Raw genomic sequence first — 115,343 nt, forward strand, 5'->3', positions numbered from 1 at the left:
ATGCAGGTGATTGGCGCTTTGATGAGGAAGTTGGTGCATTTGGCTTTTGGGATTTTAAAGTCCCAAAAGCCTTTCGATCCTAATTATTTGACTGCTACCCCTTGACAGATCAAGACAGTATCTACATGATTTTATAATGGCCTTAAAATAGGTGGGGGCGGGTTTTTGAGATTGTGGGTTTGTGGTAAATATTGTTGGTAAAACCAGCGTTAAAATAGGTGGGGGCGGGTTTTTGAGATTGTGGGTTTGTGGTAAATATTGTTGGTGAAACCCGCCCCTACATGATTTTATAATTGCTTAAAACAAAAAGTATCGCTGAGCCATTGGTAAAACAGTTGCCGGTTCACAAATCAGCAATTCTCCATCCGCCCTCACTTCATAGGTTTCTGGATCGACTTCCATTTCTGGCAAATAATCGTTGAGTTTCATGTCTCTTTTACTAATCTTTCGCGTGCCAGAAACTGCTACAGTTGGCTTTTGTAAACCTAGCTGTGCGGCAATATTGCGATCGCACGCAGCCTGAGAAACAAACGTCAGACAAGTTGCGCCGATCGCACCCCCAAAACTCCCAAACATCGGCCGCATATGCACCGGCTGCGGCGTGGGAATGCTGGCGTTAGCATCTCCCATCTGCGAATAGGCGATCGCCCCACCCTTAATCACCATCTCCGGTTTCACCCCAAAAAAAGCCGGTCTCCACAAACACAAATCCGCCAATTTCCCCTCTTCAATAGAACCAACATACTGAGAAATACCGTGAGTAATCGCCGGATTAATTGTGTATTTTGCAATATACCGCTTAGCCCGAAAATTATCATTTTCTCCTTCTATTCCCCCCCCTTGATAAGGGGGGGTTAGGGGGGGTAAATTACCACGCTGCACTTTCATTTTATGAGCCGTTTGCCAAGTCCGAATAATCACTTCCCCAACCCTTCCCATCGCCTGAGAATCCGAAGAAATCATACTAAAAGCACCCAAATCGTGCAAAATATCTTCAGCAGCAATCGTTTCTCTTCTAATTCTCGATTCAGCAAAAGCCACATCTTCAGGAATACTTCGATCCAAATGGTGACACACCATCAACATATCCAAATGTTCTTCCAAAGTGTTAACAGTATAAGGGCGAGTCGGGTTAGTTGACGAGGGCAAAACATTAGCTTGTCCGCAAACTTTAATAATATCCGGCGCGTGTCCGCCGCCAGCACCTTCAGTGTGATAAGTGTGAATTGCCCGATTTTTAAACGCGGCAATTGTAGCTTCCACAAATCCCGCTTCATTGAGAGTATCGGTGTGAATTGCAACTTGCACGTCGTATTCGTCAGCTACACTTAAACAAGTATCAATTGTTGCTGGTGTAGTTCCCCAATCTTCGTGGAGTTTCAAACCCATTGCACCGGCCAATACTTGTTCAATTAATGCTTGGGGTTGACTGGTATTTCCTTTACCTAAAAATCCTAGATTGACGGGGAAAGCGTCCGCAGCTTGCAGCATTCGGGACATATGCCAAGGTCCAGGAGTGCAAGTTGTGGCGTTTGTACCCGTTGCAGGGCCTGTACCACCGCCGATCATAGTAGTGACACCAGAGGCGATCGCCACTTCAATTTGTTGCGGACAAATAAAGTGAATGTGAGTGTCAATTCCCCCCGCAGTCAGAATCATCCCTTCACCCGCAATTACTTCAGTACCGGGGCCGATAATAATATCTATTCTGTCTTGAATATAAGGATTTCCGGCTTTACCAATCTTGTAAATTTTGCCTTCTTTAATCCCAATATCTGCTTTAACAATTCCCCACCAATCTAATATTAAAGCATTAGTAATCACCGTGTCAACAGCACCATCAGCATTAGAAATTGGCGACTGTCCCATGCCGTCGCGGATGACTTTGCCACCACCAAATTTGACTTCATCGCCGTAGGTTGTGAAGTCTTGTTCAACTTCAATGAATAATTCAGTATCCGCTAACCTGACGCGATCGCCCACTGTCGGCCCGAAAGTTTCCGCATAAGCGCGGCGTTCCATTCTGTAACTCATATTAATGCACTCCTTGCTTCATTTTGATTGATAATAGTCGAATTCTCTCTCATCCATCTATAGCAGTCCTAAATCATTTGTGAACTTCTTACTCCCTCCCCTTACTAAGGGGAGGGTTGGGGTGGGGTAAAAAGATTTACGACTCCTGCAAGGATTGCTATAACTCACCATTCACTTTTCCATTAAAGCCGTAAACTTCACGACTACCGACAAAAGGTACTAATTGCACTTCTCTTTCATCTCCCGGTTCAAACCTGACTGCTGTACCTGCGGGGATATCCAACCGCATTCCTTTTGCTTGTTCTCGATTAAATTCTAATGCTTCGTTAGCTTCATAAAAATGGTAGTGAGAACCGACTTGGATTGGGCGATCGCCCGTATTTCCTACCAGCAACCGGACTGTTTCACGCCCTGCATTTAGTTCTATTTCACCTGGCAAAACAATCATTTCCCCTGGAATCATCTTTTCCTCCTGCGAGTTTATGCGGTTAATTTTTTAACGGATCGGATCGTGGACTGTAACGAGTTTAGTACCATCAGGAAAAGTCGCCTCTACCTGGACTTCATGCACCATTTCTGGTATCCCTTCCATCACATCTTCTCGCGTCAAAAGAGTTGTCCCATAACTCATTAAATCGGCGACGGTAAGGCCATCTCTGGCTCCTTCTAAAATCGCGGCGGAAATGTAGGCTAGTGCTTCGGGATAGTTTAATTTTAAACCTCTTTGTTTCCGGCGTTCTGCTACCAGGGCGGCGGTGAAAATCAGCAGTTTGTCTTTTTCTTGGGGGGTGAGTTGCATTGTTATTCTGGTGAGGGCGATCGCATTATTTGCTTAATTTTAAACTATTATTGAATTATTTTTTCAAGTTCAACTATCAACGAGGGTAAATCATCGGTAATCACATCCCAAACTATATCTAAGTTCACCTCGAAGTAAGCGTGAATTAGGCGATTCCTCATACCGATAACTTGTGACCACGGGATTTGTGGTAATTCCTTTTGACGGTCTGTACTGATGCGAGAAGCAGCCTCGCCAACAATTTCAATACACTTGACCAAAGATAGTGTTAACATTCGGTTAGTGTCAAGATCTGTCCGGTTTGTGTTTGCGGAAAATAAGACAGCTTCTTTTGCCGCATTCAGCATATGATGCAGACGAGTATTATTATCTATGAACATACAACACCTGGGCTGAATCAAGAACTTTTTGGCGAAAATATTGACTCAATTCTTCGGGTGTTCGCAAATCTACTTGACGTCCTAACATTTCTGTTAGTTCAATTTCCATAGTAACTATCCGCCATCCGATTTTGTTTCCTGGTATAAATTCTACCAGCAAGTCAATGTCACTGTCGGGTCTAAAGTCGCTTCGGAGGATTGAGCCAAAAAGAGAAAGTTTGGCGATCGCATTTTTCTGACAAAACTCAGCTATCTGGTCATGGGGAATACTAATGGGCAGTTGTTTGTCTGGTTCTGGGGTAGTGAGTTGCATTTTATTTACGATAGTTAGGATTGCTATATATACTGAAATTAAAATACTATCCTATTTTATCCAAACACGGGGAAAACAGCAAGGGCGTTCTGAAAAAGATAGGCGGAGCAAGTCCCAAATGCTGACAAACCAGTCTCTAGCGGCCGTGGTGGATGTACCGCGATATCGGCATAGCAAACCGTTAGGAATACGAGTGATGCCGATGGTACAATTACCAGGATTAATTGTTGCCTCCGAGGGCAAAGCACGCAGTTTTTCCACAAGTTCTGGGGTGACAGGTGTTCCAACCCAAGCGAGGGTTGCAACTACGGGTTTTCCGGCGAGGCCGTGAGGACTTTCGAGCATGGTTTCTCCACCTTTGAGCAATTGTCTGTCAATCCATAAAGGGGTATTTTGCTGCCAGATTTCGGTGTGCGATCGCCATTGTCCAGACAAGAATTTTTCGCCCCTAGCACTGCGTCCAAATCTGGTAATTTCCCACAATAAAATATTCGCTGTTGGTGCTAATTCTACCCGCAAGTTTTGCTGATAAATTGCGCCATCAAAAACGATTGTTTCCTGGGGTAGCCATTCTAAGTTAGCAGCAGATTCTAATTGAATGTCGATAGTTTGTTGTGATTCTAGTCCGCTGCTACGATAGATTTTAGCAGCAGCGGCGCTGGTAATCAAGGCTTTGGCGTTGGGTTGGAGGTGAAAATGGCTCGAAAGGCGATCGCCCCCCACAACTCCTCCAGCCGTGTGTAAAATGACGCTGTGACAAACCTCCTTACCTTCAGGATAGAACGGGCGTTGCACTTTCAGCGGTGCTTGCATTTGATTTTGGATGATTTGAGTTGAGCCATTGTGGTTGGCGTAGACTAAATTGAGGAGGCCGTGCCATCCATTTTGAATGTTATTTGTAGGTTTGTCAGTCGAGTTTTGAATCACAGTTTTTTAGAATTCAAGAATAGATATTATCAAAAATATCGATCTCAGTAGGGACACGGCATTGCCCATTAGTGTCAACTTAAGGTCAAACCCAGTCAGAGACTGTTGTTTGACTATTAAATCTAGATCCCCCCTAGCCCCCCTTAAGAAGGGGGGGACAGGAGTCCGATCAAAGTCCCCCTTCTTAAGGGGGATTTAGGGGGATCAAGACTCAGGTAAAAACCAGATTTCTCAGGGCTTTCAGGCTTAAGTTGACACCTATGGGCATTGCCGTGTCCCTCCCCGTAGGGACACTCCAAGAGCCCATTGGTGTCAACTTAACGTCAAACCTATTCACAGACTGCTGTTTGACTATTAACTTCGATCCCCCCTAACCCCCCTTAAGAAGGGGGGGACAAGATTCTTCTCAAAGTCCCCCTTCTTAAGGGGGATTTAGGGGGATCTAGACTTGGCGTAAAACCCAGATTTTTCAAGAGGATTTTAGTCTTAAGTTGACACTAATGGGCATTGCCGTGCCCCTACGGGGATACTGTAACAATAATACAAGATAGCAGATTATACTAATTAATATGCGTCTTAAATTATCCTCCCATGCCAGCCACCCCTGAAAGCCTCCAGAAATTCGTCACCTACTGCCAACAACACATTACAGGCGATGAAAAAGGACAAGCACAAGTATTTTTAGACCGCTTCTTTCAGGCTTTCGGCCACGAGGGGGCATTAGAAGCCGGCGCAACCTATGAGGAACGCATAGAGAAAAGTAGCAAAAAAGGTCTAATGGGATTTGCTGATTTGGTGTGGAAAAAGCACGTTTTGATTGAAATGAAAAAGCGCGGCGAAGACTTGACTAAAAGAGAACACCGCACCCAAACAGAACGCTATTATATTCGCCTCAAAAAAGACGATCGCCCGCGCTATGTGATGATGTGCAATTTTGACGAGTTTCACATTTACGATTTTGATGTTCAGCCAGATGAACCTTTAGACATTATAACTTTAAAGCAATTGCCAGCGCGATCGCCCGCTTTTGCTTTCATGGAATCTACCAGCCGCCGCCCCATATTCAAAAACAACCAAGTCGAGATTACCGAAAAAGCTGCTAGCAGAATGGGGATGCTGCTGGAAATGTTAATTGAGCGCGGCAAAGAGCGCAAATTTGCTAAATTTAATCAGTTTCAGGCCCAGCGATTTGTGTTGCAGTGCGTCTTAGCAATGTTTGCCGAAGATCGGGGACTTTTGCCGCCTGCACTCTTTACTCGCTGCGTCAAAGATTGTCTGGAAGGAGCAAGTTCTTATGATGTCTTGGGCGGCTTATTTCAAGCAATGAATCAGCAGGGAGTCACGCCCGCAGGACGTTATGAAGGAGTCGAGTATTTCAACGGCGGATTATTTTCGGAAATACATCCCATTGAACTGCAACAGGGAGAGTTGAAAATATTAGAAGCTTGTGCGGAACAAAATTGGAGTCAGGTACGCCCTTCTATTTTTGGTAATATCTTTGAATCGGCTTTGAAAACAGATAAAAAACAGCGCCGCGCCTACGGAATTCACTTTACTACAGAGGGAGACATTCGCCGCATTGTTTTGCCCACAATTAGCTATTACTGGGAAGAGCGAATTAATGCTGCAAATACGGTAGCCGAACTGCAAAATCTGCACCAAGAATTAGGTCGCTATCGCGTCTTAGATCCGGCTTGCGGTTCGGGGAATTTTCTGTATGTAGCTTATCAGGAACTGAAGCAAGTTGAAAAGTTACTTTTAGATAAGCTAAACGAGTGCGACGGTACAAGAGGTTATATGAATTTAGTCACGCCGCAGCAATTTTACGGCATGGATGTTAACTCGTTTGCGGTGGAGTTGGCGCGGGTGACGCTGATGATTGGCCGCAAGGTGGCGATCGACAATTTGGGATTGAAAGAACCTTCTCTGCCTTTGGATACTTTGGATAAAAATATTGTCTGTGCTGATGCTTTATTTACTGATTGGGTGAAGGCTGACGCGATTATCGGGAATCCCCCGTTTTTAGGCGGAAAGCACATGAGGATTGCGCTGGGAGATGAATATATTGACCGCGTGTTTGAACGCTTTCCTGATGTGAAAGATTCGGTGGATTTTTGTGCTTATTGGTTTCGCATTGCTCACAATAATTTAGAACTCAATGGCAGGGCTGGTTTAGTTGCTACTAATTCAATCAGTCAAGGAAAAAGTCGTGCTGCTGCTTTAGATTATGTCGCTCAAAATGGCGGTCACATTTATGTGGCAGTTTCTACTCAGCCTTGGTCGGGGGAAGCTAAGGTTCACGTTAGTTTGATTAACTGGAGCAAGGAAAAGCCGAAAGTTTACTATTTAGATAATCTCGCGGTTTCCAGTATTAATTCTTCGTTGCAAGCTACGATTGATGTTTCTCAAGCTGCTAGGTTGTCAGCGAATTTAAATAAATGCTTTCAAGGTGTAATTCCTAATGGTAAGGGATTTATTATTGCCGAACAAGAGGCTAAGGACTGGATTCAAGCTGATTTTAATAATCAGAAAGTTATTAAACTTTTTTCAATGGGGGCGAATTTAGCTAAAAATCCCAACTCCGTACCCGATAGATGGATTATTGATTTTGATGACATGACAATAGAAGAAGCTAGCAACTATGAACTACCTTTTAATCGATTGAAATCAACTATTTCCATCGAACGCCAGAATAATCGCAATGAAGCACTAAAACTAAACTGGTGGAAATATGAAGGAAAACGTTTGGGAATGAGAAAGGCGATCGCACCCTTATCTAACTACTTTACCGTACCGAGAGTCTCAAAATGGGCTGTCTTCATTCCCGCTCCCGTTAGTTGGCTGCCAGGTGACTTAAATATTGTTGTTGCTTCAGAAGACTTCTACATTTTTGGCATTCTCACATCAAAGGTTCATCGCTTCTGGGTTAAAGCTCAAAGCTCAACACTTAAAGGAGACACTCGATACACGAATACCACCTGCTTTGAAACTTTCCCATTTCCCCAGACAGCAGCGAAGCAATTAGTAGAGGAAATTCGGGCAAATGCGGTCGAATTGCACCAATACCGCACTCAACAAATGTCCGCCAAACAGTGGGGAATTACTCAACTTTACAATAAGTTTTTTGAAGAACCAACAAGTCAACTCTTTAAACTCCATGCTAAGCTCGATCGGCAAGTAATCCAAGCTTACGGATTTACTGACAGTGACAATATCTTAGACCAATTGCTGGCATTAAATCTAGAACTAGCAGAAACCGAAAAACAAGGCGAGCCAATAGTTGGGCCCACGGCCCCAAATGAAGGCAATTGAGGACACCGCAATGCCGTTGTCCTACCCCAAAACATCGATCGCACACCCTCGGATGTAACCATCGCCCGATTAATAGTAGGGAAACGGCACTGCCCATAGGTGTCAACAATCGCCTGAAAGCATTGTGTGTACTTACTCTCCTCCCTCTAGAGGGGAGTTAGATCGGACACAGCCCCGGCCCCTCTCTAGAGGGGAGTTAGATTCGACACACCCCCGGCCCCTCTCTAGAGGGGAGTTAGATCGGACACACCCCCGGCCCCTCTCTAGAGGGGAGTTAGATCGGACACACCCCCGGCCCCTCTCTAGAGGGGAGTTAGATCGGACACAGCCCCGGCCCCTCTAAGCGAGGGGAGTTAGAGGGGAGTTAGATATGACACAGCCCACTCACCAAGGACTTCCAACCATCACAAAAGCTGACCAATAAAAAGGATGGGACAACTTTGTATCTGCAAAACCTTGCAGCGACGGTGGTAAATCCACCCCTCCACCCCGACTCGAACCCCGCAATTGACCACCCTCCAAACGCACATCTCCTCGCAACATCGCAATTTGCGCTTTGCGCAGGGCGGCCGCCTTAATTGGCGCAGTCTTCAACTGTTGATAAAATTCACTCATCAATCCCAAAGTACCTTCGTCACTCACATACCACAAACTCCCCAAGGCAGTTTGCACCCCAGATTGTACCGCCAATCCGCCAAAACCTAACTCCGCTTCCTCATCTCCCACCGCAGTGCGACAAGCACTCAAAACCAATAAATTTACCTGGGGATCGTTCAATCTCAACTGTCGTAATTGATCGAGTTGCAGTCGGCTATTCCACAACTGAATAAAAGAATTACTTGGTAATCCTGGTTTAAATTCGCCGTGAGTAGCTAAGTGAATAACTCCAAAGGGCCGACTTTGATGCTGTTGCCTCAAATTCTCCAAAGTAAAGCCCTCATTCAGAAAACTAATTCCCGGCCAATCTCTGGAAATAGCAGCTATTTCAGCAGGAACTGCCGGCAAAGGTTTCAACTCAGAAAACTGCGATGCACCCATGGCTAAAACCTGAAGGTTTCTGATATCGATGTAACGAGTATCGGTTAAAGTAACGCTGGGAATTAGACTGATATTGTAATTTTCCACCAAAAATTGCTGTCCGTCGTGCAAAGCTGAAAAAGGAAAGCCTCGCAATCCTTTATCAGCAATGAATGAGATTGTATCAATTCCTCGCTCTTTTAAAGTTGGTTGTAAAGGAGCAATTATCCACTGATAAAGTTGTTGGGCATAGGGAAGATAACTGGTAGTTCCCCGCGCACCCGGTTTGGTAATTTCTTCCCGAAATTTACTGACAATTTGCATCAGTTCTTTGTGGTTAGCTTGTGGCACAGTTTGGTGAATGACAGAACCTGAAGCTGTCACCAAAACTAAATCTAATTTTTCGGGTCGGGAAAAGAGATAAATAAAACTGGGTTTAATACCGGTTTCTGCGGAGAGGGCTGCTAATTTTTTTTGAGTTGCTTCGGTGGAGATTAGTTCGTCTTCAATGTCTGGGAAGTTTAGGCCGAAATATTGTTGATATTCTTGGCTGAAAGATTTGTCTAGTAAAGCTACACCTTCTGAGACTTTTGCTTGGTCAAAGTTACTACTGATGTTGCTGCGAAATGCTGACAGGAAGGCTAAATTTGGGGGATTTGAACCGATGAAATCTAAGATAGCTTTGGGAGGTAAGTTTTTTTCGAGTCCAACTATCATTTGTCGCGGTGCTTCTATGTTTCGCAAAATGATGTTTTGATTTAGCAGTTGTTCTGGTGTCAAGGGTTGGTTTGGCCCTGGAAAGAGCGATGAAAATCTATTTAATGGTGTTAGTGGTGTTAGTGATGTTGGCGGTATTTGCGGTGTTAGTGGTATTTGCGGTGTTAGTGGTATTTGCGGTATTATTGGTATTTGCGGTATTATTGGTATTTGCGGTATTATTGGTATTTCCGGTGTTATTGGTATTTGCGGTATTACTGGTATTTGTGGTGTTGGTGTTGGTGGAATAATATTAACATTGCCAGAATCGATCGCTGCGGCACTACCGTTAATTCTGGCATCTCCGATCGCAAAAGGCGTTGGCGGGTTAGTATTAGCGCCACCGTGATTAATAGTAACGGAACCTTGTCGATTGGCACCAACAGTTGAGATGCTAACAGGAGTACCGTTTTGGTTTAAAAAAGAATTGGTGATTCGCACAAAACCCGGAGTGCCGATCGCCACCGTACCTCCAGTCGCATTAATCGATGCTACACTAATATCATTGCGAGCATTCAGATTTACCGTAGCAGCGCGATCGCCCCCAACAGGATTAACATCTATACGCCCTACTGTGATTTGCCTTCCCGCTACAACGCCCACAGTCTCGGTAGCATTTATATTACCAGTAGTAACACTCCCCCTGGTGCTGTTAACATCAACTGCAACTCCCTGCAAATTTCCTGCTTTTACATCGCCTGCTGCGGTTAAATTTACATTTCTCGTTGCGGTATTATTGGCAGTTTCAATACTTCCAGAATCACTCTTAACATTAACTCCAACTCCCTGTAAATTTCCTGCTTTTACATTACTAGCAGCAGCAACATTGATATTTCCAGTTGTCAAAGTATTGCCGATCGCAATTTGGCCCCCATCACTATTAACATCAACTGCCGCCCCCTGCAAATTCCCGATATTTAAGTCCCTGGATGCTCTCACAGCAATGGTGGCGGCGGGAGCATTAATAGAGGGCGTAGCAATGTTAGTTTGAGCATCCAGATTGACTGTGGGAATGAAATTTAGCCCAACAGGATTAACAGTTACAACTCCAGTATTAATTAGTTGTCTGGCTAAAATTCTGACATCTCCAGTAGTAGCGATCGCCCCCGTGGTGACATTGCCCGTATTGCTGGTAGCATTGACAGTAGCAGCATTAAGATTACCTACCGTTAAGTCCCTAGAAGCCGTCAAACTGATATTTGTAGTTGCTGCAATATCCACTGGTGTAGTATTAGGGACTATGAGATTAGGATCGCTCCAAACTCCCAATTCCCCGGAGTTACTAGCAATATCAACCTTAGTTCCCTGTAAATTCCCAAAATTCACATTTCCAAAAGCTCTAAGTTCGATCGCCCCAGAATTCCCAGTATCGATCGCCTCCGTGACTATACTACCCCCACTGCTGTTGAAACTCACATTACCATTTACATCAGCACGGGAAATGTCATTTGTCAATATAATATTATCAGCAGCCTGAATATTAATTGTCGAACTAGAAGTCAATCGCCCACCAACCACCACACCCTGTCCGCTTTCGAGCTTAATTTCTCCACTATTAATATCTCTAGTTGCGACAGTTCCCGGAGCAGACAAACTCACCAGCCCCGCAGCAGAAATATTATCTACAATAATTAAGGGATTCGAGTGAATAATCCCAGGATTAAATATAGCATCCTCACCTAAAGAAGTAGTTTCATTATCATCAAAACTCCCCTCAACAGCATTAGGAACATTAGGAGTATTAGCCAAATTCCGAACTCCAGCCCGCAAAATCAATGCCGGAGTCCTAGTTAAAATAGCAATATCCGAATCAGCACTAACATTGCCAATATCGAGGGCTGTATCCGGGCGAGTAATTGTAATCTCCTGTGCCACAATACTTCCCTTAGCCTCCACTTTCAGAGAAGCACCAGTATAATCTCCAAAAAAAACATCAGCCTCAGAACTAATAATCGGGTCAAATAAACTCACGAAAGTTCCCGCCATTCCTGACAGATTCCGAATTGAAAAATTGCCACCAGAAACAAAGTGAGCATCCCCAGAAATCACACCATTACTAACTAAAGTCAAAGCGCCACCCGCCTGAAATTGGGGAGCCAGAGCCAAAGCACCGATCGCATTTTGAGTCAGAATATCGATAGTGCGATCGCCCTGAATGTATAAATTACCCCCAGCCTGAGCCAAAAACGGATGCGTCGCACTGTCACGCACTTGCGCAGCATTTGCCGCGGTCAAAGTCAAGTTACCAGTGGTGTATAATTGAACCCCATCTAATGTGAGATTATTAGCAGCCCAGAGGCGAGCATTTGCCGCAGTTAAATCAGAAATGGGGGTAAGATTGCTTCTAGCGATCGCCACATCCCCCGAATTCACCTGCAAACCAGAGCCCACAAGTCGCACCGTACCATCAGTCGCCACAGCAACACCAGTCGCACCATTCACACCGCTACCAGTCAGCAACTGCGGCAAAGATAGAGGATTTGCAACCAAGGGAGAAATCGGTAAATTGCCACCAGTAGCAATTTCTAAACTCAACAAATGCCCTGGTTGACTAATGCGAATCGCACTTCCACTTCCCACACTAGCAACAGTAATGTTACCTCCCGGTGCCGACAAATTCCCCGTACTAATCACAGTACCGCCCAACAAAGCCAAACTTTGACCAGGTGCCACAGCCAAATTAGCAGCATTCACAATACTTCCCGGTGGAGCCACCCCAAAATAAAAACCATTAGGAGTACCAACTAGCGTGCTAAAATCGTTTACGCCCGTAGCATTAAACCAATTAGAACCCAAACCAACCCCAGTAGCAGTAGTCGCAGTGAAAGCCGCCGGCACATTCAAACTCGCGTTGGGACCAAACACAATCCCCGCAGGATTAATTAAAAAAAGATTAGAGTTGCCACCAGTGACAGTAATTAAACCATTAATTAGGGAAGCATCCCCGCCAGAAATGCGACCTAATATATTTTGAATCCCTGGATTGGTCAAAAAATTAGCAACCTGACCCTCCGGGATACCGAACTTCTGAAAACTATGAAACAGATTCGCCCCGTCCCCCGACAAACTGCCACCACCAATATCGTAGCGGTTGTCAGTGCGGGTCACATTAGTGCCAGTACCGTCAGCCGCCGGAACGACTGTTTGCGCTTGGGCGAAAGTATTAAAAATTAACAAAGAAAACGGACAAATAAATAGCCAGACCTTTTTAATTTTTAAGTTGGCATTTTTCATAGCATCTAGGTCCGATCGCGATTCTGTTAAATTATGACATCTGGCAACAACATACCTGTAAAAAATAGATTAACTCGCCCATGACAATTCCGCAAATCAAAAGCTTGTATACAGACGGCGCTTGTTCCGGCAACCCAGGCCCAGGCGGCTGGGGCGCAGTGGTTTGCTTCGCCGATGGCAACTGTCACGAACTCGGAGGTGCACAGTCCCAAAGTACCAATAACCGCATGGAAATGCAGGCTGCGATCGCCGCCTTGGAGTTTTTTGCCAATTCCGGTCAAACCGAAACAGTCACCCTTTACCAAAAAACTGGGTCTAAAGCCCCGTCCTTCAGGACGGATTTAATTCGAGTGTAAAGATTCTTGAATCAGTCGATTTATACCCACAATTGCTAGTAAACGTGATAGAATAATTCCATGATTGTACTAGAGTTCAAGTTAAAAGGCAAGCCGCAGCAGTACCGGGTCATCGACGAAATGATCCGTACAGCTCAGTTTGTCCGAAACAAAGCTCTTAGATATTGGATCGACAATCAGGGAGTTAAGCTACTTGACCTCTACAAACAATGTGCCATCATGGCAAAAGAGTTTGAATGGGCAGGAAAACTTAACTCAATGGCGCGTCAAGCGATGGCCCAACGCGCCATTTTTGCTATCCAACGTTTCTTCTCTAATTGTAAGGCTAAGAAGCCAGGGAAAAAAGGATATCCGCAGTTTAAGAAACACACTCGTTCTGTAGAGTACAAGACATCAGGCTGGAAACTTTCTACCGACAAAAGATGTCTGACATTCACCGACGGTTTCGCTGCTGGAACATTTAAGTTGCTTGGCAGTCGGGACTTGCATTTCTACTCACCCAAGGAAATCAAACGAGTTAGGGTAATTCGTCGCGCCGATGGCTACTACACTCAGTTTTGTATAAATGTGGAACGGACAGAGGAAGCCATTCCGACTGGTAAAGCGATTGGGATAGATGTGGGATTAAACCATTTTTATACCGACAGCAACGGTGAAACCATGACGAATCCTCGACATCTCCGTAAAACTGAAAAAGCTTTAAAACGGTTGCAGAAGCGAGTTTCTCGCAAGAAGAAAGGTTCCAACAACCGCAAAGGCGCCATCAACAGGCTAGGAAGGAAACACCTGAAAGTCAGTAGGCAGCGCAAAGACTTCGCCATTAAGACGGCGTTGTGCGTAGTGAAATCTAGCGATTTTGTAGCCTACGAAGACCTTCAAGTGAAGAATATGGTAAAAAACCATAAACTTGCTAAATCAATTAGCGATGCAGCGTGGTCGCAGTTTGCCCAATGGTTGCAATACTTTGGGAAGGTGTACGGTAAAACAGTTGTTGCTGTTGCTCCTCAGTACACTTCTCAAAATTGTTCAAGTTGTGGGAATCGCGTTCAGAAATCGCTGTCAGTCAGGACTCATATTTGTAGTTGTGGTACGGTGTTAGATCGTGACCACAACGCAGCTTTGAATATTCTGGCTAAGGGATTAAAGCAATCAGGAATTATTTTAAATACGGTGGGGCACACCGGAATTAACGCTTGGGGACAGACCGACCTCTACTCGCTGGTGGTGACATCAACGGGCAAGTTGACTGATTGATCCAAGAATCCCCGTGCGTTCACGCGCCCGGAGTGTCAAACCGACAGCGAGTATGTTAAAAACGGTATCACCAAATGGATTCAAGGCTGGAAAAACAAAGGCTGGAAAACTTCCACAGGCAAAGATGTCGTCAATCAAGACCTCTGGCACCTGCTAGACAAGCTGAATTCCCGGCAAGTGAAGTGGGAACACGTCCGGGGTCACTCCGGCGATTTCTATAACGATAGATGCGACGAAATCGCCCGCAGCTTTTCGCAGAATCTCGTTCCCGAACTGCAACAACACAAAGCAACAGCAGACGGGGCCAGGGCGAGCACAGGGGCAGGCACGGGGGCACTGCCCCTACAGTCGGAAAACACAAATGTTTCAGATGAAACGGAAACAATTGGTAACAAAACGATAGAATCCTATGTCATAACTTCTGACCTTCTCATCTCCAATGCTGCCATGATCGATTCTACTGCCGATACTCTGGAGAACTTGCCCCGCGAGGTGAGGGTTCAGGACCTCCGAAACCTCATCGAAACCTTGCATATAGCTGATGAAGTTGCCACTAAAGGCTACTTGATCACAAGTTCTGAATTAGCTGACTTGATGGATGTAAATGCCAGTGCTGTTACCAGTCGTGGAGACAACTGGGTTTGGCGAAACTGGGTAGTTTCGCGGGTGCGCCGCGAGGGAAATCAAATTCTCTGGCAATTGGAACGCATAGACCACGTTAGTACAGTTGATTAATTATTAGTTATTTAGTTATTAGTCAGTTGCCAGAAAGCAGAAAGCAGTGTTTCATCAAAATACTGCTTTCTGCCAGTTTTTTTTACTGCTGCGATCGTCTTTGAGTAATATCAAATCCGGTAGCATCTGAATGATTCAGATCTCTATTCTCTCCCTCTGTGTCCTCTGTGTTCTCTGCGGTTAAATCATTCCGATGCAGCCGGAAACGATATAAATCCCAACTCGTGAGGGCGAATTTAGCGGGAGCAAATTTATCTGATGCTAATCTCAGGGGTGCAGATTTGAGTTATGCAGATTTAAGCAATGCTGACTTAACAAAGGCGGATTTAAGAGGTGCAAATTTAGGGAGACTAGACTTGAGAAAAACTTGCTTAGATGGGGCGACTTTTGAGTAATACCAAATCCGTTGACATCGGAATTATTATTTCTCTCTTCTCTTTCTCTGTGTCCTCTGTGTTCTCTGTGGTTTAATCATTCCGATACAACCGGAATTGATATAAAATGATTGTCTGTATCGCGGACGGGATATCATTCCCATCCCAGTCGCGATCGGGGCGGGTTTATTTAGATTGTTAGTCTGAACGAAAGATTGTTGGTGAAACCCGCCCCTACAGAAATGATGTCTTAGGCTAACTATACTTGCGACCGCGCCACTGAGTAGGCTGATTCAACGCAGAAATCAGAATCCGCAAAAATGCTAAAGGATCGGCTAAAGGTGACAGCCAAAATAGCCATTTACCCGATGCTTTTGTGCGATCGTAGGAAGGTGCGATCGCCAAACACAAAGCCGATCGCACCGCCAGCAAAAATAGATTCAATCCCAACAGCAAACCGTAGGGAAACAGCGCCACAGGCGATCGCCAACCAAGCAACAAATAACCCAATAAAATCAGCACCGGCAAACCTTGAACTGCAAACAGCAGCCACAAATCGCCCCAAATTTGAACCCTAGAAGCAGCATCCTTCAAATCGAGCGATCGCCCCCACTCATTCCAAGTCTCGATCGCCCCCTCATACATCCGCACCTTCAACACCTTAGCCCCGTCCAAAAAGCCCACCTTAAAGCCCTTAGCAGCCGCATAGCGAGCCAGAGTCACATCATCGCAAAAGGAACCCCTAGCAGACTCGTAGCCGTCCAATGCCACCAAAACCTCGCGCCGACACAAAAAACATTGACCGTTGGCCATCACCAATTCCGGTACATCTCCACCAGTCCCGGTCGGTCCGAACCGATAAACCAATGTCATCAACAGCGCAGGTTGCAGCCACAATTCCCCTGGATACTTGAGAATAAACTGCGGCGATAATGAAATTAAATCATAATTTTTGGCGATCGCCGTTTTGAGCAAACTTGCAATCAAACCCGGATGCGGCACAGTATCAGCATCTATCCCCAAAATCCACTCACACTTGTGGGAACTTGCCAAAAAACCAGTGTGTAAAGCCCAGGGACGCCCCACCCAACCAGCCGGCAGTGGGTCATCATTAATGACCCGAAACCGGGGGTCTTTTGCTGCTGCGGTTTTAACTAAATCTGCGGTGCCGTCAACGGAATAGCTATCAACAACAATAACTTCTCGGAGTTCGTAACTTTGGTTGGTTAATCCATCTAAACAAGGCCAAAGGCGATCGGCTTCATTCAAAGTCGGGACAACTACTGTACAAGCACCAAGCAAATCCAGTGTAGGCGATGCGGGTTCTAGGGGCGGGATGCGCGAGGGGCCTTTGATTAAGCGCGACATCAGAATTGCCACGGCGGGTAATTGCAGCAGCAGGAGTGTGAAAGACAAGAGATTGGGCATAGGGCATTGGGCATGGGGCATGGGGCATGGGGCATCGGACATAATGACTATATAGCAATCTATACGGTCACTGAGCGTAGTCGAAGTGTCCAGAGCACAACAGTCAACTGACAACTGACAACTGTCAACTGTCAACAGTCAACTGACAACAGTCAACTGACAACAGTCAACAGAATTGATATTACTTGCGTACAGCGCCAACGGGCTGAGGTGGAATTTCGGATTTGAGAGCAGATTTATCCAAAGATGCTGCGATCGCGTCTGTGGCATTGCCGATCGCGGGTTTCGCCATCAAGCTTAAAACGATCGCCGGAACAACACCCAGAAGCACAGCTAGCATTGTTGGAAACCAGAAGCGAGAATCCAAAGAAGTTATAGTAATAATTGCTCCGAAAGCAAAATTTACCACATAAACAATTAAGGGCAAACCCATTTCCGAGCGCTCCAAACGAATCGGAGTTTTTCTCCAGAAAAAAGCTGCTACAGACATAAACAGCGCTCCTGTACCCATCCATCCCGCCAAATTGCGGTAAGGCATCCCGAAGAAAGCTCCAAGTTCCTCAAACTCCCAAAAAGGCATAGAAGTCTGACTCATCGCCGGATCTAATACAAAATCCCAGGCTGTTAGCAACATAGCACCAAGGGCGATCGCCCCAAGTTGCCGTACCCAATTGAGTTCGCCCTTACCACCAGACAATCCAGCGCGAGCGATGATATAACAAACCAGTCCCAGATAGAACCACGACAGCGGGATGGTAAACGGCACCAACCCGGCAATTTTGTAACCCAAACCGCTCAAATAGTGATAATTGCCAAAGGGAAAACCTGTACTCGTTCCCAACAACTCGCTACCCAAAGACAGAAACACCGAAGGTATCAAAAATGCGAGAGTAGCGCCTAAACCCAATGTCCGAAAGCCATAGAGAGCAACGGCTGCTGCACCAAAAATGATATAAACGACTCCACCTCCAACCATTCCCCACTGGAACAAAGTTTGCCCAGCCGGAGGCAAACTCATCACCAATTCGGGACGGGGTAAAATCAGTAGTAACCCTGCTAATCCAAAAGCCATAGAGAAAACGTGGGCAATTAGGCAGATGCGCTCAGCAATTAAAAGTTGCTTCATAGAAATCCTCGGAAAAATATCAAATGCGTAAAGCACTCTTAACAGTTTACAAACTTTAACAAAAAACTAAGCATATTTGAGTTAGTTGGCAGTTGACGGTTGGCAGTTGACGGTTGACGGCGGTGCCCTGAGCGGAGTCGAAGGGTTGACGGTTGTCAGTTGACCCTTCGACTACGCTCAGGGTGCAGCAGTTGATGCCCGATGCCCGATGCCCCATGCCCGATGCCCAATGCCCCATACCCAATGCCATCTAAAATTATTGCCAATTCCCCACAAGTACAAAAGGTGCCCAGAAATAGGGATTTTTATACAGTGGGTTGTTCAGCAGGGCTAATTGAGCATTGCGGAGAGCTTCCACTTTGCTAATTTTAGGCAAAGCCAGTTGGCGATAGAACTCAGCCATAAATATAGCAGTAGATTCGTCATTGACTTGCCAAAGAGTCGCCACAGTGCTGCGGGCACCCGATCGAATTGCAGCCCCAGCCAAACCCAAAGCCGCGCGACTATCGCCCGAAGCAGTTTCGCAAGCACTCAATACCAAAAGTTCGATCGCCTGTTGTTTTTCCCCACTGCGCGATCGCAACAGTCGATCGAACTCCTTGACATTCACTTTCTGGTCCCAAGTCACAATAAAAGTATCCGCTGCATTGGAACTAAACTGTCCATGAGTTGCCAAATGCACGATCGGGTAGGACACCTCTTTAATTCGAGCTTGCAACTGCCCGCTCACAAACTCTTGATTCAGCAGTCGAGTTGCTGGCATCTGATCTGCAATTAGCTGAATTTCCTCAGTAACCCCCGGCAAAGCCGCAAAACCTTGACGAGCTTCTGAGAGGGCGGCCGTCAGCACTTTTAACTTGACGGTGCTCAGAGGTTTGGGAGCAAGCAATTGCAGTCCCGGCGCCAGGGCAATGCTGTATTTTTCCAACAGAAACCTTTCACCGTCATGGAGAATCGCCATCGGCAAATTTCGCAAATAGCCATCCAGTACAAATACTAAAGTTTTAATCCCGCTAGCAGTCAAATCCGCCTCCGCAGGGCGGATTAACCAGTCATAAACTTGTTGAACAGGCCGCAACCTATCTCGCGGAAAAGCAGCAGGTCTGATGACATTTTTAGCTTCTCTGAAAGCAGTTTCCAAATCTGCCTGAGATTTTTTAGTGCTGTAGCGACGCAGGGGTTTACCAGGAATAGACAAAATCACCTCCAAACGATCGCTCAAAATAATCGGATAAATCACCGCCGCCCTAGGATCGATTTCCTCGATCGACTTTGGTTTAGCATCAGCACAAGCATCGCGAAAAAAGTTATCCAATTCTGCCAACTGCAAAGATTCAACCGTTTGGCGAGCCAGCTTTAACTTATCTTGACTGGGAGATTCCTCTTCCAACAAAAGTTCGACTAATTGGCGATAAACCGGTTCGGCACTTTCGCGAAACGAAAATTGCACTTCTGGATTAACCGTCACCAAATCTCCCCGCAGAGAAGACAATACATTCACAGCTTGAGTATATTGGGCGATCGCCCCTTCCAGATTGCCCTCAGCCTTGCGAATCCGTCCGAGTTGCCACAATAATTGGTAAGCAATATCGGGAGACTGAAACGCCGGCACTAAACTCAAAGCTTGAATAGTCAGAGTTTCAGCTAGAGAATGCTGCTGCTGGAGTTCGTACACCTTCCCACGAGCTCCCAGAATATAAGCTTGTATCCGCTTATCGCCCAAACGGTTTGCCGGTTCCAAAGCGGCTTTGAGCATTTTGTCAATATCGCTCAAACCCGGAGTCGCGATCGAAAACCGATCCAATTTGAGCAAACTTTCTGCCAGATTAATTCGAGCATAAAGTCCGGCGCGATTCCACGACAATCCATCGACTTGAGGTTGGATCGATCGCCACAAAATCCCTGCTTCCGACCAATTTTGGCGCTCTACCAACAGACTCAACTGGTTCAACTTTGCCTGCATCCCTAGGGGCGATGCCCCCGCACTTCTATCTGCCGATCGAGCATAATACGAAAAAGCCGATCGCTCGCTATTAGCCCGCTCTTGAGGGCTTAAACCAGGTATATTACTTTTAGCCCGTTCCGTATTACCAAGATTAAGAGCGATTTGAGCCTCCTCTTGTCTGAGTCCCAATTTTTCTGCCCCTTCAAGTCCTACTAAAAGAATCTCCTGCGATCGATCGAGTTTTCCCAAAACCCGCAGCACCCTACCTAAAGCATTAATTCCCCGAACATTTTCCGCCGAAATCAGCGGATTTTTCAAACTGGCCAAACTGGCACTTGAAACCTCACAAGTTGTGTGTTCCAACTTAAAAGAATCCAACAAAACTTTGCAAGCTCTCGGATAAAGTCCCAGAGTTTCCCAAGCCCTACTTTGATTAATATGAATTTGAAACAACTGGTCTTTAGCCTGAATTTCATCAAAAATTTTAGCAGATTCAGTCCAAATATCGATCGCCTCCTGAGTCCGTCCCCGTTCCAGTTGCAATTGTCCTTGAATATTCAGACTTTGACCCAAAATCCCCTGCTGTTCCATGGTTTTCGGCAACTGACGCACCACCGACAAACTCGAATTAATCGCAAATTCAGCCTGCTCCCAGTCATTAAGTTGTCCAAAAGTTGCAGCCAAATTGCTCAAAGCCGTAGCTCGATCCAGATTTTGTCCTTTCGCCTCAAACACCACCGCAGCTTGCTGTAACAGCGGCACAACCTGGGAAAACCTTTCCGAATCATAAAAACTGCGAGCTTGTTGAACAAGCTGCATCGCATCTTTGGGCTGAACTTGAGCAACAGCAGGAGGAATGGCAATTGCCAGCCAACAAGAAATTAAAAATAACAAAATTGCTTGACGGAGCGATCGAGTAAATTTCATAGGTAATTGTTAATTGTTAATTGGTAATTTGCGTAAATTAACGTCAATCTGCCGTAGAAGAAAACATACTTTCAACGTGGTATACAAACAGGATTCTGCCGAAGAATCCGTGAAGTGGTATTTGCAGAATTGTACCCAACAAGCATCACATCCCCTTGAGAATTCATCACCCAACCTTGCGCCGGAACAATTTCTTTCCCCCCTTTGTTCCCTTCTTCATTCCCCCCTTGGGGGGGGTAGGGGGAGCTGATTCTCCCTTCTTTATTCCCCCCTTGGGGGGGGTAGGGGGAGCTGATTCTCCCTTCTTCATTCCCCCCTTGGGGGGGGTAGGGGGAGCTGATTCTCCCTTCTTCATTCCCCCCTTGGGGGGGGTAGGGGGGGGTAATTCTGGCTTCAGGATTCCCCCCTTGGGGGGGGTAGGGGGGGGTAATTCTGGCGTCAGGATTCCCCCCTTGGGGGGGGTAGGGGGGGGTAATTCTGGCGTCAGGATTCCCCCCTTGGGGGGGGTAGGGGGGGGTTCTTTTTCCTTGAGGGGAGTTGGGGAGAGTTCTACTTCCTTGAGTAAAATCCACCCATGCAAACGGCACAGATTCGCTGCTGAGAGTATCATTAGGACTAGGTGGCACACCCCCTTTACCAGTCACAATAAACTCGTTCTGGGCCCCTTGGAGACAGGGATTAGTAGCAATTAACTGCGACGGATTGGTAATATTTTGTGGCAATTCCACCAACCCTTGAGCAGGATTCACCCCAGAAGAACTAAATGTGACAGTCCCTTGCAAAGCCGGACCTCCAGTTTGAGAAATAGCCGCAATGTCGCTAGTAGAAATCAAGGAAGTAGGGCTTACCTGTAACTGTGCAAATTGAGCATCTGTCAACCCCAAACTGCCTCTAACCTCTTCCCGGCCCACTGCTCGAAATCCCAAAACAGTGGGTACGTTGACATTCACACGGCCACCTTGAGCTGTGCGAGCATTAGCCGTAATATCGCTATTTTCCCCTGGGAGAGCAACCAAAATATCGCTTCGGAGGTTAATGTTACCGCCCTCGGAAGTACCCGCATCAGTAGTAATTCGGCTACCACGCCGCAACACAATGCTTTGCGATTGTAGGTTAATATTCGCTCCCGTACCGGATACAGTAGTACCATCAATACGGCCTTTGTTGTCAAGAGAAATTGAATCTGCTACCACATTGATATTACCAGCCCGTCCCGTTCCCCTAGCCAAAACCGTCACCGTCGCTCCATCCCGCACGCTCAATTGACGGGTATTGAGATTCACCGAACCCGCATTTGCTGTCGCCTCGGCATTATTACCAAACACTTTACCAACCGAAGCATCTATTTCACTAATAAATAGACCGTTATTGCCACTACCAACTACTTCGATGCGATCGGCATTAATGGTAATATCACCCACATTTCCCACACCCAAAGAACTCGTAGAAATTATCCCCCCATCCCGCACCGTCAACCTCGGCGTATCAACCCGGATATTCCCGCCCCGACTCGAACTCAAAGTTGCGGAAGTGAAGGCACTAGCATTTTGATTCCCGCTAGTCAAAAGCTGAGAAATCCCTGAAATTTCTACTGATTCACTCGCCCTAACTCTTAAATTTCCAGCGGGACCGCCATTTCTGGAAAACAGAAACCTGCCCACTAATACACCCGTTCCCAAGGTGAAAGCAGAGCCATCTGAAAGACTCAATCGCTTGGTGTCAACATTAATATCTCCTGCATTTCCATTACCACCGATACTCAAAGTGCTGATTCCCGTTGATACAGCAGTTCTCGGTCCAGTGTTGGACAATTCTACAGATTCCCTAGCTTTAACATTAATATTCCCCGATCGCCCATCACTATAACTCGTGCTACCAAGCAGAGAACCATCACGCATAATTAACCTTTCAACATCAAGATTAATACTTCCTCCTGCACCGCTACTATCTTTAGCTGTGGCGTTGTTAATTCCAGAACCCACCATCTCAAAAGTATTGGCACGGATATTTAGATTACCGCCACTTCCAGCACCAAGGGTGATGCCACTACCGGTGAGGCCATTACGCATCAGCAGCCTACCAGTATCAATGGTAATAATGCCCCCAGATCCACTACCAGAAGTACCATTAAACAAAGCAAATTGTGGGTCAAAGGGGTCTACAGTTCCTGATATTAAATACTTAACTACAACCTGTTGATAACCCTCTACTCCCAGTCCGCTCATCTCTACTGAATCCTTAGCAAAGATGTTGATATTTCCCCCCGCACCATTGCCTAGGGTGAGGGTAGAAATTTGCGTCCCATCCTTGATTTGCAAATTTTGGGAATTAATATCAATGCCTCTACTATCAATATTGCCCAGTGTCAGCCCATAAATTCGAGAATTAGCGACGGTGATATTGCCACCTCTGATATCAATTTTACCGCCTCCCAGTCCGCTAGTATTAATCAGGCTACCTGCGGATATGTTGATGTTACCAAAATTTTGAATATTGTCATAATTAAAACTTAGACCCAAGGGAGTTGAACCAAAATTAACTAAACCGGAATTGGCAACACTACCGAGGACTATTTGTCCGTTGTTAGCTGTTAAGATACCACTATTAACGTGGATATCGCCACCAAGTAAGGCTAAGGTTTGACCGGGGTCTACGGCTAAACCGACTTGATTGGTAATCGGAATTTGGACCGACGAAGCTGTTGGCTGGTTTACTACTCCAGTCGCTGTTGATTGGTTGACAATTGTACCGGGGTTGTCGCGAAATCTCAAACCCACGGGAATATTTACGGTTAATAGTGGCGATGTTTGCGGTTTCGTACTGCTGAATTCAAAGCCGTTATTAAATACTATACTTTCAGCAGTTGAACCGATAAATGAACCCCGTAAATCTAACCGAGCGTTAGGACCGAAGACAATTCCTTTTGGGTTAATTAAAAATAAGTTGGCGTTTCCCTGGACTCCTAAGGTGCCTAAAATATTGGAGGAATTGTTGCCGGTGACGCGGGTGAAAATATTAGTAATGCCTTTGGGGTTGGTAAAATAAGCTCCTCTGCCTTCACGGATGTTGAATTCTCGGAAACTGTGAAAGAGATTTGAGCCTCGTGTTGCGCCGCCTTCAATGCGATCGCTTGGTAAGTTATCGATCGTATCGGAAACTGTGCGAGAGCTTTCAGAACCCAAAGTATTGTCTGGGGTAATTTGGGCGCAGGTTTTCGAGGGCAAGAGTAGTAAGTAAATAAAAACTAGGGCGGAAGATAGGCGGGACATAGCTGAAATCCTGTTAATTCGAGCATCGGAATTATCAAAGTCAAACCCATAGGCCGGCAAGGGTTGAAACCCCTGCCTCAAAGCGCAAGTCCTCTCAAAGAGGACTGATAATTTCTTGAGTCCTCTTTTAGAGGACTTTAGCTATTAGACAGGGGTTTTAACCCCTGTCGGACTGGCGGGCCCACTAACAGATTTTGGGGGCTGACAGCTTAAGTTGACACTCCTTGGGCACGGTGCGGTGTCCGTACTTCAAATAAACCTGGAATACGCTGTAAAACCGGAAGAACACCTATCGGGGTATGCAAACACTTCTAGGTTTTACGCCACGAGCAGAAACCGCACCACCAGAATTGTATCCAACAAGAGTCACGTTCCCCGTAGCATTCAGTACCCAACCTTCAGCCGGAACAATGTCAGGTGACGGGGAAACCTTCGGTGCATCACTTCTCGCGGCTTTCTCCCCTAAAACCGGATCGATCCAGGCAAACGGGCTAGCATCGCTATTGAGGGGTTCACTCCGAGAGGACGGTACTCCTCCTTTTCCAGTCACATTAAATTCGTTCTCTCGCCCTTGAATGCAGGGATTTGCAGCGATTAAACTGGCACGATCGATCGCATTTTGTGGTAGTTCAACTAATCCTTGAGCGGGATTTACCCCAGCAGCACTAAATGTGACCGCCCCTTGAAAATTAAAGCCGTCCTCTAAGGACGGGGCTTTAGACCCAGTTTTTTGGTAAGCCTTGTGTACGTGGCTTGCGAATTACGGTTTATGAAGTGCTTGAATATCTGGCTTCCGAGATGACCGAAGCAGAAATTCTAGATGATTTCCCCGATTTGACGCGAGAAGATTTAAAAGCCTGCATTGCTTATGCTGCTGACCGTGAGCGTCGGTTTATGACTGCGACCTTATCCGCATAAAATTACTTTAGAAATTGATATTATCAACTATTTTTAGTTGATAATATCAATCTCGGACAATAAACTTTTAATAGCCATAAATCAGAATTTTGAGAAGTGTTGGGCGAGGCGAAGCGTAGGGTTCGATCGCACTCAACACAACCCACAAATTCAAAAAGCAAAATAATTGATCCGAAAATAGAGGCCTTTTTCCTGGAAAGTTCGATCGCCCCCTCCGACATTAATCAAAGGAATACCGTAGTCTAAACGCATATTAAACCGATCGCCCATTTGCCACAACAGCCCCACACCAGCGCCCAGAAGCTTGTCAGAATCAGGATTCGCTTTTTCGCCAGAATGGTTCCAGCCTACTCCCAAATCGATAAACGGAGCCACCTGCAACAATCCTTTGACCTTCGGGACGCGCCAAATTGGGATACGCACTTCCGCACTGGCGATCGCACCGTTATCAGTCAACAGCAAATCTTGGCGATATCCACGTACACTCTGCACGCCACCGATCCCGATTTGTTCGAGAGAAAGCAAAGAGCGATCGGCTAATTGAATGTCAGAACGTACAATCAGCAAGGTTTCTGGTGCTAGCAGCCGCACGTATTGGGCTTGTCCGCGCCACGCCAGAAAGCGACTATCGGGCCCGCTATCATTGACAGTAGCGCCCAACAAATTAGTACCAACGGAGAATTGCGATCGCGCCGCGAACACTTGATTGGAACTACGCTGCACGTATTCTTGAAAAAAGCGGACAGCGGAAACACGGGTTTCGCCACGATCGTTTGCACCCTGCGACAGCGGAAATGGTTCACCAGAAAGGGATGTATTGCTTTCTTGCCGCGATAATGTTACTCCCAAAGCCAAATTGCGATCGGGTTTTTCCAGAATCGGTTGGCGGTAAGTTAATTCGTAAGTACGCGACTTTCCCTCAATCCCAGCAGCATCAAAAGGTTCCTCAATGATATTCGTGCTAGCAGCACCCACCGCCAACCGAATTGTGCCGTTGCGGGGATTGACAGGAACTGTATAGCTGCCGTTGAATTCATTGCTACCGTCGGTGTTAGCGTAGGATAGCTCTAAGCCGTCGCCCAAACCCAGCAAATTTGCTTGATTGATTCGCACTCCGCGCCGAAAACTGCCGACGCTTGGCGATCGATTGTTGTCTGCGAAGACTTCCCCACTAAAGCTGTCTGCTTCTTTGACTCGGACTTCTAAGCGACTTTTTTCCGGGCGGCTTCCGGCTTGCAATTCGGCGGAAATATTGGCAATTAAAGGGTCTAGTTGCAGCAGTTGCAAGGCTTCCAGCAGTCGATCGCGATTGAGTGGCCTCCCGGTAGCAATGGCTAGGCGCGATCGCAGATAACTTGACTTTAGCCGACGGTTGCCAGTAATTGCAATTTCTTCTACTCCCCCTTCGACAATCTGAATTTTAACCACTGCGCCATATCTGGGAAAGGTTTGGTTGGCGGGGATTACCGCACCGGAATTGAGATATCCGGCTGCTAAGTATTTTTGAGTTACTGCTGCTTCCACTGCGATCAGTTCGGCGAAGGTGATTTCCCTACCCACGAAGGGTTTAGTGAGTTCTGCCAGTTCGCGATCGCTAAAGGCTGTGTTGCCCTCAAATTCAAAGCGATCGACTCTAATTGTACCCGGTATATCTGGTCTCACTTCGCCCTCAACGGGTGTTGGTGTAGCAGGTTGGAGGGGAGATGGCGGTGGGGGTTGTGGTGGTTGAGGAGTTGGTAATTCGGGTTCTCTGGGTTGAATTGGGTTGGGGAGTTGGCTCAGTTGGGAAGGGCGATCGATTTCTGTGGGTAAGTTTTGGGGGTTGGGGATTTCTAAATTATCAATATTTGAGAGGGAATTTTCAACTTTACTCGCAGTTGCTTTGGCTGGCATTCCTAACAATAAAAATGCAGAAATGACTATAAATATAAGTAGTTTGTTGGAGCGGTAAGTCATATTATTTATATAATTGAATAATGAAATTAAACCGCGAAGGCGCGAAGAGCGCGAAGGAAGAAAGGAAGAAGATAGACTTTTTCTTTCCCCCATTGGGGTACCAGGCGGGGTTCTTCCTTCGCGTCCTTAGCGTCTTCGCGGTTCATTTAATCTTACTTCATTAGACTACTGGGCCAATCCAACTAATTTAGCGCTCAAATCCCACATCCGATCGCCTTTTTCGTCATCCCTAGCCTGGGGAGAAACCTTCTGGACAAAAGATGCGCCATCTTTTTTCTGACGGTTCCCCCAACTCCAATACGCGCCGGATTGCTTATATTCCGGATCGGCAACTACCATTGCTAGTCTTTCCCCTGCTAACTCCTGGGAAACATAACCTCCGGTGATATTTTTTTGGAACAAGGGAAAAAGTTTCTGAAACAAGGGATAGTGATTGCGGAACAGGGGCGTATCGGCGACACATCCCGGATACAGCGACGTGAAGGTAATCCCAGTGGATTCGTGAAAGCGCCGGTGCAATTCCCGCATTGTCAGCACGTTGCAAACTTTGCTGTCTTTGTAAGCTTTGACTGGCTCAAACTTTTTGCCATCAACCATCGAAACTGGGTCTTTAAAACCCGCTTCAAAGCCCTCAAATTTGCCCAAATCCGGGCGCGGCGGAATCTTCCCACCCAACTCGTCTGGATTGTGAGTCACAGTTCCCAAAATCACCATCCTCGCATCCGTATAGTAGGAAGGCTTCATATTCTCCATCATCAGGTTGCACAGGAGAAAATGACCGAGGTGATTGGTAGTCATCGTCAACTCAAATCCCTCTGGGCTACGCAGGGGTTCCTTAATCAAAGGCATATAGATGGCGGCGTTACACACCAAAGCGTCCAAGGGCCTGCCACTGGCCTTAAATTCCCTAGCAAACCGTCGCACGCTATCTAAATCGCCTAAGTCGATTTGCATGATGGAGTAGCTACCCTGGGGTATTCCTAACTCTTGGGCTGCATCTCCGGCTTTTCGCACATCCCGACAGGCCATGACTACGTGCCATCCCTTGGCTGCAAGGGCTTTCGCGCCGTACAAACCGACACCGGAGGACGCACCGGTGATGATAACTGTTGACTTGTGATTTTGTGCCATTTTCTTAACAATGCTGCGATCGCGATTGATGATTTTTAGGCACTCAAAAATGAGAGCTGTGAGCTCTCATTTTTTTTAGTACCCTATGGTTTTAGGATATGGGGAAACGTTCTAGATCTCAACTGGCACTCATCCATCTGGTCCTTGGATTAGGAAGCCGCTTGAGATGCCTCATAGGTAGGAAAGTCCACATAACCTTCTGGACCAAAAGAATACCAGGTACTCATTTCAGCAGGGGGATTGAGCGGCCAGCCATGAGTGAAACGCTCTACCAAGTCGGGATTGCTGATGAAATCTCGACCAAAGGCGATTAAGTCCGCCACTCCGCTACTAATGGCGGTTTCTGCCAGTTCTTGGGTATATCCGCAGTTACCAATCAGAGTACCTGCAAAGACCTCACGAAACTCTGCTAGTGTCATCGGTGTTCCCAATTCATGAAAGCCAAAAGCTAAGCCATCCATCAGGTGAAGATAAGCTAAGTTGTAGGTATTTAACTGCCCTGCAATGTACAGAAAACTTTGACGATAATCTGGAGAACCCATGTCATTGAAAACACCGTTGGGAGAAAGTCTGACTCCTACTCTATTTGCCGGAAATACGGTGATAATTGCTTCGACAATTTCTTTGAGAAAACGGTAGCGGTTTTCCACTCCACCGCCATAGGAATCATTTCGGTGATTGGTTTTGGTTTGCAGAAATGTGTCAATTAGATAGCCGTTAGCTGCGTGAATTTCTACGCCGTCAAAACCTGCTTTTTTTGCCCGTTCTGCTGCTTTGCGATAGTCTTCTACAACGATCGCAATTTCATCGGTTTCTAGAGCACGAGGAGTTTCGTAAGGTTGTTTTCCTACAGGGGTATGAAGCCCTTCTCCATTGATTTTGATCGCAGACGCTGCAACGGGCAATTGACCGTTTTCATGAAAACTGCTGTGGGAAGCTCGCCCGCAGTGCCAAAGCTGCATAAAAATCGGTGTTTCGTGAGTGTGCACCGCAGTTACAATCTCTTTCCAGGCTTCAAGCTGCTCGTCGGAATATATTCCGGGCGTATTTTCCCAGCCAATACCTTGAGTCGAAATCACTGTGGCTTCGGTAATGATTAAACCCGCCGCAGCCCGCTGAGCGTAATACTTTGCCATTAAGGCGTTGGGCATCCGCGCTTCACCGGCTCTGCCACGAGTCAAGGGTGCAAGAACTACTCGGTTTTTTAGGAGTAAATCTCCAAGTTTCAAGGAACTTAGCAGGGCTGGCGATGTGGTTTGGATGTTCATGGTTTTGCTAATTTGTCAACTGAAGAATTCTGGAAATTCGCGTTTGCTTCTTACCATAGCTTGAATCGAACCATTACAATGATAATGACATCACAAAATCGCAAACAATTCAGAGATTGCGTAATTTTGAGCCAAATCAAAATGGCATTTCTGCCTTTAGGTATAGCCTGTTTCCCAACTGCGGATGCTCAAAAGAAATTTCCCTGGCGTGTAAGTGTAATCGCATTCCATCGGCTTTGCATCCGTAAAGTCGATCGCCCAAAATCGGTATTCCCAATCCTCTCACATCCGCTGCATGAACTCTCAATTGATGAGTCCGTCCTGTGAGCGGCACAAATTCGATGCGCGAGCCATTTCCTTCTCTTCTAATCACCTGAAACTCTGTCACACTGGGTTTTCCACGTTCCCAATTAACTTCCTGAATCGGTCGATTTTCTGGATCGCCCCAAAGTGGCAGGGTGATCGATCCCATATTCATATTTGTTATCCCAGAAAGTACAGCTTCATAAATTTTATGTACTTGTTTTTTTTCAAATTGTAGACTAAGTTTTCGGTAAGTATCTTGGTCCCGTGCTAATATCAAAATTCCCGATGTATCGAAATCTAAACGATGCACGGTATTCAAATTAAATCCATCGACTAGCAAGTTGCGGAAACGACTTAATACACTATCTTGATTTTCTAGGTAACGACCAGGAACTGAGAGTAAATTTGCAGGTTTATTGATAATTATTAACCATTTATCCTCATAAATAATTGGTAGCATTTTTCTCGGTTCAGGAACAGGCAAGATGCCTGTTCCACCATCAAAATTATTGTTTTTGGGGTGGGCTATAAGCTCTCCTTTCATCTCTTTCCCAGGGTGTTCTGATTCGTGAGAACTTAAGACACAAAATAAATGTTGGTTTTTGTCGAGTCTAGATCCCCCTAAATCCCCCTTAATAAGGGGGACTTTGAGATTATTTGTTGTCCCCCCGTCAATCAGAGGGACTTTCAGAGTATTTCTTGTCCCCCCCTTCTTAAGGGGGGTTAGGGGGGATCTAGACTTCAATACAAACAAAGGAAACAGTCGGTTTGATGTTAAGTTGTCAGGGTGCATCTGTGTTTGGCAAATATATTCGTAGGGGCGAAGCATGACCGCTGTAAATCTCTGCTTATCACTAATAAATTGTCTGCCGTCATGCTTCGCCCTTACATAATCGGGATGCTCGCAGTTGTCACTGTCACCAACAGCATCTGCCTCGCAGTTATTAACATTCTTAAAAACACTCCGATTTTGAGCTAATCCTGATAGCAAAAACCCCATCAATGGCTGACACCGATCGCCACAAGCACCATAAAACTCTCCCTGAACTTTGTCCCCCAAGGATGGCCCCCACCAAAACTCAGCCATTGCCAAGGGTTTCAGATTGTGTAAAGCCGCGTAGTGGAGCAATTTTGGCGCACAACAATCGCCGGTTCCAGTGGGGATCGAACCGCTGGGTATCAATTGCTGGAGCGATCGCGAATTTCCCAAAAAGTTTACCAAAGTATAAGCCTCGTGCATCTGCATTTGCAGTTCGCGAGACAGTTTTTTACGCTGCTGTTTCAGTTCAGTTATCCGCCCATCGGCGGCTTCAATTAATTGTTTTAATGGCTGCAATTTATCATCCCGCTCCCGCTTAATTTGCCTGCGTTCAATTCCTTCTAATCGACTGGCTTGATTCAGTTCTTCTAGAGCTATTTCCCGTGTTTCTCCTCCCAGAGTTTGGCACAGTAAATCCCGCGTGATATCTCGTTGCTGCTTGCAAATTTTGTGTCGCTCGTTCACAGCCTGTAATTCCAATTCCCACTCCCGCAATCGTCTGTCATATTCCTGCCGCTGGGGAAGCTGTTGTAGCCGCATCAGTTCCTGTTTCATCAACTCCAATTCAGTCAAGGTTCGGGCCTCTGTCAACGCCACTCGATCGCGTCCGGGAATGGGCGTTACCCAGCCGGGAACGTGGCTAGAACCATTCAAAAGCCCGGAAAATGCTTTGAGTACCTTTTTTTCCCCTCCGAGGGTTTCAACTAGCAAGACTCCATACATTTTGCCCTCGCGGGAATGACACTCGTCCTCCGCAAGGTGCTGCATCAAACCACGGGCGATCGCCTCACACTGAACTGTGCGAGGCAATCTCAGCAACTCACCGCTTTGAACGCAAAGACCTTGATAGCAATAATTGGAGCTAAAGGCGATCGAGTCCCAATTAGCATCGGTAAAATCTAAAACTGCGTGCACAAAAACCATACAAAATTTGATTGAAAATATGTTAAATTTATCTGACTATAGCAGCGAGTTAAGCACAGCATAAGTTAATATTAAGACCGCCAAGCTGGTTGTTCAACAAAATTTTTATGTACAAAGCCTATGTCAGACTTATCAACTTCTCCCCCTCCAACCTCCAATGACAAATTTTTAACCCCCCAAGGAACCTTACTGCCACCAATTTTCAGGATTTTTGCAGCATTTCCTGATTACGATCGGGGCAATAGATTGTACGCATCGGGAAGATACGAAGCAGCCGTGGATTGTTACGGAAAAGCATTGCAAATTAAGCCAGACTGGGTTAGGGCATGGCTGAATTTGGGTAAGGCTTACAAGCAATTGGAGCAATATCTCCAAACCGTAGCCTGTTGCGATCGAGCTATAGCTCTCAAACCAGAAGAATATTGGGCATGGATGCTACGCGGTACGGCACTGTTAAGCTTACAAAATTACTCCGAGGCGATCGCGGGTTTTGACAAAGCTATTGAAATTAATTCGGAAAAACACGAAGCTTGGTATCAGCGCGGCCGAGCTCTGGAAGAATTGCAACAGTGGGAACTTGCAGCAAGTAGTTACAAAAGAGCCACACAAATTCATCCCAATTTGCCCGCCATGTGGTTTCGTCAAGGTAATGTACTGTTGCAAGCCGAACGGAACTCGGAGGCAGTGGCTGCTTACGAGCGCGCCCTCAAGCTCGTACCAACTCATTGGGAAGCTTGGTTGAACCGAGGCTTGGCTTTGATGAAGACCGAGCGTTATCCTGAAGCTGTCACTTCTTACGATCGCGCCCTGGAATTACAACCAGCAAATTGTCTGGCTTGGTTCAATCGAGGCATAGCATCGGCAAAACTCCACCGATATCCAGAAGCAGTTAGAGCTTACGATCGGGTAATTCAACTACAACCTAACGATTACGAAGCTTGGTTTTATAAGGGTATGGCCCTGAAACACCAGCAGCATGATGCCGCTATTGCTTGTTTCGATCGCGCTATTCAAATTAATCAATTTTATCCCGAAGTCTGGATCGGTCGCGGTCAAACTCTGTCAGAATCCGCAGACTATGAAGGGGCGATCGCAGCTTTTGACAAAGCAATTCAAATCAATCCCAATTTCCCCGAAGCTTGGCTAGGTAGAGGCATCGCTTTAGCCGGATTGGAACGATACAAAGATGCAATCATCGCTTACAGTAATGCCCTGCAAATTCAAAGCAATTTTCTAGAAGCTTGGAACCTGCGAGGTGCAGCTCTCGAACAATTACAACAATACGAAGAGGCGATCGCCTGTTACGATAAAGTAATTTCTATGAGTTCCGAAGCACAAATTTCCTCAAAAGTTGGTTTACAACAAGGGGCAGCCCTAGAAAAATTAGAGCGCTATCAAGAAGCCATCGCCGCCTATAACCAAGTCATTCAAATCATGCCCGACAATTTTGAAGCTTGGTTAAAACGTGGCAAGGCTCTCGAAAATTTGCAGCAGTACGAACCAGCCCTGGTAGCCTACGATCGAGCAATTACCATCTGGCCTGACAACTATCAAGCCTGGATGCACCGCTCCATGGTAGTAGCAAAAATGGCACGCTATGCTGAAGCACTTATAGCTGCTGACAAGGTAATTCAACTCAAGCCAGATAACTGGGAAGCTTGGTCTCATCGAGGCGATGTATTGCAAAAATTGCACCGCAATCAAGACGCCATTAGTTCCTATGGAGTCGCCCTAGAAATTAAACCCGATCATTACGAAGCTCTCATGAGTCGAGAAGAATTGAGACTCAAGGAGACAATGCCAGGAAAATGGTAATTAATCAGCACACAATGACAAAAATATTAGATGAGATGCTTTCCCAAGAAATTGCCAGTAGCATCAAAAGTCAACCTAAAAAATGCTTTGACAATGCTTATCGAGCAGCTTTAGCCATCGAGGGTACAATCTATGTTCAAGGCTTTTTGGTGATACCTGCAATCTCCGAGCAACCTCTGGAATATGGCTGGCTGGAATTGGGCGATCGCATTATTGACCCAACCTTCCCGCGCCTTGGCGTTACCGCTGAAAACCTTTACTATTTTCCCGCCCAAAGTCTCAGTATCAAAAAATTGACCGCAATTTTAGAAGAGTCAAAGGAAGATTACCCTCTCGACGATCCACTGCCAGTTTATGGAGATGTACCCTATGAATATTACGGGGATTTGATGTTAGGCGGTACTGACTATCAAACCGCTTATATGTTGGCTTTAGATAAATGCCGGGAATTACAGATTGTTCAAACACAGGAAACAAATTAATTCATCTAAGTAAATACATTTAAATTAACGTCAAATACAAGTGTCTAATAAATATAATGGAATCACAGAAAGTAGATGCAGCAATTTCTGAATTTGAACGCTCCCAGATTCCCGGAGTTTGGGCAGGTTTGAATAAAACCAAAATCATCGCAGAAATGCGCGATCGCATCCAAAACCCTTTCCAAATCAATCAAAGCGGACAACCTTTTTGTGGACCCGCAGCCGTAGCATTTACACTGCTTAACCAAAACCCTCTTCGCTACGTCGAAATTTGTCGCCATCTTTTTGAAATAGGCAGTTTGCAGACTAAATCTATGCGATCGATTTATCCCTCCATCCCCCTGCGACAAAGCAAAGGAAACTTGCGGATGCCTCAAGTTGATTGGATGCTATTATCAACACTGCGGGAATCCGCCAATTTGATATTTCCAGTCGAACCAAATGCTCCAGAAATTATTCGTAATATTAGTGGGATGACTAAATCTTGGGAAATGGCTGGATGGGCGCGAGAAATTTTGGGAAGTCGGGATGTAAAATCTCATTACGCTTATTTTAGTGGCGACATTCCAGCGCTGCGGGCCGCCGATGAAGCGATTAAATCAGGCGGCTTTGCTTTTGCTTTAATTACTGCTGAAGGAATGTTAGGAAATAATCCACCTCTGATACCTTATCCCAGTCATTGGGTTGCTTTGTTAGGAAATATGACAATTCCTGCTGGCAATTTAGCTAATTCCGATCGAGAGCGCGTCAGCTTTGATGTCTATAGTTGGGGTAAAAAAATGCGCGTAGAACTGCCGAAAAAATCTTTTGAAAATTATTTCTGGGTCGCCATTGCTGGCATTTAATTTGATATTAAATCTAAAATTTCAAGTCGATAATTGCTGATTCTGCTATCTTCATGTTATAGTGGTGGCTCAAGAATTAAATTCGGTTGTGTAGTTTGTTGCTCTTGATTTACAAGCATCTCTCCGAATCTAACTCTCTGCACCCTAAAGATTCTGGAGATTTTATGTCGATTTACGTTGGTAATCTTTCCTACGAGGTAACGTCAGAGGACCTCAATGAAGTATTTGCCGAGTACGGTACTGTCAGTCGCGTCCAAGTCCCTATGGACCGGGAAACAGGTCGGATGCGGGGTTTTGCTTTCGTGGAAATGTCCAGCGAGGCCGAAGAAGCAGCAGCGATCGCAGCTTTAGACGGTGCTGAATGGATGGGCCGCGACTTGAAAGTCAACAAAGCCAAGCCTCGCGAAGATAACAAACGCTCATCAGGTGGCGGTGGCTGGGGCGACAACAATCGCTCCTCACGACGCTACTAAGCTTTGAAACTGAAACTGGAACTGAAAATTTGAGTTTTGGTGGTTGACAGCCATTAGACATCTTCCAAGCAGCGTGTTTTCAACAGGCTGTTTGGTCTATCTCACCGGAATTATCCCAGATCTCGACAAACTATCAAAATTGTCCACATAATAGAACGTACAGAGTACGGTTGCAGTCCTAGACCCTTTTATATTTGAGATATCAAAAGAATTAACCACGGGAAATATTGATTTTGCCTTAATTAAAGATGTCCAAGATCTACACCCAGGCGGAACTCATTAACATCCTCGAAGCAGAACGCCAAGCTTGCTTACACGGGCGGCGTCTGAATTTGACTGAAACCCATTCTACAGGAAACCCGGTGATCGATCGCTTTCTGAAATCTGAGGGCGTCCAAAAGTTCACTGCTTATCAAAATTTTAAGGCCGCCATACACGAATATCAACGGGAACATCAAGTTTCTGGGATTGTTTGGCGCGAAATGACGGTTAAAGGGAAAACTCTTAATTATCCAGCAGTGGACGATGAATTAATTGCTTTACCTGTGGATTTGATGACGCTCAAACAAGCCAAGATTACAATGTTGGCATTCTGGCGGCAAGTAACTGTGGGGATGGATTTATATTTAAGTATTAATAGTGGCAAGGATTTTCGCTCGATCGAGCCTATGGATGTAGAGGCGATCGTCCAGCGCACAGAATGGGTTAATCTTTGGAAGTGGGAAAAATTAGATTTTTTAGAAATATTGTTGCAATTGGGCTGGGGGAAGCCGGAGGAGGCTTATTACAAGCGGGGATGGCCAACATCTGGAAGCGAGTACATTCATGCTGTCAAACCAGGACAAAAACCAATTTGTTAATTTGTTCTTTTTTACTGATTTGAATGAACCGCGAAGACGCGAAGAGCGCGAAGGAAGAGCTGCATTCCTTTTTTTTCTGACTTAACGCCTTCGCGGTTCATTTAATCTTAAACTGACATCTGACAAAGTATCAAACCAAACCACTGATTTGGATCGGTCCAAACTTGCACAGGCACTAAACCGCGACTGGCAAGTTGTTCCTGCATATTAGGGAGTTTGAACTTGCGGGAAATTTCACTTCTGATAGTTTCTCCTACTGCAAATTCAACCGTTAAATTGAGAGCGCGTAAGTTGACTGTTTGTGTTTTTTTGCTTTTCAGGTGCATTTCAATTTGACATTCTTCTTGATTGTAAAATGCCCAATGCTCGAACTGCATTAAGTCAAAATTTCCTTCGTATTTCCGATTCAAATGCCTCAGCATATTCAAATTAAATGCCGCCGTGACTCCTTGACTGTCATCGTAGGCTGGCTCTAAAATCTCCTTAGATTTGTCTAAGTCAATGCCTAACAAAAAATACTCTCCAGGCTGCAATGCGCCGACAATTTGTGAGAAGAATACATCGCATTCTTCAGGGCTAAGATTGCCAAGGGTGCTGCCTAAAAAACAAATCATTCGGGTTGGCAATGGCGATGGGGCAATTTTTGCCAAAGCTAACTCGTAGGTGCTGACAAGTCCGTGAATCTGGAGTGATGGATACTCTGCTAACAGTTGAAAGGCGCTGCTTTCTAGGATGGTGGGACTGATGTCTATGGGTAAATAATGCAGGGGATATTCCCGTTGACTGTAAGCATCGAGGAGAATCCGTGTTTTGGTGGAACTACCGCTACCTAGTTCGACAATTTCACAGGGGCCTGTTAAGTTGGCGATCGCCCCCGCACATTCTTCCAAAATCGCCGCTTCAGTACGTGTCACGTAATATTCCGGCAATTTACAAATCAACTCAAATAGGTTCGAGCCGCGATCGTCGTAGAAATACTTAGGAGGCAAGGATTTTGGGCTTTGAGTTAACCCGCTGACTACATCGCAGCCTGCATTGATTTCTGTGGCTGTCGGTGCCTTCACACTCACCAGTCGCTCTAGGTGTAAGCGATTGTCCTTCGTTGAGGCTGAATTTGTAGTTTCAGACAGTCTTGAGGATGTCATAGCGTAAATTTAAGATGCACGAATGGGTAAAGCACGTATTCACTCATCTAGAAACCCGGTTTCTCAAAGAAACCGGGTTTCTGCTCTTTGTTAGGTTACATTCATTTGTGCCCAATTACTTACCAATTAGCCAAAATCATTGAGCGCACCGAAAGCCAGCGATGATTTGTCGCACGCCCGGATAATACCAATTGCGAAAACTCGATCGCAGGGATGGAGCATGAGTTGCCCAACTGCCACCTTTTAAAACTCGGTGTTCTCCATCGAAATATGCTTGAGAATAGCCAGTATAAGGATAACTTTCAAATCCTGGATAAGCATCAAAAGTTGAAGCTGTCCACTCCCAAACATTGCCTAACATATCACAGCAGCCAAAGCTACTGGCTCCCTTTGCAAATTTATCAACTGGGGCTGTATTCCCAATCTTATTGCCGTGATTGCATAGGGATGAATTCGGTAATTCTTCTCCCCAAGGATAGGTGCGCTGAGTTTGATTTGCTGCATCCCAACTGGCTGCTTTTTCCCATTCCGATTCTGTGGGTAGTCGCTTGCCGACGAAATTGCAGTATGCTTCTGCTTCGTACCAACTGACACCGCAAACTGGGTGGTTGTTCCTAGCGGGATTGTCTGACCAGTAAAGCGGGCGATCGACTAAATTAGATTGCAGCCATTTCCAACCTTCTGCGGACCACCACTGAGGGTTTTGATAGCCGTCAGATGCCATGAAATGGCGGTATTGACTGCAAGTGACTGCATAGCGGTCGATCGAGTATTTGTCCAAATAGCATAGGTGGCGCGATCGCTCATTATCCAAAGCTTCAACGCGATCGCTTCCCATGTAAAATTCCCCGGCCGGAATTTCAATCGCTGAATTGGGCATTGGCAATTCATCGGCAATTGGTCGCCCCCTCTCCCCCTGGCCCCTCTCCTGCTGCATTTGCAACAAAAAAGCCACGGTTTCGCAGTGCTGACTTTCATGTTGAATAATAAATTGCCACAGACGCTCTTGCTGTGCGATCGGCGCTATTTCCAAATAATCCAGCACCTTTTTTCTGACCGCATCCAGATATAATTCAACTTCGGGAATTGTCGGCAAATAAACCCGTTCTTGCTTCGGTAAAATATCAGCAGCAAACAGCTTGTGATACTTAGGAAATACTGGTTTAATTTTACCACATTTCTGCAATAGCCACAAATCCTCCGTATAAGCAATGTGACCTAAATGCCAGCCAACCGGACTAAATTCTGGATGAATTTGCCTACAGAAAGTATCGTAATCCATCCCTGAAAATAGCTCGAAAGTGCCGCGACGACACTGTTGCAAATCTCGATAAATAGCCTCTCTACAAGATAGAATTGATTTTGAGATCACCGTCTTTTCCCGTACTAATAATGCTTTGTGGTGGACACAGATGCCAATTGCCGATAAATAAAGGTTCGGAAGCAATAATCACCGCTTCTGGAAAATTCGGGTCGTCCCGCAGCCAATAGAGGGAGGGAGGAGCCTTTTTGGAAGCAAAGCGAGACGCAACTAACTGTTTTCCATCGCTGACAATTATATTAGCTGAAAATTCTACTTCATGGAAGTTGGCTAGTTCTGCCAAAGTTGTTAGTGCATTTTGCAAAGCGACTTCTAGAGTCATATTTGGCGCTGTCAATTCATTGACAAACAGACCAAAAATATGCTCGGAATCTGTAGTACCGTTAATTAATTGATAGGTGGCATCGTTGAGGCGATCGCGAATTGGTCTGTAAAGACTTTGCCGAAAATTCTTCACAAAGCCGTTGTGAACAAACATGAGACGGTTGTACCCAAAAGGCTGACAGTTGCTCAAATCCACAGCTTGTCCCACCGTTGCACTGCGAACATAGGCGAGAGCACATCCTGATTCCACGTATCTACTGATACTCGGAAGGTTGATGTCGCTCCAAATTGGTTGTATATTTTTATAGACAAACGGGTCCGTATCTAGGTGGGAGTGATACCAACCAATGCCAAAACCGTCAGCATTGAGTAGACCTGAAGTCATTTCGCGGGGTTGGTAACTCTGCACAATTAAGGAATGTTCCGGCTTGTACAGAAGAGAATCGAGTAAAATCGGCCCGCCGAGATAGCCAAGCAAACGGCACATAAAATTTTTCTAGGAAATTGAGAGAGCAGAAGGTATAACCCGAATAGGCTAGAACTTACTACATTATTTAACTTTTATCAAAAACAGTTAAGATTAATTAACAGTATCACCCCAGTAGCACAAGGAGAATCTTGAATGTTCCTCGACGAACTCATCCCGGTAGTCAAAGAATTGTTCCAACAGCCGATCGCATTTACGGGCGGATTTGTGTCGGGCCTGCTACGACTTAATCTTCAGGAAGACCCAGTGAAAAGCTGGATCGATGAGCAAGCGGGTTCAACTTCCTACACACCACCCGCCAGCGAAACCACCAATCCGTCAAGTAACGGGCCTCAGTCAATCTCGATCGACTGAATACAGATAAGCAGTTAACTTTTCGATTGCATCAAGTCAACTGTTTCAGTTGACACCCAAATTGTGTGAAAGCGGGCGACATTGTATCGAGCTCGCTTTCCCCGACAACGTAACCGAACTTATATTGTGTACCTATTACCAAATTTTTTTACCCAGCTCAGAATTGTCTTCCAAGTCAATCGATTCCATAGATTGTTGCTTCACACGGCCAGCCATCGCCGCCAACTGCAAACTCATAAAAGCATTCAAATCTTCCAAGTCGCATTTCGCTGACGAGAAAACGTGCGCTATTTCATTTTCGGCTTCCAAGGTCAGATATCCAGCCGCAATAGCTTTTTTTACAACGTCACGAATCACCATGATTTCTAGATTCCTTACTAATTCTCAATGTACAAACAGTCGATTAATTCCTAATTGGAAGTCTTAGAGACGACTTCAGAAAAGTATTGACATTCTCTCAATTCACGAGACTCTTGTTTCACCATTCCCGACATAGTTGCTAGCTGCAAAGTCATAAAAGCATTTAAGTCTTCTAATTCATAGGTTGTGGTGGTTAGCATCCGGCGCAAGAGATTTTCTGCTTCAATAGTAAGATAGCCGATGGTCATAGCTTCTTGGGCAAGGTCGCGAATCAGTACCATAAAACTTATTGCTTTCAACATTGGGGTAGCTTCAGTATCGACAATAGCCATGGATTTGACGGTGACGGGTAAGGTCTAGTTTGTGTGACATTGTGGCTTTCATGCAGTGACTGCAACAGTTGTAAACTGTGACTAGCAGTGGAGCTAGATGTGACTTCGATCACAATAGCCTGGAGGGATGGCAAGAAAAATCTGGGTTCCGCCGAAGCCAGAAGTGCTTGGGCATTCTATCTGTGGCACTCTCAAGGACACTCAACGTCTATAATCAGCAAGTTAAATATTTACGACAGACTATGGAACCAACTCATAAAGATTTGCTACAACAAATTGCCGGACTATCGGAAACCTATCCTAGTTTGGCCGATCGACTCGCACACTCCGCCAAGCAACTCCAACAATCGGGCCTTCCTCCGTCAGAAAACTTGCTGCAAGAAATGGTGAGTTACAGTCGCAATTTTTCCGTCGTCCAAAAACAAGCTCTCGAACTCAGCAACAGTGCTCTAGTATCTGGAGAAATTACCTCCCTCCAAGAAATTCAAAACTTAGTCCAGACGCTCGCAGCTTCTGAAGGGAAAGCAGAAATTCGCTCCCAAGCCCTAACAGTGATCGATCGAGTATTAGCGATCGCCCACCGGGAACAAAGCGACTTTGGGCCACTACAATCAGTACATAGTAAAGCCCGCGAGCTTCAGCGCGCCATTGCCGAATCAACCCCAACTCAACTGCACTCCGATGCAGAATCCTTAGTCAGCGGCAAACACCCAGTGGCGGCAGTGCTCACCCTCGTCGAACAACAAGATAAACTAGATGACGAACAGTGGGTCATCCTGGAAGAAACCGTCAGCGCCGCCTTTGGTAAACAAATAGCTGTTGCCATTTCCAGAGGCAAATTGACCGTTACCGAAACACAAATCTCCCCTCAAATAGCCCCACCAGCCACAGTTAAACCCGTACCAGCACCAGTTGCTGAACCATTACCAGAAGTCATCGTCATCCCGTCGGGAAAGGTCGCGCCCCCGAAACAAGTTGCAGTGGTGCCAGAAATCAAAATTTTGGAATCACCGGCACCCTCAGCCCCCATGCACGAGGTGATTATTGTTCCCAGCATGGAAATGCCTAAATCTCTCCAGACAAAGGGCTCCGGGAACATTGTCTTTGGGGCACCGACAGGGGCTTCACCAGCGCCCGTAGAGGGGGCTGTGGGATTAAAAGTTTTGGTGCACATTCAGGGAATTGGCGATCGCACTTTTGGTTCTCAACAATACGCAGGAACCAAAGCTCAAGGGCGGCGCGTCGAAGGATTTCAAGTGAATTTAGAGCCTGCAATTCCCGGCTTAAAAGTCGAGTATATGGCTCACGTTGAAGGTGTCGGCGACACTCCTTGGGTGAGCGAACAGGAATTAGCAGGTTTCCGGGGTAAGGGGAAACGAATTGAAGGATTTGCTCTGCGATTGAGCGGGGACCAAGCTAGTAAATACGACATATTTTACAATGCTCACATTCAGAATATCGGCGACACCAAAGTAGCCTCCAACGGCGAATATTGTGGCACTCGCGGGAAAGCTTTGAGAGTAGAAGGTATCACAGTTTGGGTTGTGCCATCAGCCAAGGCTCAACCAGCCCAACCAGTCAGCTTAAAAGTGTTAACACATATTCAAGGAATTGGCGATCGCACTTTTAGCGATCGAGAATATGCCGGCACTCGCGCTCAAAAGCGTCGCGTCGAAGGGTTTCAGATTAAAATAGACCCTCCCGTCGCCGGTCTCAAATTGCAGTACATGGCCCACGTCGAAGGTGTTGGCGATACCGCTTGGATCGAAGAAGGAGAGTTAGCAGGATTCCGGGGAAAAGCTAAGCGGATTGAAGGATTTGCGGTGCGGCTAACGGGGGCCGAGGCTGATAAATACAACGTACTTTACACTGCTCACATTCAGAATATCGGCGATACTCCCACTGCTTCTAACGGTCAATATTGCGGCAGTCGCGGCAAAGGTTTGAGGGTTGAAGGGCTAACAGTTTGGGTTGAGGCTAAGGCTTAACATCAATTCTGGTGACTGTAGGGGTGTTTCATCCCAACTTCGGGTGACTCACCCCCTTTTTGATTTTAGTGGCTAATTTCTCCCCTCCCTGGGGGGATATCATTCTCAAATTTTAGGAAAGCTAAAATTTGAGAATGATATCTAAATATCTTGCTCGATCCCCTTTATTGTTACTGCTCAATAAGCTATAACCCAACCATCTTTGTCCAGTCCCCCATCTCCCTCTGTGTTCTCTGCGTTCTCTGTGGTTAAACCATTCCGATGCAACGGGAAACGATATAATTCGCGATCGTTTTGGGATAGAGACACGGCAATTCCGTGTCCTCAGTTACTTACAATAAATCTTGCAATTTCTCATCTTCTCCCAATACTTTGATTACCTGTTTAATCTCCTGGGTTCTATCTTTTTTCACAATCAAAGTCACATTGCCATCTCTGACAACTACCACATCTTCTAAACCAATGGTGACAATGACTTCATTCTCATCCGCTGCATAGAAAATGCCTCCTTTGGTATCAATGCCGACGTGTTTTGCTAATTCGACATTCGGCTTGTCTCCTTGTAGCAAACGGGCGATCGCATTCCAATCTCCCAAATCGTCCCAACTAAATCCTACAGGCAAAACACAGGCTTTTTGCGTCTTTTCCATCAGCGCATAATCAATGCTAATTTTCGGCAATTCTGAGTAAGCCTGGGCCCCTTTTGCCTCCAAAGCAGCCATCATTTCTGGTACATAATTGCGCAATTCTGTCAAGACAGTGCCAACTCGAAACACAAAAATTCCGCCATTCCAACTAAATTTGCCACTGGCTACAAATTCCTCAGCGGTGGCGCGATCGGGCTTTTCGGTAAACCGGGCGACGCGATAGGCGGGAAAACCCCCAAAACTGCCGATTTCCTCCCCTTGTTCGATGTAGCCGTAGCCAGTGGAAGCATAACTCGGTTTGACTCCCAAAGTGGCGATCGCATCCTGATTTTTCGCCAAATCCGCCGCCGCGGCCAAAGTCTTCTCAAACTCCTCCGGTTCCCCAATCCAGTGATCCGCGGGGAAAAACCCGACAACCGCATCCTCACCGTAACGCTTAGCCGTTTCTATAGCCGTCCAAGCCACGGCTGGCGCAGTATCCCTCCCCTCCGGTTCCGCCAGCAAATTCTCAGGAGGTAGCAGCGGCAACTGTTCTCGCACACCCTCAGCCAACATTTCTGACGTTACTACCCACAAATCTTCCCAGCCGTTACCTAATGTTAATAATCTTTCAGCAGTAGCTTGCAGCAAACTCTTACCGCTACCATCGAGACTCAAAAACTGCTTGGGGCGCTGCTTGCGACTTAGCGGCCAAAAACGTTCGCCTTTACCGCCGGCGAGAATCACGGGAATTAAGGTTCTGGTCATGATTTGAGGTTAAACAGTTCACATCTATTTTGCCTTGATAGCTTGAGGGATGCAAGGGTTATGGGTTATGGGTTATTGGTTATGGGTTAAAATAACCAATAACTACTTCGATAGCTCAGTATTTAGTTCGTTCACAATCCGGCGTTTTAACGGGATCGATTTGTCTCTAGGCAGCAAATTAAATACTTTTCTAAAGGCATCATCTACCTCTTCAAAAGGTACTTGTCCTTTCGCATTAAAAACAATTTTTCCCGATTGGTCGAGAATCACTGTTTGAGGTACAAAGCCTTCGTAATAATGGCTCGGATTGGTTAATTCTGGTGCTGATTTGGCAGGCAGAGAATCGATTGATACAGGTATAAAATCGGCTTCTCTACCGTAAAATTCCTGGAGGTTTGAGACAACTATAGCGTATTGCTTGCAGTCGCTACTATCATCAGTGTAAAATACCAGTAATACTGGTTTTTTGCGTTTGAAGGAATCTTTGATCGTGACTTTGGGAGGGACTAGGGAACCGTTGCCGCCATAGAGGGCAAAAATTGTACCGTCGAAGCGATCGTCTGTGAGAGTTGCGTAGGCTGGTGCTGGGCTGATAAACAGGATGAAGCTAAGGGCGATCGCCAAAGTTAAAACACTAGCAGATAAGATTCGCCGCCGCCAGCCTTTGCCAGAAGCAATAGTAGCAATTAAATTTTGGTAGTTGGAAAATATCATAGTTTGTTGGCAGTTGCTGTAAGGTGGCGAAAAAGTGTGCAAAACACGATTAATTTTATCAGCAAATGTCGGCAAATGCTGGTCAGTAGGTTAAATTGGTTTTTGACTACCTATTTTAAGATGTTTTTAGTTGCGATCGGCACTAAGATTCAGCTCAACAAGACAGCAGGAGTCTCGCCCTCTACCGATCGAGGTGAGCGTCGGGAGGAATGCGCGTGAGTGAAGACATCCACCCCTGACCAAAACCGACAATCTTTAGATGTTGGAAGGTTGATGCTGGGTAGTTGACATAAAAACTGACAATTAGGAATTGACAACAAATGATTGCTTTACTTGACGTAATTCTCGCTCAAACGCCGGCTGCTAATGTGGCTGGACCTGATCCAATTAGTGTGTTTGAGGCGATTGTTTTAGGAATTGTCCAAGGATTAACCGAATTTTTGCCCATCAGCAGCAGCGCTCATTTGAAGGTAGTTCCAGTGGCTCTTTGGGGCCGCGATCCCGGTGTTGCTTATGTTGGTGTAATTCAATTGGGCAGCATTGTGGCAGTGCTATTGTATTTTTGGAAAGACTTGACAACTATAACTATTGGTGCATTTAAAGCTATTAGACGCTCTGACTATGATTCCCAAGAGTTTCGGATGGCCCTGGGAATTGGTTTGGGTACTATACCGATTATCTTTTTTGGACTGTTAATCAAGATATTTGTTAAAGATTTTGACAATTCGCCACTGCGGAGTTTGGGGGCGATCGCCATTGCTTCCATCGTCATGTCCTCACTATTAGCAATAGCCGAAAAAACAGGCAAGCGTCAACGGGATTACGAAAAATTAGAAGTCAAAGATGGTATCATCATGGGATTAGCTCAAGCAATGGCAATAATTCCGGGTGTTTCGCGATCGGGTTCTACCCTCACAGCAGGATTGTTCATAGGATTAGAAAGAGCGGCGGCGGCAAGGTTTTCTTTCTTGTTAGGAATTCCGGCAATTACTCTGGCTGGTTTAGTTGAGTTGAAAAGTGCTTTGGGTGAAGGGGTAGGTGAAGGTGCTGTTGTCGCTTTGATAGTGGGAACAATTTCAGCCTTTATATTTTCCTATATTTCCATCGCCTGGTTGATGAAATTTCTGCAAACTCAGAATACCTGGATTTTTGTCTGGTATCGGCTGGCCTTTGGTGTGGCGATTTTAACTGCCCTTGCTGGCGGTGCATTGAAAGATCCCTCATTATTATAGAACCTACTTTCCGGCCTGTTTCACAATATGAGAACAGGCAATAAAGCCTGTTTCATCATGTGGTAACAGGCTATTTGGTCGCTCCCAAATCGGTAGAATAAGCATCTATAACGCCTAATAATTATAGAATTTTTACGGGAGTCAATATCATGGTCGAACATAGCGATCGCCAAAATGCAAAATTAGCTCTGATTCTGGTAGTTCCTGCTGCTAGCATTGGTGTAGCAATGTCCTTATTTATTGCTCCCGGAATAGTCGGCACTATAGTTTCAGTATTGGGCGGACTTTGGCTACTATTTTTACCAATAGCCTGGTCTGTTTTGCGCGATCGCTACCAACTGCATTTATCCAGACCAAAATATCAAGAATTGTTAGTAGGCATAGTTTTGGGACTATTAATGTTCGGGATAATTATGGGTACTTACTGGCTGTTCGGTCAACAGTGGATCGATGTGGCTGATGCCAAAACCAAGGTGCAACAAATGGGGCCTGTCAATCCTATATTGTTTTTAATAGTCCAAGGCTATTTTGTACTAATCAACTCATTGATTGAAGAATTTATTTGGCGCTGGTTTGTCTACAAAAAGTGTGAGATTCTCATACCTGGAACCGGAGCTATATTTCTGAGTGCTATGTTTTTTACTCTTCATCATATCATTGTTTTAGCAGCTTATACGCAGTGGCAAGGAGTGATGTTAGGCTCCTTAGCAGTATTCCTAGCTGGGGTAATTTGGTCGTGGTGTTATCTCACCTATCGTTCGCTTTGGGCTAGTTACATCAGTCACGCGATCGCTGATTTAGCCCTGTCAATTATTGCTTGGAAAACAATTTTTGGCTAATGTGCCGTTTGAGAGGAGGGCGATCCGCCGTGAGGACTTCTACAAGCTATGATAGATCCGACAGCAAGCTATCACCATTCGGCTTTCGCCGATGCTAAGCGATGTCTACCGAAACATTAATTAACTGGCTAGAATCCAACACCGAATTAGGCATATTATCCCGCGAGATTTTACAGGCGATCGCTAGTGAAATACAACTGGCAACCTTTGGGCCTGGATTTCGAGTGGTACTCGAAGACACGCCTGTCACAAATCTTTATATCCTAAAGCGAGGACAGGTCGATCGATACCGCCGCAAACAACCGGGCTTGATGTGGGCTAGTAGTTTATTACCAGGGGCGATCGTCAATTTATCTGCCCTCCAACGTTCACAACCAGCAGATAGTCGAATTGTCGCTAGGACAGAATGTCAATTTTTGGTAATTAATGCCGATCGCTGGCGCAGTTTGCTCGCAACATATCCACCCATCACCGAAGCCTATACCCAACGTTTAGCGACGAAATTAGAGCAGCTAGAAACAGAAATCGCCTACGAGAGAGAGCGTCAAAATGCTCTCCGCAGCTATCTAGTACCCAGGGCGAAACGGGGAGTAATTGGGAATAGCCGTTATGCGGTGAAATTGCGCCAACAAATTCGCGCAGCATCTAGCGACGATCGAGCCGTATTAATCTCTGGCGAACCGGGGTTAGAAAAAGATAATTTAGCAGCTTTAATTCATTTCGGTTCTCATCGCCGCAGCGAGCCAGTGATTCAGCTAAAAAGTGCCTTGCTTCAGACAAATGGAGCCGAATTATTCGGGCGTTTGGGCGGTAAACCGGGACTCTTGGAATGGTTGGGTGAAGGGACATTAATTTTAAATGATGTCCAAGAATTACCAGAGCAATTATGCCCTCAAATTCAGCAATTATTAACTAATGGAACCTATACACTAGCAGTAAAAGAAGGACAAATACCACCGCCACCCCGTTCTAGTAATGCTCGGATAATTTTAATTTCAGAAAGCGTTCAACCCCAGCTCGATAAACTGACATACCATAAGATTAAAGTACCCTCATTGCGGGTCAGGAAAGCAGATTTAGAGGCACAGGTTAACTATTATCTCAACCTCCTTTGTCGCCAAAAGAAATTAGAAAAGCCCCAAGTCACGCCGGAAGCTATTCGCCGTTTGCAAGCCTACGACTTTCCAGGGAACTTGCGGGAATTAGAAGGAATGGTCGATCGCGCTTTAGTTCAAGCACAGGGAAATCAGGTATTAACAGAAGAAGTGTTTTGGGCCCAAGCAACTAAGAAACAAAAGTTTCGGCTGAATTTATTAAATATCTATCCTAAATTTCGGCAGTTTTTACGGAGCGATTGGTATCCCGATCGCGTGAATTACTGGTTTACCAGTTGGATATTTGCATTGGTGGTAATCATCCTGTTTGTCGCCCCCCAAGATAGACAACATAATTTTGCCCTCAATATTTTTTGGGCGTGGTGGTGGCCCTTAATTTTATTATTATTTCCCCTGATTGGGCGGTTGTGGTGCGCTTTTTGCCCGTTTATGATTTATGGAGAAATCGTCCAAAAACTCTCGCTGAAAATTTTCCCTCGAACTCTCCATAAATGGCCGCGGCAACAAGCTGAAAAATGGGGTGGTTGGTTTCTCTTCGGACTATTTACCCTCATATTTCTGTGGGAAGAGTTGTGGGATTTAGAAAACACCGCCTATTTATCCAGTTGTTTATTGTTACTTATCACCGCCGGAGCAGTAATTTTTTCCCTAATCTTCGAGCGACGATTGTGGTGTCGTTATTTATGCCCAATCGGGGGAATGAATGGCTTATTTGCTAAACTCTCAATTATCGAACTCCGCGCCCAACAAGGAACCTGTGCCGCTGAATGTACTACCTACCAGTGTTATAAAGGCGGGCCTGGCTTGGGAGAAGGATTAACCACTAATGGATGTCCGATTTATTCCCATCCCGCCCAATTAACTGATAATAAAGATTGCGTCTTGTGCATGACTTGCTTAAAAGCCTGCCCCCATCGATCGGTAGAATTAAATCTGCGCCCCCCCGGCATCGAATTATGGACTACCCATGTTCCCCACAGTTATGAAGTCGCCCTCTTATTTCTATTATTAGGCGGCATCTATCTCCATCGCTTACCTGAAATCAATGATTTATTAGGACTAGGCATCAATTTAGACCAATTTATCCCTCATTTAGGAATTTCGATCGCGCTGTTAATTATTCCGCCCCTAATTCCCCTTGGTGCCTATGCAGTCATGCAGGCAATTTATCAATTGGGAAAAGCAGAAACCATGCCATTTACCACCTATAAACCTCTTTCATTTGTCTCCCTCGCTTACGGTTATTTACCCCTAGTCTGGGGCGGGAGTTTGGCTCACTATTGGCGATTGGGTTTGCAGGAAGGCGGCCGAGTGATTCCCGTCACTTTTGCCACTTTCGGACAAATTAGAGACGATTTACCGAGTTTTGTCGGCGATCCGGCGGTGATTAGTTTCTTGCAAGGCTTAACTTTAATTGTAGGATTGTTAGTAACGATATTTGTGACTCAAAAAATTGCCAAGCGCTCCCTTAAATCTTTGATGCCACAGCATTTAGCTAGTTTGTGTCTGATGGTAAGTTTGTGGTATGCGATCGTGGGAAACTAAAATAATTTATAGCCGACGATGAAAGCTGGCCTATTTTCAGTCGATCGCGCTTCACTAAGGGCTATTTTTTTCCCGCATGGCGCGGTTGACAAAATAGTTAAATTGTGATAAATTTGAGAATAAAAAATAAAAAAATAAATTCAAAAATAATTTATCAAACTTGAACCAGCCCGTGCAAAATTATGAGCGAATTATCAACAAAGCCAGCCCTAATTACCAAAGTCATCCCCGACAGCATCGCTGCGGAAATTGGATTTGATGTCGGTGACTCAATCCTTGCCATCAACGGTGAAAAACCCCGCGATTTAATCGACTATCAATTTCTGTGCGCCGATGAATTTCTCGAACTAGAAGTATTAGACACTAAAGGCAAACTCCACAAATTAGAAATCGAAAAAGATTACGACGAAGATTTAGGTTTAGAATTTGAGACAGCCCTTTTTGACGGGCTAATTCAGTGCAATAATCGCTGTCCTTTCTGCTTCATCGATCAACAGCCACCGGGAAAGCGCGAAACTCTCTATCTCAAGGATGATGACTATCGATTAAGTTTTCTCTATGGTAGCTATCTCACTCTCACAAATCTTACTCAAAAAGAGTGGGACAGAATCGAACAAATGCGACTTTCTCCTCTCTATGTTTCCGTACACGCTACGGAACCGGAAGTGCGAATTCGGTTGCTGAAAAATCTCCGGGCTGGGAAAATTTTAGAACAAATCAAATGGTTTCAAGAACGTCGCCTACAAATTCACGCTCAAGTTGTTGTTTGTCCGGGCATTAATGACGGTGAACATTTAGAACGCACTTTGTTAGATTTGGCAAAGTTTCATAGGGGAAATATCCCCACGGTTGCATCGGTGGCTGTGGTGCCTGTGGGTTTAACTCGCTTTCGTCCAGCGGAAGATGAACTAATCGCTGTCACACCAGAAAAAGCGCGAGAAGTAATCGCGCAAGTGCAGAAAATTCAAGCTGTTTTGAGTCAAGGTAAAAAAGGCACAACGGCGAAAAAGCTGAAGGCAAAATTCACCCCCCCCAACCCCCCCTTGCTAAGGGGGGGAGAAGATTTAAGTTCTTCCTTAGCAAGGGGGGGAGAAGATTTAAGTTCTTCCTTAGCAAGGGGGGGAGAAGATTTAAGTTCTTCCTTAGCAAGGGGGGGAGAAGATTTAAGTTCTTCCTTAGCAAGGGCGAAAAAGCAGAATGCAAAATCCCGCTGTATTTGGCTGGCTGATGAATGGTTTTTAATTGCAGGTTTGGATTTGCCGATCGCCTCTGACTATGCAGATTATCCCCAAATTGGTAATGGTGTCGGTTCCATCCGCCAATTTATCCAACAGTTTGAAACTGCTTTCGCTAAACTGCAACCGCTGCAAGTTAATTCGGCGCGAAAATTGATTTGGGTAGTGGGAAATGCTGTGGAAAAAGCTTTTGAGCCGATCGCGCATCAGCTCAATCAAATTCCCGGCTTGGAAGTTAAGATGGTAGCATTGTGTAGCGACTATTGGGGGCAAAAAATTACTGTCACAGGTTTGCTGACAGGCCAAGACTTGCTCGCAGCTTTGCAGGGAAAAGACCTGGGAGATGGCATCCTACTGCCCTCGGTGATGCTAAAACAAGGGGAACCGCGTTTTTTGGATGACATGACCGTCTTAGAGCTTGCTAGCATCCTGAAAACGGAGATTTTCCCCGTTACAGGAGTTGAGGAACTAATCTCAGTGGCGATCGGTCTGGTGAATGCTGAGGTGCGATCAACTAATCAACAGACAAAATAGGTGTAACACCTTTTTTGAGTTTCAGAATGGAGATATGGTGAGAGCAGTTTTGCCGATCGGGAAATTTGCAGGTACTCACCTCGGCACTTATTCTAAGCTGGGACTTCTGAGTTTAAACTGAAATTAGAGACCTCTGTCTTGCTTAAAAATTGTCTCTGGAATTGCAGAATAATTTAAAATTTATGCGTGTTTTTCGTCAAATCGTGGTAGTAGGAGTAGGTGCTGCAATTACTTTCGGCAATGTGGGACACAGTGCTGCTGCACAGTCTGCGGCTCAGTCCCCGGAGAATTCGGCCCAAAGTAATCAGCTACCTGTGGGAGAGAATCTTAAATTAGAATCGCAAACAACCCCAGAACAACCATTAGAGTCGATCGCCCTTTCCCCCTCAAATCAGTCTCTGGAAAACTCCCCGACAGCTAATCCCCAGCCACTAGGCTCTAATTCCCAAAATGCTGACCAAACTCCACCAGTAGTTGGAGTCGAAAGTGCCACACCAGCACCAACTGCGATCGCCCAGGGTGTACCTTCCCCCCAAAACCCGAACATCATTCCAGTGCCGAGTTCCCTGACACCACCACCAAGCAATACTCCGGGCGAAAGTTTCCCCCCTCCAACTCCCAAAGGCATATTACAAACCCAGCCTCCCAGAACCCTGGAACCCAACCCCAATCCGCTGTTGTTTCCAACTCAACCTCTTGATGTCAGGATTGAAGAAACTCAGTCCATTAGCTTGCAACAAGCAGTGGACCTCGCCCGTCGCAACAGCCAAACTCTGCAAATTTCTCAACTGCAATTACAACAAACTCAAGCAGCCGTGCGGGAACAACAAGCAGCTTTATATCCAGACCTCAATTTTCAAATGAACGCGACCCGCTCTTTGAGCGCCGGTGGAGAAATCCAAGTGCGGAGTCAGCAGCGAATCAACAACTTTCAAGCAAACCAAACCGGACGGCCGGCCGCCCAAGCCACGCCAAATTTCGCCAGTAACAGTCTCAACAGCACTTTGCAGTTAAGCTACGACGTTGATTTGTTCGGCCGCCGGAGTGCTAACATCCGCGCGGCCCAGGAACAGTTGCGCTTGCGAGAACTGGAAGTGGAACGCCAAGCCGAACAACTTCGCTTTGATGTGACTGATGCTTACTACAACCTGCAAGATGCAGACGGACAAGTGGCCATTCGCCAAGCATCGGTGAGAAATGCTCAACAAAGTTTGCGGGATGCCGAAGCCCTGGAACGGGCAGGAGTAGGAACTCGCTTTGCCGTGTTGCAGGCCCAGGCCAATTTGGCCAACGAACAGCAGCAGCTAGCCAATGCCCGCCGCGATCAGCGCATCCGCCAGCGTCAGTTGTCTGAGCTGTTAAATATCAGTCAGTCCTCGAACTTGACGGCGGCAGACCCGGTGGAGCAAGCGGGTTCTTGGAGGCTGTCTTTAGAAGAAAGTATCGTGCAGGCTTTTAAAAATCGTGCTGAGTTGGAACAGCAGTTGGTACAGAGGGATCTGAGCAAGCAGCAGCGTCGATCGATTTTGGCCGGGCGTTTGCCTCAACTGAATGTTTCGGGCAGTTACAACGTGCAGGGGCAAAACTCTGAGAACCCTAATCCCTTTGCCGCTCACGGCTGGGCGGACGGTTATGCCATCCAGGCAAGTCTGACTTGGAGTATCTTTGACGGGGGCGCAGCCAAGGCGAGGGTGAAACAGCGCGATGCTGATATTGCGATCGCCGAAAGTAGATTCGATCAAACCCGCAACCAGGTGCGCCGGGAAGTGGAACAAGCTTATTTTGGCTTGGAGTCTAGTTTTGAGAATATCGAAACTTCTGAGGCTGGGGTTTTGCAGTCGAGGGAAGCCCTGCGTTTGGCCAGACTGCGCTTTCAAGCTGGTGTCGGTACTCAGACGGATGTGATTCAGGCGGAAACGGATTTGACTAGGGCTGAAAGAAACCGACTTTTGGCAATTATTGGCTACAACCGCTCGCTTTCTTCTCTCCAGCGGGCGGTGAGCAATCTTCCCGGTAACAATCTCTCCAGAACTCCTTGAGCTGGGGGCATTTTCCTTGGACGATCGGAAAAATAGGCGATCGGGCATTAAATGTCCGATACAATAGTTAATATTTTGTAATAGAGAACCAAGTCACTGCGTTAAGGAATCGGTAATGGGCAATATCAAGTTTGTGAAGGAAAATCAGGAAGTCATCGCAGCAGACGGAGCCAATTTAAGGTTCAAAGCTCTAGAAAACCGCATCGATTTGTACACTTTTTCGGGAAAGATGATGAATTGCGGAGGCTACGGTCAATGTGGCACTTGCATCGTGGAAATTGTCGAAGGTAGTGAAAATCTTTCCCCCCGCACTGACTTTGAGAACCGCAAGCTCAAGAAAAAGCCCGATAACTATCGGTTGGCTTGTCAAGCTTTGGTTAATGGCCCAGTGAGTGTCAAGACCAAGCCATAACTGCCACTGGGCCTTGGGCCCACGGCTGTTTCATTCTCCGAAAAACAGGGATAAGGTAGGGGTAGTGCCTTTCTGTGCCTACCCCCCTCTTACTTTCCAATTCTCTGCCTTCTACCTTTGATACCAATTTAATGTGAAGTTGCATATATCTCGATCCCCCTCGCATCCCCACCCCCCCCTAGCCCCCCCCCAAGGGGGGAAGGGGGACTTTGAGCAGAATCTTGTTCCCCCCTTATTAAGGGGGGTTAGGGGGGATCAGATTCTATGCAGCCTCATAAAAAACTGGTATGAGTGGTATCCTAGTTGTGTGTATTTTCATACTTTTTAGATAGAGGCTGGCGTCTTCATGGAAGTTAACGATCTAGGGTTTGTGGCAACCATTCTGTTTGTACTGGTTCCCAGTGTTTTTCTAATCATTCTGTACATTCAAACAGCTAGCCGTCAAGGCAGAAAAGATTAGTAATTTCTGCTATTTTTGTCTGGTTTTGTGCATGGCAAAAAAAGCGCCCATAGCTTTTTGCTTTGGCGCTTTTTTAATGGTTCATACCGATTTTAGATTGGGGATTTTGAATTTAGCCTGTCGTCCGGGCTAGCAATACGGGACAATTAGCATAGACTCGCACGTAGTCGGAAAGAGAGTTTCCTAGGAGTCGATCGAGATCGACAAAGGACTTGGCAACACTAGGACGGCGATCCGGTGAACCAATTACTAATAAGTCAGCATTCAGTTCATCTGTAAACCTACAAATTGCTTCCCCAGGCTTGCCTGTGGCACTAACGCAGCGGTAGCTAACTCCCATTTGTTTCGCCAGTGCTACTGCGGGCGCTAATACGGGGTCTTTTTCAGCACTTGCGGTAACATCTTCCGTCGCTTTTCCAGTCAAATCTTTAGTGACGTGGACTAAAATTAGTTGTCCGCCATTAATATCCTTGACTAAAGATAGGGCCAGGTCCAAGGATTGTTTGGCGGATTCCGATTTGTCGATCGCCACCATAACACGCTTAATTTTTTTGACGTAAATATCGTCTTTTACTAATAGCATCGGCCGGGATGTTAGCTGGAAAACATACTGACTGACCGAATTTTCCAGAATAGATTGCAGTCTGCCAAACCCCCGCGAACCCATGATTACCAAGTCAGATTGTTCTTCTTCAGCCACTTGGCAAACAATCGTTTTTGGGTCTCCTTGTTTGAGGCGGGGATTGACTTTGCTAGGGTCTATTTTTAAAGATTGAACCGCTTGTGCTAAGATCTTGCCTCCTTCTTCTAACTTGTCGGCCATTCCGTCCGATGTTACTTGAGGTGGCACGACGTGCAAGACAGTGACAGAGGTTTGTTGCAAGGAAGGGATGTCCATCAACATATTAAACATCTCTTCGCACAGACCGCGGCCAGCCACGGCTACTAAAATTTTTTCTATCATGGTTTCTTTCGTGTGGAAAAAAGTTGAATTTTTGTGTGCGAGGTTGAACTCGTCGCCCAAAGGCAGAACTCGTTAGTTACAGATGCAGTCAAAACATCAGATATCAACATTTTGACTTTCTGCCTTCAGCATAGGCCACTTCTGCCTTCGGGTAGTCGGAGTTGAGGAATCTAGTTTGCTAAAGTCAAGCATAAGCTTGAAGTTTGCTTTATGATTTGTAGAAATGTAGCGTTTTGGAACGATTTGTAAAGTGTTAGAGAACGATCGAACTCAACCTCAACTCGCACCTGCGGGCGCTATTCAAAGTCTGTCTTCGATGGAATCTGGAGGCTGGTTTGAATATTTGGTGCGAGTATACCCTCACCATACCGACTACAGCGGTGCCGTTTGGCATGGTACTTACCTTACCTGGATGGAGGAAGCCCGTGTGGAAAGTTTGCGATCGATCGGCATTGAGTATGCTGATTGGGTGGCCCAGGGCTTAGAATTGCCCGTGGTGGAACTTTCCTTGCGCTACCACCGCGCCCCACAGATGGGACAAGCTGTGGCCATCAAAACGCGGATGTCTGCTAGTGAAGGTGTCCGGCTGCTTTGGGACTACGAAATTCGATCGGCTGACGGCGAGGAATTGTATGCGACAGCCCAGGTAACTTTGGTGGCGGTAGATGGCGAGAAGGGTAAAATTATTCGCCAATTACCACCCCTGCTGAAGGATGCTTTTGCAAGACTTTCTATTAAACCTTGATCCGAAACTGCTGTGATAGCCGAAGGAATAAGGAACAAGGAACCAGGAAGAAGGAAAATGTCAAAACAACTGGAAATGCCAGAAACAAATATCGATCTACAACAGGAAAAATTAGAGGTAAATGGTTTAAATCCTGCCTTAAAACCTCAACCTAAAACCAGTCTTGTTTTGGCAAACCAGGATGATGATGTTAACAACGATACACCAAGGGATACTCAAGGGAAGTTGTGGGCGATAGTTTCGCTGTCGGCGGCGCTGTTAGCTGTCTCTTTTGCTGCCATTTTTATTCGGTTAAGCGAAGGGGAAATCAGTGCTAATGCTACTGTTTTTAACCGTTTGTGGATCGCAACTTTGGTGTTTGCAGTCTGGAATGGTGTCGGTGAAGCCCGCCGCCGCATCTCTGATGCAGAACCTCAAATGCGATCGAACTACACTATCCGCGATTTGATGCTATTAATCGCGGTAGGTATCGTTTCTTCGGCTTCCTTGGGTTTTTGGGCTTGGTCTCTGACGAGGACGAATGTCGCTAATTCTACTGTACTGAGAAACTTAACTCCTTTGTTTACAACTTTGGGAGGTTGGCTGCTATTGGGCCGCCGTTTTGATCGCAGGTTTTTAGTCGGAATGGCGGTAGCTTTGGCAGGGGCTATCGCCATCGGGTTTGATGATTTACAAACTGCCGGAGAGAATCTGACTGGCGATTTGGCTGCTCTTTTATCGGCAATGTTCTATGCAGGAAATCTGCTGATAGCAGAACATTTACGGACCAAGTTCCCGGCGACAACTATATTAATGTGGCGCTGTTTTATTGGCAGTCTCTTGATTTTGCCACTGGTGTTGCTGGCGGGCGATCGCATTTTCCCTTATTCTTGGCAAGGATGGCTAGCCGTAATTGCTCTAGCCGTGATTTGCCAAGCTTTCGGTCAAGGACTGCTCATTCACAGTCTCGGCCGTTTATCATCAGGTTTTGTGGCTCTTTTCCTGCTGTTAGAACCTGTGATTACTGCCATATTAGCTTGGATACTCTTTTGCGAAAATTTGAGTTTGTTTAACTGGCTGGCTTTTTCTGTAGTTTTGGCTGGGATATACATAGCAAAATCTAGCGATTCTGCGGAAAAAAACATCAAACAAAAAAACTAAAATTAGACAGATAGGAAGTAGGCATTATGGTTGCAACATCATCAATTGGGATGAATCCCTCGCATTACGACTTTAGTCTGCTACCTGAATATTTGGAAGTATTTTTTACTAAATTGCGGATTGCAGTGGTATTCGGCGGCGACTGCAACAAACCAGGCTCTGTGATTTACAAAACTCACAATCCCCGCGCTTGGAAAAGTTATGAAGTGGTAGCCAGAGAAATTGCCAATTCCTTAAAAGAAGTAGGATTCAAGCAGGTTTTTCTGATGCCTGACGATCTGAATTTGCCAGACAAACTCAAGGCAGAAAATATCCATTTAGTCTGGATGAATACCGGAGGCGTTCAGGGATACAATCCGGTTTGTCACACTCCCGCTTTGTTAGAAATGTTGGGAATGCCTTATATTGGTCACAACCCTTTAAATAGCTCAATTTTAGATAACAAGCACGCCTTTAAACGAGAACTGCAATCAGTCGGAATCAAAACGGCTCCGTTTATCATTTGGCATCCTTCTCAAGGCATATTTAAACCAAAATTGCAAGACCGTTTTGCCCTGGCTTTTGGTGATTATTCTGGACCTTTTATCGTCAAGCCAGTATCCGGTAGAGCTTCGTTGCACGTTCATTTTGTCGAAACAATTGAGGGTTTGTCTCAAGCTATTTCTGCTGTTCATCAGGCAACTCACAATACTGCTTTGATTGAAAAATATTTACCGGGACGAGAGTTTTGTGTGGCTGTTTGTGGCTACGTTACTCATGCTCAAGGCAGTTTTTCTAAACAGCAAAAACCCTTTGCTTTTTCCACGATCGAACGGGTTTTGGAATCTGATGAATTAATCTTTACTTCTATGGATAAAAAAACGATTACTGCCGATCGCGGAAAGTTGATTGGCCCAGAAGAACCGCAATTAAAGCAGGAGTTAATTGAATTAGCCCAAAAAATTTATTGGGAGTTTAGTCTCAATAGTTTGGTGCGGATTGATGTCAGGTGCGATGAGAATGGGGAACTTTATGTTTTGGAGGCTAATCCCAAACCGGATCTGAAACGCCCTGGGGAAAATGTGACCAGTTTAGTTGCTCTTGGTTTGGCGGAATATAAGATGACTTATAATGATTTGATTTTGAGTTTGATCGCCGATCGCCTAGATTATTTACTCATGAAAGATATTGGTATTATTTCTCATATTGTGGATTTGCTTCATTTCTCCTAACTCTCTAAAGGCTGATGACTTCAACCTCTGCGATCGCTGCGGAGGTTGTAAAGAAATATAAATAGTCTTAAAAAAATTAAATTTGGGAATAATTTGTGATATGATAGACTGCACTACCTATAGCAATCCTAAATGAGTCGTAAATTTTTTACCCCACCCCAACCCGGACCTTGCTAAGGTCCGGGAGTAAGAAATTCACAAATGATTTAGGATTGCTATATTGACCGAAGGTATATTTTGTGTCATAACACATTAAGAATGTTTAAATTTTCTCAATTAAATAAAGCAAATGGAAGCATTACTCTTATTAATAGGATTTGGGGGCGGGTTGCTAGTATGTTGGCTAATCTTGAATGAGCGAAATAAGCGCAACTTGATGCGGATAGACAAATCCCAGCAGGCTCTGTCGCAGTTAGCCTCGGAGTTGGGGGTAAAAAATGGGGAAATTAGGCAGAAAATTCAGGAAGAAAATCAGCTAAATTTTCAAATTTCGGAACTGGAAAATTCCTTAAACCAAAAGAATGAGCAACAAAACTTGTTAAATACGCAAGTCTCGGAATTGGAAGCAATGTTGGCACTAATGACTGAAGATAGATCCCAGGTTGACGCTCTGGTTTTAGACTTGCAATTTCAATTAGAAAGTGCTAGAGAAAATCAGTTATCTCTGTCGGAATTTGCCGAAGTTAAACATCAATTAGACATAGCCGAACAAGAGCGATCGCAACTGAAATTACAATTAGAGCAAACTCAAGCAGACTTAGAACCATTGTACCAAGAAATTGGCTTGTTTCAGGCGAAAATAGCGGAAATAGAAGGTGAATTAGCAGCGGCTAATCAAGAAAAGTTGCAGCTACAGTACCAAGTGGCGGAAAGCAAAATCAAGTGCGATCGCGCTGTGAAAGAAAAAGAGGAAATTTTATTTCAAAAATCTAATTTACAAGCTCAGCTAGATATTCTCGAAGAAGAAAAATTGGTCTTCGTAAATCAGTTATCAGAAGTAGAATATCAGCTTGAAAATTCTAATGTTGAACGACAATTGTTACATATTCAATTACAAAATGCTAGCCAAAAGCAAACGGAAATTCAACCGCAATTATTAAATCTGGAAAAACAGTTGGAGTCTCTGATTGAGGAACGGGAAGCTTTAAGTTATCAAATTTTAGAATTAGAGCCGAAATTGGCAAATGTAACTCAAGAAAAAGCGCAACTGAACGATCGACTGTCTGAATCGCAAGTCCAGTTAGAATCAGAGCATGAAGAACTCTCCCAAATGAAACGGGAACTATCGGAAGCTCAATCTAATTTAGAAGCAGCGAATCATGAGATAACTGAATTAAAAGCTCTAATTGTGGCGGGGGAAAATCAGTCAAGGATGATTTCGCAAGAGCGAGAAGATTTGGTACTACAATTAGAGGCTGTCGAGGATAAAATAAATCAAAATGAGCAAGCTCTATCGCAGTTTCAATCTCAGTCTTCCCAACTACAAGCTGATTTAGAAAAATCTCAGCAAGAGCGATCGCAATATTATACGCAAATTGCCGAAATGCAAAGTCAATTAGAGACGGCGACACAACAGCAAGCTAACCTGACAGCTCAAGTATCCGAATTAGAGCAGAGTCGCTCCCAATTACAGTCAGATTGGGAAACAGCACATCAAGAGCGATCGCAATATTATACGCAAATTGCCGAAATGCAAAGTCACTTAGAGACGGCGCAACAACAGCAAGCTAACCTGACAGCTCAAGTATCCGAATTAGAGCAGAGTCGCTCCCAATTACAGTCGGATTGGGAAACAGCAAATCAAGAGCGATCGCAATATTATACGCAAATTGCCGAAATGCAAAGTCAATTAGAGACGGCGACACAACAGCAAGCTAACCTGACAGCTCAAGTATCCGAATTAGAGCATCAGTTAGCAAATTTCGATCGCCAAAAGTTGCAACTAAGTACACAACTATCAGAAATCCCAGCACAATCCCTCACGGGCGATGGAGAAATTGAAACACCCGCTGCTGAATCTGAGGAAATTGCACCATCAACTTCCGATGCTCAAATTTCCAATAGCCTAGAACTGGTTGTTTGTCAACAAGGCCAAGGTAATTATACTACAATTAACGAAGCACTACAAAATGCAGCACCAAACACTCGAATTTATGTGAATCCTGGCTTATATTTAGAAAGTCTCATCCTCGATAAATCTGTGGAAATTATCGGTAAAATAGAAGCGGGAAGTATTGTTGTTCAAAGTACCAATTCTAACTGCCTAAAAATGCAAACAGCATCGGCTTTAGTGCGAGGTTTAACCCTAAATGCTACGGGGAACTATTATGCGGTTGATATTCGTGAAGGAGAGTTAGTCATCGAAGATAGCGATATTACTTCTGCCGACTATTCTGTGGTGGGAATTTGCGGGCATAATGCTGCTTCTGTAATGCGTCGCTGTCAAATTCATGACGGGATATGGAACGGAATTTTTATGTCCGATAGCGCCCAACTAACGGTGGAAGATAGTCAGATTTTTGGCAACGGTACTGTAGGAATTGGTGTCGGATTGGGAGGGAAATTGATTGTACGCAGGTGTCGAATTACTGGTAATGGCTCTGAGGCGATCGCACTTTATAGAGATGCTATTGCGAAGGTTGAAGATTGCGATTTGACAGGCAATTCTGGCGGTGCTTGGCGACTGGTAGATAATGGATATGTGGAAGGAAAAAATAATCAAGAATAAATATACAGCGATTCCCGCTGCAAGAGCGACGCACAAACATGAATCCTCAACATTTAATAAATTGGTTTGTTAATTGCTCCAGGGAGCATCCCGATTTTGGGAAACACGCCTAGAGGGGCTTTCGCATTCGCGTTGAAAATCTCTGATCTATCTATAATATCGTTTCCGGTTGTATCGGAATGATTAAACCACAGAGAACACAGAGGACACAGAGAAAGAGAAGAGAGAAATAATAATTCCGATGTCAACGGATTTGATATAAGATATGGGCGCGAATGCGAATCCCCTACAAAAATGCGATGCACCCCACTTTTGTACCTCATAACAGCAGGAACCGCTGTAGCAATCCTTGGAGGAGTGGTAAATTTTTTACCCCACCCCAGCCCTCCCCTTACTAAGGGGAGGGAGTAAGAAATTCAGAAATGATGCGATGTCAGCACCGCTGATATCGCATTCCCGGTAACTGCGACACTAATCCTAATAATTCTAATTGCAAGAGTGCACTAGAAATTTTGCCGGTATCTAATCCTGCGGCTTGGACAATGCAATCAAAAGCAATCGGACCAGATTCGATCGCACTTAACACCAAAGCTAATTCCCTATCCAATGCTGGCTCTTGCTTTTGTGGAGACGGATTGGCTGGAAATAGGGACAATTGTTGCGGAGAATCCAATTTGGGGATAGCTCCCAGCATTTCTAACAATCGTTCTTCGCTCAAAAGTCGATCGCTATTGGGCAGAATTGGATGAGCACCTTTACTCAATAATTCCAAACATCCAAAGGAAAGTTCATCATCTAATCTTGATGTCAAAACATAGACATCTCGGCAAAAATCATTAGCTTGATAAGCGGTAATTAAAGCACCAGATTTGCGCGGAGCTTCTATGACTATGGTAGCACGAGTTAAACCAGCAATTATCCGATTTCTCCGGGGAAAATTAGTTTTATTTGGTTGAGTACCAGCGGGATATTCACTAATTGCTAATCCCTGCTGCAAAATGCGATCGTACAACTTATCATTTTGCCTAGGATAAACGATATCAACTCCCGTGCCTAATATGGCAAAAGTCCGCCCTCCCGCAGCCAAACAGCTTGTATGAGCTTCTGTATCAATTCCAGCCGCCAATCCCGACACCACAGTAAAACCGCTTTTAGCCAAAGCAGCGCTAAATTTACGAGTCCACCGTCTCCCATATTCCGAAGGAGAACGAGTACCCACAATTGCTACCGTGGGCGTAATTCCTTGAGTTTCTTTGGTATCAACTGTACCGCGATAATATAAGACTGCTGGTGGATTGGGAATTTCTAATAATAAACGAGGATAATCTCCATCGGCGGGTGTCCAAAAAAGGGGATTTTTGATGAGATGTTGTTCAATAAATTGTTCGGGATTAATGTTTTTTCGTTCTGCTATTACTTTTTCAATAGTCTGTTTCCCAAAGCCTTCAATTTGGCATAAGTCTAGGGATTTTGCCGTCCAAGCTGTTGCTAAACTCTGAAAATGTTCCTGCAATCTTTGTAATAAAATCGGTCCGATGCCGTTAATTTGAGACCAAGCCAGCCAGTAAGTACGTTCTTCTGTCATGAATTGCCCTCAATTACTGTTGATTTAATTAGTTATGGACATCCCCAAAATTATTCTGGGCTTGGCATCCTGCTGTTCCAAGACTGGCTTTTTAGGAGATGTCTATTTTATCATTTTTAAACAACCAGTTTATTGATATTTTTGATACCCGATTTCCCAGAATTTGTTGGGTATCTGACTATAGGGTGATGGAACCGGAGCGATCGCCACCATCTATCCTTTCGGGAAAGTGGCAGAGTGGGAATTCTTGGCACTTTTCCTGATAAATCAGAGGCTGGGCGTATTTTGGAGATAGTAAGCCAAACTCTCTGGCCTAGCGATTCTGGCTGTTGACACTAGAATCGCGATCGCCCGATGAGCGATCGGCAAGCACTAACTCCTCCTAAGTAATTTCACGCTTATGCGAGTATCAAATGTAGCTTTTTTGACTCTGGCTGCCCTCGCATCCCAGAATTTAACTGCTAATACTAGCAAAACTCCCGCTCCACCTCCCGCTGCTCCTCAAACACCACAAAGCAGCAACTTTGTGGATGCCATAAATAATACCGTAGCCCGTCCCGCTCATTCTATTAGCGCCCCAGAGACGATCGCCCACGAACAATTTTCCCCACGCATTGCTGTCAAATCCCAGACAGGTTTGCTGGTAGCGACAGCGCCACCCCAGTCATCTACCCCAGCCAAAACCCAGGAAAAAACTACATCTTCATCCGGCGATGAATTGACCAAATCCTTACAAGAAACTTGGCTAGCTAAATTAATCGAATCCGGTACTCAAACCATCCCCCAAGCTCGCGATGCTTTCGATTTTTTCGCTCCCCGCGCTGGTGGCAATATCGACTCGGAATATAGTTTTAATCATACTGTAACTTTGCTTAATATTTTGCTGATTCTGGGGACCATATTTCCCCCAGTTAGCATTGCTTTTTTTTGGATGATGCGACGGCTGGTAGTCAGACAGTTGGTGGCTGATGCCAATAAACGATTACAGGGAATTGGTGTATTAGAATCAGAATTAATCAATTCTAGTCAGTTGAATCAAAAATTGAGAGATGAATTAGAAGCACAAATGAGTGCCGCCAAACAATCCATTGATTTTTTAAGTAAAGAAACTGAAGTTTCTAAATCTTCTGTCGAGCAAATAGAAACTCTCAAGTCTCAATTTCTGATGCACCTGCAAGTTTTGCTGACTGAAGTTTACGAAAAAAAATCTCAAATTGTTCAAGAAATTTCTCAACTCCCCGCCGTGGTAGCCCAGGAAGTTGTCAAAGTCCCACCAACACCTCCCTCCAACAACTCCCCAGAGTCACAAGTAGATTCGGTTTCTAGTGAGGACAATAATTTGATTGCTGATGATTATATCAAGCAAGGGGAAGGGCTTTATTTTCAAGGCAAATATGATGAGGCAGTAGTCTGCTTTGAAAAAGCTATTTTAACGAATAATAATTTAGATATGGCTTGGTATTGGCGCGGAAATGTGTTAATAAAATTGCAAAAGTACGAAGAGGCGATCGCCTGTTATGACCAAGCCATATCTATTAAATCAAATAACTACCAAGCCTGGTATCATAAAGCTAATTTGCTGGGAAAATTGCAAAAGTACGAAGAGGCGATCCTCTGTTACCAGCAAGCAAGTGCGATCGAACCCACAAATTATGCTCCCTGGCACAATATCGCAGCTTTATTGGGGAAATTACACCACTACCAAGAGGCGATCGCCAGTTACGATCGCGCCCTCGCCATCAAAGCAACCGACAGCGAAATTTGGCACAACCGAGCCGTGATGTTGGGCAAAATACAGCAGTACCAAGCAGCAGTCGATTCCTACGATCGAGCGATTGCCATCTATCCCAATAGATACGAAACCTGGTACAATCGAGGTAATGTGTTGTGGAAATTGCTGCGCTACAAAGATGCGATTGATTCCTACGATCGAGCCATCAGCATCGCCCCAGACAAATATGAAGTTTGGTACAATCGAGGTGCTGTTTTCGGAAACATACACCGCTATCTGGATGCGATCGCATCCTATGACAAAGCCATTGCGATTAAATCAAACGACTTTGAAATTTGGCACAACCGAGGTACAGCTTTCGAGAAACTGTTGGATTACGCACCCGCCATCGAATCTTACGAAAAAGCGATCGAAATTAACCCTCAGTGTTATGAAGCTTGGTTTGGTAAAGCCGAAGCCTTAGCAAAATTGTACCGAAACCAAGAGGCGATCGCAGCCTATGAACAAGCAGTTGCGATTAAGCCAGATTCCTACGATGCTTGGCATCACTTGGGCACAGCTTTGTCGCAATTAAAGCGCTATGAAGAAGCAATGACAGCCTACGATCGAGCCATCGCTATCCAGCCAGAAAATGAGGAAGCAAGGCGCGATCGCCGCACTCTCATCTCAGAACTATAGCAGATGTTGAAGGCAGAAGGAATAATCGCCATAGAACCCCGACTTTGTAAAGAAGTCGGGGTTCTGTGTTTGATGTTTTTGCCAGTTAGATTTATCTGTCATGGGGCATTTGAGGCGGAGCCTCCAGATATTTATTCCCAGACAGAGCCTGGGAACAAGGATGCAACTAATTACCTATTACCCATTACCAGTTCTCGATCTTACCTCCTATGAGATCTCGAAAGGCTGTATCTATTTTTTCAACAATTGTCCTGAAAATATCTCATTGTTTAGAAGCATAGAGGTGGACTATATAGACAATTATCTATCCCCAGATATCGCTGGAATAACTATTAAGATTACCGCCTAATATTTCCAACAAATGGGAACTTTACCCGAGCAGCTTTCTTCTGAGGTATTAACAGGGCATGAAAACAGATTTACCTGACGAAGTGCTAGCAAGCAAAGATTGCCTATGGCAATTATTTGACTTAACGGATAAGTATAGTCAATCCTGACATAAATACCGGATTGTTGCACCAATCATACGTGTATAAAAATAGTGCAATAAATCCCTAAAAAAATTCTACAGGTGCTTCTACTAAAGGCAAAAAAAACTAATCTGTGGAATTAAGAAAATGGCAAACATAACAGGAACTCTAGGCGCAGATCTCATACCTGGAACTTTACCAGACGGTCGCGTAATTAGCCTAGGCAGCTTGCTAGGCGACGATACAATCAGTGGACTTGACGGTAATGATGCCATCGGTGCAGGGTCAGGAAACGACCTCGTATTCGGCGGCCCCGGCAATGATATTCTTAATGGCAACGAAGGCGACGACCAAGTATACGGTGGCAAAGACGACGACCAAGTATACGGTGGCAAAGGCAACGACTTAGTAAGAGGCGACATCGGCCGTGACAGCGTGTTCGGTAATGACGGCAACGACTCGATCTTCGGCGGTAAAGACAACGACTCGATGTTCGGTGGTAAAGGCAACGACTTGATTCTGGGCGACCTCGGCGACGACGTACTCTACGGCGACCTTGGTTCTGATACCATGAGCGGTGGTGGTGGAAATGACCTGTTTGCGATCGGGCGAGTAGGCGACGGCAAACCCACAGCCACTACTGGCGGCCCCAGCGTCTCCGATGCCGACTTCATTACTGACTTTCAACTCTCCGGGAACGATGTCATCCAGTTATTTGGCGGACTGCAATTCAGCGATTTGCAATTCATCGACGGCACCGGCTCCAACGGCATCAGCATCGGCAACACCCTCGTTCGCGATACCGGCACCGGCGAGTATTTAGTCAACCTCCAAGGTTTGACTGCTGCACAACTGAGCGCAAATCCGGGTTGGTTTCAATCATCCGGGGTGCCCACACCCACACCAACCCCCACACCAACCCCCACACCAACCCCCACACCAACCCCGGCACCCACACCGACACCGGGAACAACACCTACAAGTGTCTTCAGCTTCAGCACAAATAATTACTCTACCCCTGAAGGCAGTCCCGCCACAGTCACAGTGATTCGCACGGGCAATACATCGGCTCCCGGAAGCATCAGCTTTGGTACCGTTGATGGTTCAGCCCTTTCTACCGGCTCGGCTACTGATTATACTGCCACCACAGGAACGCTCAATTTTGCGGCCGGGCAAACTAGCGCCACTTTCACTGTCCCCACTTTGGCCGATGCTATTAGCGAAGGCCCAGAGACAGTCAATGTATTTCTCAACAACGGTAATGTAGGTACTCTGAATCCAGCCACTGTTACCATTTTTGATGGTGGAAGTGCCCCAGCTCCGACTCCGACTCCGATTACAACTCCAACGCCTGCAAGCGTCTTTCAATTCAGCCAAGGCAGTTACACGGTGAATGAAGGCGGTGCCGCCACCATTACAGTCACTCGCACTGGTGGTACTGGTGCAGCAACCATTAACTACGCCACCACCGACGGTTCAGCTAGTTCTAGCGGCACTAGCCCTGACTACACCGTTGGGGCGGGTTCCCTCAACTTTGCGGCTGGGCAAAATAGCGCCAGTTTCACTGTCACTGCTTTGACTGATGCGATTACTGAAGGCCCGGAAACTGTCAACTTAGTTCTCAGTGGCGGTACTGTCGGCAGCAACCCGTCTATCTTGACGATTAATGATGTTGCGCCAACTCCGACTCCAACTCCGACTCCAACCAGTCCCACTCCCACTCCGACAACGGCAACTACTGGGCCTAGTATCTTCTTCTTTAGTGCCGCTACTTACAGTGGTAACGAAGGTAGCACTGTGAACGTGACAATCAATCGCTCTGGGGATTTGACAAAGGCAGGAACCATTCTATTTAGCACTGCTGACGGTTCGGCCACAGCTTCTGCCCCTGATTATGTCTCTGTCAGCAATGTGTCAGTTAACTTTGCTCCTGGTCAAGCTAGCGCTACAGTAGGTGTTCCCATCATCAATGATACGGTGCCGGAATTGACTGAGACTGTGAACTTATTCCTCAGCGGTGGCTCTGTAGCTAGTCCGTCAGCAGCAGTCTTATCCATTCTCGACAGCAGTGGTGGGATCAGCAATGGATTCTTCTACGGTTCTGCTCCTGCACCTGTGGCCGACAATACTAGCGGAACGTTTACCATCAACCGGACGAGCGGTGTCGGTACGGGTTCCATCGACTTTTTGATAGCTGCACCTGGTGGTGGCCAACCCCAAAATCTTACCGACTACTTTATCACCGGCTCTGGCGTACTCCCCAACGCTACCGGCGGTACCGTGAATTTTGCTAACGGACAAACTAGCGTCAGCTTGACAATTAACAACATTTTTGCTAAGACTGCTGGTAGTGTCAACTTAGGTTTCGGCGCTGGCTCCATCGGTACTCCAGCATCAACCTCGATTACTCTACTATAAGGTGATTTCCATGGCGGATAATGCCCGCCTTGCGATCGCTAAAAGCTATATTTTTAGCACTTGAAATTCTCTTGTTTTAGCGTAGGTGATTTACAGCCTTTCAGAATATGCCACCCTGTTTAGGGTGGTTTTTTGTTGTCTTGAAATAATACTATTTATCAAAATCAAGTGATAAGCTGAGATTCACTGCTCAAAAAGGAGAATAGTTATGTCTGTTCAGATTCAAAGACGGCTATTTACAGTGCAAGAATACCACATGATGAGTGAGGCTGGTGTTTTTGCTCATAACGAACGAGTGGAACTTATAGAAGGAGAAATCATCCAAATGGCAGCAATTGGTAAGCGTCATGCCGCCCGTGTCGATCGCCTCGCAGACTTATTTTACGACAAAGTGCGAACAAGTGCGATCGTCCGAGTACAAAATCCGATTTGCCTTAATGATAAATCTGAACCTCAACCTGATATTGCTTTAGTACAACGTCGTGCTGATTTTTATGAAGCATCCTTACCAAATAGTCAGGATATTTTGCTGTTGGTAGAGGTAGCAGATAGTACGGTTAATTATGACCGCGATGTGAAAGTACCTAACTATGCTCGTTCTGGGATTCAGGAAGTATGGTTGTGGGATTTAGAAGCTAATTGTTTGGAAGTTTACCGCAATCCCACGGCAACTGGCTATACTTTAATGCAAAAGTTTGAGCAGGGAGAAATTGTTTCACCGTTGGCTTTTCCTGATTTTGAAGTGAGTGTTGATTTGATATTGAGTTAGCCTACTTTAGCAGTATGTAGAATATTAGAAGCACAAATAGTAAACTTAGGGTAACTGCCGAAAAAGGAGAATAGTTATGTCTGTTCAGATTCAAAGACGGCTATTTACAGTGCAAGAATACCACATGATGAGTGAGGCTGGTGTTTTTGCTAATAACGAACGAGTGGAACTAATAGAAGGAGAAATTATCCAAATGGCAGCAATTGGTAAACGTCATGCCGCCCGTGTCGATCGCCTCGCACGACTATTTAGCCAGATTTCAGAGTCTCTGGTAATTTTTCGGGTGCAAAATCCGATTTCCCTTAATGATAAATCCGAACCTCAACCTGATATTGCTTTACTCAAACCCCGTGCTGATTTTTATGAAGAATCATTGCCAAATAGTCAGGATATTCTGCTGCTGGTAGAGGTAGCAGATAGTACAGTTAATTTTGACCGCGATGTGAAAGTACCTAACTATGCTCGTTCTGGGATTCAGGAAGTATGGTTGTGGGATTTAGAAGCTAATTGTTTGGAAGTTTACCGCAATCCCACGGCAACTGGCTATACTTCAATCCAAAAATTTGAGCGGGGAGAAATTGTTTCACCCTTGGCTTTTCCTGAGTTTGAAGTGAGTGTTAATTTGATTTTGAATTAGCCTACTTTAGCAGTAGCTAGAATATTAGAAGCAAAAATAGTAAACTTAGGCTAACCGCCAAAAAAGGAGAATAGTTATGTTTGTTCAGACACAAAGACGGCTATTTACAGTCCAAGAATACCATCTGATGAATGAGGCTGGTGTTTTTGCTAATCATGAACGAGTGGAACTTATAGAAGGAGAAATCATCCAAATGGCAGCAATTGGTACTCGTCATGCTACTTGTGTGCGGCGACTGATCCGGCAGTTTCGCCAAATTCCTGAAGAAAGTGCTATTTTGGATGTTCAAAACCCAATTCGGTTAACTCAACGTACCGAACCTCAACCCGATCTAGTTTTGCTACAATTCCGTTTAGACTGCTACGCTACAGCCCATCCAATACCGTCAGAAGTTTTGCTGTTAGTTGAGGTTTCTGATAGTACAGTTGATTTTGATCGCGATGTGAAAGTACCTAACTATGCTCGTTCTGGGATTCAGGAAGTATGGTTGTGGGATTTAGAAGCTAATTGTTTGGAAGTTTACCGTTATCCAACGGCAAATGGCTATACTTCAATCCAAAAATTTGAGAGGGGAGAAATGGTTTCACCGTTGGCTTTTCCTGATTTTGAAGTGAGTGTTGATTTGATTTTGAGTTAGCCTACTTTAGCAGTAGGTAGAATATTAGAATCAAAAATAGTAAACTTAGGCTAACCGCCAAAAAAGGAGAATAGTTATGTCTGTTCAGACTCAAAAGTGGCTATTTACTGTCCAAGAATATCACCTGATGAGTGATGCTGGTGTTTTTGCTAATGAACGAGTGGAATTGATAGAAGGAGAAATTATTCAAATGGCTGCAATTGGTACTCGTCACGCAAGTTCCGTTAAGCGTCTCACTAGATGTTTTAGCCTCATTCCAGAAGAGCTGGCAACTCTGGGTGTTCAAGACCCCATTCAGTTGACAGAAAAAACTGAACCTCAACCGGATGTTGTCTTGCTGCAACCTCGTGCTGACTACTACGCCACAGCCCATCCAGTACCGTCAGAAGTTTTGCTATTAGTTGAAGTAGCCGACAGCACTGTTGATAACGATCGCAATATTAAAGTCCCTATCTACGCTCGTTCTGGGATTCAGGAAGTATGGTTGTGGGATCTTGAGGTTAACTGTTTAGAAGTTTACCGCAATCCCACGGCAAATGGCTATACTTCCATCCAAAAATTTGAGCGGGGAGAAATGGTTTCACCGCTAGCTTTTCCTGAGTTTGAAGTGAGTGTTAATTTTATCTTGGGTTAGGGAGATTAGCTAGTAGTAGTTTGAATATTACTAGCAAAAATGGTAAGCTTAAGCCAACTGTTGAAAAAGGAGAATAGTGATGTCTGTCAAAATGCAAAGACGGCTGTTCACATTACAAGAATATCACCTGATGGGTGAAGCTGGCATTTTCGGTGAAGATGACCGAATAGAATTGATAGAAGGGGAGATTGTGCAAATGGCTGCAATTGGTACTCGTCACGCAAGTTGTGTAAACCGCCTCGCGCGGCGGTTCAGCTTGATTCCCGAAGATCTGGCGACTTTTGCTATCCAAAACCCAGTTAAGTTAACCGATCGCACTGAACCTCAACCGGATGTTGTATTGATACAACCTCGCGCTGATTACTACGCCACAGCGCATCCAGTAGCGTCAGAAGTTTTGCTATTAGTTGAGGTTTCGGATAGTACAGTTGATTATGACAGAGATGTGAAAGTATCCATTTACGCGCGATCGCTAATTCAAGAAGTTTGGCTAGTAGATTTAGTTGAAAATTGTTTGGAAGTCTACCGCCAACCAAGCCCGAACGGTTATAGTTTAATGCTCAAGTTTTGGCGCGGTCAACAAGTTGCGCCCCTGGCTTTTCCTGAGTTTGAAGTGAGCGTTGATTTTATCTTGGGTTAGGCTGATTTTTTTATGTTTAGGATTTACGCATCGAGGCTTAGAAACCGGGTTTTTTGGGTCGCAGCGCGTCCAGGACTAATATTATTAAACTTTACTAATTTCGCTGGCGATTGTAACTCGCGAAATTTCGCTTCTTCCTTCTTCCTTCTTCCTTCTTCCTTCTTCCTTCTTCCTGAATTTCCCCCCTTGGGGGGGGCTGGGGGGGGTGACTTCTTCCTTCTTCCTTCTTCCTTCTTCCTTCCTTCTTCCTGAATTTCCCCCCTTGGGGGGGGCTGGGGGGGTGACTTCTTCCTTCTTCCTTCTTCCTTCTGCTATAATCAGTTTAATTCCTCAAATAGCGCAAGTTCTATGACAGTTGCCAAACCATTTGAATTGGAAGTCACCCATCTCCCAGACCACACTGAATTACCAGAGTCGGACGGTACTTTTGTGAAAAATTTTCAAGAACTTCCTCAAAGCATTATTCTCACTGATTCACTCCGACCAATATTGCAACAAATTCATCCTGATGCACGCTACCGCATCGGTCAAGATTGCGGGATTTATTGGCGTTTAACTGACCCTCTAGAACGGGGTGCAGAAGCACCTGATTGGTTTTATGTGCCGAATGTTCCCCCACTATTAAATGGTGAGGTGCGACGTTCTTATGTATTGTGGAAAGAATACGTTGCACCGCTGATTGTTTTGGAATTTGTATCGGGGAATGGTGCAGAAGAGCGAGATAGAACGCCACCACCTGAATTAGGACAAACAGAAGAACAAAAGGTGGGCAAATTTTGGGTTTACGAGCAGGCGATCCGCGTACCTTTTTATGGGATTTATGAAGTAAAAAAAGCTGCTGTAGAAATGTATCATTTACAAGATAATCGCTATCAGCTAATGAGTGCAAATGAGCGAGGTCACTATCCAATTCCTCAGCTTGGAGTTGAGTTGGGAATTTGGCAAGGTGAATATGATGAGATGAATTTGCCTTGGTTGCGTTGGTGGGATAGTGAAGGTAATTTGTTGTTAATTGGGGAAGAACGTGCGGAAAAAGAACGCCTTCGCGCAGAACGAGAGCGTCTTCGTGCTGGAGAAGAACATCTTCGCGCAGAGGAAGAACATCTTCGCGCAGAGGAAGAAAAACAACGGGCCGATCGCCTTGCCGAAAAATTGCGCGAAATGGGGATTAATCCTGATGAAGTCTGAGGTTTTTTTCGGGTGTTAAATGGGGGTACGATCGCACTTTGTGCAACTCTAGAAATATCAGAAATCTGGAAAGTGCGATCGCACTTCCCATCTCCCCATCTCCCCATCTCTTCACCCCATCCCCTTATTAAGATTTCCTTAATTGCTTTGATCGGATACAGACATCAGTGCTACTATTAAAAGCTTAGCTAGGGGTGCCCGAAAATCCGGGCTGAGAAACACCCTTAGAACCTGAGTCTGGGTAATACCAGCGGAGGGAAGCTGTTTATCAAGGAAATCAAATATGCGTACCGAATGGATCGCTAAGCGTAGCGGGCAGAGCAATGTGAGTCAAATGCACTACGCCCGCCAAGGTGTGATTACTGAAGAAATGCACTACGTCGCTAAGCGAGAAAATCTCCCGGCCGAACTGATCCGCGCCGAAGTAGCCCGCGGACGGATGATTATTCCAGCTAATATCAATCACCCGAATTTGGAACCAATGGCGATCGGCATCGCCTCCAAATGCAAAGTCAATGCTAATATCGGCGCATCTCCCAACTCTTCTAATATGGCAGAAGAAGTTGACAAGCTGAAATTAGCAGTCAAATACGGTGCTGATACCGTCATGGACTTGTCCACCGGTGGTGGTAATCTGGATGAAATTCGTACTACCATTATCAAAGCTTCACCAGTGCCGATCGGCACAGTACCAATTTACCAAGCTCTAGAAAGCGTTCATGGTAACATGGAAAGTCTGACCGCCAATGACTTTCTTCACATCATTGACAAACACGCTCAACAAGGTGTTGATTACCAAACAATTCACGCCGGAATTCTGATTGAGCATTTGCCATTAGTCAAAAATCGGATTACTGGCATTGTTTCGCGCGGTGGCGGCATTTTGGCCCGGTGGATGCTACATCATCACAAACAAAATCCCCTCTACACTCACTTTAACGACATCATTGAAATCTTCAAAAAATACGATGTTTCGTTTAGTTTGGGAGATTCTCTGCGCCCCGGTTGCACCCACGATGCTTCTGATGATGCTCAATTAGCTGAACTCAAAACATTGGGACAATTAACTCGCAAAGCTTGGGAACATGACGTGCAGGTAATGGTGGAAGGCCCAGGCCACGTTCCGATGGATCAAATTGAGTTTAATGTCAAGAAACAAATGGAGGAATGTTCCGAAGCACCCTTCTATGTTTTGGGACCCTTGGTGACAGACATTGCTCCCGGTTATGACCATATCACTTCGGCGATCGGCGCAGCCATGGCTGGTTGGTACGGCACTGCCATGCTGTGCTATGTAACACCGAAGGAACACCTCGGTTTACCCAATGCTGAAGATGTCAGAAATGGGCTGATTGCCTATAAAATTGCGGCTCACGCGGCTGATATTGCGCGGGGTCGTCCGGGTGCGCGAGACAGAGATGACGAACTCTCAGCAGCCCGTTACAACTTCGATTGGAACCGTCAATTTGAGCTGTCTTTAGATCCAGAACGGGCCAAGGAATATCACGACGAAACTTTACCAGCAGATATCTACAAAACTGCTGAATTCTGTTCGATGTGTGGGCCTAAATTCTGTCCGATGCAGACGAAAGTTGATGCCGATGCTTTGACAGAATTGGAGAAGTTCTTGGCTAAGGAACCTGTGGCGCAACGCTAACCCGATTGATTGGTAGGGCGGGCATTTTCCGCCTTACTTAATGTTAAATTTGTTATATTAAAAGGAGTTTCGGCAAAGGAGAATCGCGATGTCCCTTCAACTTCAAAGACGGCTATTTACGGTGAAAGAGTATCATTTGATGAGTGAAACAGGGATTCTTTCTGAAACCGATCGCGTTGAACTCATTGAAGGAGAAATTATTCAAATGGCTGCAATTGGGACTCGTCACGCCACTGCTGTGAGACGACTTAACCGACTTTTCCACCGATTACCAGAAGATAGAGTTATCGTTGATGTTCAAAATCCAGTTCAGTTAAGTGAACGTACTGAACCGCAGCCTGATGTGGTATTGCTTCAATTTCGCGATGATGATTACGGGACAGCACATCCAGTTCCTTCAGAAGTGTTACTTTTAGTAGAGGTAGCTGACAGTACAGTGGATAATGACAGAGATGTCAAAATTCCGATTTATGCCCGATCGCTCATTCAAGAGGTTTGGCTGGTCAATTTAATTGAAAACTGCTTGGAAGTATACCGCCAGCCCACACCGAACGGCTATAGTTTAATACTAAAGTTGTATGCTGGTCAAGAGGTTGCACCGATCGCCTTTTCTGATTTTACAGTCAGTGTAGATTCGATATTCGGTGCGGGCGATCGCACTTCCTCAACCCCAGAGTAATTTGGAATTATTTTACCACAGAGAGCGCAGAGAGCGCAGAGAAAGAGAAGAGGAGAGAGATAGCATAAATTGCCTGATTGATGCCGATTAAACTGCATTTTGCAAAGGAACTTGTTTTGCAGAATATAAGACATTCTGAATAACTTCTTCAGCAACAGTTGTCACTACATTTACACTGACACTATTACCAATTTGATGATAGGCTTTATCATCATTGGAATGCAAACTAAAATTATCTGGAAAACCTTGTAAACGCGCCGCTTCACGGGGCGTAATTCTCCGAACTCGGTGATGATGATAAACTCCTAATCTATTAGCATCGCTAGCAACAACTGTTACAGAAATTTTATCTGGGTCAATAAACTTAAATACTTCAAAGGAAAAGTTACCGGATACAGGTTTGTAAAGTTTATTATGCCGTTGCAGATACTTTTTTGTTACCAGGGAATCTAAAATTTCATCGAGATGGGGATGAGCAAAAAAAGTAGCTATTTGCTCTTTTGTTAAAAGCTTCCCATCTTGGTGGTTGCCAAATTCTTTATTGCGCCTTTTCAATATAAAAAGATTCATCAATTCAATTTCTGCGATACTGCACTCGCCTCGCAAACCCAATTCCCAAGAATGAATGGAATTGCCACCACGATAGTCGATTAGCCGCATTCCGTGCAAGCGATTGAGGTCGTTGTTAACGATTTGTTTCAAAGCCTTGACAAATTCTGGCGAACAATCATATTTTTCATCTGGATTATCTTCTAATATGTCTGCAACTGTGACAGGTTTATTTAAGGGATAAAATAATGAGAGTTGTTGATGGCTAGAAGCATGGGAATCTTTTGGTCCCAGGTCGGAAATTAAGTTATATTGCGGAACAGTATTTAAAACTCCGACTAGGTAAACTCGGACGCGGTTTTGAGGTAAACTAAAGTTAGAGCTGTTGAGTACAAAATAATCGAAGCTATAACCTCGGCTGGTCATTTCACCTTTGATAGTTTCTAGGGTTTGTCCGCTGTCGTGGGAGACAAGTCCTCGCACATTCTCGAAAATAAATGCTTGAGGTTTGAAAGTGTCAATAAGTCGTACAATCTCAAAAAATAGTGTGCCTCTGGTGTCTCCAAAGCCTGCTTTTTTGCCTGCGTAGGAGAAAGATTGGCAAGGAAATCCTGCTAGTAATATTTGATGTTCTGGGAGTTGGTCAATTAGTCGGATATCGCCTGAAGGTGTGTCGCCAAAATTTGTCTGGTACACTGATTGAGCGTCGGGACTGATTTCGCTACTTAATACGCATTCTGTTTGCAGATTCAAGGAACTAGCGGCAGATTCAAAGGCTAATCTCATGCCGCCTATTCCTGAGAATAAGTCAATGAAACGGATTTTTTTCATAGTAATTTTAGTTAGTTTAGATTTTCACACGCTTTCTTAAGCATAGCATCTCTTTACTCATTGTTAGGCGCAAAGTAATCCGTCAAGAACTCGCAAAGTACATTAAGTTCATTATGGGAAAATGCAACTGTGCAATGACTATATGTACACAAGGTTCTGATTGCATTTTCTCTTTCAAAGTTACCAGCACCATCAATGACATAAGCCATTTTATAACCTGCATTTTCAATTTGCTCGAATCTAGATCTTGCTTGTCCAGCTTTACGTTCAATTACACTATTTGTTGTTACCTGAAAGCTAATCTCTATTGCAACAAACTTATCTTGTTTAGAAATAACCAGATCAAATGTTGTTAGTCCTTTTTCGCTTTCTTGGTCGGTATGTCTAACGCCTGGTAAATGACCGTTAGGTCTAATAGCGATATCTATAATTCCTAAATTATCTTGCAAGTATTCTTTGACAAAGTTTTGAGCGATTTGACCTAAAGTATTTGATTGTGACCCAGAAGTTATCCGGCTAACCCAGATATATCGTTGTTTAATAAACTTATTTAATTTATCGGGTTGACCTAAGTAATTACCAATTTCACATTTGGCTAAAACCTCAGCGCTTTTTTCATTCATTGAACTAGCGGCGATTAAGCGGGCAGTCAAACCTCAGATATTCTACTATTTTTTGAGCGAGGCAGAGCCTCTAGATATTCATTACCAGGCAGAGCCTGGTAACGAGAATCTTCTTCTCTTCCTTCGTGTTCTTTGCGCCTTCGCGGTTGATTAAATCTTAGGACTTATTAGCTATCCACTCCTGAATATCCTTAATTGTAAATACCGCCTCAAAATCCAAGCCAACAGAGCGATAAAATCTCATGCCACCTATTCCTCCGAATAAGTCAATGAAACGGATTTTTGGCATGGCGATTAAGCGGGCAGTCAAACCTCAGATATTCTACTATTTTTTGAGCGAGGCAGAGCCTCTAGATATTCATTACCAGGCAGAGCCTGGTAACGAGAATCTTCTTCTCTTCCTTCGCGTTTATTCTACTATTTTTTGATCGAGGCAGAGCCTCTAGATATTCATTACCAGGCAGAGCCTGGTAATGAATATCTTCTTCTCTTCCTTCGTGTTCTTTGCGCCTTCGCGGTTGATTAAATCTTAGGACTTAGCAGCCATCCACTCCTGAATATCCTTAATTGTAAACACCGCCTCAAAATCCAAGCCAACAGAGCGATAAAACTCCGCCCCACCTTGCTCTCTATCGATCAGAGACAAAATACGATCGACCTTATAACCCGCACCCCGTAGCCTCTCCACCGCCTGCATCGCTGACTTACCCGTCGTCACCACATCCTCCAAAACCACCACTTTCACACCCTCAGACAGCGTTGGCCCCTCAATATACGCCATTGTTCCATGTCCTTTGGCTTCCTTTCTGACAATCAAAGCTGGTATTGGTCGATCGCCCAAAGCCGAAACCACACTCACCGCAGTTACAATTGGATCGGCCCCCAAAGTCAAACCAGCCACAGCGTCCACATCCGCCGACAGCATCGACAACAGCAACCTCCCCGTAGCCAAAGCACCTTCAGGATGCAGTGTCACCGGTTTGCAGTTAATGTAATAGGAGCTTTTCTGTCCCGAAGACAACACAAAATCCCCCTCACGATAGGCAAAAGAACACAACAAATCCAAAAGTCGATCGCGCCACACCTTCAAATCTTCAACATTCATAACTGACACCGTGTACAAAACAAAAATAATCTGCCGATAATCAGTCTATATTGGAACCGTAATTAATTTAGAAGCTTCAATATCATGGGCCACAAGTTAAAAAGCTTAAGTAGTATATTGATGATGACAGTCGTTTCTGCCACCTTGGCATCCGTCAAACCAGCCCAAGCAGAACCAGCTAGATTTCACCCTATCTCCGACGATTTCAATCGGCAATTCTTTCAGAGTTCAGGAGACTTTTACTACAACGTCAGCCTCCAAGGTTACTTTGGCGACTATTTAGGCATCGGTTCCCCCAGCGGCGTAGTTGCCTTTCCCGAAAAAGAAATCGAGCGGGACGCCAGTCGCGTCCATGGCTTTTACCGACAAATGATGCAGCGCCAAGTTTCCAGCGATCCAATTCTCCGCGTTCCAGATGCAGTCAATCCCTTCGATTCATCTGTAATGGCACTGCCTCCAGCTTGCCAATTCGCACCCCAGCCCAGTGGCTGTTTCCCTACTGCTACCGGAGTGCAAGAACAGTTGCCCGCTTCCGAGCAACAGCCACAGACAGTGCCTGGCCCAGTTAGGGGTTTATATCAAATATCACCCAATGGCCGAAATTAAGGGCCTAGGATTTATAAGTAGTCATAGACTCAATCCGCAGAGCGAGTGGGTAGCGGGTTACTGACTAACCCTTTAATAATTAAACTTTGGGCGGATTCATCCCCCAAAGTTTGTCCTTAAGAATCCCCGCGTCTTCAGACCGGGGAGTGTCAAGTTCACTCAAACTAACTTGGCGTTCTGTCACTAAAAACTGACGCAATTGTTTACTATTAATCGATCGCCACGCACCTGACTCGCTTCACAAGATTGCGCGTACCACCTATACATAGAATATGCTGTATATCAAAAATACTCTCTCAATCTCTCAGTATAATTGCTCTGGCGATTAATTTTTTTGGTTAAGCGATCGACCTCGCAGTAGATTTTCCGCAATATTACTTAATAAATCTCCCCATCTTCATCAAAAATTTATTTAAACAGGTATTTTTCAGCAAAACTTTATAGAGATTCTCTGAAAATACTGTTAGAGTTGCTACAACATTCAAAAATAGTTTCGGATGCAAGTCGCGAAATCGGGGAATTGTTGTCTTTTTTTTTACCCCCAGTCAGGTGTATTATGCCAAATTTAAATAGTAAAGTTTCCCTAAGTGCGATCGCCTTTATCGACACAAGAGTACCAAATTATCAAAGTTTGATTGCCGGAGTAAAGCCGGGTACGGAAGTAGTCGTTTTGGATGGGCAGAAAGATGCGATCGACCAAATTACTCAAATCTTAGCTTGTCGTACCAATATTGACAGCATTCATATAGTTTCTCACGGTGCTCCCGGTAGTTTGCAAGTGGGTAATGGTAGCTTGAATGCAGATAATTTGTCAGCTTATTCGGAACAATTGCAGCAGTGGCGGAGTGCTTTTACAGACAGTGCGGATATTCTGATTTACGGTTGCAATGTGGCATCTGGGCCTCGCGTTTATCCGAGAGTCCGCCGGGGAATTAATTCCCCGTCTCATAGCGAAAGTCGGTTGAAACCGACTGGGAAAAATTCATTTATTCAGTCATCTTTAGATGACTTGTGCTATGAGACGGGGGTTTCAACCCCCGGCGGAACCGGGGAACAAGCGAGAAATTTAAATGTAGATTTAGATTTATATCTAGACGGTTTCACCTTCATCCAGCGCATTGCCCAACTCACAAATACCAACGTTGCCGCCTCCAAAAACCTCACGGGAAGCGGGACAAAAGGTGGGGACTGGGAACTGGAAACCAGAACCGGAGAAATCAAAACATCGTTAGTATTTCGGGAAGATGCGATCGCAACTTACAATCATGTTCTCTCCAGTTTCAGTGCTGCGACTAATTTTCCGATGGCACTAGATCCCTTCGTTCCCTCCGTAGACTACAACGGTGACGGCATCTTCGACTTAGTTATAGGTGGCGGAGTTTTCTTAGCCGACGGGAATGGCAGTTTTAAACAGCCCATCAGCTTTGCCGGAGTCCCGACGAAACTTGGTAACTTTAACTCCGACAACATATTAGACTTAGCAATAGCAAATCCAGTCTTCTCTGGCACTGTCTCAATTAGGCCGGGAAACGGTACTGGTGGCTTTGGTACGCCTACAAACTTCAACGTAGGGAACACTCCCATATCTATCGCCAGTGGTAACTTTAATCCCGATACCTTCCCCGATTTAGCAGTGGTAAACGCTAATCCTCAAGGTACTGGCAGTGTTTCAATTTTATTGGGAAATGGCACTGGTGGTTTTAGCGCTGCTACTAATTTTAATGTCGGAGGAATTCCGGCTTCGGTTGCTGTTGGCAACTTTAACACTGATAACTTTCCCGACTTAGCAGTGGGGAACAGTCTTTCTAATAATATCTCTATCCTTTTCGGAAATGGCACTGGCGGTTTTGGTGCCGCCACTAACTTTGGTACGGGACAAGCTCCCAATTCCATTATTGTGGCCGACTTTAATGTAGATGGCAACCCAGACCTAGCAACAGCCAACAACGGTTCTAACAACGTATCTATTTTGTTAGGAAATGGTACAGGCGGTTTTACTAATGCCACTAACTTTAATGCTGGATTAGGTGCTAATTCTGTCGCAGCATTTGATTTAAACGGTGACAATAAACTAGATTTAGCGGTATCAAACTCTAATTCTACAAACCTATCAATTTTACTGGGAAATGGCACAGGAGGTTTTGGTCAGCCCATCGACTTTGCATTAACAGGGACAAACCCTGGTAGGGTAACAGTAAACGATTTTAACAACGATGCTCTACCCGATTTGGCAGTATCGAACAACAGTTATAACACTGTTTCCATTCTGCTAAATACACCAAATACAGTCAATTTCGGTGCTGCAACTTACAGCGCTACAGAAGGAAGCAGCGACACAGTAATTAATATTCCCGTCACCATCAGCGGCGGCACTCCCTTGGGTGATGTAGTTGTACCAATTGTTATCAATCCCAGTAGCACAGCCACCCAAAATTCAGACTACACCTTTTCACCTACAACTGTTACATTCCCCGCAGGTGCAACAGGTGCGGCACTCACCAAAAATGTTGCAGTTACTATCAAACCCGACAATCTCCCTGAAAACGCCGAAACCGCAATTCTCAACTTTGGCACAATTACCGGAGGCGTTGCAGGTACAACCAAACAAACCACACTAACTATTGCCGCCAACGATCAACCTTCAACCCTGAGTCCTTACAAAATTGACCTCAAAACAGGCGCAATTACTGGTCAGCCCAACCCGTTTATTTCTTTAGTAAATACCCCGGCCGACTCCAACGCAGATAGTTGGTTAGAAGCGGTCGCCAAAATCAATTTTGACGGCAACATCAAGAAAGCGAAATTTATCATTGAATACGACAAAACTCCATCAGGATGGACGGTAAATCTCGGCGACTCCCAATCAAACGACGGCTATGGAGGGGATGCAAGCAATCAAAGTCGCGATGCCGAGATGCAGATCGTGAACGGCAGTATGGCAGTTTTCGGCAATGACTACAATACACCCCCTGGCGGAGAACTTCCCCCAGGAAATGTGCCTAACTTTGTGAGTAATGGTTCCCGCATCGAGTTAGAAGTCAGCAACGAACAATTTGCGTGGGATAACAAAAGCGGACTAAAAAATAGCTTGAATTCGCCGTATCTTTACGCCCTCAACGGTCAAGCTGATGCTACTGGGCCTGTCAATTCGGAGATTTACGCCGGGTTTAACAGGGTGATTTCTGGGCCTTTTGATCGCATCGGATCGGGTGCTAGTAAAGTCACAATTCTGCTCAATCCGATCGACTACGCGATTAGTGCTGGTACTGCAACGGTTACTGAAGGCAATTCCGGCAAAACAGGAGTCACATTTACTGTTACTCGCAGCGGTTCCACTGAGTTTGCAAGCAAAATAGATTATGCGATCGCGGGTACTGCTACAAACGTTAGCGATTACAACAATATTGGCGGCACATCCGGTGCAACTGGCGCGACTGGTACGATTAATTTTGCAGCGGGCGAGACATCGAAAACCATTACTCTGGATGTGTTGGGCGATGTGGCGGTCGAACCCAATGAAACCGTTAATGTTACGCTGTCAAATCCCTCTGCATTAGATTCTACCCCCACAATTACTACGGCTGTGGCGACAACAACCGTAACTAATGATGACACTGCTGGCATCACTGTCAATCCCAAAACATTATCAACTACCGAAGCAGGCGGCAAGGCAGATTTCACAGTCAAACTTAACACTCAACCAACTGCTGACGTTACCATCGGTTTGAGTAGTGACAATGTAGCTGAAGGAACTATTGGGACTAATAGCTTAACTTTCACTCCGGCTAACTGGAACCTAGAGAAAACAGTAACGGTGACTGGGGTGGACGATTTTGTAGCTGATGGGAATGCAGTTTACAAAATTGTGACGGCGGCTGCTGCTAGTGCTGATGCTAATTACAATAGCCTGAATCCTGATGATGTTACTGTCACCAACACTGACAATGACTCTCCGGGAATTATTAGTATTACCCAGAGTACGACGGGGTTAACTACCAGTGAAATTGGCGGCAAAGCTAATTTCACAGTCAAACTAAATTCTCAACCAACTGCTAACGTTACCATCGGTTTGAGTAGTTCTAATGTGGCGGAAGGAACTGTTGCGCCGACAAGCTTAACTTTCACTCCGACTAACTGGAAGCAAGAGCAAACAGTAACCGTGACTGGTGTGGACGATTTTGTAGCTGATGGCAATATAGTTTACAAAATTGTGACAGCGGCTGCTGTCACCACCGACGCTAATTACAAGAATCTAAATCCCTTGGTTCTCACTGTCACTAATACTGACAATGATACTCCGGGAATTACGATTAACCCAACAGCATTGACTACCAGTGAAGTAGGTGGTAAAGCTAATTTCACAGTCAAACTCAAGTCTCAACCAACTGCTAACGTTACCATCGGTTTGAGTAGTGACAATCTAGCTGAAGGAACTGTTGGGACTAATAGCTTAACTTTCACTCCAGCTAACTGGAATCAACTACAAACCATCACGGTGACTGGTGTTGACGATTTGCTGACTGATGGCAATGTAGTTTACAAAATTGTGACGGCGGCTGCTGTCAGCACTGATGCTAATTACAATAATCTGAATCCCTTGGATGTCACCGTCACCAATAGCGACAATGAAACTCCGGGAATTACTGTCAATCCGACGGCGGGGTTGACTACTGGTGAAGATGGTACTAAGGCAAATTTTGCTGTGGTTTTGAATACTAAACCAACGGCTAATGTGACTATTGGTTTGAATAGTTCTAATGTGGCGGAAGGAACTGTTTCGACTAATAGTTTGACTTTCACTCCGGCTAACTGGGATACAGCGCAACCAGTGACAGTAACTGGGGTTAATGATAGTATCGCTGACGGGGATATTGACTACAAAGTTATTACGGGGGCTGCTGTTAGTACAGACCCGAATTACAATAACAAAGATGTAGCGGATGTTGGTATTACAAATCAGGACAATGATAGGGCTGGTGTTTCTGTTAGTGTTACCGAAACAACGGCTACAGAAGGTGGGGCGAATGGCAGTTATGCGATCGAGTTAACGTCGCAGCCGATCGCCCCTGTAACTATCAATCTCACAACAGATAATCAGCTTCAGGCGATCGCCCCTATCACTTTCACTCCGAATAATTGGAATGTATCTCAAACTGTTACGGTGAAAGCTTTTGATAATGCGGTCGTGGATGGGCCGCACAGTGGCACTATTACTCACGGTGTAAGTAGCACTGATACTAAGTATAATGCGGTGGTGGTTCCTGCGGTGACAGTGGCGATCGCAGATAACGACGTAGCGCCGACTCCAACACCAACACCCACACCGACACCGACACCGACTCCGACGACATCTGTCACGCCGACTCCGACACCGACGACATCAGTTACTCCGACACCGACGACATCAGTTACTCCGACTCCGACAACATCAGTTACTCCGACTCCGACACCGACAACATCAGTCACGCCGACTCCAACACCGACGACATCAGTCACTCCGACGCCGACAACATCAGTCACTCCGACACCAACACCGACAACATCAGTCACTCCGACACCGACACCGACAACATCAGTCACTCCGACTCCGACACCGACGACATCCGTCACTCCGACTCCGACACCGACGACATCCGTCACTCCGACTCCGACACCGACGACATCCGTCACTCCGACTCCGACGCCGACAACATCAGTTACTCCGACTCCGACACCGATACCAAGGCCAAACATATTCAGGATGCCCGGAATACTGAGCTCTAATGAGCAGATTCTTGGTGGTCCTGGCGATCCCACGGTATCTTTTTCCCAAGCTACTTACAAAGTCAATGAAAGTCGCACAGGAGTCGTTCAGGCAAAAATTACTCTTAATCGTAGTGGAGATCCAAACCAGCTAAACAAAATTTCCAAGGTGTACATCGAACCTCTTACTGGTTCAGCGACTTTGGTAACAGATTGGAACTGGAACTCTTCCCTCAATTCCTCTCGTGAAATCACCTTTAACCGAGGCCAAGAACAACAAACTTTCACAATTGACATCTTATCGGATCGTCAAGCTGAGAGAACAGAAAAAATCGAGTTTCGGATCACCGAGCGCGATCAAGCCAATATTGGCACTCAAGGCTCTGCCACCTTGCAAATTTTTGATGCTGACTCACTGTTCACCGACACGAACGTTCCGATATCTCGTTTGGATTCAGCTATCTGGGGAGACTACAACAATGACGGCAAACTAGATATCCTCGGAAACAGGTACATCTACGACAACACCGGAACCTACGACAACAACGGCCAAAAGTTGAGCGAATATGGCTTTAGCGAATTGTATCGAAGAGATGGTTATGGTCCAGTCTGGGCAGATTACAACAATGACGGGTGGCTGGATACATCTGCGATCGCTAACAATGGCAACAACATTTTTAATTACGAAATCTACCGCAGCAGTGATGACCGCTACGGTGGTGCGAAATTTACCTTAGACGCAGTTTTGGCTAACAACCTGTCCTCTGGAATTGTTCGATCGAGTTGGGCAGATTACAACAATGACGGGCGTCCCGATTTGTTGCTCACTACACAAGGTTCATACCCAGACTACCCGATCGCCACCACACTCTACCGCAACACAAAACCTGTTATGTATCAAGACCGCTTTAAAGACAGCAAAGCACGTCTCGATACTGGCGAACCGCTATTTGGTACTAGCGAAATAGCTGGTGCTACCAGTCCTGGGGTTTGGGCAGATTACGACAATGATGGCAAACTCGATGTTCTGATCAAGGTAAGGGAGTCACAACAGACTCAATCAGGGCAGCAAAGGCAAAAAGCCAAACTCTACCGCAACTTGGGCGATGGCGTTTTTAAAGACACTGCCGTATCATTACCTGGTTTAGGTTCAGGATTCCCTCTCTCTGACGCTTCTGTTTCTGATATGGCTTGGGGAGACTACGACAACGACGGCAAACTTGATATTTTGCTGGCAGGCTCTGTTGCTGAACAGCGTTTCATCAAAGTCTACCGCAACAAAACCAGTACCAATGGGTCAGCCAGCTTTGAAGACATAGGTGCACAGATACCTGGTTTGAGTAGCGCTAAAGCTGCTTGGGGAGACTACGACAATAATGGCAAATTGGATATCTTGGTCACGGGTTGGGAGCAGGACAACCCCCAAAGTCCAGGAACAAGCGTTACCAAAATCTATCAAAACACTGACAATGGCTTTACCGACAGTGGCATACAAATCGATAGTGGCGCAGAGCCTAGTCGGGGTAATATATTCGATTCTCAGGTTGCTTGGGGAGACTACGATAAGGATGGCAAATTGGATATCCTGCTCACGGGTTATTCAAAATCCAGCACAGGCTTTGATCTGGACCAAAACGACTACTTTACCAAAGTCTTCCGCAACAACACTGCGATCGCCAACACTCCTCCGACAGCACCCACAGAACTATCATCTTCAGTTTCTGGCGGAGAAGTTACCTTCAACTGGAACCGGGGGAAAGACGATAAAACTCCAGATCTCGGTTTAAGCTACAACCTGCGAGTTGGCACGACGCCAGGGGGCAAGGATATTCTTTCCCCGATGTCTCTAGATACTCCCGAAAACAGCGGAACTCGACAAATTGTTGGGTTGGGTAATGTCAGTCAAAACACCCGCTGGCAACTCAAAGACTTGCCCCGAGGGACATATTACTGGGGCGTGCAAGCAATTGATACTGCTTGGGCCGGTTCGGTCTTTGCCCCAGGAGACTCTTTGATCGTCCCCAATAACCCGCCAGAAAAGAATATTGACTTAGGGAAGAGGTACTTTGAGTTTAACCAAGCCATCAAAGATGTATACACTGACCTCGACGGCGACCCAATTTTCTACCAGTTAACTCTACCTGATGGCAGTTCTTTATATAATAGTGACCCAAAAACTAATTGGCTCGGACTTCAATCCTACTCGGACAACACCATCACATTCACTGGAACTCCCCCAAGCGGTTCGCAACCCTTCGAGGCGAAGTTAATAGCTACGGACGGTTTCGGTGGCATTAGCTCACAAAAAATCTTAGTAACAACTTATCCCGGAAGTGATCGCTGGTTTATTAACACTAACATCGACCTAAGCGTTCCCCAGACATTGAGAGGGACACTAAACAGCAGTGACCTCGACAACCCCGCTCGTATAGGCAGCTACCGAGACGACTACAACCTTGTTGGAGTAAGGCCGGGGGAGAAGGTGAAAATCAACCTCGACGCGCCTTTTGACACCTACCTGCAACTGGTTAATGCAGATACTAACGAGGTAATCAAATTTAACGATGACTTTGGCGGAAGTTTGAACTCCCAACTCAGCTTCAAAGTGGAGCCAACCATCAATTACCTTGTGCGATCCACGAGTTACAGTAGCGGTGCTACAGGCGAATATAACTTGAGTACCACGGAGATTACTAAGAACAGCCCGCCAGAAGAGCAGATTCATTTAGGTGGGAAGTACACAGAGTTTAACCAAGCCATCAAAGATGTATACACCGACCTGGATGGCGACTTGATTTCTTACAAGTTAACTCTACCTGATGGCAGTCCTTTAGCAAATAGTAGTCCAAACACTAATTGGCTCGGACTTGAATCCGACTCCTTCCAAAACACCATCACATTCACCGGAACTCCCCCAAGCGGTTCGGAACCCTTCGACGTGAAGTTAATAGCTACAGACTCTCAAAATGCCAGTAGCGAACAGACTTTCAAGGTAACAACAAAAGATGGCCGCTGGGTTATTGACGGCTACATCTCCGGGGCTACTGTCTTCCTAGATGCTAACAAAAACGGCATCCTCGACACCAACGAACCATCCACAATTACTAACAGCAACGGTAGCTTTAATCTCAACATCCCCTTCGAGATATTCGACACCAACAAAAACGGAGAAATTGACCCATCAGAAGGCAATTTAGTAGCCATCGGAGGCACTGACACCGCCACCGGATTACCGCTAGAAACACCAGTCACAGCACCACCAGATTCTAGTGTTGTCACCCTCCTCACCAGCTTAGTCGCCGACTTAATCGACAAAGGAATTGCACCAGAAGCCGCCCAATCTTTAGTAAAATCCGCCCTTTCCCTCCCCGCTGAAGTTGACCTGACTAGCTTAGATCCAATCTTAGCTACCAACAACAACCAGCCAGGGGGAGTCCAAGTTTTAGCAGCAATGGTGAAAGTCCAAAACTTCATCACCCAAACAACCGCTTTGATTGACGGTGCTTCCAGTGCAGCCAATACCAATATTGTCAAAGCTGTTGTCAGTTCAATTACGAACCAAATTCAATCAGGTACAATCTTAAACCTCAGCAACGCAGCAGCTTTAGAACCAATCATTCAGCAAGCAGCCGCGAAAATCCAGCAGATTGACCCCAGTTTCAACAGTCAAAAAATCACCCCAATTACCTCCCAAGCAGCGACAGTAATGGCAACCGCAAATCAACGCATTGATTCCGCTGTTTCCAACCCAGCAGGAACATCAATTCCTCAAGCAGTAGCCCGCGTCCAACAAGTAGCTTTGGGTCCAACAACTCAAGACTTCAAAGCGATTGGTGGGGGAACTAAGACAATTTCCCAGGTGGTTGCTGACAATACTGGTGCTGCTTTAGATAGCCGACTTCAAGCAGTGATATTGCCTGTGGGAATTGCGACTCCTATTATCACTGGCGATGCGGATTTGGGCAGCAATTCCCAGAATGCCATTAACGGTACAAATGGCGATGATACTCTGACTGGTGACAGCGCCAATAATGTGTTGATGGGCATGAAGGGCAATGATTCCCTAGACGGTGGCGCTGGGAATGACAGTCTTTTCGGCGGTAAAGGTAGCGATACTTTGCTCGGAAATAGTGGTGATGATGCCTTGTTTGGCAATCGCGGTGCTGACATTTTGAATGGTGGCGATGGCAATGATATTCTGCTAGGCGGTAAGGGTGATGATTTGTTGACTGGCGGCTTGGGAAGTGATACTTTGACAGGTGGTGCTGGCAATGATAAATTCTTGCTATCTACCAATTCAGGTATTGACACCATTGATGATTTTGAAGTTGGTAAAGACTTGTTAGTATTGGGTAGCGGGCTGAGTTTTTCGCAATTGGCTATTGTCCAAAATAGCGGTGCAACTTTCATCCGCATTGCGCAAACGGGCGAAACTTTAGCGGCTCTTAGTGGAGTTTCTGCTAGCAGTATCAGTGCAGTTAATTTCGGGTTAATTTGAGATTGAATTTAGCCATAAATTAGTTACTACTAATACAAACCTGCGCTAAATTTGCAGCTAATATTGTATAGCAATCGCTCAGACAATGAAGGCGATTTGCTATACAATATTAAAGTGTACGCCTGCTGGAAGCTGTCTTAAACCATAGGTAATATCTCATGATTTCTTTCTCTAAGTTAGGAAACTACGGAAGACTGGGCAATCAATTATTTCAATACGCATTCCTGAGAACAACAGCACGACGTCTGGGAACTCAATTTTTTTGCCCTAAGTGGGATGGTGATGATATCTTCAACCTGAAGGACGAAGGTGAGCGTGCTAGCGCACCCGCCGGGATTGTTCATTATTTCGACCCTCATCCTGAAGCGGGCTTTACACCGGCAGCGCTTTCAATAGGAGACCACACTGAAATGCAAGGTTTCTTTCAATCTGAAAAATATTACTCAGACAAGCAACTTGTACGTGAGTGGTACACTTTCAAGAACGAGATTGTCACTGAGGTAAAAAAGCTCTATGGCGACATTTTGCAAAAGGATTGTGTTAGCTTTTCGCTCCGCCTCGATACCGACTACGGCAATACCAGAGAATATTTCCCGCTTTACCCGCTTTCTTTTTACAAGAATTCCTTAAGTGCGATCGAACCCAAAGGTTCGATTCTTGTGTTTTCCGATCGTCCAGATTTAGCCAGAGAATTTTTGCGTGACATTAAAGAGCATGAATTGATCTTTGTAGATAACCTGAATGCTCCTCAGCAGCTTTATTTAATGACCCTATGTCGAGCTAATGTGATTACTAATTCCACTTTTTCCTGGTGGGGTGCTTGGTTGAACCCGCACCCACAGAAAATAGTAGTAGTTCCGACAGCGTGGTGCCGCCCAGGGGTGCCCAACCCGGTTGAAGGTATTCTCTGCGATGATTGGGTCAAGCTACCAGGCACTAATCCTATCTTAGATAACTTTCAAGTCTGGAGAGTCAGACACCCCATCGCGACTGTCAAAAGGCTGTTGACTCGTTTCCAAAAATAAATACTAATGTCTATCCCAGGATGGAATCGATCGAACTTTTCACAAGTTCGATCGCACTTTTCCTCCTCAACAAACCGCCACCAGCCCAAACTCTTTAATCGCAGCCTCCGGGCCTACCAAAGAAACATAGGGTTCTACGAAAAATTTCCTAGCAGCATCCCGCGCTTCTGAAGCTGTCACCTGGGCAATTTCTGCTTGGAATTCTTCGTCAAATTTGATTCCCAATCCCAAGGTTTCGTACCAGCCTACCACTTGAGCAATTTGGGAATTAGTCTGTTTTCCTAAAGCATATTGACCGAGGATTTTGTTCTTACAAGCTTGCAATTCCTCGTCATCAAGTTGGGTATTTGCTAGTCGATCGACTTCTGTACGCAATCCATCAAAAGCAGTCTGTGTATTTTCCGGGGCCGTACCCATATACACCACAAACTGTGCCGCATCTAACCGCGTCGCATACATCGAGGAAACATCGTAAGCCAAACCTCGCTTTTCCCTCAATTCCACAAACAACCGACTCGACAAACCATTTCCCAAATAACTATTGAGCAATTTCAGCGCTGCGTAGCCACTATCTTTTACTGCTGGTGCAAGGTAGCCCAACATCACCACTGATTGCTGGGTTTCTTGGGGCTTCAACGCCGATTTCGGGTGGGGGATGATGGGGGGTAAGGTTAAAGTGGGTAGCGGTGTTGCTGGCGCTTTCCAGTCGCCAAAAATGCGATCGACTAGGGCGATCGCATCTGCTGTGGATATTCTGCCGGCGATCGAAATGACTACATTATCCGGGCGGAAATAGGTTTTGTGAAACTTTTGGAGATCGGTTCGAGTCAGGTTGGACATGGTATCTTCCGTGCCCAAGGTAGAGAAAGCATAGGGATGATCCTGATACATCGTCTGCCGCAGTTGCTCAAACGCGATGGAAAATGGTTGTTCTTTTTGCGATCGAATTGCTGATATAGCAATGCGACGTTCTAGTTCCACTTCTGCTTCCGGGAAAGTGGGCGATCGCATCAATTCACTCGCCAACTCCAAAATATCCGTAAAGTCGGCTGAAACGGTCTTCAAACTCACCAAAAAATAGTCGGAAGTTGCATCCGTACCCAACCTCGCTCCCACCGATTCTACACGTTCGGCAATTTCTAGGGAAGACAGGCGATCGGTTCCTTTAGTCATTACCGCCGACAGCAAGTGACACAATCCAGCTTGTTCCGGCTGTACCCAGCGACTACCCGCCCGTAGGAATATCCTAGCTGCAATAATATCTGCGGCTGGGTTTTCTGCTGCCAAGACAACGATACCGTTGTCTAAAACTGTGCGGTGGATTTCATTTTTCATTTTTAATTTAGTGGGAATTGGGAAACTGACTAATGACTAATGACTACTGACTACTGACTAATGACTAAATTGGTTTTAGCACCACGGCCGCATAGTGTTTGGGAGAAAGATATTGTCGAGCTAAACGCTGGATGTCTAATGGCTCGAATCCTTGAATTTTGGTTGGATAGCTCATCGCTAATTCAGCTTTGGCGATCGTATTGTAATACCCATAAAGACCAGCCAGTTGGGCTGGGGTTTCGATGGAGAAAGCAAAATCGTTGCACAGCAAACGCTTACAGCGAAGCAATTCTACCTCAGAAACCAGCTCAGACTGCAATTGCCAAAGTCGATCGCAAATCACACTTTCCACCCTTTCGACATCTTCCGCCGCCAACACAGCACTTATCGTAAATAAACTCGATTCCCGTTGTAAGGAAAAAGAGCTCTCGATCGCCTGTACCAATTGTAGTTCTTCCCGCAGTTCCCTGACTAAACGAGACGATCGCCCGTCAGCGAGCAACACCGACAGCAAATCCAAGCCACAAGCACTTTCCAATTGTGCTACTCCCGGCCCAGTCCAAGCCATCATCAGCCGTGCTTGTTCCAATCTAGGAAGGTGGAGCTCCTGACGGCGCATCTCTACCAGTGGCGGTTCAGCTTCTGCTACCAACTTGGGACACTCCCACCTGTCGGAAAACTCCCCGAAAGCTTTGCTAGTCAAATCCATCGCCTGTGCTTCCTCAACTCCCCCAACTATCACCACAGTCATATTTTCTGGTTGATAGTGCGATCGATGGAAACAGCGCATTTCGTGGGGTGTTAGCGACATCAGCAACTCTTCTGTGCCCAATACCGATCGCCTGTAGGGATGGCACTGATAAACTGTTTCCATCATTGCTTGGAAACCCAACCAATCGGGATCATCTTGAGCTTGGCGGATTTCTTCTAGCACCACATCTCGCTCGCGATCGAATTCTGAATCTGGAATCGAAGCCCGCAGCAGCAATTCTGCTAGTGGCTGAGTAGTTTCTGCTAAATAACTTGCCGCCGCCGTGACATAAAAATGGGCGTAGTCGTGACTTGTCGCTGCATTAGTCACACCGCCACGATTTTCGATTATTTGGTCAAATTCGACCGGGGCGATCGAGTCAGTCCCCTTAAATATCATATGTTCTAAAAAGTGAGCCATTCCCGACCACGAATCCGGCTCCAGCGTTGCACCCGCCTTTACCCACACGTCTAGTGCGACCACAGGTGTAGCCTTCAGGTGCTGGTGAATGACCGTTAACCCGTTATTCAGCTTCCAGACGTTTGCTGGAAAATCTAAAGCAGTCAGGATTTGAGACAAGCTAATTATTCTTAAACTTTAGTTAATATTAGCGCTTTACAGATGGGCGATCGGGGTGCATTGATACAAAACTCAGTTGACTGTTGTCAGTTGACTGTTGTCAGTTGACTGCGCCGCCCTGAGCGTAGTCGAAGGGTTGACTGTTGTCTGTCAGGAAGTAATTTTTGCTTTTTTTAAACTACCTTGAGCCTTAATTTACTACCATTTTTTAGTTTAAAAGTCAATAGGTTGTGCGAGATATTAATGAATCAGTCGGGAGAAAGAGGGAATTATCAGCATATTTCAATACCTTTAAAAATAAGAACACGACAGAATTTCAGAGGAGAACAGACCAATGGTAGCTACCCTTGAAGACACCAAACGCCAAGCGATCGGCATGAAATTAGCAGACATGAAAGCACTGCAAAAGTTGCTCATCGCTAACGAAGAAATGTTTATCAAATCCTGCAACGATGCCGAACTGTGCGATCGCTTCCGGGATATGCTTGAGGACGATCGCAAAAACATGGGCGTATTAGAAACCACGATCGTTCAATATGGAATTCAATCTGAACCACAAGAAACCACCACAGAAATGATTGAAGCAGTTCAGAAACTCATGAAAGGTTCTGAACTAACCATGTTTGAAAAAGTAAGTCAGCACGAACTCCTCAAACACAAACAAACAATGGCCGGACTCTTAGTTCACAAAGCCGCCCAAGTAGTTGGTGCCGATATCGAAGCTGCCATTACCCCCCTCAACACAGTCAACTTTGAAAACCGCGCTCACCAAGAACAACTCAAAGGAATGCTAGAAGTTTTGGGCGTGCGCGAACTAACTGGAAAAGACCCGGACCAAGGCGTTTGGGCTAGAGTCCAAGATGGAATGGCTGCTATGAGTGGCATCATCGGTAGTGCTGTCACCCGCACCAAAGATGAAATGAACATCATCGAAATCATCACAATGGATCACCGCAAAGTCGATACCATATTTATGGAAATCGAAAAAACCGAAGATCCCCAAAAACTGCAAGAATTCTTTGGTCAGTTGTACAAAGATTTAAGCGTGCACGCCGAAGCCGAAGAACAAATTGTTTACCCAGCAGTTCGCAGCTATTACAGCGACACTCAAGAACTATATAATGAGCAAGCCGAAATGAAGCAAATGCTCTCACAAATTAAGGCTCTCAATCCCCATGCTACTTCTGAATTCAAAGCTCAAATTGCCCAGCTAAAAGCAGGGGTCAAGGCTCACGTAAAACAAGAAGAAAGCGATATGTTCTCTAAAATTCGCGACCACTTTAGTGAAGCCGAAATGGAGCAAATGGCTACTCAATTTAAAGCAGCTAAAAGCACATTGCAGCAAGAAATGGCTGGCTAATTGAGCATTCAGACATAATAGAGGACACGGCAATGCCGTGTCCCTACAGTATCATTTTCGGTAGGGACACGGCAATGCCGTGTCCTAATTTCTAACAATTCCGATGCCAACGAAACAGTATTATTTTCGGTAGGGACACGGCACTGCCCATTGGTGTCAACTTAACGTCAAATGTAGTCAGAGACTTCTGTTTGACTCTTAGATTTCGATCCCCCCTAGCCCCCCTTAAGAAGGGGGGGACAAGAGTCCGATCAAAGTCCCCCTTCTTAAGGGGGATTTAGGGGGATCTAGACTTTGCCTAAAAGCGATATTTATCAGGGATTTCAGGCTTAAGTTGACACTAATGGGCACTGCCGTCTCCTAATTTCTAACAATTCCGATGCCAACGAATTTGATATCATTCATCCAAAATATCAAAAAACCCGCCCTCCAAGTTGTGGTTTATCTGTAGTAGGGGCGGGTTCCACAAACAATCCTTGTCACTCATTCAAAATCTCCAAAAACCCGCCCTCCGAGAAAGAAAGAGGGCGGGTTTATATGAATTGTGAGTTTTTATCAAATATTTTCTGTAAAACCCGCCCCTACCACCATCATTCAAAATCTCAAAAAACCCGCCCTCAACAACCATAGGTTAGGAGAGGGCGGGTTTATCTAAAAATTACCTAATTGCTAATAGTTGAATCTCCAACTAGAGACTCAACTTAACATTAGAAACCAGTCGGAGAATTAGCAGGAACACCTAATAGTTCATCCTTCTTCTTAGCTTCAGGCAATACTACAGTCATTGCACTCGCTGTGCGGCTCAAGCTCATATCATCAGGAACAAAGCTAATACCTGGATCTTCGCCTACGACGATCGAGCTGGTATTAATGCTGCTGGCCATAACCGTAGCATCAAGTCCACCTTCAGTCAGAGGATCGACTCCAGAAACACTCCTTGCTGTACGAACTGGCGAAGGCACTGTGTTCGGACCAGGCACATTAAAGTTAACCGGGTTAGGACCTGTTGGGATGGGGAACGGGTTGGGAACAGAAGCCACGTTGAAGACTTCCAAAACCGAGTAATTAGCCGGAGACAAATCGGTAAAGCGAGCAATACCTTGGGCATCAGTTCTGACTAGCGGTTCGCTGGCGGCATCATAACGACCGTTCCGGTTCAAATCCAAAGTAAATGGAACACCTTCTAGAGGAACTTCGTTCGCATCCCGTACACCGTTACGGTTATCGTCCCGGAATTTAGGAACTAACAAATCATAGCGACGAGAGTTACCCACCAAAGCACAGGTAAAGGTTTGATTGGCACCGAGAACAACATCCACAGGTTGAGTTGTTTGGAAATAACCAGGAGGAGTTACTTCTCGAATCTTGTAATTACCAGGGGCTAAATTGTTGAATGCAAAGGTACCAAACTGATTGGTCGTAGTAGTCCGTTCTGTTGACTGTAACTGACCGTCGCCATTGGTATCGAGAAAAATGGTGACACCAGCAATTGCGGGTTCATTTCCGTCTCGATAGCCGTTGAGGTTAAAGTCCTCGAATTTGCAACCAGTGATGTTGCTGTTCGGCGTGTTTGCAAAAGTAACGTTAGCATCCTGAGTGCTCAGAGTCACCGGAACGCTAATAGCTGTAGAAGCCGAGAAATTTGCAGGTACTACTTCCCGCACTGTGTAATTGCCGGGAGCCAAGTTGGTAAATCCTGCTCTCCCTTGGGCATTAGTCTGTAGTTGTGCTTCTCCGGCGTTGGCAACCCCATCATTGTTGGTGTCGAGGAACACAGTAACACCACTGATAGGTGCTTCACCCTGAGTTGGTTCGTAGCGACCGTTGGCATTCAGGTCATTGTATTTGAAGATATTGATGTTGGGTCGAGTGTTGCCCACAGGACTATTGGTGTCATTCCCAGCATTAACCCCCACAGGAGAAAACGTCAGTGACGGTGAAGGGTTACGCGCTGGTAAAGTGTTTGTTGGCGCTGCAAAAATCGGCCGCTCACCAGTTGTTGCAATGGATCTTTCCCCGACCTGTTGGGTGCCGTCACGGTTAGTATCTACGAACTTAGGATCGTTTGGCTTCAGTGTATAGGTTGAGTCTGCTACAATCAGCGGTTGCTCTTTGCTGATAGTACCCTGAAATCGTGCTTGTGGGCCAGGTGCCGAAACCACAACGGGGTTAGGAGTAGTTGCTACTGGAGCATTCAGGTTGCCAGGAGCACTACCATCTGGCAATGTGGCTGGAAAAATTTCCAATACTGGGTAATTGTTGGCTCGCAAATCCTTGAAGGTAGCGACTCCGTTGACATCGGTGAGTGCAATGGGTTCAGTGGTTGAATCCCAGCGACCGTTGTTGTTTAAATCTAAAATGAAAGGTACGCGAGCAATGGGGGGTTCCAAAACTCCATTAACCACATTTCGGGAACCGTTGCGGTCTATGTCTCGAAACTTGTTAATTTCAATTTGATAAAGCGGGGTGTCACCAACTTGAGCGCAGGCAAAAGTTTGGCCAGCAGCTACTGTTACATCTAGTAGCGGAATGTTATTAGGCGGGGTGCTTTGGAGAAAATCCCTTGTTTCTAAGGGTTCTGCGTTGGTCGCATTCACTTCTACTCCATTGGCATTGGCAGGAACTGCTGGTCTGATCCGTTCTTCCCTAACTTTGTAGGTTCCCGGTGTGACGTTGAAGGACCATGCACCGTTTTTGTCGGTGAGGGTGTTAAGTTCCCCTGCATCGAATTGCCCGTTGGGGACGCTACCGTTGCTGCCATCGAGATATATTCTGACATTTTTAATGCCCGGTTCATCACCATCTCGAAAGCCGTCGGCATCTAAGTCTAGATATTTGCATCCAACGATCCGGCTACCTGTAACTGTGGTGTTACCAAAGAAAACGTTGACATTGCTGTTTCCAACGTTAACAGCGAGGGGGTTGGGAGTAGTAGGGCGGGAACCAGCAGGTACTGTTTCGGTAATTACGTAATTCCCAGGAACAAGATTTATGAATGAGAACCCACCGTTAGCGTCTGTCAGGACGGAGATATCTCCGTTAGCTGCGTTTAGTTGGCCGTTACTGCCGATGGCTGGTTCGAGGAGGATGGGGATGTTTGCTAGACCTGGTTCATTGGACTGCCGGATACCGTCGGCGTTCAAGTCATTGAACTTGATCCCTAAAATTGCCGGACCAGCATTCCCAACCACAACTGGCTGTAATTGAAGGGCACTGCGTAGCTCATTATCTAATTCTAATTCCATGATTTCTCCTTCACACCTAAATCCACGTAAATTACAGACTATTGTATGGGTTTGTCAATGACCAACAGCTTTTGCTGATAGCTGACAACCGCTATTCGATTTTACATAGGTCTGCGCTTGAGGCAATGTTCCGTTCTGTGAAACTTACTCCAACCTACTGATTGTAAGCTGAAATTCACTTCCTGCTTCACTCTGGGGAGTCGGCTCCTACCAGTCCACAGGCTTAACATCAGGCAGAACTTGCCTTACTTTTTCCAACGAGGCTTTTCACACAACAAGGCTTTAAGCTTTGTCGCTGGCAATTATATCAGGTTTTGAAGAACCGTGGTAATTTGAGCGCAATTTTTTAAGAATTGCGTGCCCAGTTCCTCTTCCCCTAGACCACTAATTTTTCTATCTTTAAAATGGCTAAGACTCTCTCAGAATCTTGCTCCCAATCTACAACCAAGCTTCGGGGTTCCCGGAACTCTGGCTTGAGTGTTAGAGGTTGCCAACAATAGAGTATCACGCGATCGGGATTTAATGTGTTCCTGACTTTTTACTAGACATCTCCTAAAAAGCCTGGATCGAACAGGCAGGATGCCTGTTCCACAATAATTATGGGAGATGTCTACTGCGGTTTGCGACTGCTAACTCGTGCAGCGGTTTCCCCCTCAAATTGCGGTATTTTTCATTGACACTCCCCACGCATAGAATGCGGGGGATTCTTCTCTCACAGGCTCGACTCTAGACCGATATTACTATCGATCCCCGATAGAACGCCTCCAGAAGCAGTTTTACTCACGGGCTGCCCGACCGCAAGGATACCTCTGTCTCTAATTACTTGTGCTGCTGCTGTATCGCGATGAGTGGTGTACCCGCACGACTGACAACTATGGATACCGATCGCCCCCATTGTCAGAGATGAGTCACCGATCGCCCAATTAATTTTGTCATTGGTATTGACAATTTGGTTGATTTGTGAATAGGGTTCCCGACTGACATTCTGTGGGTCAAAGCTAGCAAGAGCGCCTAAACTGGCAATTGAGCGATCGATCGCCAAATAACTGCTTTGATAATTACCATCTTCCTGACTCAAAAGCCAACTTTCTGCCAACCTTTCGCCGCTTGCAGACACATCGCCTGCATAGCCGTCAGTCCCCGTGAGCGAGTCACCTGGGAAAGACATTGCTAACCTTTCCACAGCATCTCCCGTCAACAAATCAATGCTGCTAGCCCTGACATCCGTAGAAACTGTCACCACAGCCAAGGGAGTAGTTTGAATAAAACCAGGTGGCGTTACTTCCCTGAGAACATAAGTACCCACAGGAACATTGCGGAAACTGTAGCCACCTTGGGAGTCAGTAAAGGTACTTGCTTCCCCTGGCTCTAAACTGTTGTTGTTATTCAGGTCGATGTAAATTTGGGTATTGGGAATCGGCGGTTCCCCCGGATCGATACGACCGTTAGCATTAAAATCATTGAATTTGAAACCGCTAATCGTGCCGGTAGCAAACACATTCCCAAAACTGAGGTTAGTGGCGTTAGTACCATTAGTGACAAATATCGGAGTAGGATTGGGCGTAGTTTGCCGAAAACCGGGCTGCGGAACTTCCTTGACTAAATAACGGCCTGGGGGCAAATTGATGAAAGAAAAATTGCCCTGGGGATTAGTGATAGTGGAAGGCTCATTGGGCTCTAGCCTGTTATTGTCGTTGAGGTCGATGTAAATCGGCCAGTTGGCAACTTTGGGCTCCGTTGGTTCGTAGATACCGTTGGCGTTGAGGTCGTTGAATTTGAACCCACTGATGCTACCGGTGGGAAAATTGTTCCCGAAATTGATGCCGGCTGCGTTAGTACCGCCCGTAATCTCGATCGCGCCAGGATTAGGCGTAGTCTGTACCCATCCCGGTTGTTGGACTTCCCTCACCAAATAGTTGCCGGGGTCAACATTTATAAAATTATAGCTGCCATCGGGTTTTGTGAAAGTATTCGGTTCGCCAGCGTCCAGCCTGCCGTTTCTGTTGAGGTCAATATAAATTTGCCAGTTGGCTAAGGGCGGGTCCGTCGCATCTCGGATGGCGTTGAAATTTAGGTCATTGTATTTGATGCCACTGATGTTGCCGACAAAAAAAACATTCCCAAAATTGACATTGTTAATTGTGGCGTTAGAAGTCACAGTAATCGGGCCTGGGTTGGGCGTGGTTTGCCGAAAACCGGGCTGCTGGACTTCTCGGACTAAATATGTATCTGCGGGAATATTGACAAAGGCGTAATTACCTTGCAGGTTGGTCAGTGTCACAGGTTCGCCACCGTCGAGCCTGTTGTTGCGGTTGAGGTCGAGGTAAATTTGCCAGTTAGCTAGGGGCTGTTCTCCTGGGTCGATGTTGCCATTTCTGTTAATGTCGTTGAATTTTGTACCCGCGATCGTCCCTGCGTTGAAGTTGTTACCAAAATTGATGCTGGTGACATTTGTCCCGCTGGTGATGCCGATCGGTGGTGGGTTAGGTGTAGTTTGGCGAAAATTAGGTTGCTGAACTTCTCTAACTTGGTAGACACCCGCTGGTAAGTTGGCAAAGATGTAGTTGCCTTGGCTGTTGGTGAAGGTGGAAGGTTCGTTAACATCCAACCTCTGGTTATTGTTCAGGTCAAGGTAGATTTGCCAGTTAGGCAGTGGGAATTCGCCAGGATCGGGACGGCCGTTGGCATTAAGGTCGTTGTATTTGTTGCCACTGATGGTGCCGACTTGGAAGTTGCCGATATTGACGTTGGTGATGTCTATTTGGCTGGCGTTTCTGGTGATATTGGTCGATTCGGACATGGTGTTGCTGGACCCAATGAACGCGGTTCAATGTCTGTTGTAGGGAAATCTAACAGTTTTGGGTGAAGCTGTCACGCATTGCTCCCCTAGTCCAGGAAGCAAGCGGGGCCAAAAACCCGGTTTCTGGGTGCATATCAGTCGCACAAATGCACGATTTTTCATAGAAACCGGGTTTTTTACATAAATTTTTTGCATAAATTTCATACCCGATGCCCAATGCCCAATTCCCTATTTTTCCAGATTTGATGTACGATCGCTACCAGTTTTGCAAAGGTCGAATTAATAATGTGCCGAAATCTAACAACAAGCTGGATTCACCCTCGCGAGATCAGGAGTTGGCTCCGAATCTGGAGCTTGTGCGGTTTAGTGGCAATTAGTTCGATCGCCCCTACTCCCGCTGTAGCACTCCCAGCAAATTCCCATGGGGATAACAGCAGCCACCTCATCGCTCAAACAGGTGTAATGGTTCGCCCCGCACTCAGCTTAGGCAGTCGGGGCTCGGAAGTGCGAGAACTGCAAGCTGCTCTGAAATTATTGGGATTTTACGATGACAATGTAGACGGGGTTTTCTCGCAAAGCACCGCCACCGCCGTGTCCAAGTTTCAGGAAACCGCGGGGGTTGCTCCCGACGGTATAGTTGGTCAAGATACTTGGAATCGATTGTTTCCTGCGACTACCGGGGCGATCGCCGGGACGATCGACAGCAACAATCCGGTAGCCGAAAATCCTCAGACTAACCCTGAGCCGACAGCAGCTAGTTTTCCGGTTTTGAAAAGAGGAATGCGGGGAACAGCAGTCAGAGATTTGCAAGAGCGACTGCGGGCCAAGGGATTTTTGCGATCGAGAGTTGACGGCGTGTTCGGCCGCGAAACCCAAGCTGCGGTCAAGGCTGCTCAGCGACAATCTCAACTAGCCGCCGATGGCATTGTTGGCTCTGCGACTTGGGCAGTTTTATGGCGATCGCCCTAAACAAATCGGGATGCTCCCTAGAGATATCTGATCGCCATCCTGAAAATGTTAAGTTTAGTAAAGAAATTGATGTTTTTCCGAAAGTCTGTGTTAGTTTAACAACATGAAGGACAAAGCCAAGCAGCACAAACAACTTGGATTAAAGATTTGGAATTAGAGTATTTGTCCTCATCGTCTCTAGTTCTCAGGCAGCCCCTGAACCCTGTAGCTGATTAGCAAAGAAAGGTTGATGTGGCGATCAGATTGGTTAATTAGCTTAAAGCGATTGTAAGAATCGAAATTTCTTAAGCAAAACTTGCGATCGGACAGTCAAACACAGAAGTCTGAATAGACTCCGCTAATAGCTAGCTCAGAGCAGAGTAGTTGCCAAAAAAGCCCACCATTAGTTTGAGCAAGCTCAAAATAACTTGAATCAATTGAAAGTACAAACCTTTGAGGGTCTGGCATCCGACGTGCTAGACCCTCAACATTTTAATTGTTAGTTGATGCTTAGTTTTCCTATCAATTCCGGTTGTATCGGAATGATTTAACCGCGAAGGCGCGAAGTACGCGAAGGAAGAGAAGAGAGAGTTTAATACAGGATGATGAAGAGTGGATTTTATTTCACCTCAGTCACCAAGGCGTTTTGTTTATTGTTCCCTGGCCACGCGATCGCCTTTTGCCTATCACAATACTGGTTATTTGTCAAATTAGGCAAATTTTGCGTTACAATTCTTAAATATTCAACTGGCATTTTTTGTCTATAAAAATGACTATTGACATTAGAAGAGCTAGTTAATCTTACGAATTCACAAAGTTTCAGGGTTAAAAATCCAAATTAGTCATAATGCCCCTGGATTGTGAAAATCGTACCACAAGCCTCAAAACAAGTAAATAGGTAAAATAATTGAGAATGATGTCAATAATTTTGGCTGTCTTTAGATTTTCTTAAGATTTGGGGTGAAAAATTAGATCGAACATTTAAAAGTAAATCCGCTGTTAGATTGCTTTTGCTTATCTAACTAACTTGAGTTGTCCCGATCGCCCTCAACTACTCAACAATATTAACTACGGTCGATCCAACTTTTCCCCTATTTGTTATAATTGAAGTTAAACGAAGTCGTTATGAGTTTGACTAAACTGCTATGACCACACAAACCGTAGAAAATCTAGTCATTATCGGCTCAGGGCCTGCGGGCTACACAGCAGCCATCTATGCTGGGAGAGCCAATCTCAAACCCGTAGTCTTTGAAGGGTATCAAATGGGAGGAGTCCCTGGCGGGCAACTGATGACTACCACAGAAGTGGAAAACTTTCCCGGCTTCCCCGAAGGTATCACCGGGCCGGAACTAATGGATCGGATGAAAGCTCAAGCCGTGCGTTGGGGTGCAGAATTATACACAGAAGATGTAACTTTTGTAGATTTTAGCCAGCGGCCGTTTACAGTGCGATCGGAAGATCGAGAAATCAAAACCCACACTATAGTAATAGCTACAGGCGCGACAGCCAAAAGACTGCACCTACCAAGCGAAGAAAAATACTGGAATTTAGGCATATCTGCCTGTGCGATTTGCGACGGAGCTACACCGATATTCAAAAACGTAGAATTAGCAGTAGTCGGTGGTGGCGACACAGCAGCAGAAGAAGGAGTTTATCTCACCAAGTATGGTTCTCACGTTCATATGTTAGTCCGTTCGTCCTCCATGCGAGCCAGCAAAGCCATGCAAGACCGGGTTTTGAACAATCCCAGAATTACCGTGCACTGGAATACTGAGCCTGTGGATGTTTACGGCAACGGCAAGCTCGAAGGGATTAGAGTCCGAAATACCGAAACAGGGACAGAAAGCAATTTGCCGGTGAATGGGTTGTTTTATGCGATCGGTCATACTCCCAATACAGGTTTATTCCAAGGTCAACTAGAACTGGACAAAATCGGCTACATTAGGCCGAAACATGGCTCGGTAGAAACCAGCGTTGAGGGAGTTTACGCCGTTGGGGATGTCCAAGACCATGAGTTTCGGCAAGCTATCACCGCCGCCGGTAGTGGTTGTATGGGTGCGATGTTGGCAGAAAGGTGGCTTTCGGCTAAGGGCTTAACTCAGGAATTTCATCAAACTGAGTCGTCATTGGAGACTCCTGCACCTGTAGCGGAAACTCCCAGAGTGCGGGAAACTAGCGAGAATTTTGATATCAAACAGACGCGACACGAAGGAGCTTATGCTTTGCGGAAGTTGTTCCATGATAGCGATCGACTGATTGTAGTGAAATATGCTTCTCCTAGTTGTGGGCCTTGTCACAGTCTCAAGCCGATTTTGAACAAAGTCGTAGATGAGTTTGATGGCAAAATTCACTACGTGGAAATTGATATTGAAGAAGATCCAGAAATTGCGGAAAATGCTGGTGTGGTGGGAACACCGACGATTCAGTATTTTAAGGATAAGGCTCTGGTGACGGAGCTCAAAGGAGTGAAGCCAAAAAGCCAGTACCGTGAGTTAATTGCCAGTAATTTGTAGGTTTTGCTGCTTCTGTTTTGGGTCTTTTCTCAAGGCTGTGTTGAACGCCTCATATCCAATCCGGTAGCATCTGAATTATTCAGATACACTCTCGGACTCTGTGTCCTCTGTGTTCTCTGCGGTTAAATCATTCCGATCTAACTGGAAACGATATTACGGCATCAAAGGTTTAATCATATCAATTCCGGTTGTATCGAAATGATTTAACCGCGAAGGCGCGAAGGACGCAAAGGAAGAGAAGAGAGAGTTTAATACAGGAGGATGAAGAGAGGATTTTATATCACACCCGCCAACCCGCTACTGTCAACAGATTTGGAAGGTGCTCAACGCCTTACGGCATCAAAGGTTTAATCACTAGCCTTGTGAGCGCCACCAATACGCTCGATCGCCTGGTGCTCAACGCCTTACGGCATCAAAGGTTTAATCACCTGTGGGGGGTGCGACGCGGAGGAAGAAATCATGTGCTCAACGCCTTACGGCATCAAAGGTTTAATCACATTTGTCGGCCTGCGCTTGACAGCCCCGCCTTTTGTGTGCTCAACGCCTTACGGCATCAAAGGTTTAATCACCAGAAACAAAGACAAGACGCACTGGCCGCTCGTGTTGCGTGCTCAACGCCTTACGGCATCAAAGGTTTAATCACAAAGTTTTTCACGGGGTCTATCAGCAGCGACAAAAGTGCTCAACGCCTTACGGCATCAAAGGTTTAATCACAATTGCTTGCCAAGTTTCTTCTGGATATCCTCGCAGGTGCTCAACGCCTTACGGCATCAAAGGTTTAATCACAAAAAGGGATGCACAATGCACCCGCCGTCAAATTAACGTGCTCAACGCCTTACGGCATCAAAGGTTTAATCACGTTGAGTCCGTTGTGGAGAATCTGGAATCTCCATGTGCTCAACGCCTTACGGCATCAAAGGTTTAATCACAACTACGATCGGATCAGCGTCGATCGGCGTAGTAAGTGCTCAACGCCTTACGGCATCAAAGGTTTAATCACAGCTAAATTTGCCGACCTGATAATCAACTGTGGTGTGCTCAACGCCTTACGGCATCAAAGGTTTAATCACGCCCGCAGTTGGAGGTTTTTCCGTATCGGTTGATTGTGCTCAACGCCTTACGGCATCAAAGGTTTAATCACTGGATAAGTTCGGAGATTGACCCGCCTACGGGCTATGTGCTCAACGCCTTACGGCATCAAAGGTTTAATCACCTCAAGGCAGTGCCGATTTCATCCCCGCTTAACCGTGCTCAACGCCTTACGGCATCAAAGGTTTAATCACGGTTCGCGTTGGTGTTTCTTCTATTTCGTAAACTTGTGCTCAACGCCTTACGGCATCAAAGGTTTAATCACACCGTCATTTTCCAGCTCTCTCTCGCATTGAATAGTGCTCAACGCCTTACGGCATCAAAGGTTTAATCACAGCCTTGGTCATCCCCTGTTGGATTGCTCCAAATTGGTGCTCAACGCCTTACGGCATCAAAGGTTTAATCACTTGGTCAATCCAAGTGTTAGAAGTGTTAGAATTGTGCTCAACGCCTTACGGCATCAAAGGTTTAATCACAGCGGTTCCTGAACCCCTTATATAGCAATGCCTCCTGGCCAGTTTTGCAAGCACCCCAGCACTCAAGGCACCCGGAGATAGCAATTATGCCAAAAAAGGTCATCACCACAGACATAGAGCAACCCTCAAAAGCTTACACAGCCTAGGTTCTGTCAAAATGCAAGCACCTCCTTGCCGGTTCGAGAGGCCTCAAAGCCAATCAGGTAAAGGTTTTGAGCCTCATAAAAGTCTAGTTGAGTTCTCCACAACCAGAGGTGCTTGCATTTTTAGGAATATCATAGGATCTTCCATCAACAGGCCTAGTACCAAAACTATTTTAACGCACAATGGCTTCAACACATCAGCGATCTCAATTCTTCTCTTCATCGGAATAGGAACTTGTCTCAGATATTTCTCTGTGTTCTGGAGCGTCCTAGGTCCGGTTAAATCACGATCGCGCAACCGGAAACGAGCAGATCGACGCTATTCTATTTGAGTAGATCAGAATGTTTCCCAACTCCCAATTCCCAATTATTAATTATGGCTCAAGGCAGACTCCGACTACCGAGATTTCTCAACCTTGCGGCACCCTCAAACCTGTCAATGAAAATGATGTGGGTAGGTTTGACAATCACCGCTGCGTTTGTATTGATTGCCACCTTCAGCCCAACCCTACAGACTTGGGGATGGCTGCAAAATCCTACAGATGCCTTAATCAATCCCATCCATGAACCGCCTTCAGCAACCTATTGGTTTGGGACTACCCGCAGTGGCTATGATGTTTTTTCTCGAACGCTTTTTGCTTCTAGGGCTGCTTGGCAAGTGCTCATTCTCGCTACGGGTTTGAGTTTGTCGATCGGTGTACCCTTGGGATTGGTTAGCGGTTATTTAGGTGGCAAACTCGATCGCATCCTGTTGTTTTTAATGGATACAATTTATACTTTGCCGGGATTGCTGCTGTCTTTAACCTTAGCCTTTGTGGTGGGGAAAGGAGTTTTGAATGCTGCGATCGCCCTTAGCATTTCCTACATTCCTCAATACTACCGTGTTGTCAGAAATCACACCACCAGCATCAAAACGGAACTATTTGTTGAAGCCGCTAGAGCTATGGGGGCTGATACTTGGACAGTCCTTTCCCGCTATCTGTTTTTGAACGTGATTCAGAGCGTACCAGTGTTGTTTGCGCTCAATGCTGCCGATGCCATTTTAACCCTAGGAGGTTTAGGATTTCTCGGTTTGGGACTTCCTGAAGAAACTCCTGAATGGGGACATGATTTGCGTTTAGCCCTGGATGCACTACCTACAGGAATTTGGTGGACAGCCTTGTTTCCCGGTTTGGCAATGACTTTAATGGTAGTAGGATTGTCTTTTGTGGGAGAAGGATTGAATGAGTTTGTTAATCCTAAACTGCGGAATCAATAATCATTTTCCTCTAGCACAACCTCAAACAAACCAACACCCAGACTCCCGACTTCTTAAAAAAGTCGGGAATTTAACAGACTATTTATTAAAGAAACAGACACTATAATTCAGGATGTGAAATGAAAAATATTCCTCGTATAGAATATCTCAAAGTCCAAAATTACCGAGCTTTACATAATCTAGAACTTAAAAAAATTACTCCCTTAACCGTCTTCTTGGGACCAAATGGGAGCGGAAAATCAACTATTTTTGATGTTTTCGCTTTCCTGTCTGAATGTTTCACCGAAAGCCTAAGAAAAGCATGGGATAGACGAGGCAGATTCCGAGAATTACGTACCAGAGACAGTACAGGCTGTATCATCATTGAATTAAAGTATCGAGAAACATCAAAATCACCGTTAATCACCTATCATCTCGCCATAGATGAAGAAAACAATCGTCCTTTTATCGCTGAAGAATGGCTACAGTGGAGACGAGCAGGTCAAGGTAAACCTTTTCGCTTTTTAGATTTCAAAAAAGGCGAAGGACAAGTCATTAGTGGCGCAACTCCTGATGAAGAAGATGAAAGGATCACCGAACAACTAGCATCGTCTGAATTATTAGCAGTAAATACATTAGGACAATTTGCCAAACATCCCCGCGTCAGTGCTTTAAGGCGGTTTATTACAGGTTGGTATTTATCTTATTTAACCGCAGATAATACCCGCAGCCTTCCTGAAGCAGGTGCACAGGAAAGATTGTCCCCCACTGGTGACAATTTACCCAATGTTATTCAATATCTAAAAGAACAACATCCCCAACGGTTAGAAGAAATACTAAAAACCCTTTCTGCTCGTATTCCACGCCTGGAAAAAGTCGAGGCTCTTGTCATGCAAGATGGCAGACTTTTGTTGGAAATTAAAGATGCTCCTTTTTCTCATCCTATTTTGGCAAAATATGCCTCCGACGGTACGTTAAAACTCTTAGCTTATCTAACAGTATTGTTTGACCCCAATCCCCCGCAATTAGTTGGAATAGAAGAACCAGAAAATCATTTACATCCGCGTTTATTACCTCAAGTTGCCGAAGAATGTCGTTCTGCTTCTGCTAATACTCAATTAATGGTAACAACCCATTCTCCTTTTTTTGTGGATAGTTTAAAACCAGAAGAATTATGGGTATTATATCGAGATGAAAAAGGTTTTACTCAAGCAAAAAGAACCGCAGATATGCAGGGAGTAAAACAATTTATGGATCATGGTGCATTACTTGGTTCGCTGTGGATGGAAGATTTTTTTGAGGTAGGAAACCCCCTCAAAAATGCGGGTGCTCCTCAATCATTTAAACCTAAAAATTAAGAGGAGGTGAGCATTTTGCATTTTGAGTTTTTAGTGGAAGAAGCATCCCTAGAATCAGCTTTAACCCAGCTTTTGCCTAAAATATTGCCATCGACTGTTACATTTAAAATTCATGCTTTTAGAGGGAAAGATGATTTAATTTGTAAATTGCCTAACCGTTTGAAAGGTTATCAAGCATGGCTTCCACCTGATTGGAAAATTGTTATTTTAATAGATGAAGATCGAGAAGATTGTCTAAAATTAAAAAAGCAACTAGAAGATATATCAATATTAGCCGGATTAATTACTAAATCTTCATGTCAAAAAAATAAATCTTTTCAAGTATTAAATCGAATTGTGGTTGAAGAATTAGAAGCATGGTTTTTCGGCGATGTTGAAGCAATTTGCCAAGCTTATCCTAAAGTCTCTGCCAATTTAGCTAATCAACAACCCTATCGAGATCCTGATGCTATCAAAGGAGGCACATGGGAGGCTTTAGAAAGAGTTTTACGAAGAGCTGGATATCATCAGGGAGGATTAGAAAAATATAAAGCCTCTAGCGAAATCTCTAAATATATGAATCCTGAATCAAATCGCTCTAAAAGCTTCCAAGTCTTTTGTCAAGGTTTATTAGAAAGTATCGATAGTTCCCAGGTATAATCAACTTTACAGACAATTGCCGATCGCACTGTTGCTGAGCTAGGATCGCGATCGATGATTTAGAGGTCATGCTTTCGGAGGACAAGTAGTAAAGAAATGTAACAAAAATTCCCTCGATCGCGCCACCGCTCGATCTCTCAACCTCCTTAACCTCATCCATTAGCGAGCGATCTGTCTACTTTACCAGGCGATCGCTCTGATTCCAGATAAATGGGCAATTTTACCTAAAATTTAGGAAGCTTCTTAATCGAATCTTTACATTTTGACTGTATTTTTACAGTAACAGTGAATTTATACTGACGGAAAATTTACAATTGTGTGGATTCTGAGAGAGTGCGATCGCGTAAGTATGTGGCGAAAGTCAAAAAATCCTGGAAGAGTTGAGACCGGAGAGTGACAAGGGGAGCTAAGTATCAGTAAAATGTATCGACATAATTTTGACTATTGACGAGACAAACTTGTGTTCAACTGCTTAAATGAGAATATGACGTTAATAACTTAATGTGATTTAACGTTAAATTTTGACCCAATTTCTGAGATTTGAGCTAACTTAACAAAGAAAGCCCCTGTTGCACTACTAAACCCGCAACGCTTCATTTGGGGTAATTTTCGGTCTCTAATCCAGAGTTGCCGAGTCACAACTAAAGCTACAAGCTTTATTCGATCGCGGATTTAGAATGATTCAATTTAGGGAAACAGGGTAAAGATGGGTGCATCTATACGGATTACATTAGCCGGAATTCCGGTCAGTCAAAAACTGTCTGCTCGGTGTCTGGACGGCTACGCCGCAGTCGTTCACCCACATACTCGCCGAAAAACACGCCAATCTCAAGTTTCAAAGTTCTTGTGGGCGATTCTGAGGATTTAACCCAATCAGCCCTTAGTGCGTATTGTTAAGCTAAGCTGACAAAACTTGGGTAGTTCTGACAAAGAATGGAAAATATCTTCCAATTTTTGTGAGAAAGGCTACAATCGGAAAGGTCTTTGCAAGATCCAATACTGAACTGTTTGGTGCTTCGATCCAAAACTTTTGCGTTTTGTGCAGCAGACGGGCATCCAAGAAGGCCGCAACTAGCCGTCCAACTGCGATGTCTGGCTACCGGAGTGAAAGCAGCAGGCGAACTAAAAGTTCGACACCTGGAAAACAAAAGTTAAAGGGTTCCGTCCAAGGAAACTTGTACGGGTAAAAATTAGAAGTCCAAATTAGAAAAGTTAGTATTTCCCGAAGTGCCTTCCCTCGGCTCTGTGGTTAGAGCTTCTAGGCAAAATATCGCAGAAAGTGCGATAACAGATTGCGAAGGAAACAGCCAAGCACTCAATTCGAGGTCGCGACAATCATGTCTGCTATGGGCGAGATACTCGACAAAACTGGATAACCAGCTCAAATCTGTACAGAGATATCTCGGTTAGGTCTAACCACAGTCTAGGTTAAGAAGGTAACAACACCCTGTGGGTACATGGGGGATTCCTTACTCAGTAACTACCAGTTAAATATCTTGATTTAGCAAAGGAAGTGCTGGTAGCTTGAGAAACGTTCTTAACATTACCCAAACAAAAATCCTCCGATGATGCGAGGCTCGATCCGATCAAAATATTTCTTGTAGACAATAACTGGCAGACAAAAAATCCCACTCTTTCTGGCTGTGGGAATGTCAATACTGGCTAAGTTGTCTAAACTACAAACAGACACTATTCGACTGTTATTTATTCTTCAATTCAGGAGCATGAGGAAGGCGGCATGATCCAGGCAAACACCGTACTCGAAACCAAAATCAAACCCCAAATGGAAACTATCGAGTTGCTTCGGAACACCGAAAGCGTTCTACCTGAGAGCGAGTTGGAACTATTTATCGACGACGAAGACGATCGAGAAGATTTTCTAGATACTCAATCTGAGGAAGACGACACTAAGTCTGGCAAAGGTGCCAAAGCTCGCCGTCGAGCTCAGGCAAAGAAAAAGCACTATACTGAAGACTCTATTCGTCTTTACTTGCAAGAAATAGGTCGGATTCGGCTGTTACGAGCTGACGAAGAGATTGAACTGGCGCGGAAAATTGCCGATTTGTTGGAATTGGAGCGAGTCAGAGAACAACTCTTAGAAGATTTAGACAGAGAACCCAAAGACAATGAATGGGCGACTGCTGTCGAGATGGCGCTACCGGCATTTCGTCATCGACTCCATGTCGGACGACGCGCCAAGGAAAAAATGGTGCAATCAAACCTGCGTTTGGTGGTGTCGATCGCCAAAAAATACATGAATCGTGGCTTGTCTTTCCAAGATTTGATTCAGGAAGGTTCTCTGGGTTTAATCCGGGCTGCGGAAAAGTTTGACCACGAAAAAGGTTACAAGTTCTCAACCTACGCGACTTGGTGGATTCGTCAAGCCATTACTAGGGCCATTGCCGACCAATCCCGCACTATCCGCCTACCGGTTCACCTTTACGAAACCATTTCGCGGATCAAGAAAACTACAAAACTTCTTTCTCAAGAAATGGGTCGCAAGCCTACGGAAGAAGAAATTGCGACTAAGATGGAAATGACGATCGAGAAATTGCGCTTCATTGCTAAGTCAGCACAATTGCCGATTTCTCTAGAAACTCCGATCGGTAAAGAAGAAGATTCGCGTCTGGGAGATTTTATTGAATCCGACGGAGAAACACCGGAAGATCAAGTCTCAAAGAATTTGTTGCGGGAAGATTTAGAAAGCGTTTTAGATACCCTCAGCCCGCGCGAGCGAGATGTATTGCGACTGCGGTACGGCTTAGATGACGGACGGATGAAGACCTTGGAGGAAATTGGTCAAATCTTTAACGTCACTCGCGAGCGGATTCGGCAAATCGAAGCGAAAGCCTTGCGGAAGTTGCGCCATCCCAACCGGAACAGCATCTTAAAAGAATATATCCGCTAGAGTATTTATCTAGCATCACCCAAAAGAGTGATTTGGATTCCAGTTGCACTCAGCGAGGATAGTTGACGGTTGACCATTGATGGTTGACCGTTGACTCTCGGCTGCGAGTGTGAAATCCTAACGAAAAAAATCTGACCAAAAATTTGGGAGCAAGACTTAAGTGGCAAATAGTTTGCTAAACTTATCTACAGTTGATTGCCCAGAGTCAGTTCCATGTTTGGCGTCAAGCGAGCGCTCAAATTGAATAAAAAAGAAGCGACCTTGATGGCAAAACACGCAGGATTTCGGCGCGTGGTATTTGTGCCAATTGCGGGCAGAAAAAAGATATGCCACTAAGCATTAGGACTTACGATTGTCCCGCTTGTGGCTTGTCGCTCGACCGCGATTTGAATGCTAGTTTAAATATTTTGAATTGGGAACCCTCGGCTTGAGGGGGATAGCTTGCTTACCTTGGGATGGCCGACCACTCAATAGCGCAGGAAGTGAACTCGAAATTGTAGCTAAAGATGGCTTTAGTTAAGTTTGGGTAAGTTTTACGAAGCAGTCTCAAATAGAACTCCCAAATTTTCTCATGCCTCAAAGGCACCAATTCAAAAATTACCAAAAAGCTGGGTCTAAAGCCCCGTCCTTATAGGACGGCTTTAATTTCTCCAGAACTGTGTTATAGTCTTTATCTTCACTCACTCGACGTAAATGTTAGTATTTGAAGCCAAGCTAGAAGGGAAAAGCGAGCAGTACGAACGGCTAGACGAAGCCATTCGTGGGGAACTCGTGACCTACATTTCTATCAGCTAAGTCAAATTAAACGAGTGCGCGTAGTTCGTCGAGCCGATGGCTACGAGGAAGCCTAAACAGTGATGTTTAGAATCACCGTGGCTTCAGCGGGCGTGAGAATGTCAAATTAAACCCCAGAAGTGTAGCAATCCTTCACCAGAAACCAATTCGATGATGACCGCAGCAGAGAAACCAATCATCGCCAGACGACCGTTCCAATTTTCTGCTCCTTCGCTAAAGCCCCAGTTCCAAGCGTTACGTTTTTGTTGTTGCATGGTATGAACTTTCTTCATTAAGTTTTGTAAGGCTTATGTAAATAAAAATAACAGGTACTTGCATAAAGTGCAAGCTTATGAAACAGAAGGTAAGACTTGGCGATCGCTAACGGGGAAATATGGCCAACTCAGTCTCAGGGTCAAAAAGGTGAATTTTATCATGGGCGATCGCCAGCCACAACTCCTCGCCCACACGGATCGATCGCTCAGGAGGAACACGTACTTGCAAGCAAAGGGCTGGTGCATCGGTGAGACTAACCCGCAAATAGGTTTCGTATCCCAAAGCTTCCACAATATCGACTTGAACCGAAAGATTTTTAGTAGCAGGAGGGTGAATGGTCAAATGTTCTGGCCGAATTCCCAAAATGAGAGATTTACCGTCATACTTTTGTAAACTTTTTGCCCAAATATCAGGTAAAGTAAAGCGAAAATGAGGGTGAGAAATTAATAACGGGGCAGTAAATTGCACCGGTAAAAAATTCATCGGCGGAGAACCAATAAACTCAGCGACAAACAAGTTAGCAGGTTTATTATAAAGCTGTAGAGGTACATCTACTTGCTGAAGTTGACCAAGATTCATAATCGCAATGCGATCGCCCATAGTCATCGCCTCAGTTTGGTCGTGAGTCACATAAATAGTTGTAGTTCCCAATTGTCGTTGCAACTGCACAATTTGCGATCGAGTTTCCCCCCTTAATTTAGCGTCCAGATTAGAAAGGGGTTCATCCATTAAAAAAACTTCAGGATTTCTAGCCATAGCCCTACCCAAAGCTACCCGCTGTTTTTGTCCTCCCGAAAGTTGTTTGGGTAAACGATTTAACAAAGGTTCTATTTGCAGCAATTGAGCCACTTTGATCACTCGTTTTCCCACAGTCTTTTCCCGTTCCGAAAAATAGCGTAAACCCTTTGGTAAATTGCGAGTAATTCCTACTAACAAATCTTCGAGTAAACGCTGAATTTGATAATTTTCAATATTAGTAATCAACCAATTTTCAATTTTATCAGTAATCTCTTCTTTATTTTTCCTTCTGCCTAGGGACTGCTGACTAAGGACTAATGACTTCTTCTCCCTTTCCGATCGCCGCAATCCAAAAGCGAGATTATCGTAAACAGTTAAGTGAGGATAGAGAGCATAATTTTGAAAGACCATGGCGATATTTCGGTCTTTAGGTGGCAAATCGTTAAGGAGCCGATCGCCTACCCAGATATTACCAGCAGTCACAGTTTCCAAACCAGCGAGCGATCGGAGCAAAGTGCTTTTTCCGCAGCCAGAAGGCCCCACTAACACCATAAATTCCCCATCTTCGACAGTGAGGTTAATGCGCCGCAAAACGCTGTTAGACCTGGATGGAGGGCTATCTGGTGAGATATTTTCTGTAGAATTTGCCTCTTTGTCCTGCTCTCCTTGGCGGAGTGGAAAGCTTTTGTAGATATTTTCTAGTACAACTTTAGCCATTGAACTATTTTCAAATTGGGAATTGGGAATTGGGAATCGGGAATTGGGAATTGCGAATTGGGAATGGGGAATGGGGAATGGGGAATGGGGAATTGGGAATTGGGAATTGGGAATTGGGAATTGGGAATTGGGAAAAACCAGAAAAGCAAAATATCTTCCTTCTTCCTTCTTCCTTCTTCCTTCTTCCTTCTTCCTTCCTTCTTCCTTCTACTGACAACTAATAACTTTGATGATTTTCTCTCCAGGATGGAGGTCAAAAACTCTCTCACCAGGAGCATCCTTGCCCCAAAAAGCAATAGCATCAGTAGCCGATCGCAGAAATCGACCAGTATTAGTTAAAAGTTTGACATCACTACCAGGAACCACCCGCAGCAAGCCAACCAAAGTATCTTTAGGTTCTGCGAAACGAAAAGCTTGGGTGCCGATTTCACCCCGGTTAGTCAGTCGGACAGAACCCGCGGGCATCCGTTTGGCCCAACCCAACTCCGAAAATAGCACCAGACTGTCATCGGGGTCGAGAGTCACACAACCCACCAAATCTTCTTGTTTTCGCAGGCGCGTGGCTTGAGAACCCTGGGCTGCGCGGCCCATAGGTGGCAGTTGTTCGTCATTGACTTCAAACCGGAGGACTCTGCCTCCGCTGGTGGCGATGGCGACTTGTTCGCCGACTTTAGTAAGACTAGCCCAGCGCAGTCGATCGTCCTCCTTGAGCTTAACAAGAGTCACACCGCGATTAGTCAAATCCGCAAATTCTGAAAGTGGTAGACGCTTAATTTTACCTTGCTCCGTCAGGGTTACTAAGTCCGTCGCTTCCGAATTTTCCGGCAACATAAAGTGTGCGACTGTGAGTTCGGACAAAGTGCGACCGGCACTTTCTTTGGTAGCCGATGGCGAAAGTAAACTGACGATGGGGGTACCTCGATCGCGCCCGCTGCTAGTGGGAATATCAGACACTTTTAGGGGATAAGCCTTACCACTGGGAGTTAAGATGACTAAATTGCGATCGGTTGTAGTCGGGGTGGCGGTGAGAATAAAATCTTCATTTTTTTCTAAAGCTTGAAGCGACTTTTCCCTACTTTTAGGACGGGATGGATCGGCCGTCGGCAGCCGCCGCACGTAATGTTTGTGAGTAAACTCAACAATAGTTTCCTCTGCCTGGGGCTGGGGAAATAGGGTGTGAGGCGCAGCTAATTCTGTGTCAGATGGGAGTGAGGATTTTTGTTTACCCGAACTTTTTGGTTGGCCGTTAGCAGCAGGTGCCGGGCCATTCACCAATTTAGTACGGCGCGGGTCTGCGTGCTTACGTTTGAGCGATCGGAATTCCTTCTTCAAAGCCTTCAAAAGTTCATGTCTGTCGCCCAAAAGCCGCTGCAATTCTTGAATTTTTACCGTCAACTCATCCAACTCAGACTGCAAATTTTGCCTTTCCAAGCCAGTCAGCCGACGCATCGGCATCGACAAAATCGCATCAGCTTGACTTTCGGTCAAATTAAGCCGAACTTGGAAATTGGCTTTAGCAGTGGTGCCATCGGGAGCATTTCGGAGAATATCGATCGCCACATCCAGATTTGTCAAAGCCAACATTAAGCCTTGGACAATGTGACAGCGACGTTGGGCAACCTCCAACTCGTAATTGTAGCGACGGGTGAGAGTCACTTCCCGAAAATGCAAAAATTCTTGCAACAATTGTCTCAGAGTTAACTGTCGCGGTTGACCGTTGACAATTGCCAGCAAAATCGCGCCAAAATTACTTTGCAAGTCAGTTTGTTGGTAAAGACGAGCTAGAACTGCTTCTGGGTTAGATTCGCGCTTGAGTTCGACCACAACTCGAATACCCTCGCGATCGCTTTCGTCCCGCAAATCAGCAATCCCATCAAGTCGGCCAGCATTTACTAAATCCGCCACCTTTTCAATCCAAGCCGCCTTATTCACC

General features: G+C 45.4%; 82 protein-coding genes, 3 pseudogenes, 1 CRISPR repeat array and 1 riboswitch (1 of these 87 running past the window's edge). Of the genes and pseudogenes, 48 read left to right on the forward strand and 37 right to left on the reverse strand.

Translation table 11 applies throughout. The features are described 5' to 3' along the window. Positions 1-297: 297 nt before the first annotated feature. The 6 genes from ureC to AAFP11_RS10235 form a co-directional block, all read right to left on the reverse strand. Positions 298-2,034, reverse strand: coding sequence for an urease subunit alpha (gene ureC, locus AAFP11_RS10210; protein WP_341736958.1), 1,737 nt, complete (start codon positions 2,032-2,034; stop codon positions 298-300). A gap of 157 nt (positions 2,035-2,191) precedes the next feature. After that, entirely contained in the window at positions 2,192-2,497 is a 306-nt protein-coding gene (locus AAFP11_RS10215) for an urease subunit beta (protein ID WP_341736959.1), read from the reverse strand. 33 nt (positions 2,498-2,530) lie between these two features. Then, the gene (gene ureA, locus AAFP11_RS10220; RefSeq protein ID WP_015179363.1) at positions 2,531-2,833 is read right to left on the reverse strand and encodes an urease subunit gamma; all 303 of its coding nucleotides are present in this window, start codon (positions 2,831-2,833) and stop codon (positions 2,531-2,533) included. 47 nt (positions 2,834-2,880) lie between these two features. Further along, positions 2,881-3,213: a DUF86 domain-containing protein gene (locus AAFP11_RS10225; RefSeq protein WP_341736960.1), complete on the reverse strand. Its 333-nt coding sequence runs from the start codon at positions 3,211-3,213 to the stop codon at positions 2,881-2,883. Continuing rightward, on the reverse strand, positions 3,200-3,526 hold the full coding sequence (locus tag AAFP11_RS10230; protein ID WP_341736961.1) for a nucleotidyltransferase family protein: 327 nt from the start codon (positions 3,524-3,526) through the stop codon (positions 3,200-3,202). The genes AAFP11_RS10225 and AAFP11_RS10230 overlap by 14 nt, the downstream gene beginning before the upstream one ends. A gap of 51 nt (positions 3,527-3,577) precedes the next feature. Next, positions 3,578-4,453: an urease accessory protein UreD gene (locus tag AAFP11_RS10235; protein ID WP_341736962.1), complete on the reverse strand. Its 876-nt coding sequence runs from the start codon at positions 4,451-4,453 to the stop codon at positions 3,578-3,580. A gap of 591 nt (positions 4,454-5,044) precedes the next feature. Here AAFP11_RS10235 and AAFP11_RS10240 point away from each other — a divergent pair. Beyond that, positions 5,045-7,765, forward strand: coding sequence for a DNA methyltransferase (locus AAFP11_RS10240; protein ID WP_341736963.1), 2,721 nt, complete (start codon positions 5,045-5,047; stop codon positions 7,763-7,765). A gap of 384 nt (positions 7,766-8,149) precedes the next feature. Here AAFP11_RS10240 and AAFP11_RS10245 read toward each other — a convergent pair whose 3' ends face one another. Continuing rightward, on the reverse strand, positions 8,150-12,772 hold the full coding sequence (locus AAFP11_RS10245) for a CHAT domain-containing protein (RefSeq protein WP_341736964.1): 4,623 nt from the start codon (positions 12,770-12,772) through the stop codon (positions 8,150-8,152). A gap of 80 nt (positions 12,773-12,852) precedes the next feature. Here AAFP11_RS10245 and AAFP11_RS10250 point away from each other — a divergent pair, with 80 nt between their 5' ends. From AAFP11_RS10250 to AAFP11_RS10265, 4 genes and pseudogenes are all read left to right on the forward strand, one after another. Next, positions 12,853-13,128 carry an RNase H family protein gene (locus AAFP11_RS10250; RefSeq protein WP_341736965.1) on the forward strand — a complete coding sequence of 92 codons (276 nt, stop codon included), beginning with the start codon at positions 12,853-12,855 and terminating at the stop codon, positions 13,126-13,128. Between the two features lie 60 nt (positions 13,129-13,188). Continuing rightward, positions 13,189-14,382 carry a transposase gene (locus AAFP11_RS10255; RefSeq protein ID WP_341736966.1) on the forward strand — a complete coding sequence of 398 codons (1,194 nt, stop codon included), beginning with the start codon at positions 13,189-13,191 and terminating at the stop codon, positions 14,380-14,382. 48 nt (positions 14,383-14,430) lie between these two features. Further along, a pseudogene (locus AAFP11_RS10260) lies at positions 14,431-15,117 on the forward strand (RNase H family protein); the annotation flags it as partial. Positions 15,118-15,341: 224 nt separating this feature from the next. Continuing rightward, the gene (locus AAFP11_RS10265; protein WP_341736967.1) at positions 15,342-15,512 is read left to right on the forward strand and encodes a pentapeptide repeat-containing protein; all 171 of its coding nucleotides are present in this window, start codon (positions 15,342-15,344) and stop codon (positions 15,510-15,512) included. 234 nt (positions 15,513-15,746) lie between these two features. Here the strand turns inward: AAFP11_RS10265 and cruG are convergent, their stop codons facing one another. From cruG to AAFP11_RS10295, 6 genes are all read right to left on the reverse strand, one after another. Continuing rightward, on the reverse strand, positions 15,747-16,919 hold the full coding sequence (cruG, locus tag AAFP11_RS10270; protein ID WP_341736968.1) for a 2'-O-glycosyltransferase CruG: 1,173 nt from the start codon (positions 16,917-16,919) through the stop codon (positions 15,747-15,749). Positions 16,920-17,100: 181 nt separating this feature from the next. After that, the gene (gene cruF, locus AAFP11_RS10275) at positions 17,101-18,045 is read right to left on the reverse strand and encodes a gamma-carotene 1'-hydroxylase CruF (protein ID WP_341736969.1); all 945 of its coding nucleotides are present in this window, start codon (positions 18,043-18,045) and stop codon (positions 17,101-17,103) included. A gap of 55 nt (positions 18,046-18,100) precedes the next feature. Beyond that, the gene (locus AAFP11_RS10280; RefSeq protein WP_341736970.1) at positions 18,101-18,295 is read right to left on the reverse strand and encodes a hypothetical protein; all 195 of its coding nucleotides are present in this window, start codon (positions 18,293-18,295) and stop codon (positions 18,101-18,103) included. 6 nt (positions 18,296-18,301) lie between these two features. Further along, positions 18,302-20,917 (reverse strand): CHAT domain-containing protein, encoded by a 2,616-nt coding sequence (locus AAFP11_RS10285; protein ID WP_341736971.1) that lies wholly within the window; start codon positions 20,915-20,917, stop codon positions 18,302-18,304. Between the two features lie 71 nt (positions 20,918-20,988). Next, positions 20,989-24,186 carry a filamentous hemagglutinin N-terminal domain-containing protein gene (locus tag AAFP11_RS10290; protein WP_341736972.1) on the reverse strand — a complete coding sequence of 1,066 codons (3,198 nt, stop codon included), beginning with the start codon at positions 24,184-24,186 and terminating at the stop codon, positions 20,989-20,991. Between the two features lie 289 nt (positions 24,187-24,475). Then, the gene (locus tag AAFP11_RS10295; protein WP_341730405.1) at positions 24,476-24,736 is read right to left on the reverse strand and encodes a hypothetical protein; all 261 of its coding nucleotides are present in this window, start codon (positions 24,734-24,736) and stop codon (positions 24,476-24,478) included. Positions 24,737-24,918: 182 nt separating this feature from the next. Here AAFP11_RS10295 and AAFP11_RS10300 point away from each other — a divergent pair. Beyond that, positions 24,919-25,104, forward strand: a pseudogene (locus tag AAFP11_RS10300) (DUF433 domain-containing protein); the annotation flags it as partial. Positions 25,105-25,254: 150 nt separating this feature from the next. Here the strand turns inward: AAFP11_RS10300 and AAFP11_RS10305 are convergent. The 4 genes from AAFP11_RS10305 to AAFP11_RS10320 all read right to left on the reverse strand — a co-directional run bounded on the left by AAFP11_RS10305 (position 25,255) and on the right by AAFP11_RS10320 (position 31,728). After that, the gene (locus AAFP11_RS10305; protein WP_341736973.1) at positions 25,255-27,060 is read right to left on the reverse strand and encodes a ShlB/FhaC/HecB family hemolysin secretion/activation protein; all 1,806 of its coding nucleotides are present in this window, start codon (positions 27,058-27,060) and stop codon (positions 25,255-25,257) included. 165 nt (positions 27,061-27,225) lie between these two features. Beyond that, on the reverse strand, positions 27,226-28,191 hold the full coding sequence (locus AAFP11_RS10310; RefSeq protein ID WP_341736974.1) for a protochlorophyllide reductase: 966 nt from the start codon (positions 28,189-28,191) through the stop codon (positions 27,226-27,228). Between the two features lie 149 nt (positions 28,192-28,340). Continuing rightward, positions 28,341-29,459: an alkene reductase gene (locus AAFP11_RS10315; RefSeq protein ID WP_341736975.1), complete on the reverse strand. Its 1,119-nt coding sequence runs from the start codon at positions 29,457-29,459 to the stop codon at positions 28,341-28,343. A gap of 136 nt (positions 29,460-29,595) precedes the next feature. After that, positions 29,596-31,728, reverse strand: coding sequence for a pseudouridine synthase (locus tag AAFP11_RS10320; protein ID WP_341736976.1), 2,133 nt, complete (start codon positions 31,726-31,728; stop codon positions 29,596-29,598). 120 nt (positions 31,729-31,848) lie between these two features. Between AAFP11_RS10320 and AAFP11_RS10325 the strand changes: the two genes are divergently transcribed. From AAFP11_RS10325 to AAFP11_RS10345, 5 genes are all read left to right on the forward strand, one after another. Next, positions 31,849-33,543 (forward strand): tetratricopeptide repeat protein, encoded by a 1,695-nt coding sequence (locus AAFP11_RS10325; RefSeq protein ID WP_341736977.1) that lies wholly within the window; start codon positions 31,849-31,851, stop codon positions 33,541-33,543. Between the two features lie 14 nt (positions 33,544-33,557). Next, complete coding sequence (locus AAFP11_RS10330) at positions 33,558-34,025, forward strand: hypothetical protein (protein WP_341736978.1); 468 nt, start codon at positions 33,558-33,560, stop codon at positions 34,023-34,025. Between the two features lie 56 nt (positions 34,026-34,081). Then, a complete protein-coding gene (locus tag AAFP11_RS10335; RefSeq protein ID WP_341736979.1) occupies positions 34,082-34,870 on the forward strand; it encodes a hypothetical protein in 789 nt (262 codons plus the stop codon). 164 nt (positions 34,871-35,034) lie between these two features. Further along, positions 35,035-35,343: an RNA-binding protein gene (locus AAFP11_RS10340; RefSeq protein WP_341736980.1), complete on the forward strand. Its 309-nt coding sequence runs from the start codon at positions 35,035-35,037 to the stop codon at positions 35,341-35,343. 248 nt (positions 35,344-35,591) lie between these two features. Then, positions 35,592-36,203, forward strand: coding sequence for a hypothetical protein (locus AAFP11_RS10345; RefSeq protein WP_341736981.1), 612 nt, complete (start codon positions 35,592-35,594; stop codon positions 36,201-36,203). Positions 36,204-36,310: 107 nt separating this feature from the next. On the opposite strand, the gene egtD is transcribed toward AAFP11_RS10345, so the two are convergent. The 3 genes from egtD to egtC all read right to left on the reverse strand — a co-directional run bounded on the left by egtD (position 36,311) and on the right by egtC (position 39,480). Then, positions 36,311-37,348 carry an L-histidine N(alpha)-methyltransferase gene (gene egtD, locus AAFP11_RS10350; protein WP_341736982.1) on the reverse strand — a complete coding sequence of 346 codons (1,038 nt, stop codon included), beginning with the start codon at positions 37,346-37,348 and terminating at the stop codon, positions 36,311-36,313. Between the two features lie 136 nt (positions 37,349-37,484). Further along, positions 37,485-38,720: an SUMF1/EgtB/PvdO family nonheme iron enzyme gene (locus AAFP11_RS10355; protein WP_341736983.1), complete on the reverse strand. Its 1,236-nt coding sequence runs from the start codon at positions 38,718-38,720 to the stop codon at positions 37,485-37,487. Beyond that, complete coding sequence (gene egtC / locus AAFP11_RS10360; protein ID WP_341736984.1) at positions 38,692-39,480, reverse strand: ergothioneine biosynthesis protein EgtC; 789 nt, start codon at positions 39,478-39,480, stop codon at positions 38,692-38,694. The genes AAFP11_RS10355 and egtC overlap by 29 nt, the downstream gene beginning before the upstream one ends. 135 nt (positions 39,481-39,615) lie before the next feature. On the opposite strand from egtC, the gene AAFP11_RS10365 reads away from it, so the two are divergent. Beyond that, positions 39,616-39,834 carry a hypothetical protein gene (locus AAFP11_RS10365; protein ID WP_340518771.1) on the forward strand — a complete coding sequence of 73 codons (219 nt, stop codon included), beginning with the start codon at positions 39,616-39,618 and terminating at the stop codon, positions 39,832-39,834. A gap of 135 nt (positions 39,835-39,969) precedes the next feature. Here the strand turns inward: AAFP11_RS10365 and AAFP11_RS10370 are convergent, their stop codons facing one another. Together AAFP11_RS10370 and AAFP11_RS10375 are read right to left on the reverse strand one after the other, a co-directional pair. After that, positions 39,970-40,197 carry a hypothetical protein gene (locus AAFP11_RS10370; protein WP_340518794.1) on the reverse strand — a complete coding sequence of 76 codons (228 nt, stop codon included), beginning with the start codon at positions 40,195-40,197 and terminating at the stop codon, positions 39,970-39,972. Positions 40,198-40,244: 47 nt separating this feature from the next. Then, positions 40,245-40,475, reverse strand: coding sequence for a hypothetical protein (locus tag AAFP11_RS10375; RefSeq protein WP_341736985.1), 231 nt, complete (start codon positions 40,473-40,475; stop codon positions 40,245-40,247). A gap of 128 nt (positions 40,476-40,603) precedes the next feature. Between AAFP11_RS10375 and AAFP11_RS10380 the strand changes: the two genes are divergently transcribed. Further along, the gene (locus AAFP11_RS10380; RefSeq protein WP_341736986.1) at positions 40,604-42,514 is read left to right on the forward strand and encodes a hypothetical protein; all 1,911 of its coding nucleotides are present in this window, start codon (positions 40,604-40,606) and stop codon (positions 42,512-42,514) included. Between the two features lie 332 nt (positions 42,515-42,846). On the opposite strand, the gene AAFP11_RS10385 is transcribed toward AAFP11_RS10380, so the two are convergent. Further along, complete coding sequence (locus AAFP11_RS10385; protein WP_341736987.1) at positions 42,847-43,908, reverse strand: mannose-1-phosphate guanylyltransferase; 1,062 nt, start codon at positions 43,906-43,908, stop codon at positions 42,847-42,849. A 102-nt stretch (positions 43,909-44,010) separates the two neighbouring features. Further along, the gene (locus AAFP11_RS10390; RefSeq protein WP_341736988.1) at positions 44,011-44,622 is read right to left on the reverse strand and encodes a thylakoid membrane photosystem I accumulation factor; all 612 of its coding nucleotides are present in this window, start codon (positions 44,620-44,622) and stop codon (positions 44,011-44,013) included. Positions 44,623-44,658: 36 nt separating this feature from the next. Between AAFP11_RS10390 and AAFP11_RS10395 the strand changes: the two genes are divergently transcribed. The 8 genes from AAFP11_RS10395 (at position 44,659) to psbM (ending at position 54,033) form a co-directional block, all read left to right on the forward strand. Beyond that, the gene (locus tag AAFP11_RS10395) at positions 44,659-44,841 is read left to right on the forward strand and encodes a hypothetical protein (RefSeq protein WP_341736989.1); all 183 of its coding nucleotides are present in this window, start codon (positions 44,659-44,661) and stop codon (positions 44,839-44,841) included. Positions 44,842-44,942: 101 nt separating this feature from the next. Beyond that, on the forward strand, positions 44,943-45,854 hold the full coding sequence (locus tag AAFP11_RS10400; protein ID WP_341736990.1) for an undecaprenyl-diphosphate phosphatase: 912 nt from the start codon (positions 44,943-44,945) through the stop codon (positions 45,852-45,854). A 149-nt stretch (positions 45,855-46,003) separates the two neighbouring features. Further along, on the forward strand, positions 46,004-46,693 hold the full coding sequence (locus tag AAFP11_RS10405) for a type II CAAX endopeptidase family protein (RefSeq protein ID WP_341736991.1): 690 nt from the start codon (positions 46,004-46,006) through the stop codon (positions 46,691-46,693). A gap of 101 nt (positions 46,694-46,794) precedes the next feature. Further along, positions 46,795-49,353, forward strand: a complete 2,559-nt coding sequence (locus AAFP11_RS10410; RefSeq protein WP_341736992.1) for a sigma 54-interacting transcriptional regulator — start codon at positions 46,795-46,797, stop codon at positions 49,351-49,353. 182 nt (positions 49,354-49,535) lie between these two features. Then, positions 49,536-51,122, forward strand: a complete 1,587-nt coding sequence (locus AAFP11_RS10415) for a DUF512 domain-containing protein (protein ID WP_341736993.1) — start codon at positions 49,536-49,538, stop codon at positions 51,120-51,122. Between the two features lie 182 nt (positions 51,123-51,304). Further along, positions 51,305-53,161 (forward strand): TolC family protein, encoded by a 1,857-nt coding sequence (locus AAFP11_RS10420; RefSeq protein WP_341736994.1) that lies wholly within the window; start codon positions 51,305-51,307, stop codon positions 53,159-53,161. A 115-nt stretch (positions 53,162-53,276) separates the two neighbouring features. Then, positions 53,277-53,573, forward strand: coding sequence for a 2Fe-2S iron-sulfur cluster-binding protein (locus tag AAFP11_RS10425; protein WP_340525874.1), 297 nt, complete (start codon positions 53,277-53,279; stop codon positions 53,571-53,573). A 346-nt stretch (positions 53,574-53,919) separates the two neighbouring features. Beyond that, complete coding sequence (gene psbM / locus AAFP11_RS10430; protein WP_015177760.1) at positions 53,920-54,033, forward strand: photosystem II reaction center protein PsbM; 114 nt, start codon at positions 53,920-53,922, stop codon at positions 54,031-54,033. A 112-nt stretch (positions 54,034-54,145) separates the two neighbouring features. On the opposite strand, the gene AAFP11_RS10435 is transcribed toward psbM, so the two are convergent. Next, complete coding sequence (locus AAFP11_RS10435; RefSeq protein ID WP_341736995.1) at positions 54,146-54,997, reverse strand: universal stress protein; 852 nt, start codon at positions 54,995-54,997, stop codon at positions 54,146-54,148. 250 nt (positions 54,998-55,247) lie between these two features. Here AAFP11_RS10435 and AAFP11_RS10440 point away from each other — a divergent pair, with 250 nt between their 5' ends. The 4 genes from AAFP11_RS10440 (at position 55,248) to AAFP11_RS10455 (ending at position 60,821) form a co-directional block, all read left to right on the forward strand. Next, complete coding sequence (locus AAFP11_RS10440; RefSeq protein WP_341736996.1) at positions 55,248-55,742, forward strand: thioesterase family protein; 495 nt, start codon at positions 55,248-55,250, stop codon at positions 55,740-55,742. Between the two features lie 57 nt (positions 55,743-55,799). Beyond that, positions 55,800-56,882: a DMT family transporter gene (locus AAFP11_RS10445; protein ID WP_341736997.1), complete on the forward strand. Its 1,083-nt coding sequence runs from the start codon at positions 55,800-55,802 to the stop codon at positions 56,880-56,882. A gap of 26 nt (positions 56,883-56,908) precedes the next feature. Continuing rightward, positions 56,909-58,093 (forward strand): ATP-grasp domain-containing protein, encoded by a 1,185-nt coding sequence (locus tag AAFP11_RS10450; RefSeq protein ID WP_341736998.1) that lies wholly within the window; start codon positions 56,909-56,911, stop codon positions 58,091-58,093. Between the two features lie 289 nt (positions 58,094-58,382). Beyond that, positions 58,383-60,821 (forward strand): right-handed parallel beta-helix repeat-containing protein, encoded by a 2,439-nt coding sequence (locus AAFP11_RS10455; RefSeq protein WP_341736999.1) that lies wholly within the window; start codon positions 58,383-58,385, stop codon positions 60,819-60,821. A 433-nt stretch (positions 60,822-61,254) separates the two neighbouring features. Here the strand turns inward: AAFP11_RS10455 and dprA are convergent, their stop codons facing one another. Next, positions 61,255-62,406: a DNA-processing protein DprA gene (gene dprA, locus AAFP11_RS10460; RefSeq protein ID WP_341737000.1), complete on the reverse strand. Its 1,152-nt coding sequence runs from the start codon at positions 62,404-62,406 to the stop codon at positions 61,255-61,257. A gap of 400 nt (positions 62,407-62,806) precedes the next feature. Here dprA and AAFP11_RS10465 point away from each other — a divergent pair, with 400 nt between their 5' ends. From AAFP11_RS10465 to AAFP11_RS10510, 10 genes are all read left to right on the forward strand, one after another. After that, positions 62,807-64,816 (forward strand): tetratricopeptide repeat protein, encoded by a 2,010-nt coding sequence (locus AAFP11_RS10465; RefSeq protein WP_341737001.1) that lies wholly within the window; start codon positions 62,807-62,809, stop codon positions 64,814-64,816. Positions 64,817-65,433: 617 nt separating this feature from the next. Beyond that, a complete protein-coding gene (locus AAFP11_RS10470) occupies positions 65,434-67,704 on the forward strand; it encodes a Calx-beta domain-containing protein (RefSeq protein ID WP_341737002.1) in 2,271 nt (756 codons plus the stop codon). Positions 67,705-67,912: 208 nt separating this feature from the next. Then, positions 67,913-68,473 (forward strand): Uma2 family endonuclease, encoded by a 561-nt coding sequence (locus AAFP11_RS10475; RefSeq protein WP_341737003.1) that lies wholly within the window; start codon positions 67,913-67,915, stop codon positions 68,471-68,473. A gap of 76 nt (positions 68,474-68,549) precedes the next feature. Next, positions 68,550-69,110 (forward strand): Uma2 family endonuclease, encoded by a 561-nt coding sequence (locus AAFP11_RS10480; RefSeq protein WP_341737004.1) that lies wholly within the window; start codon positions 68,550-68,552, stop codon positions 69,108-69,110. Positions 69,111-69,186: 76 nt separating this feature from the next. Continuing rightward, positions 69,187-69,747, forward strand: coding sequence for a Uma2 family endonuclease (locus tag AAFP11_RS10485; RefSeq protein WP_341737005.1), 561 nt, complete (start codon positions 69,187-69,189; stop codon positions 69,745-69,747). Positions 69,748-69,823: 76 nt separating this feature from the next. Beyond that, positions 69,824-70,381: a Uma2 family endonuclease gene (locus tag AAFP11_RS10490; RefSeq protein ID WP_341737006.1), complete on the forward strand. Its 558-nt coding sequence runs from the start codon at positions 69,824-69,826 to the stop codon at positions 70,379-70,381. A gap of 79 nt (positions 70,382-70,460) precedes the next feature. Further along, positions 70,461-71,021 (forward strand): Uma2 family endonuclease, encoded by a 561-nt coding sequence (locus tag AAFP11_RS10495; protein ID WP_341737007.1) that lies wholly within the window; start codon positions 70,461-70,463, stop codon positions 71,019-71,021. A gap of 348 nt (positions 71,022-71,369) precedes the next feature. Then, entirely contained in the window at positions 71,370-72,209 is an 840-nt protein-coding gene (locus AAFP11_RS10500; protein WP_341737008.1) for a Uma2 family endonuclease, read from the forward strand. 180 nt (positions 72,210-72,389) lie between these two features. Next, positions 72,390-72,485, forward strand: a riboswitch (TPP riboswitch). 7 nt (positions 72,486-72,492) lie between these two features. Then, complete coding sequence (gene thiC, locus AAFP11_RS10505; protein ID WP_341737009.1) at positions 72,493-73,866, forward strand: phosphomethylpyrimidine synthase ThiC; 1,374 nt, start codon at positions 72,493-72,495, stop codon at positions 73,864-73,866. Between the two features lie 88 nt (positions 73,867-73,954). Next, positions 73,955-74,545, forward strand: a complete 591-nt coding sequence (locus AAFP11_RS10510) for a Uma2 family endonuclease (protein WP_341737010.1) — start codon at positions 73,955-73,957, stop codon at positions 74,543-74,545. Between the two features lie 87 nt (positions 74,546-74,632). On the opposite strand, the gene dcm is transcribed toward AAFP11_RS10510, so the two are convergent. The 4 genes from dcm to pyrE all read right to left on the reverse strand — a co-directional run bounded on the left by dcm (position 74,633) and on the right by pyrE (position 77,653). Continuing rightward, positions 74,633-75,925: a DNA (cytosine-5-)-methyltransferase gene (dcm, locus tag AAFP11_RS10515; RefSeq protein WP_341737011.1), complete on the reverse strand. Its 1,293-nt coding sequence runs from the start codon at positions 75,923-75,925 to the stop codon at positions 74,633-74,635. Between the two features lie 53 nt (positions 75,926-75,978). Further along, complete coding sequence (locus tag AAFP11_RS10520; protein ID WP_341737012.1) at positions 75,979-76,548, reverse strand: hypothetical protein; 570 nt, start codon at positions 76,546-76,548, stop codon at positions 75,979-75,981. Positions 76,549-76,705: 157 nt separating this feature from the next. Continuing rightward, entirely contained in the window at positions 76,706-76,858 is a 153-nt protein-coding gene (locus AAFP11_RS10525; RefSeq protein WP_341737013.1) for a hypothetical protein, read from the reverse strand. Positions 76,859-77,077: 219 nt separating this feature from the next. Beyond that, positions 77,078-77,653: an orotate phosphoribosyltransferase gene (gene pyrE, locus AAFP11_RS10530; RefSeq protein ID WP_341737014.1), complete on the reverse strand. Its 576-nt coding sequence runs from the start codon at positions 77,651-77,653 to the stop codon at positions 77,078-77,080. A 120-nt stretch (positions 77,654-77,773) separates the two neighbouring features. On the opposite strand from pyrE, the gene AAFP11_RS10535 reads away from it, so the two are divergent. From AAFP11_RS10535 to AAFP11_RS10545, 3 genes are all read left to right on the forward strand, one after another. After that, positions 77,774-78,259, forward strand: coding sequence for a hypothetical protein (locus tag AAFP11_RS10535; RefSeq protein ID WP_341737015.1), 486 nt, complete (start codon positions 77,774-77,776; stop codon positions 78,257-78,259). A 556-nt stretch (positions 78,260-78,815) separates the two neighbouring features. Then, complete coding sequence (locus tag AAFP11_RS10540) at positions 78,816-88,499, forward strand: DUF4347 domain-containing protein (protein ID WP_341737016.1); 9,684 nt, start codon at positions 78,816-78,818, stop codon at positions 88,497-88,499. A gap of 158 nt (positions 88,500-88,657) precedes the next feature. Then, positions 88,658-89,524 carry an alpha-1,2-fucosyltransferase gene (locus AAFP11_RS10545; RefSeq protein WP_341737017.1) on the forward strand — a complete coding sequence of 289 codons (867 nt, stop codon included), beginning with the start codon at positions 88,658-88,660 and terminating at the stop codon, positions 89,522-89,524. Positions 89,525-89,590: 66 nt separating this feature from the next. Here AAFP11_RS10545 and AAFP11_RS10550 read toward each other — a convergent pair whose 3' ends face one another. Both AAFP11_RS10550 and AAFP11_RS10555 read right to left on the reverse strand, forming a co-directional pair. Beyond that, positions 89,591-90,859 (reverse strand): pitrilysin family protein, encoded by a 1,269-nt coding sequence (locus tag AAFP11_RS10550; protein WP_341737018.1) that lies wholly within the window; start codon positions 90,857-90,859, stop codon positions 89,591-89,593. A gap of 64 nt (positions 90,860-90,923) precedes the next feature. Beyond that, positions 90,924-92,189, reverse strand: coding sequence for a pitrilysin family protein (locus tag AAFP11_RS10555; protein ID WP_341737019.1), 1,266 nt, complete (start codon positions 92,187-92,189; stop codon positions 90,924-90,926). A 334-nt stretch (positions 92,190-92,523) separates the two neighbouring features. On the opposite strand from AAFP11_RS10555, the gene AAFP11_RS10560 reads away from it, so the two are divergent. Further along, a complete protein-coding gene (locus AAFP11_RS10560) occupies positions 92,524-93,549 on the forward strand; it encodes a hemerythrin domain-containing protein (RefSeq protein WP_341737020.1) in 1,026 nt (341 codons plus the stop codon). Positions 93,550-94,256: 707 nt separating this feature from the next. On the opposite strand, the gene AAFP11_RS10565 is transcribed toward AAFP11_RS10560, so the two are convergent. Further along, entirely contained in the window at positions 94,257-96,794 is a 2,538-nt protein-coding gene (locus tag AAFP11_RS10565; protein WP_341737021.1) for an SdrD B-like domain-containing protein, read from the reverse strand. 712 nt (positions 96,795-97,506) lie between these two features. Continuing rightward, complete coding sequence (locus tag AAFP11_RS10570; protein WP_341737022.1) at positions 97,507-99,594, reverse strand: SdrD B-like domain-containing protein; 2,088 nt, start codon at positions 99,592-99,594, stop codon at positions 97,507-97,509. Positions 99,595-99,948: 354 nt separating this feature from the next. Between AAFP11_RS10570 and AAFP11_RS10575 the strand changes: the two genes are divergently transcribed. From AAFP11_RS10575 to AAFP11_RS10610, 8 genes and pseudogenes are all read left to right on the forward strand, one after another. Further along, a complete protein-coding gene (locus AAFP11_RS10575) occupies positions 99,949-100,563 on the forward strand; it encodes a peptidoglycan-binding protein (protein WP_341737023.1) in 615 nt (204 codons plus the stop codon). 1,124 nt (positions 100,564-101,687) lie between these two features. Further along, positions 101,688-103,055, forward strand: a complete 1,368-nt coding sequence (trxB, locus tag AAFP11_RS10580) for a thioredoxin-disulfide reductase (RefSeq protein WP_341737024.1) — start codon at positions 101,688-101,690, stop codon at positions 103,053-103,055. Between the two features lie 319 nt (positions 103,056-103,374). Further along, positions 103,375-104,620: a CRISPR direct-repeat array (repeat unit 36 nt; unit sequence GTGCTCAACGCCTTACGGCATCAAAGGTTTAATCAC). Positions 104,621-105,139: 519 nt separating this feature from the next. Continuing rightward, a complete protein-coding gene (locus AAFP11_RS10585; protein WP_341737025.1) occupies positions 105,140-106,021 on the forward strand; it encodes an ABC transporter permease in 882 nt (293 codons plus the stop codon). A 119-nt stretch (positions 106,022-106,140) separates the two neighbouring features. Further along, complete coding sequence (locus tag AAFP11_RS10590) at positions 106,141-107,358, forward strand: AAA family ATPase (protein WP_341737026.1); 1,218 nt, start codon at positions 106,141-106,143, stop codon at positions 107,356-107,358. 33 nt (positions 107,359-107,391) lie between these two features. Then, entirely contained in the window at positions 107,392-107,997 is a 606-nt protein-coding gene (locus AAFP11_RS10595) for a DUF4276 family protein (RefSeq protein ID WP_341737027.1), read from the forward strand. A gap of 706 nt (positions 107,998-108,703) precedes the next feature. Beyond that, positions 108,704-108,865, forward strand: coding sequence for a hypothetical protein (locus AAFP11_RS10600; RefSeq protein ID WP_341737028.1), 162 nt, complete (start codon positions 108,704-108,706; stop codon positions 108,863-108,865). An 870-nt stretch (positions 108,866-109,735) separates the two neighbouring features. Beyond that, the gene (gene rpoD / locus AAFP11_RS10605) at positions 109,736-110,905 is read left to right on the forward strand and encodes an RNA polymerase sigma factor RpoD (RefSeq protein ID WP_341737029.1); all 1,170 of its coding nucleotides are present in this window, start codon (positions 109,736-109,738) and stop codon (positions 110,903-110,905) included. A gap of 296 nt (positions 110,906-111,201) precedes the next feature. Continuing rightward, a pseudogene (locus AAFP11_RS10610) lies at positions 111,202-111,336 on the forward strand (zinc ribbon domain-containing protein); the annotation flags it as partial. A gap of 465 nt (positions 111,337-111,801) precedes the next feature. On the opposite strand, the gene AAFP11_RS10615 reads toward AAFP11_RS10610, so the two are convergent. After that, positions 111,802-111,954, reverse strand: coding sequence for a chlorophyll A-B binding protein (locus AAFP11_RS10615; protein ID WP_341737035.1), 153 nt, complete (start codon positions 111,952-111,954; stop codon positions 111,802-111,804). 106 nt (positions 111,955-112,060) lie between these two features. Continuing rightward, positions 112,061-113,410: an ABC transporter ATP-binding protein gene (locus AAFP11_RS10620; protein ID WP_341737030.1), complete on the reverse strand. Its 1,350-nt coding sequence runs from the start codon at positions 113,408-113,410 to the stop codon at positions 112,061-112,063. Between AAFP11_RS10620 and AAFP11_RS10625 the strand changes: the two genes are divergently transcribed. After that, a complete protein-coding gene (locus tag AAFP11_RS10625) occupies positions 113,410-113,631 on the forward strand; it encodes a hypothetical protein (RefSeq protein ID WP_341737031.1) in 222 nt (73 codons plus the stop codon). The two genes, AAFP11_RS10620 and AAFP11_RS10625, sit on opposite strands and share 1 nt — an antisense overlap. On the opposite strand, the gene AAFP11_RS10630 is transcribed toward AAFP11_RS10625, so the two are convergent. Further along, positions 113,618-115,343: the 3' portion of a DNA topoisomerase (ATP-hydrolyzing) gene (locus AAFP11_RS10630; protein ID WP_341737032.1), read on the reverse strand. Its footprint extends 827 nt past the window's final position; 1,726 of the gene's 2,553 nt are visible here — the last part of the coding sequence; the start codon falls outside the window, past its right edge; it ends in the stop codon at positions 113,618-113,620. The genes AAFP11_RS10625 and AAFP11_RS10630 overlap by 14 nt on opposite strands.

This window comes from Microcoleus sp. CAWBG640, assembly GCF_020883015.1.
In the GTDB taxonomy this organism is placed as follows: domain Bacteria; phylum Cyanobacteriota; class Cyanobacteriia; order Cyanobacteriales; family Microcoleaceae; genus Microcoleus; species Microcoleus anatoxicus.

What these genes read in the sequence shown, in the direction of transcription:
- egtD (WP_341736982.1), bottom strand. Translation starts at nt 37,348, where the DNA reads ATGACATCCTCAAGACTGTCTGAAACTACAAATTCAGCCTCAACGAAG.
- AAFP11_RS10425 (WP_340525874.1), top strand. Translation starts at nt 53,277, where the DNA reads ATGGGCAATATCAAGTTTGTGAAGGAAAATCAGGAAGTCATCGCAGCA.
- AAFP11_RS10405 (WP_341736991.1), top strand. Translation starts at nt 46,004, where the DNA reads ATGGTCGAACATAGCGATCGCCAAAATGCAAAATTAGCTCTGATTCTG.
- AAFP11_RS10320 (WP_341736976.1), bottom strand. Translation starts at nt 31,728, where the DNA reads ATGGTTTTTGTGCACGCAGTTTTAGATTTTACCGATGCTAATTGGGAC.
- AAFP11_RS10345 (WP_341736981.1), top strand. Translation starts at nt 35,592, where the DNA reads ATGTCCAAGATCTACACCCAGGCGGAACTCATTAACATCCTCGAAGCA.
- AAFP11_RS10480 (WP_341737004.1), top strand. Translation starts at nt 68,550, where the DNA reads ATGTCTGTTCAGATTCAAAGACGGCTATTTACAGTGCAAGAATACCAC.
- AAFP11_RS10585 (WP_341737025.1), top strand. Translation starts at nt 105,140, where the DNA reads ATGGCTCAAGGCAGACTCCGACTACCGAGATTTCTCAACCTTGCGGCA.
- AAFP11_RS10225 (WP_341736960.1), bottom strand. Translation starts at nt 3,213, where the DNA reads ATGTTCATAGATAATAATACTCGTCTGCATCATATGCTGAATGCGGCA.
- AAFP11_RS10245 (WP_341736964.1), bottom strand. Translation starts at nt 12,772, where the DNA reads ATGAAAAATGCCAACTTAAAAATTAAAAAGGTCTGGCTATTTATTTGT.
- AAFP11_RS10365 (WP_340518771.1), top strand. Translation starts at nt 39,616, where the DNA reads ATGTTCCTCGACGAACTCATCCCGGTAGTCAAAGAATTGTTCCAACAG.
- pyrE (WP_341737014.1), bottom strand. Translation starts at nt 77,653, where the DNA reads ATGAATGTTGAAGATTTGAAGGTGTGGCGCGATCGACTTTTGGATTTG.
- ureA (WP_015179363.1), bottom strand. Translation starts at nt 2,833, where the DNA reads ATGCAACTCACCCCCCAAGAAAAAGACAAACTGCTGATTTTCACCGCC.
- AAFP11_RS10240 (WP_341736963.1), top strand. Translation starts at nt 5,045, where the DNA reads ATGCCAGCCACCCCTGAAAGCCTCCAGAAATTCGTCACCTACTGCCAA.
- AAFP11_RS10565 (WP_341737021.1), bottom strand. Translation starts at nt 96,794, where the DNA reads ATGGAATTAGAATTAGATAATGAGCTACGCAGTGCCCTTCAATTACAG.
- AAFP11_RS10330 (WP_341736978.1), top strand. Translation starts at nt 33,558, where the DNA reads ATGACAAAAATATTAGATGAGATGCTTTCCCAAGAAATTGCCAGTAGC.
- AAFP11_RS10415 (WP_341736993.1), top strand. Translation starts at nt 49,536, where the DNA reads ATGAGCGAATTATCAACAAAGCCAGCCCTAATTACCAAAGTCATCCCC.
- AAFP11_RS10310 (WP_341736974.1), bottom strand. Translation starts at nt 28,191, where the DNA reads ATGGCACAAAATCACAAGTCAACAGTTATCATCACCGGTGCGTCCTCC.
- AAFP11_RS10445 (WP_341736997.1), top strand. Translation starts at nt 55,800, where the DNA reads ATGTCAAAACAACTGGAAATGCCAGAAACAAATATCGATCTACAACAG.
- AAFP11_RS10435 (WP_341736995.1), bottom strand. Translation starts at nt 54,997, where the DNA reads ATGATAGAAAAAATTTTAGTAGCCGTGGCTGGCCGCGGTCTGTGCGAA.
- AAFP11_RS10520 (WP_341737012.1), bottom strand. Translation starts at nt 76,548, where the DNA reads ATGAATGAAAAAAGCGCTGAGGTTTTAGCCAAATGTGAAATTGGTAAT.
- AAFP11_RS10215 (WP_341736959.1), bottom strand. Translation starts at nt 2,497, where the DNA reads ATGATTCCAGGGGAAATGATTGTTTTGCCAGGTGAAATAGAACTAAAT.
- AAFP11_RS10465 (WP_341737001.1), top strand. Translation starts at nt 62,807, where the DNA reads ATGCGAGTATCAAATGTAGCTTTTTTGACTCTGGCTGCCCTCGCATCC.
- AAFP11_RS10420 (WP_341736994.1), top strand. Translation starts at nt 51,305, where the DNA reads ATGCGTGTTTTTCGTCAAATCGTGGTAGTAGGAGTAGGTGCTGCAATT.
- AAFP11_RS10500 (WP_341737008.1), top strand. Translation starts at nt 71,370, where the DNA reads ATGACAGTTGCCAAACCATTTGAATTGGAAGTCACCCATCTCCCAGAC.
- AAFP11_RS10410 (WP_341736992.1), top strand. Translation starts at nt 46,795, where the DNA reads ATGTCTACCGAAACATTAATTAACTGGCTAGAATCCAACACCGAATTA.
- cruG (WP_341736968.1), bottom strand. Translation starts at nt 16,919, where the DNA reads ATGCCCAATCTCTTGTCTTTCACACTCCTGCTGCTGCAATTACCCGCC.
- AAFP11_RS10305 (WP_341736973.1), bottom strand. Translation starts at nt 27,060, where the DNA reads ATGACTTACCGCTCCAACAAACTACTTATATTTATAGTCATTTCTGCA.
- AAFP11_RS10335 (WP_341736979.1), top strand. Translation starts at nt 34,082, where the DNA reads ATGGAATCACAGAAAGTAGATGCAGCAATTTCTGAATTTGAACGCTCC.
- AAFP11_RS10255 (WP_341736966.1), top strand. Translation starts at nt 13,189, where the DNA reads ATGATTGTACTAGAGTTCAAGTTAAAAGGCAAGCCGCAGCAGTACCGG.
- AAFP11_RS10600 (WP_341737028.1), top strand. Translation starts at nt 108,704, where the DNA reads ATGGGTGCATCTATACGGATTACATTAGCCGGAATTCCGGTCAGTCAA.
- AAFP11_RS10470 (WP_341737002.1), top strand. Translation starts at nt 65,434, where the DNA reads ATGGCAAACATAACAGGAACTCTAGGCGCAGATCTCATACCTGGAACT.
- AAFP11_RS10570 (WP_341737022.1), bottom strand. Translation starts at nt 99,594, where the DNA reads ATGTCCGAATCGACCAATATCACCAGAAACGCCAGCCAAATAGACATC.
- AAFP11_RS10250 (WP_341736965.1), top strand. Translation starts at nt 12,853, where the DNA reads ATGACAATTCCGCAAATCAAAAGCTTGTATACAGACGGCGCTTGTTCC.
- AAFP11_RS10375 (WP_341736985.1), bottom strand. Translation starts at nt 40,475, where the DNA reads ATGGTACTGATTCGCGACCTTGCCCAAGAAGCTATGACCATCGGCTAT.
- AAFP11_RS10550 (WP_341737018.1), bottom strand. Translation starts at nt 90,859, where the DNA reads ATGAAAAATGAAATCCACCGCACAGTTTTAGACAACGGTATCGTTGTC.
- AAFP11_RS10325 (WP_341736977.1), top strand. Translation starts at nt 31,849, where the DNA reads ATGTCAGACTTATCAACTTCTCCCCCTCCAACCTCCAATGACAAATTT.
- AAFP11_RS10340 (WP_341736980.1), top strand. Translation starts at nt 35,035, where the DNA reads ATGTCGATTTACGTTGGTAATCTTTCCTACGAGGTAACGTCAGAGGAC.
- AAFP11_RS10535 (WP_341737015.1), top strand. Translation starts at nt 77,774, where the DNA reads ATGATGACAGTCGTTTCTGCCACCTTGGCATCCGTCAAACCAGCCCAA.
- ureC (WP_341736958.1), bottom strand. Translation starts at nt 2,034, where the DNA reads ATGAGTTACAGAATGGAACGCCGCGCTTATGCGGAAACTTTCGGGCCG.
- thiC (WP_341737009.1), top strand. Translation starts at nt 72,493, where the DNA reads ATGCGTACCGAATGGATCGCTAAGCGTAGCGGGCAGAGCAATGTGAGT.
- AAFP11_RS10285 (WP_341736971.1), bottom strand. Translation starts at nt 20,917, where the DNA reads ATGAAATTTACTCGATCGCTCCGTCAAGCAATTTTGTTATTTTTAATT.
- rpoD (WP_341737029.1), top strand. Translation starts at nt 109,736, where the DNA reads ATGATCCAGGCAAACACCGTACTCGAAACCAAAATCAAACCCCAAATG.
- AAFP11_RS10485 (WP_341737005.1), top strand. Translation starts at nt 69,187, where the DNA reads ATGTTTGTTCAGACACAAAGACGGCTATTTACAGTCCAAGAATACCAT.
- AAFP11_RS10620 (WP_341737030.1), bottom strand. Translation starts at nt 113,410, where the DNA reads ATGGCTAAAGTTGTACTAGAAAATATCTACAAAAGCTTTCCACTCCGC.
- psbM (WP_015177760.1), top strand. Translation starts at nt 53,920, where the DNA reads ATGGAAGTTAACGATCTAGGGTTTGTGGCAACCATTCTGTTTGTACTG.
- AAFP11_RS10400 (WP_341736990.1), top strand. Translation starts at nt 44,943, where the DNA reads ATGATTGCTTTACTTGACGTAATTCTCGCTCAAACGCCGGCTGCTAAT.
- AAFP11_RS10560 (WP_341737020.1), top strand. Translation starts at nt 92,524, where the DNA reads ATGGTAGCTACCCTTGAAGACACCAAACGCCAAGCGATCGGCATGAAA.
- AAFP11_RS10455 (WP_341736999.1), top strand. Translation starts at nt 58,383, where the DNA reads ATGGAAGCATTACTCTTATTAATAGGATTTGGGGGCGGGTTGCTAGTA.
- dprA (WP_341737000.1), bottom strand. Translation starts at nt 62,406, where the DNA reads ATGACAGAAGAACGTACTTACTGGCTGGCTTGGTCTCAAATTAACGGC.
- AAFP11_RS10490 (WP_341737006.1), top strand. Translation starts at nt 69,824, where the DNA reads ATGTCTGTTCAGACTCAAAAGTGGCTATTTACTGTCCAAGAATATCAC.
- trxB (WP_341737024.1), top strand. Translation starts at nt 101,688, where the DNA reads ATGACCACACAAACCGTAGAAAATCTAGTCATTATCGGCTCAGGGCCT.
- AAFP11_RS10545 (WP_341737017.1), top strand. Translation starts at nt 88,658, where the DNA reads ATGATTTCTTTCTCTAAGTTAGGAAACTACGGAAGACTGGGCAATCAA.
- egtC (WP_341736984.1), bottom strand. Translation starts at nt 39,480, where the DNA reads ATGTGCCGTTTGCTTGGCTATCTCGGCGGGCCGATTTTACTCGATTCT.
- AAFP11_RS10390 (WP_341736988.1), bottom strand. Translation starts at nt 44,622, where the DNA reads ATGATATTTTCCAACTACCAAAATTTAATTGCTACTATTGCTTCTGGC.
- AAFP11_RS10475 (WP_341737003.1), top strand. Translation starts at nt 67,913, where the DNA reads ATGTCTGTTCAGATTCAAAGACGGCTATTTACAGTGCAAGAATACCAC.
- cruF (WP_341736969.1), bottom strand. Translation starts at nt 18,045, where the DNA reads ATGAAGCAACTTTTAATTGCTGAGCGCATCTGCCTAATTGCCCACGTT.
- AAFP11_RS10615 (WP_341737035.1), bottom strand. Translation starts at nt 111,954, where the DNA reads ATGCAACAACAAAAACGTAACGCTTGGAACTGGGGCTTTAGCGAAGGA.
- AAFP11_RS10230 (WP_341736961.1), bottom strand. Translation starts at nt 3,526, where the DNA reads ATGCAACTCACTACCCCAGAACCAGACAAACAACTGCCCATTAGTATT.
- dcm (WP_341737011.1), bottom strand. Translation starts at nt 75,925, where the DNA reads ATGAAAAAAATCCGTTTCATTGACTTATTCTCAGGAATAGGCGGCATG.
- AAFP11_RS10540 (WP_341737016.1), top strand. Translation starts at nt 78,816, where the DNA reads ATGCCAAATTTAAATAGTAAAGTTTCCCTAAGTGCGATCGCCTTTATC.
- AAFP11_RS10290 (WP_341736972.1), bottom strand. Translation starts at nt 24,186, where the DNA reads ATGTCCCGCCTATCTTCCGCCCTAGTTTTTATTTACTTACTACTCTTG.
- AAFP11_RS10315 (WP_341736975.1), bottom strand. Translation starts at nt 29,459, where the DNA reads ATGAACATCCAAACCACATCGCCAGCCCTGCTAAGTTCCTTGAAACTT.
- AAFP11_RS10450 (WP_341736998.1), top strand. Translation starts at nt 56,909, where the DNA reads ATGGTTGCAACATCATCAATTGGGATGAATCCCTCGCATTACGACTTT.
- AAFP11_RS10385 (WP_341736987.1), bottom strand. Translation starts at nt 43,908, where the DNA reads ATGACCAGAACCTTAATTCCCGTGATTCTCGCCGGCGGTAAAGGCGAA.
- AAFP11_RS10590 (WP_341737026.1), top strand. Translation starts at nt 106,141, where the DNA reads ATGAAAAATATTCCTCGTATAGAATATCTCAAAGTCCAAAATTACCGA.
- AAFP11_RS10280 (WP_341736970.1), bottom strand. Translation starts at nt 18,295, where the DNA reads ATGGCATTGGGTATGGGGCATTGGGCATCGGGCATGGGGCATCGGGCA.
- AAFP11_RS10510 (WP_341737010.1), top strand. Translation starts at nt 73,955, where the DNA reads ATGTCCCTTCAACTTCAAAGACGGCTATTTACGGTGAAAGAGTATCAT.
- AAFP11_RS10495 (WP_341737007.1), top strand. Translation starts at nt 70,461, where the DNA reads ATGTCTGTCAAAATGCAAAGACGGCTGTTCACATTACAAGAATATCAC.